Source organism: Bradyrhizobium sp. NBAIM01, from assembly GCF_020194115.1.
In the GTDB taxonomy this organism is placed as follows: domain Bacteria; phylum Pseudomonadota; class Alphaproteobacteria; order Rhizobiales; family Xanthobacteraceae; genus Bradyrhizobium; species Bradyrhizobium yuanmingense.
In genome coordinates this window covers 509,707-621,888 of the sequence record NZ_JADYVU010000001.1, presented here as the reverse complement: position 1 = coordinate 621,888, position 112,182 = coordinate 509,707, and the positions used below count along the sequence as shown (strand labels likewise).

The 112,182-nt window shown below is 65.8% G+C and carries 103 protein-coding genes, 1 other RNA gene, 2 pseudogenes and 1 riboswitch (1 of these 107 only partly in view); of the genes and pseudogenes, 55 read left to right on the top strand and 51 right to left on the bottom strand.

Features of this window, described 5'->3' with window-relative positions; translation table 11 throughout:
- Nucleotides 1–169 precede the first annotated feature (169 nt).
- Nucleotides 170–553, bottom strand: coding sequence for a RidA family protein (locus I6F31_RS02870; RefSeq protein ID WP_036013230.1), 384 nt, complete (start codon nt 551–553; stop codon nt 170–172).
- Between the two features lie 519 nt (nt 554–1,072).
- Here I6F31_RS02870 and I6F31_RS02865 point away from each other — a divergent pair.
- Nucleotides 1,073–1,507, top strand: a complete 435-nt coding sequence (locus I6F31_RS02865) for a hypothetical protein (RefSeq protein WP_225184656.1) — start codon at nt 1,073–1,075, stop codon at nt 1,505–1,507.
- A gap of 141 nt (nt 1,508–1,648) precedes the next feature.
- Here the strand turns inward: I6F31_RS02865 and I6F31_RS02860 are convergent, their stop codons facing one another.
- A complete protein-coding gene (locus I6F31_RS02860; protein WP_225184655.1) occupies nt 1,649–2,344 on the bottom strand; it encodes a glutathione S-transferase family protein in 696 nt (231 codons plus the stop codon).
- Between the two features lie 248 nt (nt 2,345–2,592).
- On the opposite strand from I6F31_RS02860, the gene I6F31_RS02855 reads away from it, so the two are divergent.
- A complete protein-coding gene (locus I6F31_RS02855; protein ID WP_225184654.1) occupies nt 2,593–3,138 on the top strand; it encodes a phosphohydrolase in 546 nt (181 codons plus the stop codon).
- Nucleotides 3,139–3,152: 14 nt separating this feature from the next.
- Here I6F31_RS02855 and I6F31_RS02850 read toward each other — a convergent pair whose 3' ends face one another.
- Together I6F31_RS02850 and I6F31_RS02845 are read right to left on the bottom strand one after the other, a co-directional pair.
- Nucleotides 3,153–3,800 carry a glutathione S-transferase family protein gene (locus tag I6F31_RS02850; protein WP_225184653.1) on the bottom strand — a complete coding sequence of 216 codons (648 nt, stop codon included), beginning with the start codon at nt 3,798–3,800 and terminating at the stop codon, nt 3,153–3,155.
- Between the two features lie 214 nt (nt 3,801–4,014).
- Nucleotides 4,015–4,518 carry a mismatch-specific DNA-glycosylase gene (locus tag I6F31_RS02845; RefSeq protein WP_225185126.1) on the bottom strand — a complete coding sequence of 168 codons (504 nt, stop codon included), beginning with the start codon at nt 4,516–4,518 and terminating at the stop codon, nt 4,015–4,017.
- A 107-nt stretch (nt 4,519–4,625) separates the two neighbouring features.
- Between I6F31_RS02845 and I6F31_RS02840 the strand changes: the two genes are divergently transcribed.
- On the top strand, nt 4,626–5,210 hold the full coding sequence (locus I6F31_RS02840; protein ID WP_225184652.1) for a DUF4145 domain-containing protein: 585 nt from the start codon (nt 4,626–4,628) through the stop codon (nt 5,208–5,210).
- A gap of 111 nt (nt 5,211–5,321) precedes the next feature.
- Entirely contained in the window at nt 5,322–6,413 is a 1,092-nt protein-coding gene (locus I6F31_RS02835) for a hypothetical protein (RefSeq protein WP_225184651.1), read from the top strand.
- A 42-nt stretch (nt 6,414–6,455) separates the two neighbouring features.
- On the opposite strand, the gene thiC is transcribed toward I6F31_RS02835, so the two are convergent.
- The 7 genes from thiC to I6F31_RS02800 all read right to left on the bottom strand — a co-directional run bounded on the left by thiC (nt 6,456) and on the right by I6F31_RS02800 (nt 12,136).
- Complete coding sequence (thiC, locus tag I6F31_RS02830; RefSeq protein WP_225184650.1) at nt 6,456–8,354, bottom strand: phosphomethylpyrimidine synthase ThiC; 1,899 nt, start codon at nt 8,352–8,354, stop codon at nt 6,456–6,458.
- Between the two features lie 171 nt (nt 8,355–8,525).
- Entirely contained in the window at nt 8,526–9,134 is a 609-nt protein-coding gene (locus tag I6F31_RS02825) for a thiamine phosphate synthase (protein ID WP_225184649.1), read from the bottom strand.
- On the bottom strand, nt 9,121–9,903 hold the full coding sequence (locus I6F31_RS02820; RefSeq protein WP_225184648.1) for a thiazole synthase: 783 nt from the start codon (nt 9,901–9,903) through the stop codon (nt 9,121–9,123). The genes I6F31_RS02825 and I6F31_RS02820 overlap by 14 nt, the downstream gene beginning before the upstream one ends.
- Nucleotides 9,897–10,067, bottom strand: coding sequence for a hypothetical protein (locus tag I6F31_RS02815; protein WP_225149094.1), 171 nt, complete (start codon nt 10,065–10,067; stop codon nt 9,897–9,899). The genes I6F31_RS02820 and I6F31_RS02815 overlap by 7 nt, the downstream gene beginning before the upstream one ends.
- Nucleotides 10,068–10,072: 5 nt before the next feature.
- Entirely contained in the window at nt 10,073–10,270 is a 198-nt protein-coding gene (thiS, locus tag I6F31_RS02810; protein ID WP_036028477.1) for a sulfur carrier protein ThiS, read from the bottom strand.
- Nucleotides 10,261–11,286, bottom strand: coding sequence for an FAD-dependent oxidoreductase (locus tag I6F31_RS02805; protein ID WP_225184647.1), 1,026 nt, complete (start codon nt 11,284–11,286; stop codon nt 10,261–10,263). Before I6F31_RS02805 ends, thiS begins: the two co-directional genes overlap by 10 nt.
- Nucleotides 11,274–11,402, bottom strand: a riboswitch (TPP riboswitch). Its footprint overlaps the gene before it by 13 nt.
- A gap of 170 nt (nt 11,403–11,572) precedes the next feature.
- The gene (locus tag I6F31_RS02800; protein WP_225184646.1) at nt 11,573–12,136 is read right to left on the bottom strand and encodes a lytic transglycosylase domain-containing protein; all 564 of its coding nucleotides are present in this window, start codon (nt 12,134–12,136) and stop codon (nt 11,573–11,575) included.
- A 230-nt stretch (nt 12,137–12,366) separates the two neighbouring features.
- Here I6F31_RS02800 and I6F31_RS02795 point away from each other — a divergent pair, with 230 nt between their 5' ends.
- The gene (locus I6F31_RS02795; protein ID WP_036013259.1) at nt 12,367–12,567 is read left to right on the top strand and encodes a hypothetical protein; all 201 of its coding nucleotides are present in this window, start codon (nt 12,367–12,369) and stop codon (nt 12,565–12,567) included.
- Here I6F31_RS02795 and I6F31_RS02790 read toward each other — a convergent pair.
- Nucleotides 12,568–13,888, bottom strand: a pseudogene (locus I6F31_RS02790) (ATP-binding protein). It lies immediately after the preceding gene.
- A 10-nt stretch (nt 13,889–13,898) separates the two neighbouring features.
- A complete protein-coding gene (locus I6F31_RS02785) occupies nt 13,899–14,669 on the bottom strand; it encodes a response regulator (RefSeq protein WP_225184645.1) in 771 nt (256 codons plus the stop codon).
- Nucleotides 14,670–14,848: 179 nt separating this feature from the next.
- Here I6F31_RS02785 and I6F31_RS02780 point away from each other — a divergent pair.
- Nucleotides 14,849–15,377 (top strand): annotated as a pseudogene (locus tag I6F31_RS02780) (hypothetical protein).
- 211 nt (nt 15,378–15,588) lie between these two features.
- Complete coding sequence (locus I6F31_RS02775) at nt 15,589–16,116, top strand: PRC-barrel domain-containing protein (RefSeq protein ID WP_036013268.1); 528 nt, start codon at nt 15,589–15,591, stop codon at nt 16,114–16,116.
- Between the two features lie 63 nt (nt 16,117–16,179).
- On the opposite strand, the gene I6F31_RS02770 is transcribed toward I6F31_RS02775, so the two are convergent.
- The 7 genes from I6F31_RS02770 to I6F31_RS02740 form a co-directional block, all read right to left on the bottom strand.
- Nucleotides 16,180–17,025, bottom strand: coding sequence for an ABC transporter permease (locus I6F31_RS02770; RefSeq protein ID WP_225184644.1), 846 nt, complete (start codon nt 17,023–17,025; stop codon nt 16,180–16,182).
- Nucleotides 17,022–18,284, bottom strand: coding sequence for an ABC transporter permease (locus I6F31_RS02765; protein WP_036013273.1), 1,263 nt, complete (start codon nt 18,282–18,284; stop codon nt 17,022–17,024). The genes I6F31_RS02770 and I6F31_RS02765 overlap by 4 nt, the downstream gene beginning before the upstream one ends.
- A gap of 207 nt (nt 18,285–18,491) precedes the next feature.
- Nucleotides 18,492–19,541 (bottom strand): ABC transporter substrate-binding protein, encoded by a 1,050-nt coding sequence (locus I6F31_RS02760; RefSeq protein WP_225184643.1) that lies wholly within the window; start codon nt 19,539–19,541, stop codon nt 18,492–18,494.
- A gap of 65 nt (nt 19,542–19,606) precedes the next feature.
- Entirely contained in the window at nt 19,607–20,716 is a 1,110-nt protein-coding gene (locus I6F31_RS02755) for an ABC transporter ATP-binding protein (RefSeq protein WP_225184642.1), read from the bottom strand.
- Between the two features lie 330 nt (nt 20,717–21,046).
- The gene (locus I6F31_RS02750) at nt 21,047–22,609 is read right to left on the bottom strand and encodes a DUF4403 family protein (protein WP_225184641.1); all 1,563 of its coding nucleotides are present in this window, start codon (nt 22,607–22,609) and stop codon (nt 21,047–21,049) included.
- Between the two features lie 241 nt (nt 22,610–22,850).
- The gene (locus I6F31_RS02745; RefSeq protein ID WP_057026952.1) at nt 22,851–23,489 is read right to left on the bottom strand and encodes a glutaminyl-peptide cyclotransferase; all 639 of its coding nucleotides are present in this window, start codon (nt 23,487–23,489) and stop codon (nt 22,851–22,853) included.
- Nucleotides 23,490–23,518: 29 nt separating this feature from the next.
- Complete coding sequence (locus I6F31_RS02740) at nt 23,519–24,739, bottom strand: helix-turn-helix domain-containing protein (protein WP_225185125.1); 1,221 nt, start codon at nt 24,737–24,739, stop codon at nt 23,519–23,521.
- Nucleotides 24,740–24,829: 90 nt separating this feature from the next.
- On the opposite strand from I6F31_RS02740, the gene I6F31_RS02735 reads away from it, so the two are divergent.
- Both I6F31_RS02735 and I6F31_RS02730 read left to right on the top strand, forming a co-directional pair.
- Entirely contained in the window at nt 24,830–25,624 is a 795-nt protein-coding gene (locus I6F31_RS02735; RefSeq protein WP_225151419.1) for a thioredoxin family protein, read from the top strand.
- On the top strand, nt 25,621–25,899 hold the full coding sequence (locus I6F31_RS02730; protein WP_225136828.1) for a hypothetical protein: 279 nt from the start codon (nt 25,621–25,623) through the stop codon (nt 25,897–25,899). Before I6F31_RS02735 ends, I6F31_RS02730 begins: the two co-directional genes overlap by 4 nt.
- A gap of 39 nt (nt 25,900–25,938) precedes the next feature.
- On the opposite strand, the gene I6F31_RS02725 is transcribed toward I6F31_RS02730, so the two are convergent.
- Together I6F31_RS02725 and I6F31_RS02720 are read right to left on the bottom strand one after the other, a co-directional pair.
- Nucleotides 25,939–26,370 (bottom strand): c-type cytochrome, encoded by a 432-nt coding sequence (locus tag I6F31_RS02725; RefSeq protein WP_225184640.1) that lies wholly within the window; start codon nt 26,368–26,370, stop codon nt 25,939–25,941.
- A 97-nt stretch (nt 26,371–26,467) separates the two neighbouring features.
- The gene (locus tag I6F31_RS02720) at nt 26,468–27,196 is read right to left on the bottom strand and encodes a L,D-transpeptidase (protein ID WP_225139100.1); all 729 of its coding nucleotides are present in this window, start codon (nt 27,194–27,196) and stop codon (nt 26,468–26,470) included.
- A gap of 273 nt (nt 27,197–27,469) precedes the next feature.
- Between I6F31_RS02720 and I6F31_RS02715 the strand changes: the two genes are divergently transcribed.
- The 3 genes from I6F31_RS02715 (at nt 27,470) to I6F31_RS02705 (ending at nt 30,027) form a co-directional block, all read left to right on the top strand.
- Nucleotides 27,470–28,522: a glycosyltransferase family 1 protein gene (locus I6F31_RS02715; RefSeq protein WP_057026948.1), complete on the top strand. Its 1,053-nt coding sequence runs from the start codon at nt 27,470–27,472 to the stop codon at nt 28,520–28,522.
- 33 nt (nt 28,523–28,555) lie between these two features.
- Nucleotides 28,556–29,245, top strand: coding sequence for a methyltransferase domain-containing protein (locus I6F31_RS02710; protein ID WP_036003432.1), 690 nt, complete (start codon nt 28,556–28,558; stop codon nt 29,243–29,245).
- 122 nt (nt 29,246–29,367) lie between these two features.
- A complete protein-coding gene (locus tag I6F31_RS02705; RefSeq protein WP_225182797.1) occupies nt 29,368–30,027 on the top strand; it encodes a hypothetical protein in 660 nt (219 codons plus the stop codon).
- Between the two features lie 306 nt (nt 30,028–30,333).
- Here the strand turns inward: I6F31_RS02705 and I6F31_RS02700 are convergent, their stop codons facing one another.
- Nucleotides 30,334–31,998: an aminotransferase class III-fold pyridoxal phosphate-dependent enzyme gene (locus tag I6F31_RS02700; protein WP_225184639.1), complete on the bottom strand. Its 1,665-nt coding sequence runs from the start codon at nt 31,996–31,998 to the stop codon at nt 30,334–30,336.
- A 35-nt stretch (nt 31,999–32,033) separates the two neighbouring features.
- On the opposite strand from I6F31_RS02700, the gene asd reads away from it, so the two are divergent.
- Both asd and I6F31_RS02690 read left to right on the top strand, forming a co-directional pair.
- A complete protein-coding gene (gene asd / locus I6F31_RS02695; protein WP_225184638.1) occupies nt 32,034–32,897 on the top strand; it encodes an archaetidylserine decarboxylase in 864 nt (287 codons plus the stop codon).
- A 68-nt stretch (nt 32,898–32,965) separates the two neighbouring features.
- On the top strand, nt 32,966–33,547 hold the full coding sequence (locus I6F31_RS02690) for an NUDIX hydrolase (protein ID WP_036028428.1): 582 nt from the start codon (nt 32,966–32,968) through the stop codon (nt 33,545–33,547).
- Between the two features lie 186 nt (nt 33,548–33,733).
- On the opposite strand, the gene I6F31_RS02685 is transcribed toward I6F31_RS02690, so the two are convergent.
- Together I6F31_RS02685 and I6F31_RS02680 are read right to left on the bottom strand one after the other, a co-directional pair.
- Nucleotides 33,734–35,083, bottom strand: coding sequence for a FecR domain-containing protein (locus I6F31_RS02685; RefSeq protein WP_225185124.1), 1,350 nt, complete (start codon nt 35,081–35,083; stop codon nt 33,734–33,736).
- 271 nt (nt 35,084–35,354) lie between these two features.
- Nucleotides 35,355–36,131 (bottom strand): DUF2147 domain-containing protein, encoded by a 777-nt coding sequence (locus tag I6F31_RS02680; RefSeq protein ID WP_225146922.1) that lies wholly within the window; start codon nt 36,129–36,131, stop codon nt 35,355–35,357.
- A gap of 195 nt (nt 36,132–36,326) precedes the next feature.
- Between I6F31_RS02680 and I6F31_RS02675 the strand changes: the two genes are divergently transcribed.
- Nucleotides 36,327–37,238: a DUF2147 domain-containing protein gene (locus I6F31_RS02675; protein WP_225146923.1), complete on the top strand. Its 912-nt coding sequence runs from the start codon at nt 36,327–36,329 to the stop codon at nt 37,236–37,238.
- Nucleotides 37,239–37,436: 198 nt separating this feature from the next.
- Here I6F31_RS02675 and I6F31_RS02670 read toward each other — a convergent pair whose 3' ends face one another.
- Nucleotides 37,437–37,616 (bottom strand): hypothetical protein, encoded by a 180-nt coding sequence (locus tag I6F31_RS02670; RefSeq protein WP_158284424.1) that lies wholly within the window; start codon nt 37,614–37,616, stop codon nt 37,437–37,439.
- Nucleotides 37,617–37,711: 95 nt separating this feature from the next.
- Here I6F31_RS02670 and I6F31_RS02665 point away from each other — a divergent pair, with 95 nt between their 5' ends.
- Entirely contained in the window at nt 37,712–38,929 is a 1,218-nt protein-coding gene (locus tag I6F31_RS02665; protein WP_225151427.1) for an extensin family protein, read from the top strand.
- 98 nt (nt 38,930–39,027) lie between these two features.
- Nucleotides 39,028–39,609 (top strand): histidine phosphatase family protein, encoded by a 582-nt coding sequence (locus I6F31_RS02660; RefSeq protein WP_225184637.1) that lies wholly within the window; start codon nt 39,028–39,030, stop codon nt 39,607–39,609.
- An 18-nt stretch (nt 39,610–39,627) separates the two neighbouring features.
- On the opposite strand, the gene I6F31_RS02655 is transcribed toward I6F31_RS02660, so the two are convergent.
- Together I6F31_RS02655 and I6F31_RS02650 are read right to left on the bottom strand one after the other, a co-directional pair.
- The gene (locus I6F31_RS02655; RefSeq protein ID WP_036003457.1) at nt 39,628–39,969 is read right to left on the bottom strand and encodes a DUF6665 family protein; all 342 of its coding nucleotides are present in this window, start codon (nt 39,967–39,969) and stop codon (nt 39,628–39,630) included.
- Nucleotides 39,970–40,012: 43 nt separating this feature from the next.
- On the bottom strand, nt 40,013–40,648 hold the full coding sequence (locus tag I6F31_RS02650) for a TetR/AcrR family transcriptional regulator (protein WP_036003459.1): 636 nt from the start codon (nt 40,646–40,648) through the stop codon (nt 40,013–40,015).
- Between the two features lie 191 nt (nt 40,649–40,839).
- Between I6F31_RS02650 and I6F31_RS02645 the strand changes: the two genes are divergently transcribed.
- From I6F31_RS02645 to I6F31_RS02630, 4 genes are all read left to right on the top strand, one after another.
- Entirely contained in the window at nt 40,840–42,153 is a 1,314-nt protein-coding gene (locus I6F31_RS02645; RefSeq protein WP_225184636.1) for an HlyD family secretion protein, read from the top strand.
- Between the two features lie 90 nt (nt 42,154–42,243).
- Nucleotides 42,244–43,830, top strand: a complete 1,587-nt coding sequence (locus I6F31_RS02640) for a DHA2 family efflux MFS transporter permease subunit (protein ID WP_225155362.1) — start codon at nt 42,244–42,246, stop codon at nt 43,828–43,830.
- Between the two features lie 349 nt (nt 43,831–44,179).
- Nucleotides 44,180–45,979: an ABC transporter ATP-binding protein gene (locus I6F31_RS02635; protein WP_036003502.1), complete on the top strand. Its 1,800-nt coding sequence runs from the start codon at nt 44,180–44,182 to the stop codon at nt 45,977–45,979.
- A 55-nt stretch (nt 45,980–46,034) separates the two neighbouring features.
- Nucleotides 46,035–47,435 (top strand): MATE family efflux transporter, encoded by a 1,401-nt coding sequence (locus I6F31_RS02630; RefSeq protein ID WP_225146926.1) that lies wholly within the window; start codon nt 46,035–46,037, stop codon nt 47,433–47,435.
- Nucleotides 47,436–47,466: 31 nt separating this feature from the next.
- Here the strand turns inward: I6F31_RS02630 and I6F31_RS02625 are convergent, their stop codons facing one another.
- Both I6F31_RS02625 and I6F31_RS02620 read right to left on the bottom strand, forming a co-directional pair.
- A complete protein-coding gene (locus I6F31_RS02625) occupies nt 47,467–48,210 on the bottom strand; it encodes a sulfite exporter TauE/SafE family protein (protein ID WP_036038352.1) in 744 nt (247 codons plus the stop codon).
- Between the two features lie 312 nt (nt 48,211–48,522).
- Nucleotides 48,523–49,893 carry a PLP-dependent aminotransferase family protein gene (locus tag I6F31_RS02620; RefSeq protein ID WP_225184635.1) on the bottom strand — a complete coding sequence of 457 codons (1,371 nt, stop codon included), beginning with the start codon at nt 49,891–49,893 and terminating at the stop codon, nt 48,523–48,525.
- Nucleotides 49,894–49,972: 79 nt separating this feature from the next.
- On the opposite strand from I6F31_RS02620, the gene I6F31_RS02615 reads away from it, so the two are divergent.
- Both I6F31_RS02615 and I6F31_RS02610 read left to right on the top strand, forming a co-directional pair.
- Nucleotides 49,973–50,410 (top strand): DUF983 domain-containing protein, encoded by a 438-nt coding sequence (locus I6F31_RS02615; RefSeq protein WP_225184634.1) that lies wholly within the window; start codon nt 49,973–49,975, stop codon nt 50,408–50,410.
- A 68-nt stretch (nt 50,411–50,478) separates the two neighbouring features.
- The gene (locus I6F31_RS02610) at nt 50,479–51,192 is read left to right on the top strand and encodes an alpha/beta hydrolase (RefSeq protein ID WP_225184633.1); all 714 of its coding nucleotides are present in this window, start codon (nt 50,479–50,481) and stop codon (nt 51,190–51,192) included.
- A gap of 161 nt (nt 51,193–51,353) precedes the next feature.
- Here the strand turns inward: I6F31_RS02610 and rnpB are convergent.
- Nucleotides 51,354–51,784: RNase P RNA component class A (gene rnpB, locus I6F31_RS02605), an RNA gene on the bottom strand.
- Nucleotides 51,785–51,933: 149 nt separating this feature from the next.
- Here rnpB and I6F31_RS02600 point away from each other — a divergent pair.
- Nucleotides 51,934–52,287, top strand: coding sequence for a YciI family protein (locus I6F31_RS02600; RefSeq protein ID WP_158284423.1), 354 nt, complete (start codon nt 51,934–51,936; stop codon nt 52,285–52,287).
- Nucleotides 52,288–52,425: 138 nt separating this feature from the next.
- The gene (locus I6F31_RS02595) at nt 52,426–53,655 is read left to right on the top strand and encodes an RNA polymerase sigma factor (RefSeq protein ID WP_225184632.1); all 1,230 of its coding nucleotides are present in this window, start codon (nt 52,426–52,428) and stop codon (nt 53,653–53,655) included.
- A gap of 155 nt (nt 53,656–53,810) precedes the next feature.
- Here I6F31_RS02595 and I6F31_RS02590 read toward each other — a convergent pair whose 3' ends face one another.
- Complete coding sequence (locus tag I6F31_RS02590; RefSeq protein WP_225184631.1) at nt 53,811–54,671, bottom strand: N-acetylmuramoyl-L-alanine amidase; 861 nt, start codon at nt 54,669–54,671, stop codon at nt 53,811–53,813.
- A gap of 441 nt (nt 54,672–55,112) precedes the next feature.
- On the opposite strand from I6F31_RS02590, the gene rsmH reads away from it, so the two are divergent.
- The 21 genes from rsmH to I6F31_RS02485 all read left to right on the top strand — a co-directional run bounded on the left by rsmH (nt 55,113) and on the right by I6F31_RS02485 (nt 83,050).
- Complete coding sequence (gene rsmH / locus I6F31_RS02585) at nt 55,113–56,102, top strand: 16S rRNA (cytosine(1402)-N(4))-methyltransferase RsmH (RefSeq protein WP_225184630.1); 990 nt, start codon at nt 55,113–55,115, stop codon at nt 56,100–56,102.
- Between the two features lie 3 nt (nt 56,103–56,105).
- Nucleotides 56,106–56,498, top strand: a complete 393-nt coding sequence (locus I6F31_RS02580) for a hypothetical protein (RefSeq protein WP_225146932.1) — start codon at nt 56,106–56,108, stop codon at nt 56,496–56,498.
- Nucleotides 56,495–58,261, top strand: coding sequence for a penicillin-binding protein 2 (locus I6F31_RS02575; RefSeq protein WP_225128327.1), 1,767 nt, complete (start codon nt 56,495–56,497; stop codon nt 58,259–58,261). The genes I6F31_RS02580 and I6F31_RS02575 overlap by 4 nt, the downstream gene beginning before the upstream one ends.
- An 86-nt stretch (nt 58,262–58,347) precedes the next feature.
- Nucleotides 58,348–59,820, top strand: coding sequence for a UDP-N-acetylmuramoyl-L-alanyl-D-glutamate--2,6-diaminopimelate ligase (locus I6F31_RS02570; RefSeq protein ID WP_225184629.1), 1,473 nt, complete (start codon nt 58,348–58,350; stop codon nt 59,818–59,820).
- A complete protein-coding gene (gene murF, locus I6F31_RS02565) occupies nt 59,817–61,199 on the top strand; it encodes a UDP-N-acetylmuramoyl-tripeptide--D-alanyl-D-alanine ligase (protein WP_225184628.1) in 1,383 nt (460 codons plus the stop codon). The genes I6F31_RS02570 and murF overlap by 4 nt, the downstream gene beginning before the upstream one ends.
- 139 nt (nt 61,200–61,338) lie before the next feature.
- Nucleotides 61,339–62,442, top strand: coding sequence for a phospho-N-acetylmuramoyl-pentapeptide-transferase (gene mraY, locus I6F31_RS02560; protein WP_036003524.1), 1,104 nt, complete (start codon nt 61,339–61,341; stop codon nt 62,440–62,442).
- 7 nt (nt 62,443–62,449) lie between these two features.
- The gene (gene murD / locus I6F31_RS02555; protein ID WP_225184627.1) at nt 62,450–63,850 is read left to right on the top strand and encodes a UDP-N-acetylmuramoyl-L-alanine--D-glutamate ligase; all 1,401 of its coding nucleotides are present in this window, start codon (nt 62,450–62,452) and stop codon (nt 63,848–63,850) included.
- 30 nt (nt 63,851–63,880) lie between these two features.
- Nucleotides 63,881–64,174 carry a hypothetical protein gene (locus I6F31_RS02550; RefSeq protein WP_036003531.1) on the top strand — a complete coding sequence of 98 codons (294 nt, stop codon included), beginning with the start codon at nt 63,881–63,883 and terminating at the stop codon, nt 64,172–64,174.
- Between the two features lie 101 nt (nt 64,175–64,275).
- Nucleotides 64,276–65,427, top strand: coding sequence for a putative lipid II flippase FtsW (ftsW, locus tag I6F31_RS02545; protein ID WP_057026925.1), 1,152 nt, complete (start codon nt 64,276–64,278; stop codon nt 65,425–65,427).
- A 113-nt stretch (nt 65,428–65,540) separates the two neighbouring features.
- Nucleotides 65,541–66,644: an undecaprenyldiphospho-muramoylpentapeptide beta-N-acetylglucosaminyltransferase gene (gene murG, locus I6F31_RS02540; RefSeq protein WP_225147063.1), complete on the top strand. Its 1,104-nt coding sequence runs from the start codon at nt 65,541–65,543 to the stop codon at nt 66,642–66,644.
- Between the two features lie 149 nt (nt 66,645–66,793).
- A complete protein-coding gene (gene murC, locus I6F31_RS02535; protein WP_225184626.1) occupies nt 66,794–68,197 on the top strand; it encodes a UDP-N-acetylmuramate--L-alanine ligase in 1,404 nt (467 codons plus the stop codon).
- 4 nt (nt 68,198–68,201) lie between these two features.
- Entirely contained in the window at nt 68,202–69,122 is a 921-nt protein-coding gene (gene murB, locus I6F31_RS02530) for a UDP-N-acetylmuramate dehydrogenase (RefSeq protein ID WP_225146939.1), read from the top strand.
- Between the two features lie 144 nt (nt 69,123–69,266).
- Nucleotides 69,267–70,253, top strand: coding sequence for a D-alanine--D-alanine ligase (locus tag I6F31_RS02525; RefSeq protein WP_225185123.1), 987 nt, complete (start codon nt 69,267–69,269; stop codon nt 70,251–70,253).
- A 350-nt stretch (nt 70,254–70,603) separates the two neighbouring features.
- Nucleotides 70,604–71,632 carry a cell division protein FtsQ/DivIB gene (locus I6F31_RS02520; protein WP_057026921.1) on the top strand — a complete coding sequence of 343 codons (1,029 nt, stop codon included), beginning with the start codon at nt 70,604–70,606 and terminating at the stop codon, nt 71,630–71,632.
- A complete protein-coding gene (gene ftsA, locus I6F31_RS02515; RefSeq protein WP_036003557.1) occupies nt 71,629–72,951 on the top strand; it encodes a cell division protein FtsA in 1,323 nt (440 codons plus the stop codon). Before I6F31_RS02520 ends, ftsA begins: the two co-directional genes overlap by 4 nt.
- 87 nt (nt 72,952–73,038) lie before the next feature.
- Nucleotides 73,039–74,826 (top strand): cell division protein FtsZ, encoded by a 1,788-nt coding sequence (gene ftsZ / locus I6F31_RS02510; RefSeq protein ID WP_225184625.1) that lies wholly within the window; start codon nt 73,039–73,041, stop codon nt 74,824–74,826.
- Nucleotides 74,827–75,190: 364 nt separating this feature from the next.
- Complete coding sequence (lpxC, locus tag I6F31_RS02505; protein WP_109144668.1) at nt 75,191–76,153, top strand: UDP-3-O-acyl-N-acetylglucosamine deacetylase; 963 nt, start codon at nt 75,191–75,193, stop codon at nt 76,151–76,153.
- 242 nt (nt 76,154–76,395) lie between these two features.
- Nucleotides 76,396–77,286 (top strand): outer membrane protein assembly factor BamD, encoded by an 891-nt coding sequence (locus I6F31_RS02500; protein WP_036003576.1) that lies wholly within the window; start codon nt 76,396–76,398, stop codon nt 77,284–77,286.
- A 13-nt stretch (nt 77,287–77,299) separates the two neighbouring features.
- Nucleotides 77,300–78,973, top strand: coding sequence for a DNA repair protein RecN (gene recN, locus I6F31_RS02495; protein ID WP_225136872.1), 1,674 nt, complete (start codon nt 77,300–77,302; stop codon nt 78,971–78,973).
- A gap of 164 nt (nt 78,974–79,137) precedes the next feature.
- Complete coding sequence (ligA, locus tag I6F31_RS02490) at nt 79,138–81,291, top strand: NAD-dependent DNA ligase LigA (RefSeq protein ID WP_225184624.1); 2,154 nt, start codon at nt 79,138–79,140, stop codon at nt 81,289–81,291.
- A 310-nt stretch (nt 81,292–81,601) separates the two neighbouring features.
- Entirely contained in the window at nt 81,602–83,050 is a 1,449-nt protein-coding gene (locus tag I6F31_RS02485; RefSeq protein ID WP_225184623.1) for a cell wall hydrolase, read from the top strand.
- A gap of 107 nt (nt 83,051–83,157) precedes the next feature.
- On the opposite strand, the gene nadC is transcribed toward I6F31_RS02485, so the two are convergent.
- Genes nadC through nadA form a run of 3 tightly spaced genes read right to left on the bottom strand, consistent with a single transcriptional unit; the run spans nt 83,158 to nt 86,769 of the window.
- Nucleotides 83,158–84,036 (bottom strand): carboxylating nicotinate-nucleotide diphosphorylase, encoded by an 879-nt coding sequence (gene nadC / locus I6F31_RS02480; protein ID WP_036028328.1) that lies wholly within the window; start codon nt 84,034–84,036, stop codon nt 83,158–83,160.
- Nucleotides 84,037–84,046: 10 nt separating this feature from the next.
- Nucleotides 84,047–85,651 carry an L-aspartate oxidase gene (locus I6F31_RS02475; RefSeq protein ID WP_225184622.1) on the bottom strand — a complete coding sequence of 535 codons (1,605 nt, stop codon included), beginning with the start codon at nt 85,649–85,651 and terminating at the stop codon, nt 84,047–84,049.
- A gap of 11 nt (nt 85,652–85,662) precedes the next feature.
- Entirely contained in the window at nt 85,663–86,769 is a 1,107-nt protein-coding gene (nadA, locus tag I6F31_RS02470) for a quinolinate synthase NadA (protein WP_225184621.1), read from the bottom strand.
- A 340-nt stretch (nt 86,770–87,109) separates the two neighbouring features.
- Between nadA and I6F31_RS02465 the strand changes: the two genes are divergently transcribed.
- From I6F31_RS02465 to I6F31_RS02440, 6 genes are all read left to right on the top strand, one after another.
- Nucleotides 87,110–88,363 carry an MFS transporter gene (locus tag I6F31_RS02465; RefSeq protein ID WP_036028320.1) on the top strand — a complete coding sequence of 418 codons (1,254 nt, stop codon included), beginning with the start codon at nt 87,110–87,112 and terminating at the stop codon, nt 88,361–88,363.
- 42 nt (nt 88,364–88,405) lie between these two features.
- Complete coding sequence (locus tag I6F31_RS02460) at nt 88,406–89,392, top strand: MDR family oxidoreductase (RefSeq protein ID WP_128263697.1); 987 nt, start codon at nt 88,406–88,408, stop codon at nt 89,390–89,392.
- Nucleotides 89,393–89,506: 114 nt separating this feature from the next.
- Nucleotides 89,507–90,094, top strand: coding sequence for a hypothetical protein (locus tag I6F31_RS02455; protein WP_128263696.1), 588 nt, complete (start codon nt 89,507–89,509; stop codon nt 90,092–90,094).
- Nucleotides 90,095–90,256: 162 nt separating this feature from the next.
- Nucleotides 90,257–90,502 (top strand): hypothetical protein, encoded by a 246-nt coding sequence (locus I6F31_RS02450; RefSeq protein ID WP_036003604.1) that lies wholly within the window; start codon nt 90,257–90,259, stop codon nt 90,500–90,502.
- 200 nt (nt 90,503–90,702) lie between these two features.
- The gene (locus I6F31_RS02445; RefSeq protein WP_225139075.1) at nt 90,703–92,439 is read left to right on the top strand and encodes a methyl-accepting chemotaxis protein; all 1,737 of its coding nucleotides are present in this window, start codon (nt 90,703–90,705) and stop codon (nt 92,437–92,439) included.
- 256 nt (nt 92,440–92,695) lie between these two features.
- A complete protein-coding gene (locus I6F31_RS02440; RefSeq protein ID WP_036038279.1) occupies nt 92,696–94,384 on the top strand; it encodes a methyl-accepting chemotaxis protein in 1,689 nt (562 codons plus the stop codon).
- 3 nt (nt 94,385–94,387) lie between these two features.
- On the opposite strand, the gene I6F31_RS02435 is transcribed toward I6F31_RS02440, so the two are convergent.
- From I6F31_RS02435 to I6F31_RS02410, 6 genes are all read right to left on the bottom strand, one after another.
- Nucleotides 94,388–97,093, bottom strand: coding sequence for a DUF2339 domain-containing protein (locus I6F31_RS02435; RefSeq protein ID WP_225142362.1), 2,706 nt, complete (start codon nt 97,091–97,093; stop codon nt 94,388–94,390).
- Between the two features lie 111 nt (nt 97,094–97,204).
- The gene (locus I6F31_RS02430) at nt 97,205–98,173 is read right to left on the bottom strand and encodes an NAD regulator (protein ID WP_225146951.1); all 969 of its coding nucleotides are present in this window, start codon (nt 98,171–98,173) and stop codon (nt 97,205–97,207) included.
- 226 nt (nt 98,174–98,399) lie between these two features.
- Nucleotides 98,400–98,906, bottom strand: a complete 507-nt coding sequence (locus tag I6F31_RS02425; RefSeq protein ID WP_036028306.1) for a protein-tyrosine phosphatase family protein — start codon at nt 98,904–98,906, stop codon at nt 98,400–98,402.
- A 145-nt stretch (nt 98,907–99,051) separates the two neighbouring features.
- Nucleotides 99,052–99,666, bottom strand: a complete 615-nt coding sequence (locus I6F31_RS02420) for an HD family hydrolase (RefSeq protein ID WP_036028303.1) — start codon at nt 99,664–99,666, stop codon at nt 99,052–99,054.
- Nucleotides 99,663–100,289 carry a DNA-3-methyladenine glycosylase I gene (locus I6F31_RS02415; protein WP_036003631.1) on the bottom strand — a complete coding sequence of 209 codons (627 nt, stop codon included), beginning with the start codon at nt 100,287–100,289 and terminating at the stop codon, nt 99,663–99,665. Before I6F31_RS02415 ends, I6F31_RS02420 begins: the two co-directional genes overlap by 4 nt.
- Complete coding sequence (locus I6F31_RS02410) at nt 100,286–101,161, bottom strand: folate-binding protein (protein WP_225142366.1); 876 nt, start codon at nt 101,159–101,161, stop codon at nt 100,286–100,288. The genes I6F31_RS02415 and I6F31_RS02410 overlap by 4 nt, the downstream gene beginning before the upstream one ends.
- 97 nt (nt 101,162–101,258) lie before the next feature.
- Here I6F31_RS02410 and I6F31_RS02405 point away from each other — a divergent pair, with 97 nt between their 5' ends.
- Nucleotides 101,259–102,593, top strand: coding sequence for a dihydroorotase (locus tag I6F31_RS02405; protein WP_225139069.1), 1,335 nt, complete (start codon nt 101,259–101,261; stop codon nt 102,591–102,593).
- Nucleotides 102,594–102,749: 156 nt separating this feature from the next.
- Nucleotides 102,750–103,619, top strand: a complete 870-nt coding sequence (locus I6F31_RS02400; RefSeq protein WP_225146952.1) for a sulfurtransferase — start codon at nt 102,750–102,752, stop codon at nt 103,617–103,619.
- A 190-nt stretch (nt 103,620–103,809) separates the two neighbouring features.
- Here I6F31_RS02400 and I6F31_RS02395 read toward each other — a convergent pair whose 3' ends face one another.
- The 4 genes from I6F31_RS02395 to I6F31_RS02380 all read right to left on the bottom strand — a co-directional run bounded on the left by I6F31_RS02395 (nt 103,810) and on the right by I6F31_RS02380 (nt 105,718).
- On the bottom strand, nt 103,810–104,076 hold the full coding sequence (locus I6F31_RS02395; protein ID WP_036003643.1) for a hypothetical protein: 267 nt from the start codon (nt 104,074–104,076) through the stop codon (nt 103,810–103,812).
- A 265-nt stretch (nt 104,077–104,341) separates the two neighbouring features.
- Nucleotides 104,342–104,719 carry a TIGR02301 family protein gene (locus I6F31_RS02390; RefSeq protein WP_036003646.1) on the bottom strand — a complete coding sequence of 126 codons (378 nt, stop codon included), beginning with the start codon at nt 104,717–104,719 and terminating at the stop codon, nt 104,342–104,344.
- Nucleotides 104,720–104,764: 45 nt separating this feature from the next.
- Complete coding sequence (locus I6F31_RS02385) at nt 104,765–105,199, bottom strand: NUDIX domain-containing protein (protein WP_036003648.1); 435 nt, start codon at nt 105,197–105,199, stop codon at nt 104,765–104,767.
- Between the two features lie 9 nt (nt 105,200–105,208).
- The gene (locus I6F31_RS02380) at nt 105,209–105,718 is read right to left on the bottom strand and encodes a hypothetical protein (RefSeq protein ID WP_036003651.1); all 510 of its coding nucleotides are present in this window, start codon (nt 105,716–105,718) and stop codon (nt 105,209–105,211) included.
- Nucleotides 105,719–105,781: 63 nt separating this feature from the next.
- Between I6F31_RS02380 and I6F31_RS02375 the strand changes: the two genes are divergently transcribed.
- Nucleotides 105,782–106,546 carry an SOS response-associated peptidase gene (locus tag I6F31_RS02375; RefSeq protein WP_225184620.1) on the top strand — a complete coding sequence of 255 codons (765 nt, stop codon included), beginning with the start codon at nt 105,782–105,784 and terminating at the stop codon, nt 106,544–106,546.
- Nucleotides 106,547–106,746: 200 nt separating this feature from the next.
- Here the strand turns inward: I6F31_RS02375 and I6F31_RS02370 are convergent, their stop codons facing one another.
- The 6 genes from I6F31_RS02370 to I6F31_RS02345 form a co-directional block, all read right to left on the bottom strand.
- On the bottom strand, nt 106,747–107,940 hold the full coding sequence (locus I6F31_RS02370; RefSeq protein ID WP_225155385.1) for a CoA transferase: 1,194 nt from the start codon (nt 107,938–107,940) through the stop codon (nt 106,747–106,749).
- Nucleotides 107,941–107,975: 35 nt separating this feature from the next.
- On the bottom strand, nt 107,976–108,905 hold the full coding sequence (locus I6F31_RS02365) for a glycine/sarcosine/betaine reductase selenoprotein B family protein (RefSeq protein ID WP_225155386.1): 930 nt from the start codon (nt 108,903–108,905) through the stop codon (nt 107,976–107,978).
- 276 nt (nt 108,906–109,181) lie between these two features.
- Entirely contained in the window at nt 109,182–109,763 is a 582-nt protein-coding gene (locus tag I6F31_RS02360; protein WP_036028286.1) for an NUDIX domain-containing protein, read from the bottom strand.
- 9 nt (nt 109,764–109,772) lie between these two features.
- A complete protein-coding gene (locus tag I6F31_RS02355) occupies nt 109,773–110,219 on the bottom strand; it encodes a GNAT family acetyltransferase (RefSeq protein ID WP_225155387.1) in 447 nt (148 codons plus the stop codon).
- Nucleotides 110,216–111,640 (bottom strand): FAD-binding oxidoreductase, encoded by a 1,425-nt coding sequence (locus I6F31_RS02350; RefSeq protein WP_225184619.1) that lies wholly within the window; start codon nt 111,638–111,640, stop codon nt 110,216–110,218. Before I6F31_RS02350 ends, I6F31_RS02355 begins: the two co-directional genes overlap by 4 nt.
- 16 nt (nt 111,641–111,656) lie before the next feature.
- On the bottom strand, nt 111,657–112,182 hold the 3' portion of the coding sequence (locus I6F31_RS02345; RefSeq protein WP_225155389.1) for an L-threonylcarbamoyladenylate synthase. 482 nt of this gene lie beyond the right edge of the window; only the last 526 of its 1,008 coding nucleotides appear in the window; its start codon lies off the right edge, out of view — the gene reads right to left on this strand; its stop codon occupies nt 111,657–111,659.

Genomic DNA, 112,182 nt, shown 5'->3' with positions numbered 1-112,182 from the left:
AGTATCTCCTGGTGGGACATCGGTGGTGGGACATGGGACCGAAAAAATTCGTGCGGTAAAAGCAGGTCCTTTGCAAGCCGGGGGGCCGCCATTCACGGACATGTCAGCCGTGCCATGAGCATTTGGTTTGGACGCGTGCCAGATAGGTCACACGCAGCTGACTAGGCTCCTACTTGGCCAGCGAAGCGACCGCCTCGATCTCGATCAACATCTTCGGATCGGGCAGCGCCTGCACCACGCAAGTCGTGCGCGCCGGGTACGGCGGCGGGCCGAAGGCGCCGGCATAGAGCGCGTTCATCGCGGCGACGTCCGAGGCGCGGGTCAGGAGCACGTTGACCTTGACGAGATCATGCATGCCGGCGCCGGCCTCGCCCAGCACGCGCTTGATGTTGACGACGACATTGGCGAACTGCGCCTCGAAGCCATCAGGCAGCGCGCCTGATACATCGAAGCCGGGAATGCCGGAGACGAACAGGAGGTCGCCAACCCGCGTCGCAAAGGACAGCGGCGGCGCCTTGACGTGCGGCGGGGGCGCGAAATGCTGGATCGGCATGGGATCACCTCAGGACGGGGGCGGACGCAGGAGCGTAGCGGCTGGCGCGGGGATGCTCAAAACAAAAGTGCGAAAACAACCCCATGCACAGTAGGCGCCGCACGGAAATCATTGATGTTTTCCAGAATTCGCCAAACGCGAAGCATTCGGTTGCTCCGTCGGGCAAAACAGGGGCATTATGGCATGCTGGCGATGGTGGTCTTCGCCTCTCCCCGCGTGCGGCCTGCGCGTGGTGAGAGAGCAGGCCATTCACCCCGTCATTGCGAGGAGCCCTTGCGACGAAGCAATCCAGACTGCCGCCGCGGAGCGATTCTGGATTGCTTCGCGGAGCCTGTCATCGGGCCGCGCTTCGCGCGGACCCGTTGGCTCGCAATGACGGAGCATGAGGACCTTCCGCGAGTCTCGCCGCCGCCTTGCTTGCGGAAACGCCCGCCGATCATGTTGCCGCCCCGATCGATCAGGTACATTCGCTCCGTCTGATTCGAACCCTCCTTTAAAAAACAGCCCCCGGAGACCCCCATGAAGCTCGCATCCACCCTCCGCGCCGCGTGCGTCGCCATCGTCGCCCTGGCTGGCCTCTCGACGACCGCGCAGGCCGACAGCGGCTTCGTGACGCTGACGATCTACAAGGCGGGCTGGATCATCGGCGGCTCCGGCGGCTCGGGCGTGCTCAACTTCCGCGGCCGCTCGTACGGGCTTTCCACCGGTGGCCTCGACTACGGCCTGGTGTTCGGGGGATCCAAGACCGTGCTGCGCGGCCGCGTCAGCAACATCAACCGTCCCTCGGACGTTGCCGGCGTCTACGGTGCCGCCGGTGCCGGCATCGCCGTCGGCTCCGGCGCCCGCGCCATCGTGCTGACCAACCAGAAGGGCGCGGTGCTGGAGCTGACCGGCCACCAGGTCGGCCTGATGGCGAACGCGGATTTGAGCGGGCTTGCGATCACGATGCGGTAGAAGGGTGGAGTAGGGTGGGTTAGCCCTGCGGATGCGCGAAGCGAATCCGCAGGGCGTAACCCACCATTTCTGCCGCCTTGGAAAGAGAAGAGGTGGGTTACGCTTCGGACAGCGCTTCGCGCCGCTCGAAGCTAACCCACCCTACGATTTCCCGACCCTCGCATGCACCCGCTCGCAATGTGCGACGAGGTTAGCGTGCGCATCGACGAAGGCCTTCAGCGGCGTCGGGATCGGAAAGAAATAGATGTTGGCGATGAAGCCGTAGATGCCGGCATCAACGCTCGTCGGCGCCGCGCCGTGCACGAAGCCTTGCGCCGGCGCGATGTCCGCCAGCACCTGCAAGTCAGCGAGCCCCCGCGCGTAGGCCTGCTCGGGCGTGTAGCGACCGATGCCCTGGAAGTGATAGCGCTGCGCGTTGTAGGCCTTGGCCTTCTCGAAGCCGGTAGGGTCGATCTGCGGATGCTGCGCGATGAAGGCGTCGCGGAACGCCGGATAGAAGCGCTCGTCCTTCCAGCGCGAATAGGACATCACCCAGTAGAGATCGTCCAGCATGCGCGTGACGAGATGGTCGGTGCGGCGCTGTTCCGATGACAAGCCGGCGTCGATCGTGAGGCGGTATTTCTTAGTCGCGTGCGCGATGATGGTCTCGCTGTCGCCGATGATCTCGCTGTCGTCGACGATGTAAGGCAGCTGCCCGCGCGGCGCGGCCGAGGCATCGAAGACGTGCTCATGCACGAACGGCACGCCCGCGAGCTTGAGAAACGCATAGACCTTGAGGCCGTAGCCGTTGTTGTCGGCGACGCCGAAGAGTTCTGGGTAGGAGTAGAGGGTCAGCATGGGCGGGCTCCTCCGGGGTGACGGAGGCCAGCATGCTAGGGAGTGGAAACGGATGCAATTCTCGTGGCCCGCATGAGCGCAGCGACATGCGGGAATGGGGTCCCCGGATATCGCTTGCGCTCATCCGGGCCACGTCAGAGCGCCATTTGCGAATTGCCTTTTGCGCAATAGGATGACCGCGATCCTCTGGTCCGGGAGATGACGATGGCCATCAACAAGGACAAGATCGACGACGTGAGACTTCGCCCATGACCCGCGACGAATTGGTCGCTGCCTATGCGGCGCCCGGCCGCCACTATCACAATCTCGCGCATATCGAGGATTGCCTGGCCGCGCTCTCGCGCGTCGAGGGTCTTTCTGCCGCCGAGCGCGAGATGCTGTCGGAGGCGATCTGGTGGCACGACGCCGTTTACGATCCGACGCGGACGGACAACGAGGAGCGCAGCGCGGAGCTCGCCGAGCAGCACGTTCGCGCTGAGCTTCGCCAGGAGGTCGGCCGCCTGATCCGGCTGACCAAAACGCACGACGTTCCTCCGGGCGATCGCCTCGGGGCGATCCTGATCTCGATCGACCTCAGCATTCTCGGCGCCGATCCCAACCGCTACGGCGCATATGCTGCGGCGATCCGCCGGGAGTTCAGCCATGTCGCCGAGGACGACTATCGCGCCGGCCGCGCCCGTGTGCTGCGCCGTTTCGCAGCACGCGAGGTCATCTTTCCCGATCCCGTCTTCGCCGCGACCTTCGATCGCCAAGCCCGCGCGAACCTCGCCCGCGAACTGGCCCAACTGAGCTGAAGCGGCTAACCGGGCTACGAACGCGACGCGGCCGTGAACACCGCCAGCTGCGCCTCGAACGCCCGCCTGAATGCCGGCCGCGCCTCGCCGCGCGCGACATAGGCGGCGATCTCAGGAAATTCATCGAGCAGGCCTGACGTATTCAGCCGCCGCAGCACGGTCACCATCATGAGATCGTCGGCGCCGAAGGCGCCGTCGAGCCAGTCGGCCTTGCCGAGGCGGCGGGACAATTCGCCGAGCCTGATGCGCACGCGCTCCTGCAAGCTCGGCAGGCGCTCGGCGTACCAGCTCCTGTCGCGCTCGAACAGCATGGCCATGGTGAGCTCGACGATCGGCGGCTCCACCGTGCTCAGCGCGGCAAACATCCATGCAATCGCGCGGGCGCGCGCATTGGCATCCTTCGCCAGCAAGCCATCATGGCGTTCGGCGATGTAGAGCACGATCGCGCCTGACTCGAACAGCGTGAGATCGCCGTCCTCATAGGTCGGAATCTGCCCGAACGGATGCAGCGAGCGATGCGCGGGCTGCTTCATCGCGACGAATGAGAGGAGGCGAACGTCGTAGGGCTGCCCGACCTCTTCCAGCGCCCAGCGGACACGCATGTCGCGCGCCTGCCCGCGGCCGCGGTCGGGCGAGGATTCGAAGGCGGTGATGGTGGGCATGGGGGGCTCCATGTGCGTCGCGCTTGGTCCGGAGGACGATTGGCGGAGACGGATTCCGACACTCGTCTTGTAGGGTGGGTTAGCCGTTTCCATACGCGGTCCATCCCCACGGGACGGGGCAAGGCGTAACCCACCACGTCTGCCTCCGCGGCGACAGAAGTGGTGGGTTACGACGGGCGGACTGCGCTTCGCGCATTCGCACGTCTAATCCACCCTACGCAGCGATCCACTTGGCTAACTCCCGCCACGGCTCCAGCGTCCAATGCCCGGACGCAGCTCCTGATGGCGAGGGCAGCACGAATGTCTCCGGCCAGCTTCCATCCGACGGCTGCCGTCCCAGCGCAATCGCAGCCGACGGTCTGCCGTAAAACAAGCTCGCCGCCTTCTTGCTCGTGAAGGCAATCGTCCGCGGCCGGTACTTCTCCATCTTCGCCCTGAACCCCGGCACGTCGATCGTCTCCGCCGCGATCTGGTGATCCATCCCGGTGTCCGTCTTGGACAGATCGGTGAAGCCGATCCCGAGCTCGATCAGCGACGCAAACTCGCTTGGCTGATAGCGCCGCGGCGTGATCCCGGCCTCATGGAGCGCGCGCCAGAAGCGGTTGCCGGGATGGGCGTAGTAGTGCCCGAGCTCGGCCGAGCGCGTCGAGGCGGCGGTGCCGACGAAGACGAGGCGGAGGTTGGGGCGGATGAGGTCGGGGAGGCGGGCGAGATTCATTTCGGTCAAAGTAAGCGTTCGTCGCTTTCTCCAGTGTAGCCTTTGGTCTAATAGCATAAATCAATCTAAAATTGAGAAGGTAAGTATCGACGCGTGAGGATATTCTTATGGATTGGAAGCAATTTTTTGCGAGTGCGATTGGATCGGTAGCTTGGCCGGCAGCAATCGTTGCGATCGTATATGCGTTCAAAGATCAACTTCGGATATTAATTGTCCAAATAAGGAGAATAGGGGCGGCAGGGGTCAATGTCGAACTTTCAGAGAAGGTTGGCGAGGCGGTCGATGCAGGTGAGGTTGTGCAAGTAGAAAAGGGCTTGATTGCCCCCGATGTCATAGGCCTAGATCCGACGCTCCTGCAATTAGCGAAATCGTTCCCGGAAGCTGCGCTGATTCAATCGTTCAAAGAGCTAGAAGCTCTCATTCTCAAGCTTCGCGCGAGGATGCCTGATGATCGCCCAGCTCGAAACCTCTACGAAGTTCTAAAGGCTTTAGAGAAGCAGAAATTTATTCCGCTAAGTGCAATTACTCTCTTTCAGAGCTTGCGTGAAGCGCGAAACGCCGCTGCGCACGGAGGAAGTGCGGGGGAATTGTCGTCGAGCGAGGCTCTCGACCTAATCCAGCAGATTAAACTTTTGCAGGAAGTGTTGCGCCCTGTGCTCGAACAGTTGCCGCAGAAGAGTTCTCGCATCTAGGCGGCCTCAATGCTCGTAAAGCAGCTAGCCGTAGAGGTGGATGAAAGTACTTGGGGGCGCAATCCCATTCCCTCGTGGCTTGGGGGGGCTTCGGGCATTCACAGGCTCGACATGAAGATGGCGCTGCTTATGCTCGGTTCGCTAACGTTGCCGAGTCTGATATCGCCTGCATCGCCAGCGCGAACATGGGCTTGGCTTCGATATTTTCTTGCGATTACTGATGCTGACGATTTTCGAATAACGAGAGATTTCTCCGAGCTCGATCCACATCTGAAGTCTATTCTGAGCGACGATCTCGGAGTGGCCCTTTCGACTCAATGGCTATTCGACCGGCTAGGTGGTTTTCAAGATATTGTCGACGGCCGAAGTTTTATGCTTCAGTTTCCTCATCGTTTGAAGAAAAGAGCAAACGCCCCGACCGCGAAAGTAGGGCCGAGCAAGGCGCCTGACTATGTGGTTCTTGATAAGGCAAATAAGTGGCATGTCCTTGAATGTAAGGGGACGCAGTCGGGGGCGGGTGTGCGCGATGGATACCTAACGGATGCGTTATCTCAAAAACAGGTCATCCTTCTGAATGACAATATCCGAGGTGAGCGGCTCGCCGCTGGGTTGTCGATTTCACATGAGGATAGGCGTCGAAGTAGTAGTCTGCGGGTTATTGATCCGGAAGTTGATCCTATTCTGACTCTAGAATCGTCAGACGTACCAGAAATCAAATCGAAAGTACGTCGCCTATCAGTCGCTCGCGCGCTTGGGATGATTGGGTTGAACGAGGCCTCGATGGAATTGTCGTTGCCTCCGGACGCCTTGGAGGCAGGTGATTACTTAAAATACGTAGAGAAACACAGAATGCGCGAAGCCACCCAAGCTCGCTCAGAGCGAGCGTCCGGTGAACTGCAGTCGCGGGATCTCGATCACTTTACGCTCGGTTCCAGAGGTTTTGAAGGCAGGACAATAACGATCAACCTTCCGGGCTTGGTTAGGGGGCAGTCCTTCGACACTCTTGTAGTTCGCCAAGGTGTCGACAGTGACTTGCTGCACGAACTGGCATCGGTCCCTTCGTTTTCTGGGGATGATATAGACACGCGCATAGATACAAGATTGTCCGACGCCGTCGTGGAGATGGTTTCAGACGGGACGCGCGTGATCCTGAAGCAGGGTGAGCTGCTCTTCGCTGAGTTGATCCTTAAGAGAAGAGCGTAGGGCCGGTATTGCGCCGGCCTTGGGTCCAAACGCGGAGATACCTCACAACACCCGATTGCTCTCCTTCACCTTCTCCGCATCCAGGTACAAGCTCTCCCCCATCTCCTTGAACTTCGCGCTCATCTTCGCCATGCCGTCCTCGGCCGTGCCGCTCATCGACATGCCCACGCTGTTCGGATCATTCAGCGTTGCCGCGTAATCCCGCACGTCCTGCGTGATCTTCATCGAGCAGAATTTTGGGCCGCACATCGAGCAGAAATGGGCGACCTTGTGGGCTTCCTTCGGCAGCGTCTCGTCGTGGAAGTTTTTCGCGGTGTCGGGATCGAGGCCGAGGTTGAACTGGTCGGTCCAGCGGAATTCGAACCGCGCGCGGGAGAGGGCGTCGTCGCGCAGTTGCGCGGCGGGGTGGCCCTTGGCGAGGTCGGCGGCGTGGGCGGCGATCTTGTAGGTGATGACGCCGGTCTTGACGTCGTTGCGGTCGGGCAGGCCGAGATGCTCCTTCGGCGTGACGTAGCAGAGCATGGCGCAGCCGAACCAGCCGATCATGGCTGCTCCAATGCCTGACGTGATGTGGTCGTAGCCCGGCGCGATGTCGGTGGTCAGCGGCCCGAGCGTGTAGAACGGCGCCTCGCCGCACTCCTTGAGCTGCTTGTCCATGTTGATCTTGATCTTGTGCATCGGCACGTGGCCGGGGCCTTCGATCATGACCTGGCAGCCCTTGTCCCATGCGATCTTTGTGAGCTCACCGAGCGTCTCCAGCTCCGCAAACTGCGCGCGGTCGTTGGCGTCGGCGATCGAGCCCGGACGCAGGCCGTCGCCGAGCGAGAACGAGACGTCATACTTGCGCATGAGGTCGCAGATCTCGTCGAAATGGGTGTAGAGGAAGCTCTCCTTGTGATGCGCCAGGCACCACTTCGCCATGATCGAGCCGCCGCGGGAGACGATGCCGGTGACGCGGCTGGCGGTGAGGTGGATGTATTGCAGGCGCACGCCGGCGTGGATGGTGAAATAGTCGACGCCCTGCTCGCACTGCTCGATCAAGGTGTCCTTGTAGAGCTCCCAGGTCAGCTTGACGGGATCGCCGTTGCACTTCTCCAGCGCCTGGTAGATCGGCACGGTGCCGATCGGCACCGGCGAGTTGCGCAAAATCCACTCACGCGTGGTGTGGATGTTGCGGCCCGTGGAGAGGTCCATCACGGTGTCGGCGCCCCAGCGGATCGCCCACACCATCTTCTCGACCTCCTCCTCGACCGACGAGGTCACCGCCGAGTTGCCGATATTGGCGTTGATCTTGGTCAGGAAGTTGCGGCCGATGATCATCGGCTCGAGCTCTGAGTGGTTGATGTTGGAGGGGATGATGGCGCGGCCGCGCGCGATCTCGTCGCGGACGAACTCGGGGGTGATGAAGGCGGGCACCGAGGCGCCAAAGCTCTCGCCGTCGGCGAGGGCGGCTTCGGCGCGCTCGAGCTGTTGCTTGCGGCCGAGATTCTCGCGCGCGGCGACGTAGATCATCTCCTTGGTGATGATGCCGGCGCGGGCGAATTCGAGCTGCGTCACCTTGTGGCCGTCGAGGCCGCGCAGCGGCTTGTGATAGGCCGAGAAGGCGCGCGCGGCCTTGTCGGTGGAGACGCTACCATTGTCCTCCGGCTTGATCTGCCGGCCCTCATATTCCTCGACGCCGCCGCGCTCCAGTACCCATTGCTTGCGGTTGCGCGCCAAGCCGGCATTGACGTCGATGGTGACGGAGGGGTCGGTGTAGGGCCCCGACGTGTCATAGACCGGCAGGTTCGGCTCGCCCGCGCCTTCAGACAGGATGATCTCGCGCAAGGGCACGCGGATATCAGGCGCGGCGTCGGGGGTCGCGAAGATTTTTCGCGAGGAGGGCAGCGGGCCGGTGGTGACGGCGGGGACGGTTTTATCAGGGTTGGAGCGGATGTTCATGGGATCCTCCGGTTTAATTCGTTTGCATTGGCGCCGAGACGACGCTGGTGAATTCTTGCTCCGTCATTGCGAGCGCAGCGAAGCAATCCAGAAATGCATCCGCGGAAGCAGTCTGGATTGCTTCGTCGCAAGGGCTCCTCGCAATGACGAGTGGAGGGAGCGGGGCGATCATCACGCCGCCTCCTTCGAACCGTCGAGCCATTGCCGCACGCGGGCGTCGGGGTCGGGGTTTTGGGTGACGTCGGAAACCACGGCGATCGAATCCGCGCCCGCGGCAAAGATCTCCGCGGCGTGCTCGAACTTGATGCCGCCGATCGCGACCAGCGGGATGTTGCCGATGCGCTGCTTCCATTCGGTGATCTTCGGAATGCCTTGCGGCTCGAAGCGCATCGATTTGAGCGTGGTGAAGAAGATCGGGCCGAGCGCGACGTAGTCGGGCTTCGCCGCCAGCGCGGTCTCAAGCTCGGCGTCGTCATGGGTGGAGATGCCGAGCTTGAGGCCGGCCTCGCGGATAGCGCCGAGATCTGCGTCTGCAAGATCCTCCTGGCCGAGATGCAGGTATTGTGCACCCGCAACGATCGCTGCGCGCCAATAATCGTTCACCACCAGCTTGGCCTGCGTGTCCTTGGTGATGGCGAGCGCGTCGGTGACGATCTGCAGCGCGTCGGCGTCGTTCAGCTCTTTGGCGCGCAGCTGGATGGTGCCGACGCCGAGCTTGGTCAGGCGTTCGACCCAGGCCAGGCTATCAACCACGGGATAGAAGCGATCAGGATACGGCATGCCAGAACGGGGTCCCAACGACAGGAGTGGAGGGCGAGGCGAAGTCGCGGGCGTTCATCAGCCCGGCCTCGTAAGCGGTGCGGCCGGCCTCACAGCCGAGGCGGAAGGCGTTCGCCATTGCGACGGGATCGGCGGCTTTAGCGATGGCGGTGTTGAGCAGCACGGCATCATAGCCGAGCTCGAACGCCTGCGCGGCGTGAGAGGGCGCCCCTAAGCCAGCGTCGACCACCAGCGTGATGTCGGGCAGCCGCTCGCGCAACAGTTTTAGCGCATCGCGGTTGGTGATGCCCTTGGCGCTGCCGATCGGAGCGGCCCACGGCATCACCACCTTGCACCCCGTTTCGACCAGGCGGCTCGCGACCGAGAGGTCCTCGGTGCAATAGGGGAAGACTTCAAAACCGTCCTTGATCAGGATGCCGGCGGCTTCGACCAGGCCGACGACGTCGGGCTGCAGCGTGTCGTTGTCGGCGATGACCTCGAGCTTGATCCAGCTTGTGCCGAACAATTCGCGGGCGAGCTTGGCCGTCGTCACCGCCTCGCGCACGGTGTGGCAGCCGGCGGTGTTCGGCAGCACGGTGACGTCGAGCTCGCGGATCAGCTTCCAGAACGCATCGCCGGTCTTGCCGCCGGCAGATTCGCGCCGCAGCGAGACCGTGACGATGTTGGCGCCGGAGGCGCGGATCGCGCCTTGCATGATCGCAGGCGAGGGATAGAGCGCGCTGCCGATCAGCAGGCGGGAGGCGAAGGTTTTGCCGTAGAAGGTCACCATGTCGGTGTTTCCTCGATTAACGCTCTCTCCGCCGTCATTGCGAGCGAAGCGAAGCAATCCAGAGATTCATCCGCGGAGACACTCTGGATTGCTTCGTCGCTGCGCTCCTCGCAATGACGGAAAGAACCCTGAACGGGCGGCAGATGGAAGGCGCGCTCCGTCATTCGGCTCACCCTCCCTGCCGCGGCGTGATGATCTCGATCTCGTCGCCGGCTTTCAGCAGCGTCTCCGCCCAGCGGCTCTTCGGCACGACGTCGTAATTGAGCGCGATGGCGAAATGGCTGCCTTCGTAGTCGAGCTCGGCGAGCAGCGCGTCCACGCTGGACGAAATCACCTCGCGCTGCTCACCATTGACGATCACGCGCATTGCATTACCTCGTTGTCGATCTGGCCGCGCTCGACATAGGCGAGCGTCAGCTCGGCGAGCGCAGGCGCGATCAGGAAGCCGTGGCGGTAGAGGCCGTTGACGCTGATCTTGCGATCGCGAATGCCGATGCGCGGCAAATTGTCGGGAAAGGCGGGACGAAGCCCCGAACCGAATTCGACGATGCGGGCTTCGCCGAACGCCGGGTGCACGGTGTAGGCGGCCCCTAATAGCTCCAGCGCGGAGCGCACGCTGACGCCGGTGTCCTCGGCCTCGATCGAGGTCGCGCCCAGCATGAACAGGCCGTTCTCGCGCGGGATCACGTAGAGCGGCCAACGCGGATGGATCAGCCGCACCGGGCGCGCCAGCTGCACCTCGTCCGTCTCGATCAGGATCATCTCGCCCTTGACGCCGCGAAGCTCGCTCTGCTCGTCGCGGGCACCAAGGCCGCGGCAGTCGATGACGATGCTTTTAGGATTCAGGTTTGCAAGCTCGTTCGCGGTGACGTCGCTGCAGAAGTTGATGGTGCCGCCGGCAGCCTTGATACGCTCGTGCAGCTGCGGCAGCACGCGGCGCGGCTCGACATGGCCCTCGGCGGGGAAGAAGAGCGCGTCACGGAAGCGGCCCTCCAGCGACGGCTCGAGCGCGGCTAGGCCGGCGGCATCGAGCCGGCGGTGATGCTCGGTCATGCGCGCAAACCGCTCGAAATCGTTGCGCTCGCGCGGGTGGGCGACGACCAGCGAGCCGTTGAACGGCGTGTCGGGCAGCTCGCGCCGCCAGAGATCGAGCGAGCGCAGCCCCAAGCGGCTGATGATGGGCTCGGCGACTTCGGCCTCGCAATAGGGCGCGAGCATGCCGCCGGCCCAATGGCTGGTGGCATCCGTCATCGCCTCGTCACCGCGCTCGTGCAAGGTGACGGCATGACCGGCCTGCGCGAACAGCAACGCCTGCCAGGCGCCCGCGATGCCTGCGCCGATGATGGATACCGGTGAATCCGGTCGCTTGATGGTCTGCAACATCCCTGTCCCTTCGCCGGCATGACCCGGATCAGGTTCAAAGGGTCACCGCGGTCCTGGGCGGTATTGCCCATTTAGCGGTATCTCAGCTCCTCCTCGGAGCACCCCTCGGAACGGTGGTAATGTATGCCAGCAGGATGGGGTGGTCAACGCGGTAACAGTCGTCATGCCCGGGCTTGTCCCGCCTGCGCGGCCAAAGCCGCTTCGGCGAGGCGAAGGCCCGGGCATCCACGTTCTTGGCGCAGATGCAAGACGTGGATGGCCGGGTCAAGCCCGGCCATAACGGAGATCAATGAGCGGGAACCTGCGCCCGCGCGTTACGGACGCGCTGGGCGAGCTTCCTGTGGGTCGGAGCGGCGAACATCGGCTGCGGATTGCCGTTCGGCTCGAGCCAAGGTTGGCCCATAGTGCCCTGACCCATGGTCTCGCCGGCATTGGCGACCTGGACGGCCTCCTGCCGCTGGCGCTTTGCAGCGTAGTAATAGCCGCCCGCGAAATAACGCACGGCTCGCGCGTGATCGCCATTGGCGGCGCGGTAGGCGCCGGCGAGGTATTTCACGGCGTAGGTGAGGTTGGTGTTGGGATCGCGCAGGCCGGCGGCATCGCCGGTGTAGCCGACCCCGCGGGCGGTCGCGAGCTTGATCTGCATCAGCCCGATGGTGCCGCCGCGGCCGACCACATGCGGCTGATAGCGGCTTTCGCGCATGATGATGCGATGCACCAGCGCTTCCGGCACGCCGTTGGCGCGGGCATGGGCGGCCACCATCTCGGCATATTCGGCTTGCCCGGCGAAAGCTGCCTGCGGCAACGTCAATCCAGCCGCGAGCAGCGCGACAATTCGTAAGATTTTCATCGAAATATTCCTCGGCAGAACGGACCCGCGCCCCAGCGCGTTAGGCCGTGGGAACACGGCGATGATGTGGCGAAATGTCACCAACGGCGATTTTCGCCGGCTCGTCGCTTTTGCGACTTAAACCTGGGTTAAGCTCGGAGCTGGTGGAGTGCCTTACGCGACAGCGGGTCTGTCCATTTCGCGCATTCGCCCAACAATCGCTAGTCAAAGCCAGCACTCGGGAGACGTCCATGACCCCTGCAGACATCGACGACATTCCCAAGCAGAACCCTTGTGCACAATGTGGCACACCGATCCCGTTCCCTGACTGGATCGAGCCGGGCGAGGGGCGCGTCTCCTATCTCTGGACCTGCCACGCCTGCAATTACCGCTTCGAGGCGGTGGCGATCTTCCCGCACGAGGCGATCGAGCACCCGCCGCTCGCGGCTTGATCAGGCGGCAAGGCGCGGTGCCTGCGAGACCGGCAATCGCATCCGCACGATCAGGCCGCGGGGCGCGGTCATGCAGCGACAGCTCGCCGCCGTGGCCGAGCGCGATTGCGCGCGCGATCGACAGGCCGAGCCCGAAGCCGGTGGAGTAGTCCATGGTGCGCGCGTCGTCGCCGCGCGCGAACGGCTCCAGCATCTCCTGCTTGCGTGCATCCGAAATGCCGGGGCCGTCGTCCTCGACGTCGATGACGAGCATGGTGTCCGAGGCGTCGAGGCGGATCGTCACCTCGGCGCCGAAGCGCACCGCGTTCTCGACCAGGTTGGTGACGCCGCGATGCAGATCGTCGGGCCGCGCGGCGGCGGTCGCGGACGCCGGCCCGACATAGTGCACGACTTGGCCCATGTCGCCGAATTGATCGGCGACGAGCTGCAGCGTGCTGGCGATGTCGACCAGCGTCACCGCCTCGACCTTGCGGTCGTCGCGCAAGAGCGACAGCACCGATTCCAGCATCGCGCGCATCTGGTCGAGATCCATCAGCATGCGCTTGCGGTTGGCTTCGTCCTCGATGAACTCGGCGCGCAGGCGCAGCCGCGTGATCGGCGTGCGCAAATCGTGGCTGATCGCGGCCAGCATCCGCGTGCGGTCCGACATCAGCCGCACGATCCGCTCGTGCATGCGGTTGAGCGCGCGCGCCACCGCGCGGATCTCCTCCGGGCCGCGCTCGGGCAGCGGCTCGGCGGCGCCCTCGAGGCTGAAATTCTCCGCCGCCGCGGCGAAGGACGACAGCGGCCTCGTCAGCGCGCGCGCCGCCCACAGGCCGAGCACGGTGACGCAGATGAAGGCGCTCATCAGTGCCATCAGCCAGGGCGCGCCAGAGAACAACGGCCGCGGGGCGCCATCGACATGGCCCGCGATCACGGTGCCGTCGGGCAATTGCACGCCGATACGGGGCTCGATGCTGCCTGAAGCCAGCCGTCCGGTCTTGTAGGCGCGGCCGAGATGGCGGCGCATCCAGCGCAGATGCAGGCTGTCGCTCTCCGCGAGATTGGCCGTGCCGGGCGCCAGCATCTCGATGCCGAGCCCGGGGAAGGCGCGCGCGAGATCGGTGACGAGGCGCGGACGCTCGCTCGCCTCCGCCGCCTCGAGCAGCAGCGCGGCATCGGCCAGTTGATGCGCCCGGTCCGGCGGGGCATCAGGGCGGTCCTGCCGGATAATCAGGAAGGCGGTGGTGATGACGAGATGGAGCGCCACTGTCGAGGCCAGCACCAGCGCGGCGATCTGCCCGCCGATACCCTTGAGGTGGAAGAACGAGAACGGCTTCATCGTCGTCCCCTCAGCTGCTCACGGGCACTGCGGTCGCTTCGGCGCTTGCTGCCTCGGTTTTCGCGACCTCGGTTCGTGGCGTGAACAGATAGCCGCCGGAGCGCACCGTCTTGATCAGGGTGGGATCGGCCGGATTGGGCTCGATCTTGCGGCGGATGCGGCTGACCAAGACGTCGATGGACCGCTCGAACGCGCCGGTGTTGCGCCCGTGCGTGAGGTCGAGCAGGCTGTCGCGCGACAGCACGCGGCCGGGCCGCTCGCAGAACGTGCGCAGCAGGTCGAACTCGGCGCTGGTCACCGCGACGCGCGCGCCTGCGGGATTGCGGAGCTCGCGCAAGCGCAGATCGATGCGCCAGCCTTCGAAGGTGAGCGCGGAGGCACCTTCGACCGAGCTCGCCGCTTGCGCGGCCGCCTGGCGGCGCAGCACCGCGTTGATGCGGGCGAGCAGCTCGCGCGGATTGAACGGCTTCGGCAGATAATCGTCCGCGCCCATCTCGAGGCCGACGATGCGGTCGACGTCCTCGCCGCGCGCGGTCAGCATGATGATCGGCGTCTGGTTTTCGGCGCGCACCTTACGGCACAGGCTGAGGCCGTCCTCGCCAGGCAGCATGACGTCGAGAATGATGAGATCGACGCGGTGGTCGGCCATAGCGCGCGACATCTCGCGGCCGTCGGCGACGGCGGTGACGTTGCAGGCGTTGTTGCGCAGGTATTTCGCAATCAGCGTCCGGGTTTCGCGGTCGTCCTCGACGACCAGGATGTTGGGATTGGGAACGGCCATGGACCTTGTTTGTCCAAAATTCCGGCCAAAAGGCGAAGATTTTTGTTTCGAATTGTTTCTACCGGGCGATCAGCAACGGACGGCAATCGCCACACCGCCGAGCGGCAAGCTCTCGTTAAGGCCGTTAACCATACCGTGGCGTGGTCCGCGGCGAAACCCGCAAAACCAAGGGAGCCATCATGACCTCGATCTCGGCGGCCTCCGCCGGCAGCTATCAATCGCCACTGCAACGGCTTCAGCAGGAATTGCAGTCGCAAGTCTCCGCCGGCACGATCTCTGGTCGGACCAGTCCGCGCTCTCGACGGCGCTGACGGATATCGACACGCGCTCCAGCAGAGCCGATCGAGCGGCCAGTCGAGCGGCGCGCCTCCCTCCAAGGACGAGATGCAGTCGAAGATCGAGGACCTCATCTCGAGCGAAGTGTCGAACGGGACGCTGACCTCCGAACAGGCCGAGGAGCTGAAAAGCGTGTTTCAGTCCGCCTTCACGGGTGGACCAGGCGGTCCGCCGCCGGACGACGGGTCTTCGGATTTGACGACGACGGATTCGACGAGCAGCAGCTCGACGGACCAGACCACCGCCGAGATCCTCAAGCAATTCCTCGAGGCGCTGAAGCAATCGCAATCGTCGGCATCCGCCTATGGTGCCAATGGCAGCTCAACCGGCAATTCGAGCCTCGCCGCGCTCCTGATCGACTACAAGAGCTGACCTCGGCGGCGCCGGGTCGGCGCGGTCATCGCCGCGGTCCTGCCTTGCCCCAATGCGCATGATCCTCGGCGGGGAACCGTGCACCGCAAAATGTTCCTGAGTGACGCAGGAACAGTTCGCGCATGGCGCGACGAAATTGCGGCGCGCACGGAACTGCGCCCGATCAGAGCGGTTTTCTCCGCACGAGTTTTCTGTGAAGGAGAGGACAACAATGTTGATGAAATCGATCGTCACCGGCCTCGCCGGTACCGCGCTACTTGCGACCGTCGCAATCGCGCAAACGCCGCCCGCCGCCACCACCGACAAGGCGGCCCCTGCGGCCACCGCAACGACCACGACGGCTTCCGGCCAATGGCGTACCTCGAAGATGGATGGCCTGAAGGTCTACAACGAGGCCAACGAGAACATCGGCACGATCAACGACCTGCTGATGGACAAGAACGGTGACATCAAGATCGCCGTGATCGGAGTCGGCGGCTTCCTCGGCATGGGCGAGCATCTGGTCGCCGTGCCCTACGAGAAGCTGAAGTTCGTCAACGAGCCCGTCGCCTATACCGGCACCGGCGCGAACACCGGCGCCCGGCCCGCAGGCACGACGACCGGCGCTGCGACCGGTACCGACAGGCCCGCAGCGACCGCATCGACGTCGTCCGCGTCGAAATGGTACCCGGACCACGCCGTGTTCAATGCCAGCAAGGACGAGCTGAAAAACATGCCGCAGTTCAAGTACGCGGAGTAATGCGGCTCGCGTAACTGCCTGAACGAAGCGCGCCTGGTTTTCACCGGGCGCGCTGTCGTGTCCTTAACTTCCTGCGTCCTCACCCCCGCTGCCCTTGAGCCGTTCATTGCGTCGGCGCAGGGCTTCCAGGGTGGCGAGCAAGATGACCGAGACGGTCGTCAAGATCACGGCCGCTGCCGTGATGGTCGGGCTGATGTTCTCGCGGATGCCGCTGAACATCTCGCGCGGCAGGGTGCGCTGCTCGGGGCCCGCCATGAACAGCACGATCACCACCTCGTCGAAGCTGGTTGCGAACGCGAACAGCGCGCCTGATGCCAGACCCGGCAGGATCAGCGGCAGGATCACGCGACGGAACGCGTAGATTGGCGAGGCGCCGAGCGAGGCGGCGGCGCGTGCCAGGTTGGTGTCAAAGCTCTGCAGCGTCGCCCCGACCGTGATCACCACGAAGGGCGTCGCCAGCGCGGTGTGGGCCAGGATCAGACCGAGATAGCTGCCGGTCAGCCCGATCGGCGCGAAGAAGAAGTACAGGCCGACCGCGGTGATGACCCCGGGCACAACCACCGGCGACAGCACGAAGGCCAGCACGAGCGGCTTGAACCGGCTCTTCCACTGCGCCAGCCCCAGCGCGGCCAGCGTGCCGAGGACCATGGACAACAGCGTCGAGGCGACGCCGATGATCACGCTGTTCTTGAGCGAGTTCATCCAGCGCGGCGAATTGACGAAGTCGTCGTACCAGCGCAAGGAAAGGCCCGGCAGCGGATAGGTGAGGTACGAGCTGGAACTGAACGACAGCGGCATGATCGCAAGGATCGGCGCGATCAGGAAGATGAACACCAGCGTGGAGACAACGATAGTCGCGGTCCACGCGATGCGCTGGCTGGGGGTGCGCAAGGAGGAATTGTCGCTCAATTCTTCATCCCTCCCGTGACCTGCTGGCCCTGCACCAGCTTGCCGTAGACGAGAGCGAGCAGAACGGTGGCGAGCAGCAGCACCGCGCCCAGCGCCGAAGCAAGGCCCCAATTGGCCGTCTCGGTCGTGTAGAGGGCGATGAAGTAGCTGATCATCTGGTCGGCGGCGCCGCCGACGAGGGCCGGCGTGATGTAGTAGCCGAGCGCCAGGATGAAGACGAGCAGGCTTCCCGCGCCGATGCCAGGCAGGGTCTGCGGCAGGTAGATCCGTAGGAAGGCGGTGAGGGGCGGTGCACCGAGCGAAGCGGCGGCACGCATGTAGGCGGGCGAGATCGCCTTCATGCTGCTGTACAGCGGCAGGATCATGAACGGCAGCAGAACGTGGGTCATGGCAACGCAGACGCCGAAGCGGTTGTAGATCAGGCGCAAGGGTGCGTCGATGATGCCGAGCCAGAGCAGACTATCGTTCACGACGCCCTTGCTCTGCAACAGGACGATCCAGGCGCAGGTGCGAACCAGGAGCGACGTCCAGAACGGCAGCAGCACGAAGATCATCAAGAGGTTCGACCGGCCGGGCGGCAGCGTCGCCAGGAGGTAGGCGACCGGAAAGCCGAGAATCAGGCAGAGGGCCGTGACAGCGAGGCTGATGAGGAAGGTGCGGAGGAAAATGTCGCGGTAGATGGCCTGATCCGGTGGTGCGGCGACGATCGCGCCGTCGGCGTTTCGCGTCAGGTCGAGCGCGGCGAGCAGGTAGAAGCCGGTGATCGGGCCGCCGGCGTCCTTGATCGTGGTCCAGGTGGCGCGTTCGCGCCAGGCGGGGTTGATCCTGCCCAGCGTCTCCCTGGCCGTACCGGGCTCAGGCACCGCCTTCAGATTGCGTCCTGTGCTGGTCAGGATCGTGCGGAAGCCGTTCAGCGCGTAGTTGAGCCGTTTGGCCGCAATCGCAAGGGTGCCGGCGGCGCGCGCCGCCAGGATGTCGCTTGCAAGCGCCGCATAGGCGTTTTCATCCGGCAAGTCCTTGCCGTCCCAACTGGCAAGAGCAGCGACCGTTTGCGGCAGGACCTGACGCACCTCCCAGTCCTCGACCGAGCGCCACAGCATGCCGGCGATGGGACCTGCGAAGGTGAAGAGCAGAAACAGCAGAAGCGGCAGGACCAGCGCCAATGCCTTGACCTGGCGTGTCCGCTCCGCACGCCTCAATCGGCGTTTGAGCGGCACCTCAGTCTTGTTATCGGCGCCGAGCGCGGGCGCTGCTGTCATGGAGAAAGCCTCTTGGAGCAGCCTGAGCAAGCGCCTCGTCCTTCGAGGCGACCGCTTCGCGGTCTCCTCAGGATGAGGCTCATTGACATTGGTGCCAGTAACGTCGCTGCCACAGACTCAGACCTCATCCTGAGGGCCCGCCGTAGGCGGGCGTCTCGAAGGATGCGCCACGGGCGAGTTGTCCGCGCGCACCTCTAGCTGCTCCCGCTATTTCGCGGCCCATTTGTTGAAGCGCTCGGTCAGGCGGTCGATGTTCTCGAGCCAGAAGGCCACGTTGATCTCGACCGCGTTCTTGATGTTGTCAGGCGCCGTCGGCAGGTCCTTCAGGACGGCGGGCGCGAGCCGGCCGGCGGCATCCTTGTTCGAAGTGCCATAGGCAATGTTCTCCGACAGCTTGGACTGGTTCTCCGCCTTGCCGGCGAAGTCCAGGAACTTGTAGGCCGCATCCTTGTTCGGGCTCCCCTTCAGGATGACCCAGCTGTCGAGGGTGAAGAGCGCGCCGTCCCACACCATGCCGAAGTTCTTCTTCTCGTTCTTGTTCGCGGTGTCGATGCGGCCATTGTAGACCGAGGTCATCGCCACCTCGCCGGAGGCGAGCAATTGCGGCGGCTGCGCGCCGGCCTTCCACCAGACGAGGTCGCCCTTGATGGTGTCGAGCTTCTTGAAGGCGCGCTCGATGCCTTCGTCGGTCGCCAGCACCTTGTAGACGTCCTTCGGTGCGACGCCGTCGGCCATGAGGGCGATCTCCAGCGTGGTCTTCGGGCCCTGGCGCAGCGCGCGCTTGCCCGGAATCTTCTTGGTGTCGAAGAAGTCGGCCCAGCCTTTCGGGGCCTCCTTCAGCTTGTCCTTGTCGTAGCCGAGGACGAAATCGTAGAGGATGGCGCCGACCCCGCAAGGATTGACCGACGGCGGGATGTAGGCGGCCTCGCCGCCGATCTTGGAATAGTCCAGTTTCTCGAACAGGCCTTCCTCGCAGCCGACCGCGAGCTCATCGCTCTCGACCTGGACGACGTCCCAAGTGGCGGCGCCTCCCTGCACCTTGGCGCGCAGCACGCCGACGCCGCCGTCCCAGGATTCGTCGTTCATCGCGATGCCGGATGCTTTCTTGAACGGCTCGAAATAGACCTTCTTCTGGGCCTCCTGATACGCGCCGCCCCACGAGACGACAGTGAGGTCACGCGCTTCTGCGACATTGGTCAGCGCGACACCGGCGCCCAATGCCGCGGCGAAACCCAGAGCAATCTTGCGCTTCAGCATGGTCTTCGTTCCTTCTTCATGTGAGTTGCGTTGACATTGATTGTTTCAGTTTCGTCGCCGGCAGATCAGACGGGATCGAGGGCGAGGCAGTCTTCCGGGCGGAAGGTGATGAACACGCTTTCGCCAGGTCTTAGGCCGTGATGCGCTCCCGGCTGAAGCTTGACCATGAACTCGGCGTTGCCGGCCACATCCAGCACGGCCAGCGCGTGGTCGCCGAGATAGATGGTGTTCTGCACTTTTGCCGGCAGCCGGTTCGGTCCCTCACTGGAATTGCCATTGGGAATTATTGCGACACGCTCCGGCCGCACCGACAGAGAGGTCGATGCGCCTGCGCCTGACACGTTGACCGCCCGTGCGGCGACTGTGCTGCCACCGGCCAGCGCGACGCGGCAATAATCCCTCTCCACGGTTTCCACGGTGCCGGCGAGCACATTGTTCTCACCGATGAAGTGGGCGATGAAGCTGTTCACGGGATGCTCATACAGCGCGTCGGGGCGGTCGATCTGTTGCACGATGCCGTCGTTGAATACGGCGATGCGGTCCGACATCGTGAGCGCTTCGCTCTGGTCGTGGGTGACATAGACGATCGTGATGCCCATCGTCTCGTGCAGCTGCTTGATCTCCAGCTGCATCTGCTCCCGCAGCCGCTTGTCCAGTGCGCCCAGGGGCTCGTCCATCAGCACGAGCTGCGGATTGAACACCAGCGCGCGGGCCAGCGCCACGCGTTGCTGCTGACCGCCGGACAATTGCCCGGGCCGCCGGTGCGCAAAAGTTTCCATCTTGATCATGCGCAGCGCCGCGCTGACGCGCTCTTGCGTCTCGGCCTTGCTCGACTTGCGAACCGAGAGCGGGAAGGCGATGTTTTCCGCGATCGTCAGGTGCGGAAACAGCGCGTAGTTCTGGAACACCATGCCGATGTCGCGCCTGTGCGGCGGCACGTTCTTGATCGGCCGCTCGCTGAGGTAGATCTCGCCATGGGTCGGCACCTCGAAGCCGGCCAGCATCATCAGCGTGGTCGTCTTGCCCGATCCCGACGGGCCGAGCAGGGTGATGAATTCGCCCTTCCTGATGTCGAGGTCGAGGTTCTTCACCACGAGATGCTCGCCATCATAGGTCTTTTGAATGCCGGAAAAACGCACCAGCGCCGGCGCAGGCGTGACCATGCCGGCTTCCATGTTGTCCTCGCGTTGTCCCCTACAATGCGCGTGCGAGATTAGCATCCTGCAGCGAGAATGCCAGCGGCGCAAGCGACGAGGAATTGTGCGGGTCCGGCGAGTGGCGGGACAACCGCCTCTGACGGGTGGCGGCGCCTGCACGCACGCCTCGTCCTTCGAGACGGCGCTTGCGCGCCTCCTCAGGATGAGGCTCATCGGCGTCCGTGCTCGTTGCAACAGCTGCCGCGCACTCCGCCCTCATCCTGAGGAGCCCGCCCAAGCGGGCGTCTCGAAGGATGGCCGCAGGGAAGAGCTCTCACATGCGACGGCCCTGCGATGCGCAGGGACGCGCTACATCCCCGACAGCTTCGTCACGAATACGTTCAGCGAGCCGCCGGCTTCCGCGACCACGCGCAGGGTCTTGGAATCGAAGGCGATGTCGGCGAGAGTGAGGCTGTCGATCCTGGCCTCGACCTTGAGGCCGTCCTCGCTCTTCTGGTAATCGGCGATCGCGGCGGCGATCTTCTCGCGGGCGTTGGCGGCGATCGGCTTCAGATCCAGGGTTGCCCTCTGCAGCAGCGCCTGCTGCATCTGCGGGACGACGGCGCGGGCGGCGGCACCCAACAGGCCGAAGGCGGCCTCGGATTCCACCGCGAGCTGGATGTCGGTGAGCCGCAGCGTCTGCTGCGCCTGGTCGAGCACCGGCCGGCCCCAGATGTGCACATTCGCCTCGGCGCCGAGGCCGAACCAGCTCTTCTTCTCCTTGGCGCGCACCAGAAGCGAGATCAGCAGTTGGTCGCCCGAGGGCACGACGTTGGCGCTCTTGATGGTCACGTCGACCGGGCCGGAGCCGTCCTCCGGATAGGTGCGGCCGACCATCTGCGCTGCGATCAGCTTGTTGATCTCGGTGAAGGGCACGTCGATCGGCACCCCGATGTTCACGCCGGTGCCGGTCGGCGGCACGATCGAGATCTTGTCGGGGAACGGGCAGTCCGGTTTGGTCGGCGTCGAGGTCACGCGTGTCTCGGCCTCCAGGCCGAGCAGCAAGGTCACGGCCTGCGCATCGACGCGCGGCTGCGCCGCGATCGCGCGCACCGGCTTCATCTCGAGCCACAGCGGCGGCAGTGAGGAACCCGAGCCTTGCAGCGGGATCGAGCGGCAGGCCTTGATCCATTGCGCCTTGGCATTCTCGCGCAGGCTGGGATCGTTGCGGATGCGCTCGGAGACGGCGTTGATCTGCTCGCCGACGGTCTTGTCGATCAGCGGCTTGACCTGCGCGGGCACGTTGACCTTGGCGCCGGCGACGTTGAGGTTGGTGTCGCCGAGATTGACCTGGGCGCCGAGATTGGGCTCCAGATACCAGGCCGCGGCGAGCTTCGGGCGCGAGGTAACGACGACGTTGCCCTTGATCTCCGCGCTCGCGTTCAGGTTCTTGATGTTGACCGCGCCGATCCGCTTCGCGGCGTCGCCGCCGAGCACGCTGCCGAGCGCATCGCCAAGCGCGCCTGTGGCCTTCGACGACAGCGAGCCGGTCACGTTGAGCTTGCCGGTGAGCGGGGTCGAGATCGTCAGCACGTCCTTGTCGCCGGCTGCCGCCATCGGGCCCCGGACGGCGGACCAGCCGATATCGGCATTCTCCAGGATCTGCGAGATCGGGTTGTCGGCCTTGCCGGCGAAATTGCGCGGCGCGGCCCTCTCGGCCTGCTCGCGGATCGCCGACAGCGCGATGGCGACCGGCGCGATCACGATGGAGCTCTTCGAAGCCGGCGGCAGCGGCGGCAGCTGTGCGACCGGCGGCGCCGAATTCGTCGCGCGCGGCGCCAGCCAGTCCATCGCCTTCAGGCTGATGAAGAATGACGCCGCGAGCACCGCGACACCGATCAGGATAGTCTTCAGATTCCACGTCAGACGCATCAATCCCCCAAGTCGCCCCGACGGGGATTCTACAGGGCGGGCGAGGAGGGCGCTAGAGCGCACCCGTTGGGTGGAATTGGGGCGAACAGGTTACGGATTGTGAACGCGCCGTCGGCGTGCCGTCACGCCAGACCCAAGGACTAAAGCGCGATGCGATTAGGATGAATCGTCATCGCGCTTTAGGTTGTTGTTTGAGCATGATCTTTTCGGAAAACCGCTTCGCACTTTTCCGGATCATGCTCTAGCTTTGCCGCGGGCGCCGGACCGCTCTCACCTTGCCGCGATTGCCTCCGCCGCAGAAGAAGCGGTCACCGCCGTCCGATTCCAGGCCTGACACGATCGTGCCGGCGGGCATGTCGATCTGCTCGATCACTTGTCCCGTTTCCGGGTCGATCCGACGCAAATCGCTCTGTTCGTTCTCCCAGGTGCCGTGCCAGAGCTCGCCGTCCACCCAGGTCACCCCGGTCACGAAGCGCTTGCTCTCGATGGTGCGGAGGATCTTCCCCGTTTCGGGGTCAATTTGATGGATCTTGCGCTCGCGATATTGCCCGACCCAGAGCGAGCCCTCGGCCCAGGCGAGGCCGGAATCACCGCCGCCGCCGGGCGCCGGAATGGTGCCGAGCACCTTGCCCGAAGCCGCATCGATCTTCTGGATGCGGTCCTCGGCGATCTGGAACAGGTGCCGTCCGTCGAACGCCGTTCCCGCATGCGCGGCGACGTCGATGGAGCGCGCGATCCTGCCGTCGGCCGGATCGAGCGCGTTCAACTTGTCGCCGGAAGCGAACCAGACGCGCGTGCCGTCATAGGTGACGCCATGCACGGCCTCGACGCCTGGAAAGGGTCCATACTCCGTGACGATCTCGGCGGCTGAACGTTTCATGTGCTCGATCCCTCATGCTTGCGCCCATCCTACGTCTTCAGGAGCGGCGTGGGGAGTAACAAGCCTGTCGGGAAACCCGGAACGGGCGGCGTCATCCAGCGGCGCGCCCGTCCGTGTCCGAACGACTGCACCTTGCCCGACCGCGCCAGCTCCTCGAGCGCGCGCTGCACGGTGCGCGGACTGATGCGAAGCGCAAGCGCGAGCGCCGAGCTCGACCATGGCTCGCCGTCGGTAAGAAAGGCGAGGACGGCGGCGTGCTTCTCCTCAACGGGCCGCGCCAGCACGAGGACGTCGCGCGTCTTCCGCGGCGCCAGCACGAAGCCCTGCTTCGTCGCGCTGATATCGGCCAGCGGCGCGAGCTTGCTGCGGAGCCGTCCGATCTCGACGCGCAGGCGCGCGCGGTGCGATTCGTCGGCGTGCCTGGCTTGAAAGGCGCCGGATATCAGCGTCTCGCGCGAGACATCCGCTGGCCATGCCTGGGCCAGGAGACGCGCGAGCGCGAACAGCACGGGACGCGTTCCGAGCGACACCGCGACGCCTTGCCTGCGCACGACGTGATGAAAGGTATCAACGACCAGCGCCGTCGAGGTCGCCAGACGTTCGACCTCTCCCAGCAACAGCGGATGTTCGCTGCCGCGGGCGATCAGGCGCGCTGCCGGCGTGTCGAGGATCAGGCTCGCGCTGTCGACCTCGGCCACGAGCGCCGGAATGTCTGCAAGGCGCGCCGCGTGAGCCGCGCGGCCGAGCGCCGTGCGCGCGTCGTTCGTTCTGAGCCGCCTGATGGCGATGCCGGCGAGCACGAGCTCGCGGACGACCTGCGACGCGGGCGGGAGCATCGCGGGACGGACTTCGGCGAGGGTGCGCTCGGCCTCGTCGAGGCGCCCGACCAGAAGCAGGCGGCGCGCCTCGACATGGCCCGCATGGGCGGCATTGACGAGATCGCCGTGCTGTTCGAGCGTCGCGCGTGCCGCGGCGAGCGTCTTCACCGGCCAGTTCAGATCGCGCGAGACCAGCGCGATCTCGGCTTCGGCCACCAGGCATCTTGCGCGTGCCACCGCCTCGCGCGGACCGAAGGCGCGCGCGGCGGTGCGCAGCAGCAACTTGGCCTTGGCGAGATCGCCCAGCTGCGCCATCGCGATGCCGCGCAGCGCCAGCGACGGCGCATCGTTGCGCAGCGCGACGCGGTTCAGGGCGCCGAGCGGATCACCGGCCTCTAAGGCGCGCGCAGCGGCAGTGATCAGCGATTCCATGTCAATCCCGCCACACTTGTTACTCCCACCGCGCAACCGCTTGGTGCCAGAAGTCGTTGGCAGGACGTCGAGCAAAAGCTTTGGAGAGTCATGATGACATCAGCAGAAAAAGCAGGAACCAACGGACACACCGCCATGCAGACCCCACCGGTGGTGTCGCCGCAGGACTGGGAGGAGGCCCGTCTGCAGCTGCTCGTAAAGGAGAAGGCGCATACCCGTGCCCGCGACGCCCTGGCCGCCGAGCGGCGCCGCATGCCGTGGATGGCTGTCGACAAAACCTATGCGTTCGAGGGGCCCGGCGGCAAGCTCAGTCTGCACGACCTGTTCCAGGGCCGGCGGCAGCTGATCGTCTATCGCGCCTTCTTCGAGCCCGGTGTGTTCGGCTGGCCCGATCACGCCTGCCGCGGCTGCTCCATGGTGGCCGACCAGGTCGCCCATGTCTCGCACTTGAATGCCCGCGACACCACGCTGGTGTTCGCCTCGCGTGCGCCGCAAGCCGACATCGTCAGGCTGAAGCAGCGGATGGGCTGGATCATGCCCTGGGTCACCATCACCGACAGCTTCGATGCCGATTTCGGCGTCGACGAATGGCACGGGACGAATGTGTTCTACCGAGACGGGACACGCATCTTCCGCACTTATTTCGTCAAGAGCCGCGGCGACGAGCAGATGGGTGGGACCTGGAACTATCTCGACATCACCCCGCTCGGCCGCCAGGAGGTGTGGGAGGACTCGCCGAAAGGCTATCCGCAGACCCCGACCTACAAATGGTGGAATTGGCACGACAGCTACACCGAAGGCGCCGCGCCCGACAAGCGATGGGTGGAGATCTCGGACGCCGGCGAGAAAGCCTTCCGCGAGGAGGCCGCGGGAGAGCGGAAATGACCGGTCCGGTCAGCGCGGTCCCCAGCGGCCTCCCCGACGGCGTCGCGGCCGCACGCCACCTCGCCAGATGGCTGGGGCTGGCGGCCACGCCGACCTTCGCCATCATGGCCGTACTGACGGCTTTGCCCGGGGGTGGGCCCGCGGAGATGCTGTGCGGCGCCGGGCAGGGCTCTCTGCTCGGCGGGATGGTGCCGATGTATCTCTTGATGAGCGCGTTCCACGCCGCGGCGTGGCTGAGGCTGATAGCGGAGTGGCGGGGCGCAGTCAGCCGGTAAGCGCGCCGCAATCGCACAGCGGAAAGAGCGCGTTGCGATCTATTGCCCGCCCGCCGCTTGCAGATACGCAACCACCTTACCCGCTTCGTCCTTCGAGATGCCGCCATAGGGCTGCATCTTGTGGCCGGACACGACCTCGTCCGGCTTGACCATGAAGCGGGTGAGCTTGTCCTGGTCCCAGGCGAAGCCGGCTTCTTTCATGGACGAGGAGTAATTGTAGTCCGGCAGCGAGCCGGCCTTGCGTCCGACGATCTTGTTGAGATTGGGACCGAGGCGATTGTCGCCTTCCTTCATGGAATGGCAGGTGCGGCAGGAATTGTTGAAAGCCTGCTTGCCGGCGTCGTCAGGCGCGGGTTGCTGCGCGAGCGAGGCGGACGCGGACACGAGCAGCGTCAGTGCTCCGGCGCCGGCGAGGGCGTGCAGCCATGGGCTTGGCGAGGGTTGCCTTCGTGGTCGCATTTGCGCCTCCATCGGGGATTGCGCCGCAACAGGCGCAACGGGATGTCAGGGCAAACGAAAACGGCCCCGGTGGGTTCCGGGGCCGTTCGCGTTACGTTGTCCTGTCGCTTCAGCGGCTCGCGGCGCCGAGGTCTGCGCGGCGCTCGGTCATCGGCAGCACGATCACCTTGGTGCCGACGTTGACGCGGGAATAGAGGTCGGTGACGTCCTCGTTGGTCATGCGGATGCAGCCGGAGGACACGCGCTTGCCGATGGTTTCGGGGGCATTGGTCCCGTGGATACGGTAGATGGTGCCGCCGAGATACATGGCGCGCGCGCCAAGCGGATTGCCGGGGCCGCCGGCCATGTGGCGCGGCAGATAGGGCTGGCGGGCGATCATTTCCGGCGGCGGCGTCCAGGCCGGCCACTCGGCCTTGCGGCTCACCGACTGGATTCCGGACCAGGTGAAGCCGTCGCGGCCGACGCCGATGCCGTAGCGCAATGCCTGGCCATTGCCGAGCACGTAATAGAGATAGGTGTTGGGCGTATCGATGATGATCGTGCCCGGCGCTTCGCGCGTCGCGTAAGAGACGGTCTGGCGGCGGAAGCGGGCCGGCAGCTCTACCGCGTCCTGATCCTCGGACGGCTCGGTCTGGTAGGTCGGCGCCTGATAGGGCTGATACGTCGGCTGATACGGCTGCAGCGGCTGCGGCGCGGTCATCGGCGGCAGCGGCTGGAAGAACGGGAAGATCTGCACCGGCGCGGCCTTGGCTGCGCCAGCGAACGCGATTGCGGAGACCGCGACGGCACTGAGTGCAACGGCGCGCGAAAACGTCTTGAACGTGTCCAGATTGAACATGTGATCGCCCCTGTTTGCTCGGTGTTTTGCTCACCGCGGCACCGTTGCGGTGCTCCGTTGCCTGAATTCCTAACGGCAAAACGTTTCGGGACATTTGCGCGGAAAACCGAAAACGGTTTCACGGCGGCAAGAATTGTTTCATGACAGTTTCGTGGCCCCGCCGGCTCGTTAACGAACAAAACAGCGCGCCGACACTTCTGTGACGTCACACGCCTGAAATATCCTTCGTTGATGGTCGATGCCTGAGAATCATCAAACTCTCGGGATTTTCCCATGCGGGTATTAATCGCGACGGACGCCTGGCATCCCCAGGTCAACGGTGTGGTCCGCACCCTGACCTCCCTGGCGAATGCGGCCAAGACCCTCGACGTCGAGATCGACTTCCTCACCCCCGACGGCTTTCCGTCCTGGCCGCTGCCGACCTATCCGGGCCTGCGCTTTGCGCTGCCTTCGGCGAAGGAGATCGCGCGGCGGATCGAGAAGGCCGCGCCGGAGGCGCTGCATATCGCGACCGAAGGCCCGATCGGCTGGGCGGCGCGCGCCTATTGCCGCCGCAACCGGCTCGCCTTCACCACCTCCTACACGACGCGCTTTCCGGAATACGTCTCGGTGCGGACCGGCATCCCGGCGGGCGTCGGCTATGCGGTGCTGCGCCACTTCCACGATGCCGCCGCCATGACCATGGTTGCGACGCCCTCGCTGCGGCAGGAGCTGTCCGAGCGCGGCTTCAAGCGGCTCGGCTTCTGGACGCGCGGCGTCGACACCGGGCTGTTTCATCCCGACGCTCCGGCACAGCTCGACCTGCCGCGCCCGATCTTCATGACGATGGGGCGCGTGGCGGTGGAGAAGAATCTCGAAGCGTTCCTCTCGCTCGACCTGCCCGGCACCAAGGTCGTGGTCGGCGACGGCCCGCAGAAGGCGGCGCTGGAGAAGAAATATCCGGACGCAGTCTTCCTCGGCGAGAAGAAGGGGGCGGATCTCACCGCGCATCTCGCCGCGGCCGACGTATTCGTGTTTCCGAGCCTGACCGACACCTTCGGCGTGGTGCAGCTCGAGGCGCTCGCCTGCGGCACGCCGGTTGCGGCGTTTCCGGTCACGGGCCCGAAGGACGTCATTGCCGATCACCCGATCGGCGCGATCGACCACGATCTGCGCACCGCCTGCCTGCGCGCGCTCACGATGTCACGCGAGACCTGCCGCAACTTCGCGCTGGAGCGCTCCTGGGAGAACAGCGCGCGCCAGTTCGTCGGCAACCTCACCTCACTGCAGCCCAGCCGCTCCTTGCGCGCCTCGCCTCGCATGGCGCGGCGGCCGGTGCGCGGCTGACCGTTTATTCGAACCACAGCGAGAACCTCATCGATGGCTAAGATCATGAACCTTGACGGCACCCAGCAGCTCGACCTCACGCGCGGCACGGTCGAGCAGGCCTATGACCGCTGGGCGCCGGTCTACGATCTCGTGTTCGGCGGCGTGTTCGCCAAGGGCCGGCAGGCCGCGATCGCGGCCACCAACAAGATCGGCGGCCGCGTGCTCGAGGTCGGCGTCGGCACCGGCATCTCGCTGCCGCTCTACGCGCCGAACCTGCGCATCTTCGGCACCGACATCTCGGAAGCGATGCTGGACAAGGCGCGCCGCCGCGTGACGGAGCAGAAGCTGAAGAACGTCGAGGGCCTCGCGGTGATGGACGCCGAGAAGCTCGAATTCCCCGATAATTCCTTCGACGTCGTGATGGCGCAATACGTCGTCACCGCCGTGCCGAACCCGGAGAAGGCGCTCGACGAATTCGCCCGCGTGCTGCGTCCGGGCGGCGAATTGATCATCCTCACCCGCGTCAGCGCCGACACCGGCATGCGCCGCTTCATCGAGCAGAAGCTGCAGCCGGTGGTGCGTCCGCTCGGCTTCCGCACCGCCGAGTTCGCCTGGTCGCGCTACGCCAAATGGCTCGCCGGCGCGCACGGCATCGAGCTTGCCGAGCGCCGCTTGATTCCGCCGCTGGGACACTTCTCGCTGGTGCGCTTCCGCAAGGTCGACGTCGCCAAGGCGGCGTGAGCTTATGCGTCTTTCGTGCGTCATCGCGCCGCTGCACATCGTCACATGACAAAATGATGATGTCACACGGCCTACATCGAATCCCTGTAAATCCTGAACCCGAAAGCATTTTGGGGATGAGCATGATCAAGAACTATCTCGAGCAGCTGCGGATCCAGCGCTGGGACGACCATCGCTACTATCACCACAGCCGCATCAATCAGAGCCTGCACTTCGTCAGCGCGCTGAGCTTCCTCTTTGCCTATGTCTGGCTGTTCATCGATCCCGTCGTCTCGGCGCTGGTCGGCTGGCTGGTGTCGATGACCTCGCGCCAGGCTGGTCACTTCTTCTTCGAGCCGCACACCTACGACCACATCAATCAGGCGACGCACGAGTACAAGGAAGAGATCAAGGTCGGCTACAATTTGCAGCGCAAGGTGGTGCTGATGGCGATCTGGGCGCTGTCGCCGCTGGTGCTGGTCGTCGATCCCACCCTGTTCGGCATCTTCACGCCCTGGCAGAGCGCGACCGACTTCATGCGGCAGGTGGCGAAGATCTGGCTCGTGGTCGGCGGCGGCGGCCTGCTGTTCCGCACCGTGCATCTGTTCTTCATCCGCGACGTCGAGACCGGCCTCGTCTGGATGACCAAGATCCTGACCGATCCCTTCCACGATTTGATGCTCTATCGCGGTGCTCCGCTCGCCCTGATGCGCGGCGAGCTGATGGATCCCGGCCTGCACCTCAATCCCGAGCACACGCTGGGCTTCATCGAGGAGCCCGTGCTCGAAGAGCAGCACGCTTGAAGCGCGCGGCGCACGCGACAGGCTCCGATGTCTGATGGCTACGTCATGCCCGGGCTTGTCCCGGGCATCCACGTGTTGGGGACTGCGAACGCGGTGCTTCCTTCACCTCTCCCCGCGTGCGGGGAGAGGTCGAATTTGCGCGGAGCGCAACTTCGGGTGAGGGGGGCTATCCGCGGGGGTGCTGCCAGATGGTCGTGCGTCAACGCTCACCGCACGCGCGGAGAGTCCCCCTCACCCCGACCCTCTCCCCGCAAGCGGGGCGAGGGAGAAGGGCGAGCGGTGATCGGGGCCAAGTGTCAGAAAGCCTCAGCGCCCGAAGCGCTTGGCCAGCATCTCTTTCAGGATCTGGCGCTTGATCTGCTTGTTGGTGAGCACGCCATCGTGCCACCAGAAGCCGTCGGCCTTCATCTTCTGCGCGGCGCGGACGAAGCGGTCGGCGACTTCGGTGAAGTCGGCGTCGGTGTAGTTGAGGCTGAAGATCAGCCGTCCGGTGCCGACCCAGCTCAACGCCAGGCCTTCGGCGCGCAGGTAATATTGCAGCATCCAATTGTAGCGGGACGGCGTGGTGTATTTCACCGTCCAGATCGAGGAGAAGTTGGCGAAGCGCACCGGCAGGTCGGCATCCTGCATCATCTGGTTGAGCTTCTTCACGCGCCCGTTCCAGGTCTCTTCCAGCCCATCATAGACGGCGCGGAAGTTCGGGCTGGCGAGGCGGCTCAGGAACTCGTCCATCGCCGTCATGACGTAGGGGTGCGAGTTGAAGGTGCCGCGGGCGAAGCAGATGTCGGCGGGGCGGTCGTCGCGGAAGCGGCGCATCAATTCGCGCTTGCCGCAGACCACGCCGACCGGCAGGCCGCCGGCGAGGCTCTTGCCGTAGGTCACCATGTCGGCGCGCACGCCGAAATACTCCTGGGCACCGCCGGCAGCGAGGCGGAAGCCGACGAAGACCTCGTCGAAGATCAGGACGATGCCGCGCTGGTCGCAGACCTCGCGCAACTTCTTCAGCCATTCGGTGTAAGCCGCGCGATCGAAGTTGCCGCCGCGCGAGGAATCGACCAGCGAGGAATCGCCGGGCGCGTTGGCGTTGGGATGCAGCCCCTGCAGCGGGTTGACCAGCACGCAGGCGATGTCCTTGCGCGTGCGCAGGACATGCAGCGTCTTCTCCGACATTTCGGCGAGGGTGTAGGTCTCATGCGCAGGAATGGGATTGCCGACGCCCGGCTGCACGTCGCCCCACCAGCCGTGATAGGCGCCGGCGAAACGAACCAGATGCGTGCGCTTGGTGTGGTAGCGCGCCAGCCGCACCGCCTGCATCACGGCTTCGGTGCCGGACATGTGGAACGAGACTTCGTCGAGGCCGGAGATTTGGCAGAGCCGCTGCACATTCTCGAGGATGACGGGATGGTAGGGGCCGAGCACGGGGCCCAGCGCATGCGCGCGCTTCTCGGCGCCCTCGATGCACTCCTTGTAGAAGTCGTTGCCGAAGATGTTGACGCCGTAGGAGCCCGTGAGGTCGTAAGCGGTGTTGCCGTCGACGTCGGTGACGGTGACGCCGCGCGAGGATTCCATGAAGGTCGACGTGCCCAGATGCTCGCGGACGACACGCGAGAACTGGAACGGCACGCGGTAGCTTTCGGTGAAGTTCAGGTCGGAGATCGTCTCCGCCGCTTCCTTCGTCATCGCGCGACCCCGGGGGTAGCGCTCGGCGTAAAGCCTGGCGAGACGGAAAAAGGCGTCCTTGCGTTGCGCTGCGATGTTCGCCGGCGCGCCGTCGCAGGCGAAGTATTGATCACCCTCGAACTCGTAGAACGGCAGCAGCCGCGCCACCCGGCGCGACATCTTCGAGTGCCCGGCCAGCGAGCGGTGCTTGGCGCGGGAGAGTTCGACCCGCGCCTTGATCTTCGGGAGGACGGCGGCAGCGGACGCTGCGGCGGCCACGGACATCGAGAGAATCGGGAGTGTCGTTTCCATGACAACAAGCGCTAAACCTGCGAGCTGACAGATTCATGACAGTCAAAGCCCTCATCGCCTCTTTCACCCAGCAGGAAGACCTCAACTTCCTGTTGACCAACCGCATCCCGCGCGCGGCCCTGACCCGCTTCATGGGCTGGTTCTCCAAGATCGAGAATCCCCTGGTGCGGGACTTCTCGATCGCGCTGTGGAAGCTGTTCTCCGACCTCGATCTGTCGGAGGCGCGCAAGACGCAGTTCAGCAGTCTGCACGACTGCTTCACCCGGGAGCTGAAGCCGGGCCTGCGGCCGTTCGATCCTGATCCTGCAGTGGTGGCGAGCCCCTCGGACGGCATCGTCGGCGCTCACGGGAAAATCGCGGACACCGAGCTGTTCCAGGTCAAGGGCGCGCCCTATTCGCTGCTCGATCTCGTCGGCGATTCCGCGCTGGTCGAGCAGCACCGCAACGGCTCTTTCGTTACGCTGCGGCTGACGTCGAGCATGTATCACCGCTTCCATGCGCCTTATGACGCGCACATCGAGCGGGTCACGCTGATCCACGGTGACGTCTGGAACGTCAACCCGATCGCGCTCAAGCGCGTCGAGCGTCTGTTCTGCAAGAACGAGCGCGCGGTGATCCGCACGCATTTGTCGACCGGCGAAGCCGTGACGCTGGTGCCGGTGGCGGCGATTCTGGTCGCGAGCATCCGCCTGCACTTCCTCGACATGCTGCTGAACGCGCAGACGCGCGGCCCGGTCAATTTTCCCTGCGACGTCAACGTGAGCAAAGGCGAGGAGCTCGGCTGGTTCGAGCACGGCTCGACCATCATCATCCTCGCGCCCGGCGATTTCTCGTTCTGCGACGGCATTGCCGAGGGCACGCGCATTCGCGCCGGTCAAACGCTGCTCAGGAGAAAGTAGCCTTCAATCCGCCGCCCCCGCCGCCTATATCGTCGGGCGGGGACTATTCGATCGATACGGATGTGACGATGGCGCGGGCGCCGGTCATGGCGGCGGGTGGTATTGTGTTGCGGCGCGCGCCGGTGCCGCTGGTTGCAGTCGTGCGCCAGCGCAAGCGCAACGAATGGGTCCTGCCCAAGGGCAAGCTCGACGACGGCGAGACGCCGAGGGAAGCCGCGCACCGCGAGGTGTTGGAGGAGACCGGCCACGACGTGGCCGTGCACGAATTTCTGGGCACGCTGGTCTATCAGTCCGGCGGGCGCTCCAAGGTCGTGCATTACTGGCGGATGGAGGCCGACGGCGGGCCGGTCCGCAAGCTGATGAACGACATCAAGGCGGTCGACTGGCTGACGCTGGACGACGCGATCGCCCGTCTGTCGCGCGAGTACGAACGCGTCTTCCTGACTCAGATCGGACCGATCGCGCTCGCGGCGGCAGGGCTGGCGCCTCTGTTCGCCCCGGAGCAGGTTTCCGAGCCGGTGTCGCCGTTGGCGAAAGACGACATCCATGCATCTTTGCAGACGCTGACACAAGCGGAAGCAGCTTCCGTCGATGAATTGCGGCACGGCCTGTTGCGGAAGGTGAAGGCTTGGCTGCGCGGCGAAGCGTGAGTTATTTACGCGCAATTTCAGTGCGGCATTGAAGGTGCACCCTCTCCCCTTGTGGGAGAGGGTGGCTCGCCGCAATAGCGGCGAGACGGGTGAGGGGTCTCTATCCTCACGAGCGGGTCCGGCGAGTGGATAGAACCCCTCATCCGGCGCTTCGCGCCACCTTCTCCCACAAGGGGAGAAGGAAGACTACCGCCGCTCCTTCTCCTTCGGAGCGGGCGCGGGTCTGTGCGGCGCTGCGGGACGTTGCGCGGCGGGGAGGCGTGGCTGGAAGCCGCCGGGGCGCTGCATACCTGGTTGTTGAGCCGGAGGCTGGCCCGGTTGCAATCCTGTGCGCGGCAATGGCTGCTGCGGACCTGTTTGCTGTGTCCCGCCCGGTTGCGGCGGCACGATTCCTCCGGGCTGAATCTGTCCACCACGCTGCGGCAGGGTCTGCGGTACGCGTGGACGGCCGGCACCTTGCGGCTGGCCGGGCTGCGGCTGCATGCCTTGCTGTAGTCCCTGCCGGCTCGGCGTGCCCGGCTGCTGCTGACCCGGACGATTGTCCTGTCGCGGCTGGACGTTCGGTCGTTGCGGCTGCCGGCCTGGGGTTGTCGTCGGCCGCAATTGTTGCTGCTGCGGCGGTTGTGCCGGCCGCGGAATGCGGCTGAGCGCAGCCGGATTGGCGCGACGGAAGTCGCGCTGCTCGATGACGATCTGCCGGCCCGCAGTCTGCGCCAGATGCACCTGGCCGACGAAGCCGCGGTCGCGCGCGATCTGCTGCGCGGGAATTATGATCGGCACGGCAGCAAAGCGCATGCCGCCAGCCGTGGCTGCGCCCGCTCGGATCGCAAAGCCGCTCGCGGCTTGCGTCAGCGCGCCGAGCCGCGCGCCGCTCGCGCGTTCCTCGACAGCGATGTGGCCGACCCGGCCGTCGGCGTCGGGATAGAGCTTGATGTTGACGTTGCGCGCCCGGTTCCCCGCCGCCCCTTCGGGCACGTCGACGACCCCGGTGGTGCCGCGGATGCCGAGCGTTGCCGTCGGCGTCGTGATCTTCATGTCGCCCGTCTTCGCCACCGCGGCCGCCACGAAGGCAACCGTGCCCTTGCCGACGTCGAAGATCGCCGAATTTTGCTTGCCGCCGTCGTCATAGACGTAATTGTCGATGGTGATCTTCGCGCCGGCCGAGAGGTTGAACGTGGTGGCGTCGTTGAAGGTGATGCCGAGCGCGGAGTTCGACGAGGTCTGCACGATGTCGTTGAGATAGATATCGTCGCGCACGCGCAGCGGATAGGAATTCTTGTCGCGGATCACGGTCGCGATCCCCGTCACGGTCGCGACGTTGCCGATCGGCTCGACGGCGGGGGGCTGTGCGTCTGCAGACGGTGCCGGCGTCGCCGTCGGCGTCGGCGTCGGCGTCGGCGAAGGCGCGGGCGTTGGCTGGGCTTGCGGTTGCGCCTGTGCGAACTCGATCGTCTCGGATGCGCACGCTACACCAGCGCCTGCCAGCGGCAAGGCCAGCAGGGCGAGCGCGAATACGAGGCGGCGCCAAGCCAGCATTGATGTCACGAAGGAGTCCCGGTGAGAGCGTGAGGCGAGATCGGGCGATTTCAACGGGGTGTGGCTGAATGGTGGATGAACGTCTGTCGTCGGGGCAGGGGCTAGCTATCCTTCCGTCATGGCCGGGCTTGTCCCGCCGGCGCGGCCGAAGCCGCTACGGCGCGGCGAAGGCCCGGCCATCCACGTCTTGATTGCGGTACGAAGAACGTGGATGCCCGGGACAAGCCCGGGCATGACGAAGAGTTGTGTCCGTTCGCGACGCGCTTCGGTGTCAGCTCACGCGCTTCCAGGTCTGGCCGCCGCAGAACATGCCGCCGAAGGCGCAGCCCTGCACGCGCATCACGTTCGGACCTTTCATCGAGATCGTGGAGTCGTAATTGCGTCCGGAGTTGGGATCGCGAATGCGGCCGCTCCACTTCGATCCTTCGGGCTTCATGTTGATCAGGATGCGCTCATTTGTCTTCTCGGCATAGCCGCAGAGATTGGCGCCACACTGCTCGACGCGGACATTGCCCTTGTTCTCTTCGGTCGCCCAGATGCCGATCGGCGAGTTCGCTGCGGCCACGGGCGCGGCAGCCACCGGAGCCGGCGCGGGAGCCGCGGCGACGGGAGCGGGGGCGGCAATAGGGGCAGGCGCAGCAACAGGAGCAGGCTGCGAGCTGTCGAAGCCGACAGAAGGAGCGGCGGCAGCGGTCGCGGCTGGGGCGGCGGGCGCGGCTGGCGCTGCCGGCGCAGTCGCTTGCGGCACGGGCTGCTGCTGCACGGGAGCCGGCGCGGGTTGCGCCGTCGTGGGCGCCGGAGCCGGCGTGGTGTCGTCGTCATCGTCCTTGGAGCCGCCGAGGCCCTTGAGGTTGATGTTGTTCAGCTTGATCGGCTTGTCCGACAGGCCCGGCGCGACGATGGTCACGCAATTGAGCGAAGCGCAGTTGCGCGGCGTCTCGATGCGGATGTGCTGGCCCTCGATCTGGAACGAGATCGAATTGCCGGCATGCGCGGCGGCGGTCGAAGCCAGGAAGAGGGCGGTGGCGGCGATGGAGAGCTTGTTCATGACAACCTCCGAAAATAGCGCGGTCCCGATATGGACTGGTGTCGCTGGTGGATGAAGCGTGGTTCGACCCTAAGCCGCGGCGGTCGGGCGTTCTGTGATGGGCGTCACAACGAGCGAACAACGCCTGGGTGATGCAGCGCACATTCAGCCGCGCCTGCGCTGCGTAACGTCGTCGCGACACCGAGGGAAACGCAGATGCAGCGGCTTGCAACCTGGCTTGCCACCTGTCTTGCCACCTGTCTTGGCACATCGATCGTGCTGCTGGCGGTCGCGCCGACGGCGCAGGCCGGCTCCTACACGTTCTCGATCGGCGGCAGCCGGTTTCATGTCGAGGCGCCGCGCAATTGCCGATCCGCGTCCTGTATCACGGTGGCCTCCAAGCGCAGCTTCAGGCCGACGGACGATGTCGGCACGGCACGAACTGTGCAGCCGGCGCCCGCGCCGATGGTCCAGGCGCCGCAGCCGGCTTGTCCGGCGGCAGCGGTCAAGCCGCCACAAGCGGCTGTGGTGGTGCCGCCACCGGCGCCTCCCGTTCTTGCCGCGGCGTCGTCGCAGCCCGTTGCACCGCCGCCGGCGCCAAGCTTGGAGATTTCGAGACTGGAGACGTTGAGCCCCGGTCCGCCGCGGGTTGATCTGGAGCGCACCGATCAGCCGAAGACCGCCGCGCTCGAACCGCCGCGCATCGAGCCGCCGGTCATCGTTCCGAGCACCGAGACCAATCAGACTGCAGCGGTGGCGCAGATCAGCACTGACCCGGGCCACGCGCTGCTCGGCGAATGGGAGAGCGCCGGCGCCAAGGGCACGGTCCGCATCGAGCGCTGTGGAGCTGCGTTGTGCGGTTACGCGCTCAGTGAAGCGTCGAGCCGCGGCGAGAGCGTGCTCGTCCACATGAAGCCGAAGAAGCACAATGTCTGGACCGGCAGCATCTACAGCCGCTCCAGCGGCAACACCTACTACGCCACGATGACGCTGAAGAGCTCCGGCAAGCTGCACGTCGAAGCCTGCGCGCTCGGCCGCTTCTGGTGCTCCGGCAACGACTGGACGCGGGTCGAAGCGCCGCGGGAGGAGCTGATCACGACGTCACCTCAATGGAGCGCGCGGTCGTAGCTCGCGGCGATGCGCATTGTTGTGCCCTCGCCCCTTGTGGGAGAGGGCAGCTCCGCTGGTCGACACGAATTCACTTGGGTGAGGGGTTGTCTCCACAAGCACTGTGCCGCGAGGATAGAACCCCTCATCCGTCGCGCTTTCGCGCGCCACCTTCTCCCACAAGGGGAGAAGGGAAGAGAGTCACTGTGTGCTTTGAGTCTAAATCATCCCGAGCACGATGGCGCCGACGAAGGCCATGGCGAGGTAGGCGGTGATCACGCTCAATCTGCCGGCGAACGTCATGAGGTCGCTCCCTCGGTGCGCGCTGCTTGGCGCGCAGCCCTTATGGTTAACAGAAAGTCTCTTTTCGAAAAAGTCAGGCTCGCTGTCGCTCGTCATCGGCAGCAACCGGTGCCGCCGCGCCCGGTATGGTTAAAGAACACTGAAATCAACACGTTGAAGAGTCTTTAAGTAAATTCATCGAACGTGCGTGCATGACGCGCGGAGTTCGTTTGTATCTCGTCGGCTCCATCGTCCTTGTTTCGCTAGCGGGTTGCGGTCGCGGCTTCTTCCAGGCCGAACGCGAACCCTGGCGGGCCGAGGCAGAAGCCGCATGCCTGAAATCGGGCGCAGTCAAGGAAAGTGCGGACATCGTCCGCATCGACCCGATCTCCGGGCCTGGCAGCTGCGGCGCCGAGTTTCCGCTCAAGGTCGCCGCCATCGGCGAAGCCTCCGGCACCTATGGCTTTGCCGACGAGGCGCTGCGTCCGCCCGGCAGCATCGGCAACCAGCCGCGTTGGCCGGTGCGGCCGCAGTCGAATTATCCGCAGAGCCAAGGCTATCCAACATCGTCCTATCCGGCATCGTCCTATCCGCAGCGCTCGAACTATCCCGAGAGCGCGGTGCGCCAGCCCGCCGGCTACGGCACGTCGTCAGGGCCGATGTCGCTCAACGCTCCCGGCGTGGCCGCGCAGGAGGACGAGATCGATCTGCCGCCGGAGGGCACCGATGCCGCGGGGGCGGCGCGCTACATGAACACACCGAGCTATCCGGCTCGTCCGGCGCCCTACTCGCAGGCGCCTGCGCAGCAGCCGCTGCCGCGTCTTGGTCCTGCGCAGGGTAATCCCGTCACGAGCGTCGGTCCCGTCGCGATCAAGCCGACCGCGACGCTCGCCTGTCCGATCGTGTCCGAGCTCGACCGCTGGCTCGCCGACACGGTGCAGCCGTCGGCGATGCGCTGGTTCGGCGTACGCGTCGCCGAGATCAAGCAGATCTCCGCCTATTCCTGCCGCGGCATGAACGGCAATTCGCGGGCCCACATCTCCGAGCACGCCTTCGGCAACGCCCTCGACATTTCCGCCTTCGTGCTCGCCGACGGCCGCCGCATCACCATCAAGGACGGCTGGCGCGGCATGCCGGAAGAGCAGGGCTTCCTGCGCGACGTGCAGGCTGGGGCCTGCGCGCACTTCACGACCGTGCTGGCGCCGGGCTCCAACGTCTTTCACTACGATCACATCCATGTCGATCTGATGCGCCGCGCCAGCCGCCGCCTGATCTGCCAGCCGGCCGCGGTGTCGGGCGAAGAGGTCGCCTCGCGCGCGCAATCGCGCAGACCCTATGCGAGCGGGCGCGAGCCGTCGGTGACCGGTTCGCTCGGTGCTCGCAAGAGCACGATGCACAAGCGGGAAGACGACGACTATATCGACGAATAGCCGGATTTGCCGGTGGCCGGGATGGAGCGAAGCGCAATCCGGGAAAAGTGTCCCCGCATTTCGCTTCGCTCCATGCGGGCTACGATCGGGTCAATCCAATGTCTATCGTCCGCTATCTCACCCACCCGCAGGTGCAAATCGATCCCGATGTGCCGGTGCCGCAATGGGGCCTGAGCCCGGTCGGTCGCGCGCGCACCGAAGCCTTGGCGAATGCAGGCTGGCTTGCAAGCACGACGCAGATCGTCGCCAGCGGCGAGCGGAAGGCGATCGAGACCGCCGAGATCATTGCCGCTCGTCTCGGACTGATGATCGAGATCCGCGAGGCCATGCACGAGAACGACCGTTCGGCAACCGGCTTCCTGAAGCCGGCCGAGTTCGAAGCCGTCGCCGACCAGTTCTTCGCCGCGCCTCATCTCAGCGTGCGCGGCTGGGAGCGTGCCGCGGATGCACAGGCGCGGATCGTGCGCGAGGCTGAGGCGGTGCTGGCGCGACATTGTCCCGGCGACGTCCTGTTCGTCGGCCACGGCGCAGTCGGCACGCTGCTGTTCTGCCACATTGCGGGCCATCCCATCGCCCGCATCCACGATCAGCCCGCCGGCGGCGGCAATTGCTTTGCGTTCGCGCGGGAGGGGCGGCGTGTCCTGCACGGGTGGCGCGCAATGGAAGAAGTCGGGACTTGAGCTCAGCGGAGCCGGAGTTCATCCGGCGGCCGGCTTCCGCGGCGCGGGTGCCAATCCCATGCAGCGCTGCACCTCACCCGGGACGTTGTAGGTGCGCATGATGTGGCGGCTGTCGCGCAAGCCGGACGCCTCGCGTTGCACCACGAACATCCAAAGCGCCTGGCCGGCTTCCAGCACCAGCTTGCGCCTGGCCGGTTGCATCGCTTCCGGCACATCGGTCGCTGCGTGGGCGGCGTCGAACTCGCGCAAGCGCGACAGGCTCTGTTCGAGGGCGCGGCCCATCCGTCCAAGCGCCGAAGCCTGTTCCTGGACGATCTCGTAGTGGAGGATGTCGACCGGCGGGCGAAGATCTCGAGACATGGCCGCAATATAGGGCGGCTCGGCTCGCACGTGCAACGCGCTGTTACTTCGCCTTGTACGCCGCCAGGAACATCCGCGTTGCGCTCTCGACCACCGCACTCATGCGCTGTTCCGACGGCGCGGGCGCCGCCTGGAACACGAAGGGCAGGAACAGCGAGGCCTTGCTGAGCTCCATGAACTGCGAGGCGGCGAGATCGCAATCGTCGATCGCGAGATCGCCCGAGGCGACACGGGCCTTGAGATAGTCGGAGAGGCGGTTGATGCTCTTGTCCAGCACGCGCGCATAGTAACGGCGGCCGACATCCGGCATGCGCTCGGCGATCGCCATCACGGTGCGGATCGCCGATCCGCCACCGGGGCGGCAGACCAGGTGAAGATAGGCGAGGCCGAACTCCTTCAGCGTGGTCTCGGCCTCGCGCTCGGGATCGAAACTGAACACGACCTGGCCATGCTGGAGCGCCTCCTGTTCGACGATGGCTTCGAACAGCGCGAATTTGTCGGCGAAATAGACGTAGAGCGTGCCCTTGGAGACCTGCGCGGCGCGGGCGATCTCGCCCATGCTGGCGCCGTCGAAGCCAAGATCCATGAACACCTTGCGGGCGCCGTCCAGAATCTGGCGGCGCTTGGAATTGTCCTCGTCCGGGACGATGTGCAATTGTTCGCCGGCAGCTACAACCATTGGTTTAGGGTCTCGGAAGCTTTTTGGTTCGGATCAGGGCCATGAAACGCCAACGAAGGATTCGCGGCATTAAGGTCTGCAGGACATAATCTCTATATTGACCGAACCGTTCGGTCAATGGTATTTGAGATCCAGCGAGGAGACCGCCCGCAACAGCGGGCGCCCTCGGTTGCGTTTGTGGGGAGGCCTGGATGGCCGCATCGAGAGACCAGACGGCTCGCGTCCTTCGCCAGGAAGCGGTGGAGGACCAGGCGGGTGGTGATGCTGTCTCCGAGGCATCCGCACTCCCTGCCGAGCAACTGCGCCCTCACGTCGCCGAGGAGGCGAAGCGTCCGACCCGCGAGGCGCCGGAGAACCCGGTGACCGACAAGCCGCCGGCACCCGCGGCGGAAACGCCCGCCGCCGCTGCGCCCAAATCCGGCAAGCGCAAATTCGTGCTGACCGGCGTCGGCCTCGCGCTCGCGCTCGCCGTTGCGGGCTATGCCGGCTATTACACGCTGGTCGGCCGCTTCTACATCTCGACCGACGATGCCTATGTCCGCGCCAACAACACCATGCTCGGCGCGCGCGTTGCCGGCCACATCTCCGCGATCCTCGCCGGCGACAACACGCCCGTCCAGGCCGGCGACATCATCTTCCGCATCGACGACGGCGATTACAGGATCGCGGTCCAAGCCGCCGCGACCAAGATCGCGACCCAGCAGACCACCATCGATCGCATCGGCCGCCAGGTCGCCGCACTCGATAGCCAGGTCGCCCAGGCCAAGGCGCAGCTCGTCTCCGCGGAAGCGGGCCTCAAGCGCGCCGACCTCGATTACGAGCGCCAGCAGGCGCTGAGCAGCAAGGGCTTTGCCTCGCGCGCCACCTTCGAAAGCTCGGAAGCCGGACGCGACCAGGGCGCTGCCGCGGTCAAGGCTGCAAAGGCCGCCTACGAGGTCGCCGTCAGCAATGTCGACGTCGCCAGGGCGCAGCAGGCCGAAGCGCAGGCCCAGCTCGCCGAGCTCAAGACCACGCTGGCCAAGGCCGAGCGCGACCTCGGCTTCACCGCGGTGCGCGCGCCGGTCAACGGCACGTTCTCGAACCGCCTGGTCAACACCGGCGACTTCGTCGCGGTCGGCCAGCGCCTCGGCAACATCGTGCCGCTGGACGAGGTCTATATCGACGCGAATTTCAAGGAGACGCAGCTCAAGCGCATCCGTCCCGGCCAGCCGGTGACAATCAAGGTCGATGCCTATGGCATGCGCAAGTTCTCCGGCGTGGTCGACAGCATCGCGGCGGGCGCGGGCTCGGTGTTCACGCTGCTGCCGCCCGACAACGCCACCGGCAATTTCACCAAGATCGTGCAGCGCGTGCCGGTCCGCATTCGCGTGCCCAAATCGGTGGCGAAGCAGAACCTGCTCCGCGCCGGCATGTCGGTCTACGCCACCGTCGACACCAACAAGGGCGCCGCCGACGCCGACAGCGAGGTCGACCTCGACCATCCCACCGCGGTCCATCCGCAGTAGGGACGATGACATGAGCCGCGCTGCTGCCCCGAATGCAGGTGCGCTCCCTCTCCCGCTTGCGGGAGAGGTGAGATGAGTCCGAGCTGACACATGGCCACCGCCACCACCGCTTCACCTGCCATGATGGCGGATCCCGCTTCGGAGCGCATTGCGCCCAAGCGGCTGTTCGCGTTCATCATCATGGTGTTCGGGATGTTCATGTCGATCCTGGACATCCAGATCGTCTCGGCCTCGTTGAACGAAATCCAGGCCGGACTGTCGGCGAGCTCCAGCGAGGTGTCCTGGGTTCAGACCGCCTATCTGATCGCCGAGGTGATCGCGATCCCGCTGTCGGGCTTCCTGTCGCGCGCCTTCGGCACGCGGCTGCTGTTCGCGATCTCGGCGGCGGGCTTCACCGCCGCAAGCCTGCTTTGCGGCTTCGCCACGACGATCGAGGAGATGATCCTCTGGCGTGCGCTGCAGGGCTTTCTCGGCGCCGGCATGATCCCGACCGTGTTCGCTTCGGCCTACACCGTCTTCCCGCGCACCAAATTCCACATCGTCGGACCCATCATCGGCCTCGTCGCGACGCTGGCCCCGACCATCGGGCCGACGGTCGGCGGCTACATCACCGACCTGATGTCGTGGAACTGGCTGTTCTTCATCAACGTCGTGCCCGGCATCGGCATTACATTGGGTGTGCTGGCGCTGGTCGATTTCGACGAGCCGCATTTCGAATTGCTCGACCGCTTCGACTGGTGGGGCCTGCTGTTCATGGCGAGCTTCCTCGGCACGCTGGAATACGTGCTGGAGGAAGGATCGCAACATCAATGGATGCAGGACACGTCGGTCGCGATCTGCGCCTGGATCAGCGGTCTCTCGGCCATCGCCTTCTTCTGGCGCGTGTTCACGGCGGCCGAGCCGATCGTCAATCTGCGCACCTTCTCCGATCGCAATTTCGCCGTGGGATGCACGCTGCAATTCTGCATCGGCATCGGCCTCTACGGCCTGACCTACATCTACCCGCGCTATCTCGCCGAAGTGCGCGGCTACAGCGCGCTGATGATCGGCGAGACCATGTTCGTCTCCGGCATCACCATGTTCCTGGTCGCGCCGCTGGTCGGCCGGCTCATGGCGAAGGTCGACATGCGCTACATGATCGCATTCGGCCTCATCGTGTTCGCGATCGGCTCCTACCAGATGACCTTTATCACGCGCGAATACGATTTCTACGAGCTGCTGGTGCCGCAGATCCTGCGCGGCATCGGCATGATGTTCGCGATGGTGCCGACCAACAACATCGCGCTCGGCACGCTCGCGCCCGAGAAGGTGAAGAACGCGAGCGGCCTGTTCAACCTGATGCGCAATCTCGGCGGCGCGGTCGGCCTCGCCGTCATCAACACCGTGCTCAACGAACGCACCGACCTGCACATCGTCCGCCTGCAGGAGCGGGTGACCTGGGGCAACGCGACCGCGACTGAAACCCTGACCATGTTGATGCAGAAGTTCCAGGGGCTCGGCGATTCCGCGCTGATGGCGATGAAGCAGCTCAGCCAGATCGTGCATCGTCAGGCCGTGGTGATGAGCTTCGGCGATGTCTTCCTCATGCTGGCGCTGTTCTATCTCGGTCTCAGCCTGCTGGTCGCGCTGCTGAACAAGCCGGCTTCCCCGTTCGGCGCGGCCGGCGACGCGCACTAATTTGCAACACTCGTGCGTGATCTCGCCCGAGCCCCGTTGCAATCGGCTGGCGACACATCTATAAAGCGCACCTCATTCATTCGAACCGGGGAGAGATTTGCATGATGTCGTCGCAATCGCAGATCGTACGCCCGCGCTCGATGATGACCTCGATCACGTTCTGGCTCGGTATGTACGCGGCCTGTTAGAGGCCTCTTCCGCCAGCTTCGATTGGGCCAAGGTTTTGGCCAAGCGTCCCGATCGCTTCGTTTCCCAAGTCAAAGTCAGTCTTACGTGACGCCGTCGCGGCCTTCGGGCCGACTCGCGTCCATCGATGGAGCCGGCCCGCGCGAAGCGGCCGGATGATGCCATGACCGCTCTGTCAAAGAAGCCCGCCGCCATTCGCGTGGTGCTGCCCTTCGTCTTCCGGCACTGGCTGAAGCAGCCGGTGCGCGGCCTCGTCGTGGCCGGCGGCCTGTTGGGCGCAACCGTCGCCGACCTGTTCATGCCGGTCTTCTCCGGACATCTGGTCGATGCGTTGACCCGCGGACCGTCCGATCCCGATGCGCGCCATGCCGCGCTGGTCGCGTTCGGCGCCATCGTGGCGCTGGGCGCGGCCTCGGTGGTGCTGCGGCTCGCAGGGTTGCAGGCGATCGTGCCGTTCACGCTCAAAACCATGTCGGACGTCGCACAAGAGGCATTCACCCGCGTGCAGCGCTTCTCGACCGACTGGCATGCGAACTCCTTTGCCGGCTCCACGGTGCGGAAGATCACTCGCGGCATGTGGGCGCTCGACCTGCTCAACGACACCATCCTGATGGCGCTGGCGCCCTCGCTGCTGGTGCTGGTGGGCTCGATGATCCTGATCGGGATGCACTGGGCCTCGCTCGGCGTGGTGATCGCGATCGGGGCGATCTTCTACGTCACGATCACGGTGGTGCTCTCGACCCGCTACATCGCGCCGGCGGCCCGCGTCTCCAATGCCTGGGACACCAAGGTCGGCGGCACGTTGGCGGATGCGCTGACCTGCAATGCCGTGGTGAAATCCTTCGGCGCGGAGTCGCGCGAGGACACACGGCTCGCCGGTGTCATCAACCGCTGGCGCGTGCGCGTGCGGCGGACCTGGTACCGCTATAATTACACGGCGATGTCGCAGCTCTCGCTGCTGCTGTGCCTGCGCGCGTCCGTGATCGGCGGATCGGTGCTGCTGTGGATGTCAGGTCACGCCTCGCCCGGCGACGTCACTTATGTGCTGACCAGCTACTACATCATCCACGCCTATTTGCGCGACGTCGGCATGCACATCAACAACCTCCAGCGCTCGGTCAACGACATGGACGAGCTGGTGGCGATCCATGACGAGCCGATCGGCATTGCCGATGCGGCCGACGCGCGGCCGATCGCGATCGAGGGCGGCGAGATCGTGTTCGACGACGTCACGTTCCACTATGGCGGCCATCGCGTGCCGCTGTACGACGGCTTGTCGGTCAGGATCCGCGCCGGCGAGCGGGTCGGCCTGGTCGGCCGCTCCGGCTCCGGCAAGACCACCTTCGTCAAGCTGGTGCAGCGGCTCTACGACGTCACCGGCGGCCGCGTGCTGATCGACGGGCAGGATATCGCGCTCGCCACGCAGCAATCGCTGCGCAGCCAGATCGCGATCGTGCAGCAGGAGCCGATCCTGTTTCACCGCACGCTCGCCGAGAACATCGCCTATGGCCGGCCCGGTGCCAGCCTTGAAGCGATCGAGCAGGCGGCCCGCCTCGCCAACGCGCATGACTTCATCCTGCGCCTGCCGAAGGGCTACGGCACGCTGGTCGGCGAGCGCGGCGTCAAGCTGTCGGGCGGCGAGCGGCAGCGCGTCGCGCTGGCGCGCGCCTTCCTGGCGGATGCGCCGGTGCTGATCCTGGACGAGGCGACCTCGAGCCTCGATTCGGAATCGGAGGCGCTGATCCAGGAGGCGATGGAGCGGCTGATGAAGGGGCGCACCTCGATCGTGATCGCGCACCGGCTGTCGACGGTGAGGAGCCTCGATCGCATCCTGGTGTTCGACCGCGGCGAGATCGTCGAGCAGGGCACGCATACGGTGCTCGCAGCCAAGCAAGGGGGCATCTATCGCGGCCTGTTCGAGCGTCAGGTGGTGGAGCTCGGACAGATCGCAGCAGCGGAGTGAGGCGCGCGGCGGCGGGGCGAAGTCCCGCCGTCACGGCGTCGAGGGATGGAATGAGATGAAAGACCTGACGCGCGGCTCCATCGCTAGCCACATCCTGAGCATGGCGCCTCCGATCATGGCCGGCATGATCTCGATCATGATCTGCCAGCTGGTCGATCTCTACTTCGTGTCGGGGCTAGGTGATGCCGCAGTGGCAGGCGTGGCCGCCGCGGGAAATGCCGGCTTTCTCGTCAACGGCCTGATACAGGTGCTCGGCGTCGGGACAGTGGCGCTGATTGCGCATGCGGTGGGACGCAAGGACCGGCGGGACGCCAATCTGATCTTCAATCAGGCGGTCGCGCTGTCGGTGCTGTTCGGCCTGCTGACCCTGGTCACGGGAGCGGTGCTGTCGCGTCTTTACATGCGTTCGATCGCCGCTGACCAGGCCACGATCGAGGCGGGGACCACTTATCTGTTGTGGTTCATGCCGGCGCTCGCGCTGGAATTCGTCATGCAAGTCATTGCCTCCGCGCTCAGCGCGACCGGCATCGTGCGCCCCGCCATGTTGGTGCGGGTCCTTGCCGTCATCATCAACATTGCACTGGCGCCGGTCCTGATCTCCGGCTGGGGCACCGGTTATCCGCTCGGTGTCGCCGGCGCCGGACTGGCGAGCACGATCGCGGTGGGCGCCGGCGTCCTGATGCTGCTGGCGTATTTTCGCAAGGTCGAGCGCTACGTTGCATTCAATCCGGTGCAGTGGCGTCCGCAACCACGCCACTTCAAGCGCATCCTCAATGTCGGTCTGCCGGCCGGCGGCGAGTTCGCAATGATGTTTATCTTCATGGCGGTAGTCTACTACGTGCTGCGCGACTTCGGCGCGGCGGCACAGGCAGGCTTCGGTATCGGCCAGCGCGTCCTCGCCCTCATCCAGATGCCGGCGCTCGCGGTTGCACTGGCGGCCGGGCCGATCGCCGGCCAGAATTTCGGCGCTGGCGACGCCGCGCGGGTGCGAGAGACTTTCGTCAAATCGGCGCTGATCACCTCCATCGTGGCGGTCGGCTTCATGATCCTCGCGCAGCTGAAGCCGGAGCTGCTGCTGGCCGGATTCTCGAACGATCGGGCGACGATGGAGGTCGCCTACCTGTTCCTGCGGATCATCTCGCTCAACATGGTGGCACAGGGGCTCATCTTCACCTGCTCGAGCATGTTCCAAGGCCTCGGCAACACCAAGCCTGTGCTGCTGAGCTCGATGACGCGCGTGCTCACCTATTCGCTGCCGGTGCTCTGGCTGTCGACGCGACCCGGATTCCGCATCGAGCACGTCTGGTATCTTTCGATCGCGGCGACGACGCTGCAGGCCGGCTTGAGCTTGTGGCTGCTGCGCCGCGAGTTCGGCAAGCGCTTCGCGCCGCGGGACCAGGCCGCGGAGACGGTGGAAGCCAAGCCGGTCGCGCCTTCCGCCCGTGCTCCCGCGTAGCGAAAGTGACCTCCCGCGAGTTCGCGGCGCTTTAATGCGCGCCAAGGCTGTTCCAGACGAGCGTCAGGCCCGACAGAAACAAGAGGCCGAGCACGACATCGCCGAAATGCTTGTCGTTCAGCGCATGGTAGACGCGCGCGCCCGCCCATGCGCCGATCAGCGTGCCCGGAAACGCGACGGCCGCGAGCCAGACCACCTTGAGGGCGACGAGACCTGATGCCGTCTGCAACACCAGCGCGGTGGCGAGCACCGTGAAGTTAAAGAGTTGGAAGATGCCGCGCCGCTCGTGCTTGTTCCAGCCGCGGATGTTGGCCCACAGGATCGGCAGCGGGCCGGACAATCCGGCAAGTCCGCCCAGAATGCCGCCGGCAAAGCCGATCGCACCGTCTGCGATCCGGCCGCCGATCTTGATCGCGAGCGGCCTCTTGTTCAGATACAGTGCGCTCGAAAAGATCAGGATCAGCACGCCGACGCTCAGCCTGAACACCTCCGGGTCCGCGGAGGCGACCATCATGGTCCCGAGCGGCACGCCAATCAGTCCACCGATCAGGAACGGCCAGACCAGCGAGAGATCGAAATTCTTCCACATCGAGGGCAGCGTCGAGGTCTGCGCGATGACCGAGCAGATCAGCACCAGGGGCACCGCGAGCGAGGGCGGCAGCACGTAGAGCCAGATGCCGAGTGCCATCAGCGCCGTGCCGAAGCCGGCCAGTCCCGAGACGAAGCCGCCGGCGAGCGCGCCGAGCAGCAGCAGGACGTAGGTGAGCGTTTCCAACGGATTGTCCTTGTCGCAAGCGGCGACCCCGAACGGTTGATCGCACGGCTCGCATAACATGCCTGCCGCCATCGAGGTCAATCCATGCCGCATGCAAGCGTGCTCTGCGGGCGCTTCACCGTCGGTGATCTAAAGTGCGATGAATATAGCTCGATTGCTACGAGGGAGGTGCGCTCCCTCTCCCGCTTGCGGGAGAGGGTTGGGAGAGGGTGTCTCCACAACGGGACAATCCCCAAGAGGAGAAAGCCCTCACCCGCGCCTTCGGCGCGACCTCTCTCGCAAGCGGGAGAGGTGAAGGAAACCATTTCCGCTTTAGACGATCTGCCTCGTATCGGCAGGCTTGTGCAGCGCGCCGACCAGGATACGCAGCGCTTCCGTCAATTCCGATCTGTTTCGGGCCGCGCCGAGCGAGACGCGTGCCGCATGCGGCGGTGCCCCGTCGACGGTGAAGGCATCGCCGGCGACGACCGCAAGCCCGTTCCGCAGCAGATGTGCCGCGACGTCGGGGCGTCCTTCCGGCAGCCGCAGCCAGAGATGATGCGCCGCGGGCCTGGCGAGGAACTGAAAGCCTTTCAGCGCGCGTTGCGCGAGCTGCTGGCGCCCGACCGCTTCGTTGCGGATGGCGCTGATGATGCGATCGGCGATGCCGTTTTCGATCCAATGCGTCACCAGCGCGACCATCAAGGGCGCCGGCATTTGCACGGTCGCCTGCAGGGAGGTGCGCATGTCCCGCTGGGCGCCGCTGTCGGGCGTCACCAGATAGGCAACACGCAGCGCCGGCGCGATGCATTTTGACAGCGTCGTTGCAAGATAAGTCCGCTCCGGAATGAGGTTCGCGATCGGCGAGGCCGAGCGGTCGAGCAGCCCGTAGGCGTCGTCCTCGATCAGGATGGTGCCGGCATCGCGGATGATCTTCGCAATAGTGCCGCGCCGCTCGGCGGAAAGCGTCGCCGTGGTCGGGTTGTGCAGCGTCGGAATGAGATAGACGGCTTTCGGCGTATGCACGCGGCACGCCTTTGCCAGCGCATCCGGCAGGATGCCGTCCTCATCCATGGGGACACCGACGAGCTTGACACCGAACAGTGCCGCGGCGGCCTTGATGCCGGGGAAGGTGAGCGCTTCGGTCAGTACGGTGTCGCCGGGTCGCGCAAGATGGGCGAGCAGGTTGAAGAGGATCGTCTGAGCGCCGGGAAAGATCACCAGCCGGTCGGCCTGTGCATGCGGAACGCGGGCGCGCATCCAGCGCGTCGCGACCTCGCGCTCATGCGCGCTGCCGCCGGGCGGCTGGTAGTTGAGATACGCCGTCAGGCCCGATTGCGCGCGGAGGGCTTCGAGCCCGGCGATGATGCGCTCGTCGAGCTGCGCCTCCAGCGGGTGCGGCGGCACGTTCATCGACAGGTCGATCGCGACCGGGTGCGGCAGGTCAACCGCGCGCCGCGCGCTGGTCTCCGAGACGAACGAGCCCTGTCCGACCCTGGCTTCCATGATGCCGCGGCGCCGCGCCTCGGTGTAGGCGCGCGTCACCGTGGTGAGGTCGATGCCGAGGGCCTTTGCCAGGGCGCGCTGCGTCGGCAGCTGCTGACCACGCACCAGCCTGCCGGCGGCAATGTCGGCCTCCATGGCGTCGACGATGCGCTGGTAGCGCGGGCCCGAAAGCTCCGAGATTGTAGGGATCCATTCCATGCAATTTAGGCCCATAACCTTTGAATGTATGGATGCAAGATATTATTGCATGGATCATTGAAAAGGAAGAGGTGTGGTCATGTCTGTCTCTCCGGCGGCGGTCTCTCTGGCCAAGGCGATGTGGCGCGGCTTCGGCGGCAGATGTCCGAATTGCGGGGAAGGGCACATGTTCGGCCGCTTCCTGAAAGTGACGCAGGCTTGCGACCATTGCGGCGAGGAGCTGTTCCACCAGCGCGCCGACGATTTTCCCGCCTATCTCGTGATGGTGGTGGTCGGCCATCTCGTGGTGCCGGCAATCCTCGCGGTCGAGACCGCCTACGCGCCGCCGGAGTGGCTGCAGCTCGCGGTGTGGCTGCCGGTGACGCTGTTCGCCTCCCTCGCGCTGCTGCAACCGACCAAGGGCGCCATCGTCGGCCTGCAATGGCAGCTCGGCATGCATGGTTTCGAGGCGGGCAAGCTGCGGCGCGAGGCCGGCGAGCTTGCGCCGGTGCTGGTGAAGGACACGCGCGCCGCCTGAGGCGGCGTTTACATCGCGCGGCATGCCGCTACACTCCATCGTATCAAGCAAGAACGATGGAAACGCCGATGGCCCCGCGTGCGAAGACCTTCCTGCTCTGTCACGGCGCATGGTCCGGCGGATGGGCCTGGAAGAAGATGCACCCGCTGATGGTGCAGGCCGGCCACCGCCTGGTGGCGCCGACCTACACCGGGCTCGGCGAGCGCGCGCATCTGGCCAATCCTTCGGTCGATCTCGACACCCATATCCAGGACATCCTCAACGTCATCGCGTTCGAGGACCTCAGCGACATCGTGCTGCTCGGGCACAGCTATGGCGGCATGGTTGCGACCGGCGTCGCCGACCGTGCGCGCGAGCGCGTAACGGAACTGATCTATCTCGACGCCTTCGTGCCGCGTGACGGCCAGTCGCTGTTCGACCTCAACGAGGGCGGGCGCGAGCCGATGCGCAAGGCAGTCAGCTCGGGCGACGGCTATCGCATCCCGCCGAACCCGCCGCCGCCGGACACCTCGCCGGCCGATCTCGACTGGCTCAATGCGCGCCGCGTTCCGATGCCGATCAAGTGCTTCGAGACGCGCCTGAGGCTCGAACATGGCGAGCCGGCGATGCCGCGCAGCTACATCTACTGCACGCGCCTTCCGCCCGGCGATGTGTTTGGGCAGTTTGCCCAGCGCACGAAGAGCGAGGAGGGCTGGCGCTATGTCGAGCTCGACGCTAGCCACGCGCCGAATGTAACGGCGCCGGAGGCGTTGATGGCGGTGTTGAACGAGATCGTCGCATAGCTCACCACCGTCATTCCGGGGCTCGCGAAGCGAGAACCCGGAATCCATCAGGCAGCGGAGTCGGTGGATGAATGGATTCCGGGTTCGTGCTGCGCACGCCCCGGAATGACGGGAGCCAAAATGGTGAGGGGTCCGATGCGTTGGCACCGAACCCCTCGTCGCACATCAGCCGGCCTGTAAGCCGGGTTCTGTAGGGCACCGTCCGCTTGCGCGAACGATACGTGACGGCCATTCCTCTGGGGTCATGTTTGCACATGGCCTCGAGCAACCTACCCGGACGGCGGGCCTGACATCGCCCCGCGGCGTTATCGCTTTCGCGAACAGCCCGCTTAAGCCGTCCCTATTCGGTTTTGCTCCCGGTGGGGTTTGCCATGCCGGCTCCGTTGCCGGACCCGCGGTGCGCTCTTACCGCACCTTTTCACCCTTGCCGCGCCGAAGCCCCGAAGGGCGAAGGCGGGCGGTTCGTTCTCTGTGGCACTTTCCCTGGGGTCACCCCCGCCGGACGTTATCCGGCACCGCATGTCAAGGGAGCCCGGACTTTCCTCCCCGGCGGCCTTTCGGCACCTGCCGGAGCGGCCGTCCGGCCGACTGACTGATAACGCATGGGGCATTTGTGACGGTTTCGTCAAGCCGATATCGCCGTGCACGGCCCGCCCGAAATATTTTATCCTGAAGATGTCGTTTGGCGCGCCGCCCGTTCGACTGGTTGTCGGCAACACAGCCGAACACAGGAGTGAAGCAATGCAATATCTGCTGATGATCTATCAGAACGAGGTCGAGTACGCGAAGATCGACGCGGCGACCAGCCAGAAGATCCTGGCCGACTATCAATCCTTCACGCAAGACATTATCCAGAACGGCAATTTCAAGGCCGGCGACCGCTTGCAGCCGACCACGACCGCGACAACGGTGCGCGTGCGCGACGGAAAGACGCTGACGACCGATGGTCCGTTCGCGGAAACGCGCGAGCAGCTCGGCGGCTATTACCTGATCGAAGCCAAGGATCTCAACGCCGCCATCGAGATCGCGGCGCGGATTCCGAGCGCACGCATCGGCTCGATCGAGGTGCGGCCGATCTGGGTCTATGAGAAGTGACGGCTCTCTCACCTTCGTCATTCCGGGATGCGCCGCAAGGCGCAGGCCCGGAATCCATATCCCCGAATCGTGGTTATGGATTCCGGGCTCGCGGCTTTGCCGCGCCCCGGAATGACGAGAGGGGGGTGATCGCGTGACATGACCCCTGGCGAGATCGACAGAATCTTCCGCGACGAGGCGGGGCGGGCGCTGGCCACGCTGATCCGTCTCGTCGGCGATTTCGATCTCGCCGAGGACGCGCTGCAGGATGCGTTCGCGGTCGCGCTGGAACGCTGGGCGTGTGAGGTCCCCGACAATCCGCGCGCCTGGCTCGTCAAGGTCGCCAAGCATAAGGCGATCGATCGCATCCGCCGTCAGGCTGTCTTCCGCGGCAAGCAGCAGGCGCTGGTGCACGAGCTCGAGCTCAACGCGCTGGGCCCGGACGAGCCGACAGCAACGCTCGACGATGACATGCTGCGGCTGATCTTCACCTGCTGCCATCCCGCGTTCGCGCCCGAGGTGCAGGTCGCGCTGACGCTGCGCACCGTCTGCGGACTGTCGACGGCGCAGGTGGCACGCGCCTTCCTCGTCGGCGAGGAGGCGATGGCGCAACGGCTCGTCCGCGCCAAGCAGAAGATCAGGCTTGCCGGAATCCCCTATGAGGTGCCGGAACGCGAGATGCTGGCGCCGCGGCTCGATGGCGTGCTCGCCGTGATCTATCTCGTCTTCACCGAAGGCTATGTCGCAACCGAGGGCGCGGACTTGATGCGGCCTGATCTGGCGAGCGAAGCCATCCGGCTTGGCCGCCTGCTGAACCGGCTGATGCCCGACCGCGCCGGCATCAAGGGCCTGCTGGCCCTGATGCTGCTGCACGACGCGCGCCGCGCCGGGCGACAGACGCCGGCCGGCGACATCGTCCTGCTCGAAGAGCAGGACCGCTCGCTGTGGCACCGCGCGCAGATCGACGAGGGGCTGCGGCTGGTGGAGCACGCGCTGCGCGTGCCGGGCCGGCCACAACCCTATGCGGTGCAGGCCGCGATCGCGGCGCTGCATGCGCGTGCGCCGAGCTTCGAGGAGACCGACTGGCCGCAGATTGCGGGGCTGTACGAGGTGCTGCTGCGCATCAATCCGTCGCCCGTGATCGAGCTCAATCACGCCGCGGCGCTGTCGATGGTCGATGGGCCGGCACGAGCGCTCGATCTCGTCGATGCGATCGCCGCGCGCGGCGGGCTTCGCGGCTATGAGCTGTTGCCCGCCGTGCGCGCGGATCTGTTGCGGCGGCTCGGCAGGACGGAGGAGGCGCGCGAGGCCTATCGTGCGGCGACGGTGGCGACGCAGCTCGAGCCGTTGCGAAGGCTCTATGCGCGAAGGATGAGGGAGATGGGGTAGGAGCCTCACACGCCGTCATTGCGAGCCAACGGGTCCGCGCGAAGCGCGGCCCGGATGACAGGCTCCGCGAAGCAATCCAGACTGTCATCGTAGAGACAGTCTGGATTGCTTCGTCGCAAGAGCTCCTCGCAATGACGGCGTGTACGGCTACTCCGTCACTTCGACGCCACCGGCGTTCCTTCCGCCGGCAGGCTCGACAGCAGCGCCTGTAAGGTCGACAGCGTCGAGTGATCGGCGACGCCGTCCAGCCGCGCCGGGCGGAAATGGCGCTGGAAGGCGGTGACGACTTCCATCGTCGCAGCGTCGTACTTGCCGTTCAGGGGCACGCCATAGCCGTATCTTGCCAGCGCCTGCTGCATGCTCAGCACCGCGTCGCTGATGGTGCCGAGCATGAGAGTCTCGCCGCGGACGATCGGCGCGGGCGTCACCCAGTGGCCGACGCCGGAATTGGCCAGCGAATGCCACGGAAATTTCTCGCCGGGATCCTTCTTGCGGGCGGGCGCGACGTCGGAATGGCCGAGCACCCGGTGCGCCGGCACCTTGCGGCGGAGCATGATGCCGCGGCACAGCGCGATCACGGCCGCGATCTGGCGCAGCGGATACTCCGGATAGCCCCAGTCATGGCCGCGATTGATGATCTCGATGCCGATCGAACAGGAGTTGATGTCGTCCTCGCCGGCCCAGGAGGAGACGCCGGCGTGCCAGGCACGCTTCGATTCAGGGACGCATTGCACGATGCGGCCGTCCTCCAGCACGACATAATGCGCCGACACTTCGGTGCCGGCGGTGCAGAGGCGCGCCAGCGCGCCTTCGACATCGGGCATGCCGGTGTAGTGCAGCACGATCATGTCCGGCTGCCGTCCCTTGCTGCGCTCGCCATGGTTCGGGGAGGGGATGATGTCGGAGACGATCGAGGAATCGGGCTCGAAGGTGCGCAGGCCCGCCACGGTCTTGGGAACCGGGAGAACGCGGTGACGCTTCGAATCAGATCCAGCCGTGGACGAACCCGAGGGCATGAGCAGCTCAAACGGACGGAGAGTGGGGCAAGCCCTTCTCTTTACTATTCCTTTACCCTCCATCGCGCGCAATCGCGCGACGCGGTTAACGGATTCATTTTGGCGATGTGTGTGGATGACGCATCACTCCCCTCGTCACCTTTTCCACTTGTCTCGAACCGAGCAACGCTTTTTTAACGCTAAGGGCCGTTACTGAGGGATGAAGAGCCGACCCGCGTCCGGAGGCGGCCAAAGCGTATTTTGGCTCGAAATCCCATGGCTGCCCGACAAATTCCGCTGGGAACACTGGGTTTGTGGCCCGGGACGATCGGGCTTGGTAACCATGCTGGACGGGGGCTTTGTCGTGGAACCGCCGCGACGCGCAATGATTCGAGGCGTTATGGGCTTGTTCAGCCTCGATTCCACTCGGGTATTTCGGCCGGCGGCCGGCAGGCGTCGCGCATGAGTTCGGTTCCGCACATCCCCGTTCTTGGCCGTGAGGCCATCGCGCATCTCGCCCCGCGCGAGGGCGGCGTCTACGTCGACGCCACGTTCGGCGCCGGCGGCTATAGCCGCGCGATCCTGGACGTGCCGGGAACCCGACTGATTGCCATCGATCGCGACCGCACCGCGATTGCCGGCGGCGCCGAACTGGTCGAACGCGCCGCGGGCCGGCTGACGCTGGTCGAGGACCGCTTCTCCAACCTCGCCGAAGTCTGCGCGGCGCAAGGCGTCGATGGCGTCGACGGCGTCGTGATGGATGTCGGGGTATCCTCGATGCAGCTCGACCAGGCCGGCCGCGGCTTCTCCTTCCGCCTCGACGGTCCGCTCGACATGCGGATGGGGCAGACAGGTCCGACCGCGGCCGACATCGTCGCGCGCGCCTCGGAAGGCGATCTCGCCGACATTATCTATCTCTTCGGCGAGGAGCGGCATTCGCGTCGCATCGCCCGCGCCATCGTGGCGGACCGGCAGGAAACTCCGTTCACGACTACGCGCGCGCTCGCCGATCTCGTCGGCAGGGTGGTGCGATCGAAGCCCGGCGACATTCACCCGGCGACACGGACGTTCCAGGCGCTGCGCATCTTCGTCAACGAAGAGCTCGAGGAGCTCCAGACCGCGCTCGCTGCGGCCGAGCGTGTGCTCAAGCCCGGCGGCCGCCTCGTCGTCGTCTCGTTCCATTCGCTGGAAGACCGCATCGTCAAGAATTTCTTCTCCGAGCGCTCCAAGACCGGCGGCGGCTCGCGGCATCTGCCGGAAGTCGCGCAAGTCCCGCCGAGCTTCCAGCTGCTGACGCGGCGGCCTGTCGTCGCCGGCGAGGACGAAGTTGCGCACAATCCGCGCGCGCGCTCGGCAAAGCTGCGCGCGGCCGAGCGCACCGCGGCGCCGGCGCATGAGACTGATGAGGCATCGTCCTGGCCGAAGCTCGCCGACGTGATGAGGGGCGGCTAGCGCATGCGCATCATTCACCTCCTCGTCATCGGGGCGCTGATCTTCGCAGCCGCTCATGTCTACCGGATCAAGATGGACTCCACGGCGCGTACCGAGAAGGTGCTGCGGCTGCGTGCGGAAATCCGCGAGCAGCGCGATGCGATCGCAGGGCTGCGGGCCGAATGGGCCAAGCTCGATGCGCCGCATCGGCTGCAGGGCCTGTCCGACCGGCATCTGCACCTCAAGCCGGTCAACGGCACGCAATATGATTCGCTGAAGAGCCTGCCGGAGCGTCCGCCCCGGATGTTCAGGCCGGGCGAGCCCGATCCGATCGGGGCCATGCTCAAGACCATCGAAGCCGCGAGCGACCCTGATGCGGTGACGGGCTCCGTGCCTCAGCCCGAGGACAAGCAATGAGCCCGGCAACGCCTGCAAAACCCGCCCAAAAGCTGGCCGAAAAGCCGACTGAGCCGTGGCGGCGGCGGCTGATCCGAAGCCTGCTCTACGGGCGCAACGTCGATCGCGCCGCGAAGGCGCGCGCGCGTGTCGGCCTCGCCATGCTCGCCTTCGCTTCGGTCTATGCCCTGATCGGCGGGCGGCTCGTGATGTTCGCGATCGGCGCCGACGCCCACAGCGCGCGCCGCGCCGCAGCGCAAGAGGTGGTTGCGACCGCGCGGCCCGACATCGTCGATCGCAACGGCGCCATCCTTGCGACCGACGTCAAGGCGGCGAGCCTGTTCGGCGAGCCGCGCCGCATCATCGACAAGGACGAGGCGATCGAGCTCCTCACCGCGACCATTCCCGACCTCGACGAGGCCGAGGTGCGCGAGCGCCTAAGGACACGCAAGGGCTTCGTCTGGCTCAAGCGCGAGGTCACGCCGGCGCAGCAGCAGGCCGTCCACAAGCTCGGCATTCCTGGTATCGGATTCCTGCGCGAGAACAAGCGCGTCTATCCGACCGGCAACGAGGTCGCTCACCTCATCGGTCTCGTCAATATCGACAACCAGGGCATCGCCGGCCTCGAGAAGTGGCTCGACAATCAAGGGCTCGCCGACCTCCACCGCGCCGGCTTTGCCACCGACCGGTTGCAGAAGCCGATCGAGCTCGCGGTCGATCTGCGGGTCGAGCATGCGCTGCGCGACGAGCTGTTGAAGGCCAAGGACAAGTTCCGCGCCAAGGCCGCCTCAGGCATCGTCTCCAACGTCAAGACCGGCGAGATCGTGGCGATGGTCTCGCTGCCGGACTTCGATCCCAACAATCCGAAGGAAGCGCACGACCCCGACCGCATCAACCGCCTCACCACCGGCGTCTACGAGATGGGCTCGACCTTCAAGGCGTTTACGCTGGCGATGGGGCTCGATTCCGGCAAGATCAATCTGAACTCGATGTGGGACGCGCGCGGAAACCTGCATTACGGCAAGTTCACGATCCACGACAGCCATCCGGTCGGGCGCTTCATCAACACCAAGGAAGTGTTCACTTATTCCTCCAACATCGGCGCGGCGCGGATTGCGCTCAACCAGGGGGTCGAGGCGCACAAGGCATTCCTCGCCAAGCTAGGCCAGACGACGCGGCTGCGCACCGAATTGCCGGAGAGCGCGGCGCCGCTGCTGCCGCGGCGCTGGAGCGAGCTGAACACGGTCACCGCGGCGTTCGGCCAGGGCCTGTCGGTGGCGCCGCTGCAGGCGGTGATGGGCATCAACGCGCTGGTGAACGGCGGCTATCTGATTCCGCCGACGTTCCTGAAACGCAGCGAATCCGAAGCCCAGGCGATGGCCAAGCGCGTCATCAAGCCGGAGACCAGCGACAAGATGCGGTTCCTGATGCGGCTCAATGCCGAAGTCGGTTCGGCGAGAAAGGCGGACGTCAAGGGCTACTACGTCGGCGGCAAGACCGGCACGTCCGAGAAGGTCGTCAACGGCCGCTACGCCAAAAAGCGCGTGCTCAACTCCTTCACCGCCATCCTGCCCTGCGATGATCCCAAATATCACGTCCTGATCATGCTGGACGAGCCGCAGGCACTGCCGGAAACGCATGGTTTCATCACCTCGGGCTGGAACGCGGTGCCGACCGGCGGCAAGGTGATCGAGCGGATCGCGCCGCTTCTGGGGGTCGAGCCGCGGTTCGAGCTGCCGCCTGCGGAGCGCCTTATTCTTGCAGCATCCAGGACAACCCAGTAATCAACCGGGTGGGCCATCGCCGCTGCTGAGTCGGGATTTTCTCCGGAGGATTCGGCTTTCCGGCACGGCATGTCGACTGGAACACCATGAAGCTGCGCGACCTCTTGGGTCAGGATGTCAAGGGCAATGATGCCGCGATCGAGCCCGCCGCTGCGGCGCTCGAGGTGAGCGGCCTTGCGCTCGACAGCCGCGTGGTCAAGCCGGGCGATCTCTTCTTCGCGCTCGCAGGCAGCAAGACCGACGGCGCCCGCTTCGTCGATGCCGCGATTGCGGCGGGCGCGGTGGCCGTCGTCGGCGACCATGCACCGGACGCCTGCAAGGTGCCGTTCATCACGAGCGCCAATCCGCGCCGGGCGCTGGCGCTGGCCGCAGCGAGGTTTTTCCCGGCGCAGCCTGCGACGATCGCCGCGGTGACCGGAACCAGCGGCAAGACCTCGGTCGCCGCGTTCACACGCCAGATCTGGGAGCGGCTCGGGCACGCCTCCGCCAGCATCGGCACCATCGGTCTCGTGTCGCAGAAGCGCACCGTCTATGGCTCGCTGACTACGCCGGATCCGATCGTGCTGCACCGGCAGTTGGACGAGATCGCGCGCGAGGGCGTCACGCATCTCGCCTTCGAGGCGTCTTCGCACGGGCTCGACCAATATCGCCTCGACGGCGTGCGCATCTCGGCCGGCGGCTTCACCAATCTCTCGCGCGACCACATGGATTACCATCCGACCGTTGCGCATTATCTCGCGGCCAAGCTCCGCCTGTTCCGCGAGCTGGTGCCGCCTGATGGCGCCGCGGTGATCTCGGCCGATCATGAGTGCTCGGCGGAGGCGATCGAGGCGGCGAGATCTCGCGGCCTGCGCGTCATGGCGGTGGGCCGCAACGGCGATGGCGCAGGCGAAGGCATTCGCCTCGCCGAGGCGGTGGTCGAAGGTTTCTCGCAAAAGCTCACGGTCGAACATCGCGGCAGGGCTTACGCGATCCGGCTGCCGCTGGTCGGCGAATTCCAGATCGAGAACGCGCTGGTGTCGGCCGGCCTTGCCATCGGCACGGGCAGCGATGCTGAAAACGTGTTTGCGAGCCTCGAACATCTCGAAGGCGCCAAGGGCCGGCTCGAGCGCGTCGGCGAACGCAACGGGGCGCCGATCTTCGTCGATTACGCGCACAAGCCCGATGCGCTCGCGAAGGCGCTGCAGGCGCTGCGGCCCTATGCGAAGCGCAGGCTGGTCGTCGTGTTCGGCGCCGGCGGCGACCGCGATGCCGGCAAGCGTCCGATCATGGGCGAGATCGCGGCGGAGAATGCCGACGCCGTCATCGTCACCGACGACAATCCGCGCAGCGAGAAGCCGGAAGCGATCCGCGCCGCGATCCTCGCCAGCGCCAAAGGCGCCCGCGAGATCGGCGACCGCGCCGAGGCGATCCGTGCAGCGATCGAGGGCTTGCAGGAGGGCGATGCGCTGCTCATCGCCGGCAAGGGCCACGAGACCGGGCAGATCGTCGGCGGCGAGGTGCTGCCTTTCAGTGATCACGAGGCGGTCGCCGCCGCATTAGCGTCGAGGGTTGCATGAGCGGGCCATTATGGACGGTTGCCGAGGTCGCGCGCGCGCTGGGCGTCGCCGGATCGTTCCCGGAGACGGCAATCGATTTCGTCACCCAGGACAGCCGCCAGGTGAAGCCGGGCAGCCTATTCGTTGCGCTGAGCGGCACGCCGAGCGGCGGCTTCATCTCGGCTTTCGCCAGCGCGCGCGACGGCTGGGAGTTCGCCGACAAGGCGGAAGCCGCAGGCGCAGTGGCGATGATCGTGCCGCACGAGATCGCGGGCATCCGCATCCCCCAGATCGTGGTCAAGGACACGCTGATCGACGGCCTCTGGGGCCTCGCGCGCGCCGCACGCGCGCGCTTCAACGGCCCGGTGATCGGGCTTACCGGCAGCGCCGGCAAGACCAGCACCAAGGAATTCATCGCCGCCTATCCGAACGCCTATGCGAGCCCCTCGAGCTTCAACAATTTCTGGGGCGTGCCGCTGACGCTGTGCAATGCCAGGCGGGACGCCAGCCTCTGGGTCGTTGAGATGGGCATGAACCAGAAGGGCGAGATCGCCCGTCTCAGCGAGCTCACGCAGCCAACCGTCGCGCTCGTCGTCAACGTCCAGCCGGTGCATCTGGAAAAGCTCGGCTCGCTCGAAGCCATCCGGCGCGAGAAGGTATCGATCGCGCTCGGACTGCCCGAGAACGGCGTGCTGGTGCTGCCCGCCGGAATCAAGGCTTCCGAGTGGAAGGGCAAGGTCGTGCGCTTCGGCGGCGAGCATGCCGAGGTGCACGAGGTCGCGCACGCGCCGCACGGCGAGAGCTGGCAGGTCGTGGCCGCGATCGGCAGGAAGGAGATCGCCTTCAGCCTCACCCCTGGCGCGCCGCACCGGGTGCACAATGCGCTGGCCGCGCTCGCCTCGATTCATGCCGCGCATCTCGACGTCGCGACGCTCGCGGTCAAGCTCGACCGCGTCGGCATCATGACCGGCCGCGGCGTCGAGCAGGCGGTCGGCGACGTCACCGTGATCGACGACAGCTTCAACGGCAATCCGGCCAGCGTGGCCGCGGCGCTGCAAAGCCTGCAGGCGCGCAACATGAGCGGCGGCCGCCGCATCGCGATTCTCGGCGACATGCTCGAGCTCGGCGCGGACGCAACGAGCTATCACACCGGCCTTGCCAGCCACCTCGACGGCATCGACGGCGTCTATTGCGTCGGGCCGCTGATGCGCCACCTGTTCGACGCATTGCCCTCGGGCAAGGGTCTTGGCTGGCACGACGATCCCGCCACGCTGAAGCCGGACGAGGTCGCAAATCTGCTGAAGGCAGGCGACGTCGTGGTTGTCAAGGGCAGCAAGAAGATGTTCTGGGTCAACAAGTTTGTGCCGGGGCTGGTGGCCGCCTTGCAGGCAAAGGCGTAAACTGCTTGGAAGACGCCGTTCCCGAATCCCACCCTTTGCGGCGGAAGCCGTCCGTTTCCCGAAACGCGCGGCCCATGACGAAGACCAGCGAATGCGCGTGAAGCACCTGGACGTGCAAAGGCGCCATAGGACCGTCTGAATGTTTTACTGGCTGATCGAGCTTTCCAACACATTTCCGGGCTTCGGTGCCTTTCGCACCTTCCTGAACGTCTTCCGCTACATCACCTTCCGCACCGGTGGCGCCATCGTGACCGGCGCGCTGTTCGTGTTCCTGTTCGGCCCCTGGATCATCGATCACTTGCGCATCCGTCAGGGCAAGGGCCAGCCGATCCGCACCGACGGTCCGCAATCGCATCTTTCCAAGAAGGGCACGCCCACCATGGGCGGGCTGATGATCCTGTCCGGGCTCACGGTCGGCACCGTGCTGTGGGCCAATCCGCTCAACCCCTATGTCTGGATCGTGCTGGCGGTGACGCTCGGCTTCGGCTTCGTCGGCTTCTATGACGATTACCTCAAGGTGACCAAGCAGACCACGACCGGGTTCGGCGGCAAGCTGCGCCTCTTGATCGAAGCCGTGATCGCGCTGGTCGCCTGCTATGCGCTGGTGCGGCTCAACCGCGATCCCGCCTCGACCGCGCTGACGATTCCCTTCCTGAAGGATACCGTGCTGCATTTCGGCTGGTTCTTCGTCGTCTTCGGCGCCTTCGTCATCGTCGGCGCCGGCAATGCGGTGAACCTCACCGACGGCCTCGACGGCCTCGCCATCGTGCCGGTGATGATCGCCACCGCGAGCTTCGCGATGATCGCCTATCTCACCGGCAACTTGGTGTTTGCCGATTACCTCCAGATCAAATATGTCGCCGGCACTGGCGAGCTCGCGGTGCTCTGCGGCGCGTTGCTCGGCGCTGGCCTCGGCTTCCTCTGGTTCAACGCGCCGCCGGCCTCGATCTTCATGGGCGACACCGGCTCGCTCGCGCTCGGCGGCATGCTCGGCGCGATTGCGGTCGCGGTGAAGCACGAGATCGTGCTCGCGGTGATCGGCGGATTGTTCGTGCTCGAGGCGGTTTCGGTCATCGTGCAGGTCGTGTCCTTCAAGCTCACGGGCAAGCGCGTGTTCGCGATGGCGCCGATCCACCATCACTTCGAGCAGAAGGGCTGGACCGAGCCGCAGATCGTGATCCGATTCTGGATCATCTCGGTGATGCTGGCGCTTGCCGGCCTCTCGACGCTGAAGCTGCGGTGACCGATCGATGATCCCCGTCACCTCGTTCGCCGGCAAGACGGTCGCGGTGTTCGGCCTCGGCGGTTCGGGGCTCGCCTCCTGCCATGCGTTGAAGGCCGGCGGGGCCGAAGTGATCGCGGCCGACGACAATGCCGAGAACGTCGCCAAGGCCACGCAGGCCGGCTTCATCACCGCGGACTTGCGCAACGTTTCCTGGGCGAATTTCGCAGCCGTCGTGCTCGCGCCCGGCGTGCCGCTCACCCATCCGGTGCCGCACTGGAGCGTCTTGAAGGCGCGCGAGGCAGGGGTGGAGGTGATCGGCGACATCGAGCTGTTCTGCCGCGAGCGGCGCCGCCATGCGCCGGACGCGCCGTTCGTCGCCATCACCGGCACCAACGGCAAGTCGACCACGACGGCGCTGATCGCGCATCTGACCAAGGTCGCCGGCTACGACACCCAGATGGGCGGCAATATCGGCACCGCGATCCTGTCGCTGGAGCCGCCGCGCATGGGCCGCGTCCACGTCATCGAGATGTCGTCCTACCAGATCGACCTTGCGCCCTCGCTCGATCCCTCCGTCGGCATCCTGCTCAACGTCAGTGAGGACCATATCGATCGCCACGGCACGATCGAGCATTACGCCGCGGTGAAGGAGCGCCTCGTGGCCGGCGTGCAAGGCGGCGGCACCTCGATCGTCGGTGTCGATGACGGCTTTTGCCGCGACATCGCCGACCGGCTCGACCGCGCCGGCAAGAACGTGGTGCGCATCTCGGTCAAGAACCCGCTCGCGTCGGGCATTTACGTCGAGCACGGCACCATCGTGCGCGCCGCGGGCGGCGCCCACAGCGAGATCGCCGCGCTCGGCGGCATCGGTTCGCTGCGCGGCCAGCACAACGCGCAGAACGCGGCCTGCGCGGCCGCCGTCGCGCTCGCCATGGGCATCAGCCAGGACGTGCTGCAGAACGGCCTGCGCAGCTTTCCGGGCCTGGCGCATCGCATGGAGCAGGTCGGGCGCCGCGGCAACGTGCTGTTCGTCAACGATTCCAAGGGCACCAACGCGGACGCCACCGCGCATGCGCTGTCGTCCTTCGCCGACATCTTCTGGATTGCCGGCGGCAAGCCGAAGGCCGGCGGCATTACGAGCCTGACCGGGTTCTTCCCGCGCATCCGCAAAGCCTATCTGATCGGCGAAGCCGCGCAGGAGTTTTCGGGCACGCTGGGCACACAGGTCGGGCACGAGATCAGCCAGACCCTGGACGTTGCGGTCGAACACGCGGCCCGCGATGCGGAAGCCTCTGGCCTCACCGATGCCGTCGTGCTGCTGTCGCCCGCCTGCGCCTCCTTCGACCAGTACCGCAACTTCGAGATCCGCGGCACCAAGTTCCGCGAGCTGGTGCAAGCGCTGCCGGGTGTGCAGCCGGTGGTGTGAGGACACCGACACCAACGATTGAATGACATAATGACTCTGGTAGGCGCCTGGCTTGTAGACGAGACCGATGAACTGGCGCTAGCCCGCCTGGGAAATGTCCTGCTCGAGTTCGATGAGAGCGGTGGGCTGCGCTACACAATTCGTGAGCACGACAAGCGACAAATCATCAATCTTCGATATCGGGTGGAGGGCTCGACGATTGTCACCGACCAGCCCTCAGCTCCACAAGTTGAACGAACCCAGTTCTCATTCGCCGAGGATGGCGTTCTCACTCTGGCGTTTGGCGGCATACCCTATCGATTCGTCAGGGCTCCCGGTTCGTAGCCCGGCACCAACGCTTCGCTCAAAAGTTACCCGTCCCTTTAACCTCCCGGTAACCAACCTCGGCGACCAATGAACGGACCTCTGTCCGAAAGCGGCCGCCCATGCTCTCCCGTGAAGAACGCACCCCCTTTTCCGAGTGGTGGTGGACCGTCGACAAGCCGCTGATGGGCGCCATCCTGGGGCTGATGCTGACCGGGGTGATCCTGTCGCTGGCGGCGAGCCCGCCGGTTGCGACCCGCATCGGGCTCGATGCCTTCCATTTCTTCAGCCGCCACGTGCTGTTCCTGGTGCCGTCCTGCATCGTGCTGCTCGGGGTGTCCTTCCTGTCGCCGCGCGCGATCCGCCGCTCGGCGCTGATCATCTTCGCGGCGAGCATCGTCCTGATCGTGCTCACGCTCGCCTTCGGCCCGGAGGTGAAGGGCTCGCGCCGCTGGATCACGCTGCTCGGCGTCAACATCCAGGCCTCCGAGATCGCAAAGCCGTCCTTCGTCGTGATCGCGGCCTGGCTGTTCGCGGAATCGACGAGGCGCCCGGAGATGCCGGCGACCTCGATGGCGGTGGTGCTGCTGCTGATGCTGGTCGCGCTATTGGTGATGGAGCCGGATTTCGGCCAGACCATGCTGGTCCTGATGGTGTGGGGCTCGCTGTTCTTCATCGCGGGCATGCGGATGATCTGGGTGTTCGGCCTCGCAGGTCTCGGCGCGGCCGGCCTGTTCAGCGCCTATCTGTTCGTTCCGCACGTCGCGGGGCGCATCAAGCGCTTCATGAACCCGGCCTCCGGCGACACCTTCCAGGTCGATACCGCCATGGAGGCTTTCTACAACGGCGGCTGGTTCGGGCTCGGACCGGGCGAGGGCATCGCCAAGCGCAGCCTGCCGGACAGCCACACCGACTTCGTCTTCGCGGTCGCGGGCGAAGAGTTCGGCATCATCCTGTGCCTTGCGATGCTGGCGCTGTTCGCCTTCGTCGTCATGCGCACGCTGTCGCGCGCCTATGCCAACGAGGACATGTTCTCGCGCTTTGCGGCCTCCGGGCTCGCGATCCTGTTCGGCGTGCAGGCGGCGATCAATATGTCGGTGAACTTGCAGCTCATCCCCGCCAAGGGCATGACGCTGCCCTTCATCTCCTATGGCGGCTCCTCGATGGTCTCGCTCGCCTATGGCGTCGGCATGATGCTGGCGCTGACGCGGCTGCGCCCGCGCACCGAGGTCGAGGCGAGCGGCCACGCCGAGGCGATGCGCAGTTACGCGTGAGCCGTCATTGCGAGGAGCGAAGCGACGAAGCAATCCAGGCTGGTCTCCACTGAGGTAGTCTGGATTACTTCGCTTCGCTCGCAATGACGAGAAAGACCCTGTAAAACTCCCTCATTATGGACACGTCCCCCCTGATTCTTCTCGCCGCGGGCGGCACCGGCGGCCATCTGTTCCCGGCCGAGGCCCTCGGCGTCGAATTGATCCGGCGCGGCTATCGCGTCCGCCTCGTCACCGACGAGCGCGCGCTGCGCTATAGCGGGCTGTTCAGCAAGGACATGATCGACGTGGTCAGAAGCGAGACCGCGCGCGGCCGCAATCCGTTCCAGCTCGCCTATGCCGGTCTCACGCTCGCCGCCGGCACGCTGTCGGCCTATGCGCTGATCAAGCGATTGAAGCCCGTCGCCGTCGTCGGCTTTGGCGGCTATCCGACCTTGCCGCCGCTGGTCGCAGCGAAATTCGCGGGCGTGCCCGGCATCATCCACGACGCCAACGCCGTGCTCGGCCGCGCCAACCGGTTCCTGTCGAGCCGCGTGCGCGCCATCGCGACGTCTTTGCCCGGCGTGCTCGATCGCGATCCCGCGCTCTCAGGCAAGACGACGACCGTCGGCACGCCGATGCGCCCCGCGATCCTCGCGGCCGCTGCGGTGAAATATGTCGCGCCCGAGGTGGGCGGTCCGCTGCGCCTGCTCGTCGTCGGCGGCAGCCAGGGCGCGCGCATCATGGCCGACATCGTGCCGGGCGCGATCGAAAGGCTCGAGCCTGCGCTGTGGAGCCGTCTCGTTCTCACCCAGCAGGTGCGCGAAGAGGACATGAGCCGCGTCCGCGCCGTCTACGACAAGCTCAAGATCAAGGCCGAGCTCGCGCCGTTCTTCACGGATCTGCCGGCGCGGCTCGCCTCCAATCATCTCGTGGTATCGCGCTCCGGCGCGGGCACCGTGGCCGAGCTCGCCGCGATCGGCCGGCCTTCCATCCTGGTGCCGTTGCCGGGCTCGATCGACCAGGACCAGTTCGCCAATGCCGGCGTGCTGGTCAAGGTCGACGGCGCGATCCGCATCCCGCAGGCCGAGTTCACCTCCGACCGGCTGGCGTCCGAAATCTCCGCCTTCGCCGCCGAGCCGGCACGGCTTGCCGCCATGGCGGCGGCGGCGAAGGGGGCGGGGCGGCTCGATGCGGCCGAGCGGCTGGCGGATCTCGTGGTGAAGACCGCGGGAATCTGACGCCTGTTCCGGCCCGAATGGCCAAAAAAGCCACTTGTCATGCCCCGCGAAAGCGGGGCATCCAGTATCCGACGCAGTTGAATTGAATCTCTGGCGTCGCGGAGTACTGGATCGTCCGCCTTCGCGGACGATGACCCCAAGGAAACCACATGAGACTGCCGCGCGAGATCGGACCCATCCACTTCGTCGGGATCGGCGGGATCGGCATGAGCGGCATCGCCGAGGTGCTGGCCAATCTCGGCTATGCCGTGCAGGGCTCGGACGCCGCCGACAATTACAATCTCGACCGTCTGCGCAAGAAGGGCGCGAAAGTCTCGGTCGGCCACAAGGCCGAGAATATCGACGGCGCCGAGGTCGTGGTCGTGTCTTCCGCGATCAAGCGCGACAATCCGGAACTGATGGCGGCGCGCGAGAGGCGCATTCCCGTGGTGCGCCGCGCCGAGATGCTGGCCGAGCTGATGCGGTTGAAGAGCTGCGTCGCCATCGCCGGCACCCACGGCAAGACCACCACGACGACGATGGTCGCCACGCTGCTCGACGCCGGCGGGCTCGATCCGACCGTGATCAACGGCGGCATCATCAACGCCTACGGCTCCAACGCGCGGCTTGGCGCCGGCGACTGGATGGTGGTCGAGGCCGACGAGAGCGACGGCACGTTCCTGAAGCTGCCGACCGATGTCGCGATCGTCACCAATGTCGACCCCGAGCATCTCGACCACTTCAAGACTTTCGAGGCCGTGCAGGACGCCTTCCGCCATTTCGTCGAGAACCTGCCGTTCTACGGCTTTGCCGTGATGTGCATCGATCATCCCGTGGTGCAGAGCCTCGTCGGCGGGATCGAGGACCGCCGCATCATCACCTATGGCGAGAATCCGCAGGCCGATGCGCGGCTGGTCGATCTCACCGCCGGCGGTGGCGGCTCGAAGTTCAAGGTCGTGATCCGCGACCGCAAGAACGGCACCACGCACGAGATCGCCGATCTCGCGCTGCCCATGCCGGGCCGGCACAATGCCTCGAACGCGACGGCGGCGATCGCGGTCGCGCACGAGCTCGGCGTGTCTGACGAGGCGATCCGCAAGGCGCTGGCCGGCTTCGGCGGCGTCAAGCGCCGCTTCACCAAGACCGGCGAGTGGAACGGCGTCACCGTGATCGATGATTACGGCCATCACCCCGTGGAGATCGCAGCCGTGCTGAAGGCCGCGCGCGATTCCTACACCGGCAAGGTGATCGCGGTGGTGCAGCCGCATCGCTACACTCGCCTGCAATCGCTGTTCGAGGAGTTCTGCACCTGCTTCAACGATGCCGATGCGGTCGTCGTCGCCGATGTCTATGCCGCCGGCGAAGCGCCGATCGAAGGCATCGACCGCGACCATTTCGTCGCCGGCCTGCGCGCCCACGGCCATCGCGAGGTGATCCCGCTGCCCAATGCCGGCGAACTAGCCAAAATCGTTCATGGCATCGCCAAGAGGGGCGATCTCGTTGTGTGTCTCGGCGCCGGCAACATCACGCAATGGGCGTATGCGCTGCCGGACCAGTTGAAGGCGCTGGGGTAGCGCGGTGGGATTTCCCGACATCACCCCTTCACTCAAAGCCGCGATGCCCGAGCTTCGCGGGCGGCTGTTGGCGAACCAGTCGCTGGCCGAGCTCACCTGGTTTCGCGTCGGCGGTCCCGCGCAGGTGCTGTTCACGCCGGCGGACGAGGACGATCTCGCTTACTTCCTGGCGCATCTCGCCTCCGCCATTCCCGTCTACGTCATCGGGGTCGGCTCCAATCTGATCGTGCGCGACGGCGGCATTGCCGGCGTCGTCATTCGTCTCGCGCCGCGCGCCTTCGGCGAGGCGACTGCGAGCGGCGACATCGTCACCGCCGGCACGGCTGCGCTCGACAAGCGCGTGGCCGAAGTTGCGGCCTCCGCCAATATCAGCGGGCTCGAATTCTATTTCGGCATTCCCGGCACGATCGGTGGTGCGTTGCGCATGAATGCCGGCGCCAATGGCGACGAGACCAAGGACGTGCTGATCGAGGCGAGGGGCATCGGGCGCGACGGCACCAAGCACGTCTTCTCCAACGCCGAGATGAAGTTCGTCTACCGCTCCAGCGGCGTCGATCCCTCCATCATCTTCACCTCCGCGCGCTTTCGCGGCGAGATCAGGGACGCGGAGGCGATCCGCGCGCGCATGGCGGAGGTGCAGAGCCATCGCGAGACCGCGCAGCCGATCCGCGAGAAAACCGGCGGCTCGACCTTCAAGAATCCGCCCGGCCATTCCGCCTGGAAGCTGATCGACGCCGCCGGCTGCCGCGGCCTGCGCGTCGGCGGCGCGCAGGTCTCGGAGATGCACTGCAACTTCCTGATCAACACGGGCGAGGCCACCGCGCACGACATCGAGACGCTGGGCGAGACGGTACGTGCACGCGTGAAGGCGAATTCCGGAATCGAGCTACACTGGGAAATCAAGCGGATCGGGGTTTCCAATTGAGCGTCATTCCGGGGCGCGACGAAGTCGCGAGCTATGGTGCGCAATTGCGCAGCCGAGAATCCATACTCACGATCGTGGTTATGGATTCCGGGCCTGCGCCTTTCGGCGCATCCCGGAATGACGATACACATGGGTGACAGGAACATGCGCATCACCATCCTCTTCGGCGGCTCCAACCGCGAGCGTCTCGTCTCGGTTGCCACAGCCCAGGCGCTGCATCAGGCGCTGCCCGAGGCTGACCTCTGGTGGTGGGACGTCGAGGACAAGGTGCACGTCGTGCAGTCGAAGCAGCTGCTCGAGCATGCCCGCCCGTTCGAGGACGAATTCAAGCCGGGCACGCGCGGCGTCCCGCTCGCGCAGGCGCTCGACCGGGCCAAGGCTGAGGATCGCGTGCTGGTGCTCGGCCTGCACGGCGGGCGTGCCGAGAACGGCGAATTGCAGGTGATGTGCGAGGCGCGCGGCGTGCCCTTCACCGGCTCGGGCTCGGCGTCGTCGCATCTGGCCTTCGACAAGATCGCAGCCAAGCGCTTCGCCGCGCTCGGCGGCGTGACGCCGCCGGAAAATCTTGCGCTCGATGATATCGACGAGGCTTTCGCCGAGTATGGAAGGCTGATCGCAAAGCCCGCGCGCGACGGGTCGAGCTACGGCCTGATCTTCGTCAATGCCAAGCAGGACCTCGTCGCTGTCCGCAACGCAGCGAAGCATGAAGAGTACGTCATCGAGCCCTACATCGCCGGTGTGGAGGCGACCTGCGGCGTGCTGGAGCGCACCGACGGCTCGATCATCTCGCTGCCGCCGATCGAGATCATTCCGGGCGAGGGCAATTTCGACTACGCGGCGAAATATCTTCTGAAGTCGACCCAGGAGATCTGCCCCGGCCGCTTCGCACCCGAGATCACCGCCGCGCTCGAGGCGCAGGCGATGCTGGCCCATCGCGCAATGTCCTGCACCGGCTATTCCCGTTCTGACTTCATTGTCTCGGACAAGGGCCTCGTCTATCTCGAGACCAACACGCTGCCCGGGCTGACCAAGTCCTCGCTCTACCCCAAGGCGCTGAAAGCCGAAGGCATCGAATTCGTCGACTTCCTGCGCGGCTTGGTCGAGCTCGCCTGCCAGCGCGTGCGGAAATAGTCAGGACTGGTTAACGGCCGGACCGGCGAAACGGGCCGGTTTGGTGGCCAAAACCGGTAAAATGCCGGACATCGCGGCGCAAATGCCTCACAGCGCGAGGCAAAATGCGCAGGTCGTTAACGAATTTTACCTTTTGTTTACCAGGACGTCCGAAGGTTAACGCTGGCGGCGCATATGGCGCTTTGGCTGCCGGCGCGTGAGCTGTCGCGGGTGATGTCACCTCCAGCGAACGCTTTGAAGGGGAGAGGTTTTCTTCTGCTGAAGACCAGCACCCGGCCCGGCAAGTCCGAGACGTCATGTTCGCCAGGATCCGCGCGATGTCGCGGGCAAACTGTTGACGAGCTCGTGCAATGGATGGTGCAGGACGCCTCACCCGATCGGTTTTGAGATCGCTGAGGCCTCAAGCTGACCTGAAGGCGGCCGCTATCGGAGCGGTCGTGCTTCTGCGCGAGTGGGTGCAGGACAGGCACGAAGCGGCGCGCGCTGCCGCCAGGGACAAGGCCAAAGCCAAAGCCCAGGCCAAGGCCGCCGTCGAACGCGAGCCGCCGCCGCGCCTGGTCGCGCTGGTCGAGCGCTATCTGCCGCGCCGGGTCGGCCTCAGCATGACCGTGCTGCTGTTGATCGGCAGCTGCGGCTTCGGCATCGTCAAGGGCGGCCACCTCCAGGATTTCGTCACCGCGGTCAGCGATGCCCGCAATGCGCTGGCCAATTCCGCCGGCTTCCGCATCACCTCCGTCGTCATCAACGGCCGCAAGCAGCTGACCCAGGACGAGATCCTCGCGATCGGCGGCGTCAGCGGCCGCTCCTCGCTGCTGTTCCTCGATGCCGAGGCGGTGCGCGACAAGCTCAAGGCCAATCCCTGGATCGCGGATGCGACCGTGCTGAAGCTCTATCCGGGCCAGCTCATGATCGAGCTCACCGAGCGCAAGGCGTTCGCGCTGTGGCAGGAGGCCGGCCGGCTCTCCGTCATCGCCGACGACGGCGCCGTGCTCGAGCCCTATGTTTCGCGCCGCTTCCTGTCGCTGCCGCTCGTGGTCGGCAAGGGCGCCGAGACCCAGGCGCGCGATTTCCTGGCGCTGCTGGCGCGCTATCCGCAGGTCCATTCGGTGACGAAGGCCGCGATCTACGTCGGCGAGCGGCGCTGGAACCTGCGGCTCAAGGACGGTCTCGACATCCGCCTGCCCGAGCAGGACGTCGGCAACGCGCTTGCGATGCTGTCGAAGCTCGACAAGGAGGACAGGCTCTTTTCGCGCGACATCGTCGCCGTCGACATGCGCCTGCCGGACCGGCTGGTGGTGCAGCTCTCCGAGGACGCCGCCAAGGCGCGCGAGGAGCTGTTCAAGGACAAGAAGAAAAAGAAGGCCGGGGATTCCGCATGACCGGTCTCGATCGCACCCAGACGCCGAAGACGCGCCCGATGCCGCACAAGCGCGGCGGCATCGTCGCCTGCCTCGACATCGGCACCAGCAAGATCGCCTGCATGATCGCGCGGCTGAAGCCCTCGCCGCCGAGCGATGCGCTGCGCGGCCGCACCCATGCGGTGGAATTGATCGGCTACAGCCAGATCCAGGCGCGCGGCATGAAGGCCGGCGCGGTGATCGATCTCGGCGAATGCGAGCAGGCGGTGCGCCAGGCCGTCGGGCTTGCGGAGAAGATGGCCAAGGTGCGGGTCGAGTCCGTGCTGTTGTCGGTCTCCGGCGGCCGGCTCGCCGGCCAACTGGTCGAGGCTGCCGCCGACATTCGTGGCGGCGCCGTGACGCCGGCCGATGTCAGCCGCGTCACCTCCACCGGCATGCGCCACGCCACCGGCGAAGGCCGCACCGTGCTGCACGCCCTGCCGGTCGGCTACACGCTCGACGGTGTCAAAGGCATCCGCGATCCCCGCGGCATGGTCGCGCACCAATTCGGCGTCGACATGAACGTCGTCACCTGCGACGCCACCGTGGCGCGGAACCTGATGCTGGCGGTGGAGCGCTGCCACATCAATGTCGAAGCCATGGCAGCGAGCCCCTATGTGGCCGGACTCTCGGTGCTGACCGACGACGAGGCCGATCTCGGCGCCGCTGTCGTCGAAATGGGCGCCGGCACCACCACGATTGCCGTTTATTCGGGCGGCCGCTTCGTGCATGCGGCGGGTTTTGCGGTCGGCGGGCAACACATCACGATGGATCTTGCGCGCGGACTCTCGGCGACCATTGCCGATGCCGAGCGAATCAAGACCTTATACGGCACCGTCATCACCGGCGGATCGGACTCGCGTGAGCTGATGTCTGTGCCGACAGCCGGTGACGAGCAGGATCTGCCGCAGATCGTCTCCCGCGCCACCATCGCGAACATCGTCAAGCACCGTGCCGAGGAAGTCTTCGAAATGGTTCGGGACAAGCTGAAGGATTCGCCCTTCGCCGCAGAGCCGAACGGCCGCGTCGTGCTCTCGGGCGGGGCCTCGCAGCTGACCGGCCTCGTCGATCTCGGCACCCGGATTCTCGGCCGGCCCGTGCGGGTCGGTCGTCCGCTCGGTTTCGGCCGGCTTCCCAACGAGGCGAAGAACGCCGCGTTCGCGGTGCCGGCCGGACTTCTGGTCTACCCGCAATATGTTCACCTCGAACATGTCGAACCGCGGCATACGCGGCAGCAGATCAAGACAGGGACCGGCGGATATTTCGGAAAGGTCGGACGATGGCTACGCGAGGGCTTCTGATGACCGCTTTCCGCAATCTTCGATTTTCACCAACTCCCGCGGCCACCGGCCGGGGCGAACCCACGCGCGCGTGATCGAGAGGCAACCATGACCATCAGCATCAATGTTCCTGATATTCACGAACTGAAGCCCCGGATCACCGTGTTCGGCGTCGGCGGCGCCGGCGGCAACGCCGTCAACAACATGATCACGGCGGGCCTGCAGGGCGTCGACTTCGTGGTCGCCAACACCGACGCGCAGGCGCTGACGATGTCGAAGGCGCAGCGCATCGTGCAGATGGGCACGGCCGTCACGCAAGGCCTCGGCGCCGGCTCGCAGCCGAACGTCGGCGCCGCGGCCGCGGAAGAGGTGATCGACGAGCTGCGCGACCATCTCTCGGGCGCCAACATGGTGTTCGTCACCGCCGGCATGGGCGGCGGCACCGGCACGGGTGCAGCTCCCGTCATCGCCAAGACCGCGCGCGACATGGGCATCCTCACCGTCGGCGTGGTGACCAAGCCGTTCCACTTCGAGGGCCAGCGCCGCATGCGCACGGCCGAAGCCGGCATCTCCGAGCTGCACAAGGTCGTGGACACGCTCCTGATCATCCCGAACCAGAACCTGTTCCGGGTCGCCAACGAGAAGACCACCTTCGCCGACGCCTTCGCGATGGCCGACCAGGTGCTCTATTCGGGCGTCGCCTGCATCACCGACCTGATGGTCAAGGAAGGCCTGATCAACCTCGACTTCGCCGACGTCCGCGCCGTCATGCGCGAGATGGGCAAGGCGATGATGGGCACCGGCGAAGCCTCCGGCGACAAGCGCGCGCTGACCGCCGCGGAAGCCGCGATCGCCAACCCGCTGATCGACGACTCGTCGATGAAGGGCGCCAAGGGCCTCCTCATCTCCATCACCGGCGGCAAGGACCTCACTTTGTTCGAGGTCGACGAGGCCGCGACCCGCATCCGCGAGGAAGTCGACCAGGACGCCAACATCATCGTCGGCGCCACCTTCGACGAAGCGCTCGACGGTCTGATCCGCGTCTCGGTGGTCGCCACCGGTATCGAGCAGGCCGCGATCGCCCGCAACAGCCAGGCCACCTCCGCGCCCGTCGCCAACCCGGCACCGCAGATGCAGCAGGCTGCCGCCCCGGCCGCCGCCGCCGAGAGCCGTCTCGCCGACCTGACCGCCCGGCTGCGTGCCGACAACCAGCGTCTGGCCGAGCGCGCTCAGAAGCTGGAAGCCCAGCCCCCGGCCGCCGCGCCGGCTCCGGCTGCCGCCGCGCCCCGTCCGAACGTCGAGCGTGCTGCGCTCGCCGCGATCGCCGCTGCCGTTTCCGAGGTGCCGCAGCCGCCCGCGCCACAGACCTATGGCGACGTCACCGTGCGCCCGATCGCGCAGAAGCCGACCCTGTTCCCGGAGGCCGACATGGCCCCGGTCGCGGTGCAGGAGCCGATGACGCCTGATACCTTCATCCCGCCGCAGGCCGAGCGTCCGGCCCGCGCGCCGCGCATGCCGCGAATCGAGGAGCTGCCGATGCCGGCGCAAGCCGAGATTCGGCAGGCCCGCGGCGAGGCTGAGGAGGAGACCCCGCAGAAGACCCGCCTGTCGCTGCTGCAGCGCCTCGCCAATGTCGGCCTCGGCCGTCGCGACGAGGAAAGCGAGCCACCGGTCGCGGCCCGCACCGCCGGTCCCGCCATGCCGCCGCTGCCCGAGCGCCGGCCGCAGAAGACCGTGGCGCAGCAGATCGCGTCCAACGAGCCGGTATCAGAGTATGCCCGCCGTCCCCCGCCGCAGGGTCTGGACGTCCATGGCCGCCCCGCGCCTGTTGCGCCGGCGCCACAGGGTGACGACCATCTTGATATCCCGGCCTTCCTGCGGCGGCAGGCGACCTGAGGATTGTTACAATAAGGCAGACGAAAAAAGGTCCCGGCGAGGAGCTCGCCGGGACCTTTCCTTTTGTCCCGGGCATGTCCGGATTGAGCAGCCAAACAACTGATTTTAAATGATTAATTACGGCTTCGGTGGTTCAGTAGAACTGCCGATAGCGGTCCCGAAACCCGGCGCAATTTGGTTAAGCCTTGGCGCGAATACGGCAGGTTTGGGGTAACAATCGGTAAAAAAGCGTGAGTTGGCGCTGTTTGAGGCTGCAACTATGGTTTGCCGTGACTTGGGGATACGGAGATTCGGTAGCGTCGGCTCTGGCCGGCCAAGCAGGTCTCGTATAAGTCGCAGTGGGTCTTAGTGGGGCGGGTTCCTGATGAAATTTAGCCGGCAAACAACGCTTCGTGCGCAAGCCTCTGTGGCAGGCGTGGGCGTTCATTCCGGTCTTCCCGTCACTCTCACGCTTGGGCCTGCGCCTGTCGACGCGGGTTTTATTTTTGTCCGGACCGGACTTGAGGGAAGTGACCGCGAAGTTCAGGCCACCGCCGAGCAAGTGATTGCGACTGACTTTGCCACGGTCCTCGGCGACCGCAACGGTCCGCTGGTGTCCACTGCCGAGCATGTGCTTGCTGCACTGCGGGGAATGGGTGTCGACAACGCCACCATCGAGATCGACGGTCCCGAAGTCCCGATCATGGACGGCAGCGCCGCCGCCTTCATCGCGGCAATCGACCAGGCCGGCATCGTCACCCAGCCGGCGCAGCGCCGTTTCATCCAGGTTCTGAAGCCGATCTCGGTCAAGATCGGCGACTCCTTCGGCGAGGTCAGGCCCCACACCAACGGGTTCCGCGTCGAGGTCGAGATCGATTTCACCAATCCCGTCATCGGCCAGCAGGCTTACGCCTTCGACCTCAATCCGGAAGGTTTCCGCCGTGAAGTCGGCCGGGCCCGGACCTTCGGCCTGATGTGCGACGTCGCGCGGCTCTGGAGCGCCGGCTATGCCCTCGGCGCCTCCTTCGACAACACCGTCGTGTTCGACGACGAGCGGCTGCTCAACACCGAGGGCCTGCGCTACGCCGATGAATGCGCCCGTCACAAGGTGCTGGACGTGATCGGCGACCTTTCGCTGGCCGGCCTGCCGCTGCTTGGCGCCTACCGCTCGGTGCGTGGCGGTCATAAGCTCAACCACGCCGTCTTGACGGCGCTGCTCGCCGACCGGACCGCCTGGCGGGTGGTCGAGGGCGAGGCTGCCCGCCGCACCACGCGTGCCGTGGGCGAGGTCGGTCGTGGCATCGTCGGCGGCCGGGTCGCTGCGGCCTTCGGACCGGATGTGTCCTGACGCGGCCTGCCGCCTTCGGAACGTGGCTGGCGGCCCCCGGGAAACTCCTGGTAACCATGATCGGCTAGCATTGCGGCAGGTTCGCCTTAATCCGGGCGAAATGCCTCCCTATCCGGTTCGTTAACGATCGTTTTCGGATACATCGGCGTGGTCGCGTGGCAGGCACCACGGTTACATTTCGCGCCCATGAGGGGTTCGTGGGCTGGCGGACACCGCATCACAGGGCGTCAGGGCTTAAACTCATGTCGGCACAGCGTATGACGCGCGGATTTTTCTCGGTCTCGTCGCGAGCCCGCGGGCTGATTCAGGCCGTCACCTTCATCGTTCTTGCGCTGCCGCTCGCCGGATGCGGCACGGGCGCGCTCTGGGACAAGTTCACCGCCAAGGATGACACCTTCGTCGAGGAGCCCGCAGACAAGATCTACAATGAGGGCCTGTACCTCATGAACGAGAAGAAGGACATGAAGGCGGCGAACAAGAAGTTCGAAGAGGTCGACCGTCAGCATCCTTATTCCGACTGGGCCCGCAAATCGCTGCTGATGTCGGCCTATGCGTCCTATCAGGGCGGCGATTATGACGGCTGCATCGGTGCCGCCACCCGCTACGTCACGCTGCATCCCGGCAGCCCGGATGCGGCCTATGCGCAATACCTGATCGCCGCCTCCCATTACGACCAGATCCCGGACATCAGCCGCGACCAGACCCGCACCGAAAAGGCGATCGCTGCGCTGGAAGAGGTGGTGCGCAAATATCCGAACTCGGAATATGCGACCTCGGCCAAGGCCAAGATCGAGGGCGCGCGCGACCAGCTCGCCGGCAAGGAAATGAATGTCGGCCGCTACTACGCCCAGAAGCGCGACTACACGGCCGCCATCAATCGTTACAAGACCGTGGTGACGCAGTACCAGACCACTCGCCATGTCGAGGAGGCGCTGTTCCGGCTCACCGAGGCCTATATGGCGATCGGCATCGTTGGCGAAGCGCAGACCGCGGCGGCGGTGCTTGGGCACAATTTTCCTGACAGCCGCTGGTACAAGGACGCCTATAATCTTGTAAAATCCGGCGGTCTCGAGCCGAGCGAGAATCAGGGGTCCTGGATCAGCCGGACCTTCAAGAAGATGGGTCTCGGCTAGGAAATTTGGTTCCATGCTGGCGCGTCTGTCGATCCGTGACATCGTCCTGATCGAACGGCTCGATATCGAATTCGCCTCCGGCCTCGCGGTTTTGACCGGCGAGACCGGTGCGGGCAAATCCATCCTGCTCGATGCCTTTGCGCTGGCGCTCGGCGGCCGCGGCGACGCCGGCCTCGTGCGTCACGGCGCGGAGCAGGGGCAGGTCACGGCCGTGTTCGATGTCCCGAAGAATCACCCTGCGACGAAGATACTGGCCGAGAATGGCCTCGACGACACCGGCGAGATGATTCTCCGGCGCGTGCAGCTCGCCGACGGCCGCACCCGCGCCTTCATCAACGACCAATCGATCAGCGTGCAGACGCTGAAGGCGGTCGGCACCGCCCTGGTCGAGATCCACGGCCAGCACGACGAGCGCGCGCTGGTCGATGCCGCCACCCACCGCCGCCTGCTCGACGCTTTTGCCGGCCTCGAGAAGGACGTCGCGGCCGTCGAAGCGCTCTGGGATGCGCGCCGCACCGCCAACACCGCGCTGGAGGAGCATCGCGCCGCCATGGAGCGCGCGGCGCGCGAGGCCGATTATCTGCGCCACGCCTCCGACGAGCTGAAGCAGCTCGCGCCCAAGGACGGCGAGGAAACCGCATTGGCCTCCCGCCGCACCACCATGATGCAGGGCGAGAAGATCGCCTCCGACCTGCGCGAGGCGCAGGAGGCGGTCGGCGGCAATCATTCGCCGGTTGCCGCGCTCTCGGCGGCGGTGCGCCGGCTGGAGCGCCGCGGCGTCAACTCGCCGGCGCTGGTCGAGCCCGCGGTAAAGGCAATCGACGCGGCGATCAACGCGCTGGAGGAGGCCGATCAGCATCTCCAGGCGGCGCTGGCCGCAACTGATTTCGATCCGGCCGAGCTCGAGCGCATCGAGGAACGGCTTTTTGCTTTGCGTGCGGCGTCTCGCAAATATTCGACCCCGGTTGACGGCCTCGCCGCGCTGGCCGCCAAATACGCCGCCGACGTCGTCCTGATCGATGCCGGCGCCTCGCGCTTGAAGAATCTGGAGCAGGCCGCGATCGAGGCGGACAGCCGCTATGCGGCGGCCGCCAAGAAGCTGTCGCTGGCGCGGCAGAAGTCGGCCGAGAAGCTCAACAAGGCGGTCAATGCCGAGCTTGCCCCGCTCAAGCTCGAACGCGCGAGGTTCATGACCCAGGTTGAGACCGACGAGGCTGCGCCCGGGCCGCAAGGTTTCGATCGCGTCGAGTTCTGGGTGCAGACCAATCCGGGCACCAGACCGGGGCCCTTGATGAAGGTCGCTTCCGGCGGCGAGCTGTCGCGCTTCCTGCTCGCGCTCAAGGTCGTGCTGTCCGACCGCGGCTCGGCGCCGACGCTCGTCTTCGACGAGATCGACACCGGCGTCGGCGGCGCGGTCGCGGACGCCATCGGCGGGCGCCTGGCGCGGCTTGCCGGCAAGGTCCAGGTCATGGCCGTGACCCACGCCCCGCAGGTCGCCGCCCGCGCCGACCAGCACCTGCTCATCTCCAAGGACGCCCTCGACAAGGGCAAGCGCGTCGCCACCCGCGTCAATGCGCTCGCCGCCGACCACCGCCGCGAGGAGATCGCCCGCATGCTCGCCGGCGCCGAGATCACGGCCGAGGCGAGGGCTGCGGCGGAACGGCTGCTCAAGGCGGCGACGGCTTAGGCTTGTGTCCCGGACGCGCGTAGCGCGAGCCGGGACCCAGAATGCCTGCCGCGACATGGGCCCCGGCTCTGCAGCGCACCGCTGAAGGAGCGCTGCGCTGCGTCCGGGGCACGAGATTTCCACAAGCCTTTACCCTCCCGCCCGCTCCGTCGTATCCAAGCGCCATGGCCAGAGCAGCAAAATCCAAAGCAACACCGCTACGCGACGTCGTCGAGCTCACCAAGGCGCAGGCCAAGGTCGAGCATAAGCGGCTCGCCCTCGAGATCGAGGGGCACAACGAGCGCTACTATCAGGAGGACGCGCCCACCGTCACCGACGCCGAATATGACGCGCTGCGCCAGCGCCTCAACGCGATCGAGGCGCGTTTTCCCGAGTTCGTCACCGCGGACTCGCCCTCGCAGAAGATCGGCGCCGCGCCGTCAGGACGCTTCAAGAAAGTCCCGCATGCCGTGCCCATGCTGTCGCTGGACAACGCCTTTGCGGAGGAGGACGTGCGCGACTTCGTCGGCCGCATCGTCCGCTTCCTGAAGCTCGACGACGACAAGATCGGCTTCTCCGCCGAGCCGAAGATCGACGGCCTCTCGATGTCGCTGCGCTACGAGGGTGGCGAGCTCGTCACCGCCGCGACGCGCGGCGACGGTGCGGTTGGCGAGGACGTCACCGCCAACATCCGTACGCTCGAAGACGTGCCGCAGAAGCTGAAGGGCCGCAACATCCCCGACATCTGCGAGGTGCGCGGCGAAGTCTACATGACCAAGAAGGCGTTCCTGGCGCTCAACGAACGGCAGAAGGCGGCAGGCGACACCATCTTCGCCAATCCGCGCAATTCGGCCGCGGGCTCGCTCCGCCAGAAGGACCCGACCATCACCGCCTCCCGTCCCCTCGGCTTCTTCGCCTATGCCTGGGGGCAGATGAGCGCGATGCCGGAAGACACGCAGAGCGGCATGATCGGCTGGTTCGAGCGCTGCGGTTTCAAGACCAATCCGCTCACCAAGCTCTGTCACTCGGTCGAGGAACTGCTCGCCTTTCATCATGCGATCGAGGAGCAGCGCGCGCGGCTCGACTACGACATCGACGGCGTCGTCTACAAGATCGACCGCATCGACTGGCAGGAGCGGCTCGGCTTCGTCTCGCGCACGCCGCGCTGGGGTATCGCGCACAAATTCCCGGCCGAGCGCGCCATGACGGTGCTGCGGGACATCGAGATCCAGGTCGGCCGCACCGGCTCGTTCACGCCGGTCGGCAAGCTCGAGCCGGTCGGCGTTGGCGGCGTCATCGTGCAGAACGTCACGCTGCACAACGAGGACTACATCAGGGGCATCGGCAACAAGGGCGAGGTGCTGCGCGAGGGGCGCGACATCAGGATCGGTGACACCGTGGTGATTCAGCGCGCCGGCGACGTCATCCCGCAGGTGGTCGACGTCGTCTTCGACAAGCGGCCGAAGAGCGCCAGGGAATTCCACTTCCCGAAGAAGTGCCCGTGTCCGCTGCACACCGACGTCGTGCGCGAGGAGACGGCGACGGGCGAGGAGGGCTCGCGCGCCCGCTGCACCGGCGAGTTCGCCTGTCCCTACCAGAAGATCGAGCATCTGAAGCTGTTCGTGTCGCGGCGGGCCTTCGACATCGACGGCCTCGGCGAGAAGCAGCTCCAGTACTTCTTCGACGAGGGCTGGGTGAAGGAGCCCGCCGACATCTTCACGCTGGAGAAGCGCAATTCGAAACTCAAGCTCGAGGAGATCGAAGGCTACGGCGCGACCTCCGTGCGCAACCTGTTCGGCGCCATCGAGAGCCGGCGCAGAATCGCGCTGGAGCGCTTCATCTTCGCGCTCGGCATGCGCCATGTCGGCGAGACCACGGCGCTGGCGCTGGCGCGCGGCTACGGCTCGTGGGACGCCTTCCATGATGCCTGCCTCAAGGTTGCCAAGGGCGACGAGGAGGCGATCGCGGACATGGACGCGCTCGACCAGATCGGCGACACCGTGATCAAGAGCATCGCCGATTATTTCGGCGAGAGTCACAATCGCGGCATTGTCGAACGCCTGACCAAGGAGGTCGAGATCGTCGACGCCGAGAAGCCGAAGAGCAATTCGGCCGTCGCCGGCAAGACCGTGGTGTTCACGGGCTCGCTGGAGAAGATGACACGGGATGAAGCCAAGGCGACAGCCGAGCGGCTCGGGGCCAAGGTGTCGGGCTCGGTTTCGAAAAAGACCGATCTCGTCGTCGCGGGCCCCGGCGCCGGCTCGAAGCTCGCGGACGCCAACAAGCACGGCGTCAAGGTGCTGACCGAAGACGAGTGGTTGAAGCTGATCGCTGAGTGAGGGGCGCGTTGGCCCCTCGCAACCGTCGTCATCGCACAGGCGCTCCCCCAACAGCTTCCCGTGATGGTACGCGGGGGCGCAAGAGTTCCTTCACCATTCGCGTTGACCCGATGTTTACCGCTTCACGTGAGGCCGCATTTACCAATGCGCGACGTCGCCCCGTGAAAACACCTGCATTCGCTTGAGTGTGCCGCCTGCGCAACGCCGATTAACGCCCCGGCAACCTAAATTAGATACTCACAATAAAGATCGAATTGCACGGATGTACTGAGTTCGATCGAACCAGCGTAAGCGTAGCGTGAGCGTATCGATGTCTGTGTTGCGTAACCATCCGAAGGGCGCGCGGTTCGCGTCCTTCGGCATCGGTCTCTGCATCTTCGCATTGATGCCGAGAGAGACCGGCTATCAGGACATTGCCTCGTTGCTGGCGCGCCAACCCGGCGTCGCCGAGCGGTGGCAGAAGCAGGTGTTCTCCGCTGCGTCCTCGATCCAGCTTGCCACCTACAGTTTTTCCCGCCCCATCGGCACCTCGGTTCCGCAGAGCGCGATGGTTCGGCTCGCGAGCCTCGACGGCGGCGACGTCACCGGCGCGATACGCCGCAATCCGGCGCTTCAGGCACCGCCGCGCTACCACGCATCCGACTTTCCCAAGGTCGATCGCGCCCTGAAGGGCGATCGCCTCGCAATCGTCCCGCCGACTCAGTCGCCTGAGACGGCCGCGCCGGCTGCAGCACCGGCCAAGGAAGATCCCGCGACCTCGAACAGCTCGGTGTTCGGCGCCAAGACCGCCGCATTGCCGCCGGCGATGTCGCCGGAATCCGCGGCCCCGCTCGATCCCGAGCTGCAGGAGGCGATGCGCGCGCCGCCGCTGCCGCAATATTCCAATCCGCCGCAGGCGAGCGAGGCTGCGCGCGCGTTCGCGGTGCAGCCGCTGGAAGCGCTGAAGCGCGCCACGGCGCCGGCTGTTCCCGCGCGCGATCCTTTCAGCGTCAAGACATCGAGCCTGTTCTTCGGCAGCTCCTCGCTGGGCGGCCAGATCGAGACCATCGAGAGCTGGCAGCCCGGCGCCGAGCCGCTGATCGTGATGCCCGACCCCGACATGAAGGTGACGGCCTCGCTGACCCCGCCGACGGCGGAGATCGCCAAGGACATCGAGAGCGGCGAGAGCGTCGCGCCGAAGGGCGAGGTCAACGCCGACAACCAGCGCGGCAAGTCGCCGGCGGAGCGACTCGCGCTCGACGACAAGTCGCGCGCCAAGTCCGAGAAGTGTCTTGCCGAAGCCGTCTATTTCGAGGCCCGCGGCGAAGCCGTGCGCGGCCAGATTGCGGTGGCGCAAGTGGTGATGAACCGCGTCTTCTCCGGCAAATATCCCGACACCGTGTGCGGCGCGGTCTACCAGAACAAGCACCGTCACCTGGCCTGCCAGTTCACCTTCGCCTGCGACAACAATGCCGACGTGATCCGCGAGCCCGAAATGTGGGAGCGCGCCAAGAAGATCTCCAAGGCGATGCTCGACGGACAGATCTGGCTGCCCGAGGTCGGCAAGTCCACGCATTACCATGCCTATTGGGTCCGCCCGTCCTGGGTCGCCGAGATGAAGAAGCTGTACAAGACCGGCGTGCACACCTTCTATCGGCCGCGCAATTGGGGCGACGGCAGCGAGTTGCCGAGCTGGGGCACGCCGGCGCAAACCGCCGCGCTCTCCGCCGCGCTCGCGCAGGAAGCCAAGAGCTCCGCGGAGTTGGGCGAGCGGCGGTAGCGCCTACAAGTGATCGTCATGCCCGGGCTTGTCCCGGGCATCCACGTTCTTCGTAACGCATGACGTTGATGGCCGGGACAAGCCCGGCCATGACGCGAGAGGTGCCATCACGCCTCGATGTCCAGCGCACAATCGAAATTCGGCGCAGAATGCGTCAGGGCGCCGGCCGACGCATAGTCGACGCCGGTGGCCGCGATGGCGGCGATCGTGTCCAGCGTGACGCCGCCGGACGCCTCCAGCGCGACGCGGCCCGCGTTGAGCCTCACCGCCTCGCGCAGCGTCGCAAGGTCCATATTATCGAGCAGCACCGCATCGGCCATCCCGCTCTCGAGCACCTCGCGCAGCTGCGCCAGCGTGTCGACCTCGATCTCGATCTTGACGAGATGGCCGGCATGGGCGCGGGCGCGCTCCAGCACCGGGCGGATGCCGCCGGCCACCGCAATGTGGTTGTCCTTGATCAGGATCGCATCGTCGAGCCCGAAGCGGTGGTTGAAGCCGCCGCCGCAGCGCACCGCGTATTTCTCCAGCGCCCGCAATCCCGGCGTGGTCTTGCGCGTGCAGCAGATGCGCATCCTGGTGCCTTCGGTGCGGGCGACATAGTCCGCGGCGAGCGTGGCGATGCCCGACAGCCGGCCGACGAAGTTCAGCGCGGTGCGCTCCGCCGTGAGAATGGCGCGCGCCGGGCCCGAGATCGTCAGCACGTGCTGGCCGCGCGCAACCCGCGCGGCATCGCGGACATGTGCGCGCACCTCGATCTCGGGCGAAAGCTTCTGCAAGGTCGCGAGCGCCAGCGGCAATCCGGCGATCACGCCGGACTGGCGCGCGACCAGGATGGTTTGCGCGCGCGTCGCCTCCGGGATCGTCGCCAGCGAGGTGATGTCGCCGGCGCGGCCGAGATCCTCGTCGAGCGCGCGCTCAACGGCCGCCTCGATCGCGAGCGGCGAGAGGAAGGCATCGGGATAGAGCAGTGAGGTCGGGGTGATCATGGGGCCTCCTTCAGGCGATCATGGATTGCGCAAGGCGTGGCCGCGGGCGCTCGTCGAGGCTCTCCGCGACCTCGCGCGCCGCGGCGAGTGTGGTCATCGTTCTCTGCGCCAGCGCTGGGTTCTCGGCCGGATGATCGGAACGGCAATGCGCACCGCGGCTTTCGCGCCGCGTCCAGGCCGCAGCGGCGACGAGCAGGGCCGAAATCGCCATGTTGCCGAGGACGCTGCGTCCGGCCTCGCGCTCGAGCCTGACGAAATGGCGCACGGCTTGCGCAAGCCCATCACCGTCGCGGATCACGCCGACATGCGCGCTCATCATTGCGCGCAGCCGCTTCACCTCCGCAGCATCCGGCGTGCCGGCGCGTGGTGTCACCAAAGACTCGGGAAGGCGTGCCGGCGGGGGCACGGTGCGGCCGGCGATGTCGTCGGCAATGCGGGCGGCATAGACGACGGCTTCGAGCAGGGAATTCGAGGCAAGCCGGTTGGCGCCATGCGCGCCCGTGGAGGAGACTTCTCCGGCGGCCCAGAGACCGTCGATCGAGCTGCGACCGCGCGCGTCCACCGCGATGCCGCCCATGTGGTAATGCGCGGCCGTCGCGATCGGAATCGGCTGCGCCGCGGGATCGATGCCGGCAGCGATGCAGCTCGCATGCACGGTCGGAAAACTCGTCGCGAAACGCGCGCCCAGCGCCTGTCGCGCATCGAGGAAGGCGCCGCGCCCGGCCGCGATCTCGGCGAACACGCCGCGGGCCACGATATCGCGGGGCGCGAGCTCCGCGAGCGGGTGGCGGGCGCTCATGAAGCGCTCGCCGTTGCCATTGATCAGCGTTGCACCTTCGCCGCGCAGGGCTTCGGTGGCGAGCGGTGCCGGGTCGCGGCCGACCATGATGGCGGTCGGGTGGAACTGCACGAATTCAGGATCGGCAATCACGGCGCCGGCGCGGGCGGCGATCGCAAGGCCCGAGCCGCTCGCTTCCGACGGGTTGGTGGTGACGGCGTAGAGATGGCCGAGCCCACCTGTCGCAAGCACGACCGCGCGTGAGGCGAGCACGAGCGGCCGTGCCGCAGGATTGCCGGCCTCGCGCAATTGAAGCCCAGTGACCGCGCCGTCCTCGGTCAGCAGTGCTTCGGCGACGAACCCTTCCATCAGGCGGATTGAGGGCGTGCGGCGCACGGCCTCGCTCAAGGCCGCGATGATCGCGGCGCCGGCGCCATCGCCGCGCACATGCACGATGCGGCGCGCCGAATGCGCAGCTTCGCGTCCGACGGCGATCTTGCCGTCGAGATCGCGATCGAACGGAACGCCATAGGCGAGAAGATCGTGGATGCGCGGCGCCGCCTCGCGCGCGATCCCGAGCGCGACGGCTGCATCGACGAGGCCGCCGCCGACCGCGACGGTATCGGCAGCGTGTGCCTCCGGCGTATCGCCTTCGGCCATTGCTGCGGCGATGCCGCCTTGCGCCCACGCCGAGGACGCGCCGTGCCCGAGCGGGGCCGCAGAGATCAAGGTCACTGGCCGCGGCGCGAGCTTGAGCGCGCAGAACAGTCCGGCAAGGCCGCCGCCGACGATGACGACGTTGTCGGTGCTGGCGAGGTCGTGGATGTCGTGTTGCATGTTACTCGCCCTCAATTTCTCAGATTGATCATGCGCTCGACCGAGTGCCGCGCGCGTTCCGCGAGCGCGGGGTCGATCGTCACCTCCTCGCGAAGCGTCAGCAGGCTTTCCAGGATGTTGGCGAGCGTGATGCGCTTCATGTGCGGGCAGAGATTGCAGGGGCGAAGCATCTCCACGTCGGGCAGCTCGGCCCGGACATTATCGGCCATCGAGCATTCCGTGATCATGACGAGCCGCCGCGGCCGCTTTGCCCGCACCCAGTTGATCATGTGCGCGGTCGAACCGGTGAAGTCGGCTTCCGCCAGCACGTCCGGCGGGCATTCCGGATGCGCGATGATCTGCACGGACGGATCGGCCTCGCGAAAGCTCCGCAGCTCCTCGCCCGTGAAGCGCTCATGCACCTCACAGGCGCCTTTCCAGGCGATGATCTTCACGTCGGTCTTCGACGCCACGTAAGTGGCGAGGTATCGGTCGGGCAGGAAGATCACGGTCGGGGCGTTCAGGCTCTCGACCACCTGCACCGCGTTCGAGGACGTGCAGCAGATGTCGACCTCGGCCTTCACCTCCGCCGAGGTGTTGACATAGGCAACAACAGGCACGCCGGGGAATTTCTCCCGCAGCAGCCGCACGTCCGCACCGGTGACGCTGGCGGCGAGCGAGCAGCCCGCGCGCGAATCCGGGATCAAGACGGTCTTGTCCGGATTGAGCAGCTTCGAGGTCTCCGCCATGAAGTGCACGCCGCATTGGACGATGATGCCGGCCTTCACCTTGGTGGCTTCGACCGCGAGCTGGAGCGAGTCGCCGCCGATATCGGCGACGCAGTGGAAGATCTCCGGGGCCTGGTAGTTGTGAGCGAGAATGACCGCGCCCCGCGCGCGCTTGAGCTCGTTGATCGCGTGAATCGTCGGCGCCATCAGCGGCCATTCGATCGACGGGATCACGTGCTTGACGCGGTCATAGAGCGGCGCAGTGGCGCGTTCGACCGCCGGCGTCCATTCCAGGGAGGGTATCAGCCAGGTCGGTCCCGGACGCACCGGCGCGGCGCGCGGGGAGGCGGTGGGTTGGCCTTGCGGCCGGTTGGCAAAGTCGTCGGGACCGTAAATTCCAGTGATCGGCATTGAAGCCTCCCAAGTGCTGCCATTAGGTGTGGCGGTTATGCTCAGTTTGAGAATATAGTGGGCCCGAGAAAACCGGCCGAGCAGGCCGGACAGAAGCCATATATACTCAATATGAGTAAATCAGGCATAGCACGCACGCGCGAGTATCGCTAGGGCCTGCCGCACACATTCCCGTCACCGCGCACCTGTCAGGCGAGGTCGGATTGAAACGCAATGCTCCCGCGTCAGCTCTTCGTGAAATGCAATCGTTTTTGCCTTGGGATTTTCATGCATATGCATTAAACGGGCTGTCCCGCGGCTGCTGATTTGCGGCTCCGCCAAGGACAAGACGAGGACAACCATGTCGACACAGATCGGCGAGCTCGCTCCGGCCTCGCGTTCCTCCAACTGGCGTACCCCGGCCGTCATCATCCTCTGCGGTTGTGCCATCGGCATGCTCGGTTTCGGTCCGCGCTCGGCGCTCGGCTTCTTCGTGCAGCCGATGAGTCACGAATTCAGCTGGGGCCGTGACGTGTTCGGCCTCGCCATCGCCGTGCAGAATCTGTTGTGGGGACTGGGCCAGCCGTTCGCCGGTGCGGTCGCGGATCGCTTCGGCCTGTTCCGGGTGATGTGCGTCGGCGCGCTGCTCTATGCTGGCGGCCTGCTCTTGATGCGCTATTCCTCGACGCCGCTGTCGCTCAACATCGGCGCCGGGGTGATGATCGGCTTTGGTCTGGCTGGCTGCTCGTTCAACCTGGTGCTGTCGGCCTTCACCAAGCTCTTGCCCGCGGAGAAGCGCGGCATCGCGCTCGGCGCCGGCACGGCCGCGGGTTCGTTCGGACAGTTCCTGTTCGCACCGATCGGCGTCGCCTTGATCGACAATTTCGGCTGGCAGCAGGCGCTCTCCGTGTTCGGTTTCCTGATGCTGCTGATCATCCCGCTGTCGCTGGCGCTCTCGACGCCGCCGGTGACAAGCGTGAACAGCGCAACGCCCGCGGATGACCAGACCATCACCAAGGCGCTTGCCGAAGCTTTCGGTCATCGCTCCTACGTGCTCCTGGTGCTGGGCTTCTTCACCTGCGGCTTTCAGCTCGCCTTCATCACCGTGCATCTGCCGGCGTTCCTGGTCGATCGCGGTATCACCGCACAAACCGGCGGCTGGGTGATCGCGGCGATCGGCCTGTTCAACATCATCGGATCGCTCAGCGTGGGGTATCTCCAGAACTACCTTCCTAAGCGCTACATCCTCTCGGCCATCTACTTCACGCGCGCGCTGGCGATCCTCGCTTTCATCTCGTTCCCGATCACGCCGTTCTCGGCGATCGCGTTCGGTGCAATCTCCGGCCTGACCTGGCTGTCGACGGTGCCGCCGACCTCGGCGCTGGTGGCGCTGATGTTCGGAACGCGCTGGCTCGCGACGCTCTACGGCTTTGCCTTCGTCAGCCATCAGGTAGGTGGCTTCCTGGGCGTCTGGCTCGGCGGCATCGTGTTCGAGAAGTTCGGATCCTACACGCCGATCTGGTGGCTCTCGATCCTGTTCGGCGTGCTCTCGGCGCTGATCAATCTTCCGATCGTGGAAAAACCCGTTCAGCGGGCGGTTGCGCAGCCCGCCTGATCGGCTAAACATCCCCGACAAACAAAGTCAGGGAGTTCAGTCGTGGCCACATTCAAGGCTGTCAGGATCGACAAGGCGGACAAGGGCACCACCGCGCAGCTCGCGCAGTTCGACGAAACCGAGCTGATGGAGGGCGACGTCACCGTCCGCGTCGAATGGTCGACGCTGAACTACAAGGACGGCCTTGCGCTCACCGGCAAGGCGCCGGTGGTGCGCCGCTTCCCGATGATCGCCGGCATCGATTTCGCCGGCACGGTCGAAGCCTCCTCGCATCCACAGTGGAAGGCGGGCGACAAGGTCGTTTGCACCGGCTGGGGCATGGGCGAGACCCATCTCGGCGCCTATGCCGAGAAGGCGCGGGTGAAGGGCGACTGGCTGGTCGCTCTTCCGCAAGGGCTATCGGCGCGCGATGCCATGGCGATCGGCACCGCCGGCTTCACCGCGATGCTCTCGGTGCTGGCGCTGGAGAAGCACGGCATCTCGCCGAAGAGCGGCCCGGTCGTGGTGACGGGCGCTGCCGGCGGCGTCGGCTCGGTCGCGATCGCCGTGCTCTCGAAGCTCGGCTACCACGTCATCGCTTCGACCGGCCGGGCCTCCGAGGCCGACTACCTGAAGCAGCTGGGGGCTGCCGAGATCATCGATCGCAATGAATTGTCGGCCCCGGCAAAACCCCTCGCCAAGGAGCGCTGGGCCGGCGGCGTCGACAGCGTCGGCTCGACCACCCTCGCCAACCTGCTTTCGATGACGAAATATGGCGGCGCGATCGCGGCCTGCGGCCTGGCCGCCGGCATGGACCTGCCGTCCTCGGTGGCGCCGTTTATTTTGCGCGGAGTGTGCCTTCTCGGCATCGATTCGGTGATGTGCCCAATCGAGCCCCGGAAGGCCGCCTGGCAGCGCTTGGCCTCCGACCTGGACCGAACAAAACTCTCTGAAATTACTGAGGAAATTTCGCTCGACGAGGTTCAGGGCTGGGGCGCGAAAATCCTCGCCGGCCAGGTTCGCGGCCGCGTCGTGGTAAAAATTGTCTGACGGCGTTCAGACTTTACCAACCAAGCTGCTTCAATCTCGCCATGGTTCGTATGGTAAGCAGCGGGTAAAGAGATAAAGGCATCGCCCGCTGCGGGGGTTGGTTCGGAGTTGAGCATGCTTGCGCGTATTGTGTTGGGGGCTGTCACGGCGGCAGCGACGTTTGCGCCGGCCATCGCTGGAAGCATGAACGCCGACGAGGCGCGCCGCTTCGTGGCCGGCAAGGTGTTCGCCTTCACCTGTTTCGACGGCACCCGCGGTGCAGGCCGCATCCTCGACGATCTCGGCGCCGCCGGTGCGGTGCAATTCTCGGGCTCGGGCCCGGTCAAGCACCTCCGACTTCCCGGCAATACGCTCCAGATCCGCGGCCAGAATGTTTGCGCCTCGATCAAGGGCATTCCGTTCGAGCCCTGTTTCAACCTCGAAAAGACCGACGATCGCAGCTTCCGCGGCTCGGTGTCGGGCATGGGCTTCGCCTATTGCGACTTCCGTCACCAGGGCGGCAACCAAATGCTGATGGCGCGCGCTGCAGCGCGGCCGCGCTCGCTGCACCGACCGGAGCACACCGGTACGGTCGCCGCGTCGAACACCGAGGTTGCCGCGCGCGTCGAGACGCCGCGTGTCGAGGGCAGCCGGCTCGAGCCGGTGAAGTCCGAGCCGGCGAAGAACGAGGGACCGCTGGAGCTGCGCCGCTCCACGCAGTGAGCTCGCCTGCGCGAGACAACCCGCGCCATTGATCGTCGAAGGCATCATCGAACATCAAGCCGCCTGCGCCGTAGTCATACGGACGGCGGCTTTCATGCCTTGGTAGCTGTTCGGGCCGCAGTTTGCCCGCGCCGGGGGGCGGTCCCACGCAAGGGTTCAATCATGTCGCTCTATTTCTTCCGCATCAGCACCGGCCGTTATTCCGGCGCCGCCGACCTGCCGTACGAGTTCGAGGATCGCGCAGCCGCCTGGACCGAGATGACCGAGGTGTGCGCCAATCTGCTCAGCGGCATCGCGCGCGGCCTGAAGCCGAACGCCGAATGGTGCATGGAGCTGCTCGATGAGGACAAGCAGCCGGTCTTTCGAATCAGCCTCGTCGGCGAGGCCATCGGATGTAAAGCGTCCTAGCTCCGACTTGAAGCTGCAATTTACAACTATGACGGGATCGTTTCCTTTCGCGCTCAATCATTTAGCGTGCAAAGTCAGTATTTCTGCGAGGGATTTCGTTAACCAAATCGGAATGTGAGAAGCTCATTTTTTGGGCAATGGCGCAGTCAGGGGAAGCCGACAATGACTCGGCTGCGCGTTCCTTCGGGGGAAGCATGCCCATGTTGAGCCTAGTTCAGAATCTGAGGATCGGGACCAAGCTGGCGATTGCGTCGGCGCTCGGTGTGCTCCTGGTTGGGGCCATGATTGCAAGCCAGATGCTCGGCAATGCGGGAATTCGCGAGAGCAGCCAGAGCGCGCTTGCGCAGCAGCAGATCGCGCGCGACGCAGTCAAGGCCGAGGCTGCGGTTCGCGGCATGCAGCTCGCGGTACGAGACCTTCGTCTTGCCAATAGCCCGGCTGACATTCAGAAGGCCGTCCAGAATCTGGGCGAGCGGCAAAAATCGACGAATGCGCTGGTCGATGAAATGCTGAAGCTTTCTCACGAGGCGGAGAACCGCGCTCGGATGGAGAAACTGAGATCGCTGGCTGCGAATTACGAAAAGGCCGCGCAGCAGATCGCCGGCGTGCGCGGCGAAGCCCTGGCCGCCAGCGGTGCAGACGGAGCGGCCCGCGCTGCGAAGCTCAATGAAGACGTCGTTCGCATCGCACGCGAGGTGACCCTGCCGATTGCCGGCGAGCTCGACGTGCTGATCAGCCAGATCGCCGACTACGCAAGGCACAAATCCGAGGAGAAGAATGCCGCGGCCGCGGCACAAATGAGATCGAGCGAGCAGCTTGCGATCCTGGTCGGCGCACTCGCCATGCTCGTCCTCGTCGGCTCCTGGCTGATGTCGTTCCTGACCATCGCGCGGCCGATCCGTGCGCTCACGGTCGCCATGGACAAGCTCGCCGGCGGCGATTTCTCCGTGGTTCTGCCCGGTCTCGGCCGCAAGGACGAGGTCGGCGGCGTCGCGGCGGCCGTTGAAAAGTTCAAGGTCGTGTCGGAGCAGAAGGCGCGCGAGGACGCCGAAGCCAAGATCAGGCAGGACCAGATTGCGTCCGCGCAGCGCAAGGCCGAGATGCACAAGCTGGCTGACAGCTTCGAAGCCGCGATCGGTGAGATCGTCGATACCGTGTCCTCGGCCGCGACCGAGCTGGAAGCTTCCGCCTCGACGCTGACCGCGACCGCGGCGCGCGGCCAGGAGCTCACGACCATGGTTGCTGCCGCTTCCGAGGAAGCGTCCACCAACGTGCAGTCGGTCGCGTCGGCGACCGAAGAGCTGTCGTCGTCGATCACCGAGATCAGCCGGCAGGTGCAGGAATCCGCCCGCGTCGCCGGCGATGCGGTGAACCAGGCTCGCACCACGACCGATCGCGTCGGGGAGCTCTCCGCTGCTGCGGCGCGGATCGGCGACGTGGTCGAGCTGATCAACACCATCGCCGGCCAGACCAATCTCCTGGCGCTCAATGCAACCATCGAGGCCGCGCGCGCCGGCGAGGCAGGCCGCGGCTTTGCCGTCGTCGCTTCGGAGGTCAAGGCGCTTGCCGAGCAGACGGCGAAGGCGACCGGCGAGATCGGCCAGCAGATCGCCGGCATCCAGACCGCCACCGAGCATTCGGTCGGCGCGATCAAGGACATCAGCCACACCATCGAGAAGCTGTCGGAGATCTCCTCGACCATCGCAGCCGCGGTGGAAGAGCAGGGGGCCGCAACGCAGGAGATCTCCCGCAACGTGCAGCAGGCGGCGACGGGCACCCATCAGGTGTCGTCCAACATCACCGACGTGCAGCGCGGCGCGAGTGAGACCGGTTCGGCATCCTCGCAGGTGTTGGGCGCCGCGCAATCGCTGTCAGGCGACAGCAACCGGCTGAAGCTCGAAGTCGGAAAGTTCCTCGATACCGTCCGCGCGGCCTGACACGTGCCTTTGCGTCCGCATCGTAACGGGAGATGCCGGTGCGGCTGCAACAGAGAGTTGCAGCGAACCACGATCGCTGCGCACGAGCCGTATTTTTACGTAGCCTCCTGTTAACGCCTGTTTGCGATTATGCGCGCAATCCTTCGGGAAAAGAACCAGCCAGCATTGTTGAACTGACCTTCGCCCGGGTCGTCCGTCGTGACGTCTGCGGCGCAGATGATGTGCGCGTTGCCGGGTAATCATCGGGATTGTCGTGATGTCGAAATTGTCGATCGTCTTCAAGCTGCTGACCGTGCTGTCGGTCCTCGTGCTCTCGCTCGCCGGCGTCGGCGTGATGGCGATCGGCACGATGCAGAACATCAACGCCCATACGGTCGAGATCGCGCAGGGCTGGTTGCCGAGCGTGCGTGCGCTCGGCTCGATGCGTGCTGACATCAACGAGCTCCGCGTCGCGCTGCGTCTGCACCTGATGCAGGATACTGCCGAAGGCAAGGAGGCTGCCGAGAAGCGCCTGGCAGGTTTGCGCGAACGGATCGAGAAGACCCGCAAGATCTACGAGCCGCTGATCACGCGCGCAGAGGAGCGTTCGCTCTACGAGCAATGGACCAAGGCCTGGGCCGAGTACCTGAACGGCGTGCAGGATGTAATGGCGCTGTCGCGCAAGAGTGTCGGCCGCTTCCCGACCGATGCCAACGAGATGTTGCAGACCAAGGTCGCGAAGATGGCTCAGGCCGCCGATCCGCTGCTCCAGAAGGGCATCGAAATGAACAATCAGGGCGCCGAGCTGGAGACGAAGCAGGCCGCCGACAGCTACGCTACGATCTTCCGTGTGCTGGTCGGGATCATCGTGGCCTCCGTCGTGATCGCGATCGGCGCCGCCTACTATCTCGTGCGCGACGTCTCGCGTGGCATCGCTTCGATCATCCGCCCGATGCAGTCGCTCGGCGAGGGCGACCTTGCGGTGGAGGTGCCGCATCGCGGCGAGAAGACCGAGATCGGCTCGATGGCGGATGCGCTCCAGATCTTCAAGGAGGCGCTGATCGCCAAGAAGGCGGCCGACGCTGCGGCGGCGCGCGACGCCGAGGCCAAGATCGAACGCGGCCGACGTGTCGATGCCATCACCCGCAATTTCGAGGTCATGATCGGCGAGGTCGTCGAGACCGTATCGTCGGCTTCGACCGAGCTCGAGGCGTCCGCGGCAACGCTGAGCGGCACAGCGCAGCGCGGCCAGGAGCTCGCAACCGTCGTTGCGGCTGCGTCGGAAGAAGCTTCCACCAACGTCCAGGCCGTGGCCTCTGCTTCCGAGGAGCTGTCGTCCTCTATCACCGAGATCAGCCGCCGCGTGCAGGATTCGGCGCGGATGGCAGCGGAAGCGGTCGAGCAGGCGGCGCGGACCAACGAGCGCGTCAACGCGCTGTCGCAGGCGGCCGCCCGCATCGGCGACGTCGTCGAGCTCATCAACACCATCGCGGGCCAGACCAACCTGCTCGCGCTGAACGCGACCATCGAGGCGGCGCGCGCGGGCGAAGCCGGCCGCGGCTTTGCCGTCGTCGCCTCCGAAGTCAAGGCACTGGCCGAGCAGACCGCGAAAGCGACCGGCGAAATCGGGGCGCAGGTCTCGGGCATCCAGGCGGCGACGCAAGAATCCGTCAACGCCATCCAGGAGATCGGCGGCACCATCGAGCGGCTGTCGGAGGTGTCCGCGGCGATCGCCGCCGCCGTCGAGGAGCAGGGCGCGGCCACGCAGGAGATTTCGCGCAACGTTCAGCAGGCCTCGCTCGGCACGCAGGAAGTGTCGTCCAACATCACCAACGTGCAGCGCGGTGCGATCGAGACCGGCTCGGCCTCGAGTGAAGTGCTGTCGGCGGCGAAGTCGCTGGCGACCGACAGCACCCGCCTGAAGGTCGAGGTCGCGCAGTTCCTGGAATCGGTCCGCGCGGCCTGACGTTTAGCTGCCCGTCTGCGGCGCGGCCGGCGGCGGTGCGATCTGCCGCCGGAACAGGATACGCTGGTAGAGCCAGCCGATCGCGACCAGCACGACGCCGAGGCACATGAACGAGAGCGCCCGATAGACGCCGGTCAGCGTCCACACGTCGACGGCGAAGGCCTTGAAGATCGTCAACGCGATGACGGCGGCGGACGCCAGCCGCGCACGCTCCGAATTGACCAGGATGCCGACGCCGAGCAGCGCCACGCCAAAAGCGAGCCAGCCGATCGAATAGGTATATTGCTCGGCGCTCGTGGTGCCACCGTAGAGCAGGACCGGGCCGTGATAGAAGCGGCGGATCTCCAGCGTCACATAGGTGAGCGCGAACACCAGGGCACCACCCGCAATCGTGTTTGCATATGCGACACTGCGGTGTCCTGCCACCGCGTAGGAGAGCAGCAGCATCAGCACGGCCGGCAACGCATAGCCGAGCAGCAGCAGATTGAACACGAGGCTGCCGACATTGACGCTGGAGAGCAGCATCGGGTTCTCCAGGATCAGGAGGCCGAACACGCTGATAAAGCCGGCGATCGCCGTCAGCACGACCGCGCCGACATTGTGCACGATGCTGCGGCTGCGCAGCCGCAGGCGCTCCAGGCCGATTGCCATGGCAAGCGTGACACAGACTTGCAGCGCGAACTCGAGCAGCGAGGGCGGCGAGGTCATGCGGCCGCCGGTCGCAAAGTGCCGGATCTCCATGAAGGCGAGCAGCGCGGTGAACAGGATCGCCGCCGTCTCGACCACGCGCAGCGGCGGATCGTCGGCGCGGCGGCGCAGGAAGATGCTCGCGCCCCAGAACGAGGCGGCCGGCAGGCCATAGCCCCACAACAGCCAGTTGAAGATCGGCGTGGTCCCGACGGCATCGCCGACGATGCTCGGATCATAGACGATGCGCGCGGTGACGATCGCAGCGAAGACCGCAGCCAGCCGGCGCAGCACCGGAATCGGCCGCTGCAACGAGATCCAGGCGGTGCCGAGTGACATCAGCGCGAGCGCGATGGTGAGCCAGCCCTTCTCCAGGGCGAAGGTCAGCGCCAGCGCCAGCGCGCCGAGCGTACCGGTCGCGAACAGCGCGACCGAGGTTGCAACGCCGGGCCGTTCTTCGCGGCGCATCAGCGCTTCGGTCGCAGCGCCAAAGGCCGCAGCGAGCAGCACGGCGAGGATCGCAAACGGGATCGAGCGGTCGAGATGGGCAATGCGCGCATAGAGCGCAACCAGGATGCCGATCGGCGTCGCGACGCCCGCCGCCGACCACACCACGGGAATGATCACCGAGTTCGAGCGGCCTTGCGCGAAAAAGCCCGTGACGCCGAAACCGGCGGCGAAGATCGCGGCCGTCACCAGATGCAGCGTCACCGCGCTATCAATCGCGACCGGGCCGACGCCGGGCATCGGGCCGCCCGGCAGCACCAGCATATCGGGGTTGGCGCGCACCGCCCATTCGGCGAACACGATGAACACGGCCGCCGCGGCCGCGCCCAGCGCGCCGGTCGCCGCCGGTGCGCGCCAGGCGACGAACAGCGTGCCGCCGACGAGGAGCGTGAAGGCGATCAGCGCGAGATCCGCATGCGCGCTCGACAGCACGACCAGCATCGCGCCGAACAAATAGGCGCCAAGCGCGCCCGATGAGACCGGCTCGATCTCGCCGTCTTCCATGCTGGGCCCGAACATGAAGCCGCAGACGACGAGCAGTGCGGCGAGCACGAAGCCGGCGATGGCATGGAAGGCGTGCGGCGCGACCTGCACCTGTTCGGTATCGAGACCCGGGAAGATCCAGAGCACCGCGAAGGCAATGGTCGTGACCGCAAGCCAGCGCCATAGCCTGATGCGGGCGAGCCCGAAACTCGCGGCCGTCACGACCGCAAGATAGATGTAGAGCGCCCAATAATCCGGCTTGCCGGAGGAGACGAGGATCGGCGTCACGAAGGCGCCGACGACGCCGAGCCCGGCGAGCGCAGGGCCGTGCAGGAGCGCTGCGGCCAGCGTGCCCATCGCAACGATGCCGAGCAGCACGAAGGCCGTCGCAGGCACGAGGAAGTCGTAGAGTGCGTACGCCGCGTAGATGGTCGCGAACGCCACCGCCGTGCCGGCCGCGGTGAGGATCGCGGGAATGTTGGCGATAGGCAGCGCCGCGATGCTCGAGATGCTCTCCTTGCGCCGCGTCCATTCGCCGGCGCCAAGCAGCGCAGCGGCGAACAGGCCGCCGAGGAACACGCGCACGCCGGGGCCGAGCAGACCGGCCTCGATCGAATAGCGCACCATGAAGAAGCCGCCGAGCGCGAGCGCAAGCCCGCCGATCCACACCACCCAGCGGGTGCCGAGCCGCTCCTCGAAGCCGGGTGCTGCCTCCGGCACCGGAGGGGGCGCAGCGGCGCCCGTGCTCGGCTCGAGCGGGGGCGGCGAAATCTCTTCGGTGACGAGCGGAGGCGGCGTCGTTTCGGCTTCCGGGGCCAGCGGCGGCGGCTCTGCGGCTGCAGTCGTCGCGGGGGCTTCGGCTTGCGCCGGCATCAGCGGGGGCGGCTGCACCGGCCGCTGCGCGTAAAGCGTCTCTTCGAGCGACCTGATCCGGCGGCGCAACTCGGTCGCCTGGCTGGACGCCTTGATCGCGATCAGGAAGGAGATGATCGCAATGATCAGCGCAAAGACGTCAAACGGGCCGTCGAGCATGAAGCCTCCAGGCAATCGGCGGGCAGGGGCCGATACCACTGATATCAGGAACTTAATTTCTTGAGCATGATCTTACCGGAAAACCGCAACGCAACTTTTCCGGATCATGCTCTAGCGCCGGGAGCGAACGCGCAAGCCCGGCGCGGGCCGCTCCTGGAGCACCTCGCGGCGGAAGCGGTAGAGCGCTGCCGGCCGTCCGCCCGTCTGTGTCGACATCACCCCGGTCGGTTCGACCAGGGCTTCCATCTCGACCAGGCGGCGGAAATTCTGCTTGTGCAGGTGCCGGCCGGAGATCGCCTCCACCGTGTGCTGCAGTTCAGTGAGTGTGAATTCGGTCGGCAAAAGTTCAAAGACCACAGGACGATACTTCAGCTTTGCGCGCAGCCGCGCGATTGCCGTGGCGAGAATCCGGCGGTGGTCGAACCGCATCGAGGTCCCGAGCGGGGGAAGCGTCTTGCGCGCCAATGCCGCAGGACGGCCATCGCGGCGGGCCTCCTCGATCAGCCCGGCCTCGTAGAGCAACTCGTAGCGGTCGAGCACGCGCTCCTCGTCCCAGGGTGCGCCGTCGAGACCGAAATAGAACCGCACGCGATCCTTCCGCGGCAGTGCGCGAATCGTCTCCGCCGTCTCCTCCTCGGCCCATTCGGTCAGCGCAGGGATGATGTCGCGGGCGATGATCGCCGGCGGCTGGTCGCGCCAGTCTTCCCAGGGGAAGAAGCGATACCAGGGCGCGAAGCTCGCCGCGTTTGCGGCGAGCTCGCCGCCCGCGGGGCGCGTCAGCGCGAGATAGCCGATCGACACGATGTGGGCTCCGGTGTCGCCGGCCTCGGCATGACGGCCACGGTCGCCGAACGTGTAGAGCTGCTCGACATAGCCGAGCCGCAGCCCCGCCTGTTGCTCGACCCAGGCGCGCAGGCCGATCTCGAACGTGCGATGGCTCACCGCGTCGAACGGACCGAACGGCAGCCCGGCAAGCCGGTCAGCACCGGGTGCGGTCAGGATCAGCGGCTCGTGGTTCTCGATCGCGACGATGGCCGCGGTGAGGCCGATTTCGATTGGCGTCAGCAGCGTCTCGCTCATGCGGCTGCCGTGTCGTTGAATTGAACAGAATGCCGCTTGGTTAAGACGGCCCATCCGCGGACTCGGTGCACCTCTCCCGCTTGCGGGAGAGGTCGCGTCGCATCGACAGATGCGAGGCGGGAGAGGGCTCTATCCTCTGGGGGAGTCTTCGTCGCCGAGATACCCTCTCCCCAACCCTCTCCCGCAGGCGGGAGAGGGGGCGCACCTCCATCGTGACAACCAGCTGTCATTCGAGCTCGATCGCGAAGGGGCGGCCTTCCACCATCATCGCGCCGGGGCCCATTTCGTCGAGCGCGCGCAGCATGCGGCCGTTGCGTCCGAGTGCACGATCGGCGAGGCCGACGATGCGCCGATTGGGCGAGGCGATCGGCGAGGCCGCGCGAATCTTCCTGGCGATCTCGATCTCGTCGCGATTTGGATTAAGCGCGCAAACGGCCGCGAACGCGCTGGCGGTGGAGCGGCTGATCCCGGCGTAGCAATGCACCACCAGCGGGGCGCTGCGGTCCCAGCCGCGCACGAAGTTGAGCACCTGCTCGATATGCGTCTCCGACGGCGCGACGAAGCCGTCCATTTCCTCGGTGATGTCGTCCATCGACACCTTGAGATGGTTGGCCGGGAGCACCGACACGGGACGCGCGACCTGCTCGACATTGGCCATCACGGTCAGCACGTGGCTGGCCTTGGTGAGGCGGACGGTTTCGGGAAGCGCGGCGAGGGAACAGACGTGGATCATGGCGAACCTTTTTGCGCCCGATTATAGCGAGCGCTCGTAGGGTGGGCAAAGGCGCATCGCGCCGTGCCCACCATTTCGCAATTGCGCGCATGTCGCTTGGTTCGGTGGGCACGCTTCGCTTTGCCCACCCTACGAAGGAATAATGCTACGCAAACACGGCGCCAAACCGCTCCAGAAACTGCTTCTCGGCCCGCGCTGCGGTCCAAGGCGTCAGATAGTCGCGTCGGACGCTGTCGGAGAGACCCGGATCCTTGCCGAACAGGCGCCGCGCTTCGCTCGCGCTGAAGCCGGCGAGCTCGGTTGCCTCGAGATAGGCCGCGCCGCGATCGGCGGCCTTGATGGCCTGCGTGATGTCATCAGGCAATACCGGCGGCAAACCGAAGCGGATATGGATGGCGCCGAGCAGCCGCTTCTCGACGGCCTTGTAGTGACCGTCGAGCACCGCCTTGAACGGCGAGATCATGTCGCCGATCACATATTCCGGCGCATCATGCAGCAGGGCCGCGAGCCGGACGCGCTGGTCGACGCGGGGTATCTCATGGCGCAGCACGGTCTCTACCAGCAGCGTATGCTGTGCGACCGAAAAGATGTGCGCGCCGAGGGTCTGCCCGTTCCAGCGCGCCACCCGCGCCAGCCCGTGCGCGATGTCGCCGATTTCGATGTCGAGCGGGGAAGGATCGAGCAGGTCGAGCCGCCGGCCCGACAGCATGCGCTGCCAGGCGCGGACCTCTTCGTTGCGCGCTGCCTTCTTCGCCGTCATTTGGCCTTGAGGCGCAGCTTGCGCTGGGTCTTACTGCAAGTCGCATGACAGTGGCAGTCGACCAGGTGGTCGTTGACCATGCCGGTCGCCTGCATGAAGGCGTAGACGATCGTCGGGCCGACGAATTTGAAGCCGCGCGAGGACAGCTCCTTGGAGATCTGTACCGACAGCGGCGTCGAGGCCGGCACGCTTGCCGTGGTCTTGAACTGGTTGACCTTGGGCCGTCCGTCCATGAAGTCCCACAGCAGCTTCGAGAAGCCCGGGCCCTTCTCCATGATGTCGAGATAGGACTTTGCACTCAGGATCGCGCCTTCGATCTTGGCCTTGTTGCGCACGATACCCGCATCGTTCATCAGCGCGTGAACCTTCTTGGGCGTGTAACGCGCGATCTTCTCCGGCTGGAAATCGTCGAAGGCTTTGCGGAAATTGTCGCGCTTGCGCAGGATCGTGATCCAGGACAGGCCGGCCTGGAAGCCGTCCAGCATCAGCTTCTCGTACAGCGCGCGGTCGTCGTATTCCGGCACGCCCCATTCGGTGTCGTGATAGGCGACATAAAGCGGATCTTCGCCCGGCCAGGGGCAGCGGGTCAGACCATCGGGATGCAAGCGGGCAGCGCGGCTCATGCGGTCGGCTGCTTGGCTGGAATGCGAACGACGTCTGGTTCAGCGAGTGTCAAAGCCAGCCCCCCAGCGGTGAGCGGCTGGCCCGCATCGAGCGCGTCTGCGACACGGTCGATGCGCACCAGCGCGATTCCCTTGCCGCCAGCCGTCGAGCCGATGGTGCCGACCGGCTTGTCGCCGGCAAGAATGGTCGTGCCCGGCTCGGGCGAGGCGTCCTCGAGCAGCACCTTCACGCTGCGCGTGCGCGCGGTGCCGCGATGCTGCATGCGCGAGACGACCTCCTGGCCGACATAGCAGCCCTTGTCGAAATCGACGCCGGCGAGGCGATCCATGTTGGTCTCATGCGGGAACGCATCGCTGTACATGAAATCGAGCCCGCCGCGCGGCACGCCGAGCGCAATGCGGTGCGCCTCGTACTCGGCTGCATCGACCAGCTCGGCGCCGATGAGATCGGACAGTTTCTGCTTGAGATCTTCCTGGACCAGGATGCGGTAGCCGAGCCCCTCAGCCCGCGGATCGGCAAAGGCAAGGTCGGGCTGCGCCGTCGGCTCGCCGTCCCAGGCCGCGAGCACGCCGAGGTCGAGCTTGTCCACGGTGACCTTGGCGCGCAGCTTGTAGAATTTCAGCTTGGTGGCGAGGGTGTCCGCCAGCGCCTTGGGGCAGTCGATCAGGAACCCGCCGCCGTGGCCCGCGGACGCTTCCGTGATCAGGAAATCCACGATGATCTTGCCCTGCGGCGTCAGCAATGCGCCGAATCGCCCCAGACCAGGTTTCAGCCTGTCCAGGTCGGTGGTGACGAGGCCATTGAGGAAGTTGCGCGCATCCTCACCCGCGACTTTGATCACGCCCCGGTCGGGAAGAAACGCCGATTTCATGCGAAAATCTCTTGCGACATGTTGCTCCGGAACGTAAGCCCGCAACGCATAAACGACAAGACCTCGAGCCCTGCGCCCTGAGGATGAGAGAGGCCCAATGACCCAGCGTTTCGATGTGATCCTGAAGGGTGGCACCGTCTTCAACCAGGACGGCGAGGGCGTGCGGGATATCGGCATCACGGGCGGCCGCATCGCCGAGCTCGGTCCGCTGTCGCAAGGCTCGGCCGCCGAGGTGATCGACTGCAAGGGCCTGCACATCCTGCCCGGCGTGATGGACACGCAGGTGCATTTCCGCGAGCCCGGGCTGACGCACAAGGAAGACCTCGAGACCGGCTCGCGCAGCGCCGTGATGGGCGGCGTCACCGCCGTGTTCGAGATGCCGAACACCTCGCCGCTGACCGTGACGGAGGCCGAATTCACCGACAAGGTGAAGCGCGCCCATCACCGCATGCATTGCGATTTCGCCTTCTTCATCGGCGGCACCCGCGAGAACGTGCAGGACCTGCCTGTGCTGGAGCGCGCACCCGGCTGCGCCGGCGTCAAGGTGTTTATCGGCTCGTCCACCGGCGCGCTTTTGGTGGAGGACGACGAGAGCCTGCGCCGCATTTTCCAGGTGATCCGCCGCCGCGCCGCCTTCCACGCCGAGGACGAATACCGCCTCAACGAGCGCAAATCGCTGCGCATCGAGGGCGATGCGCGCTCGCATCCGGTCTGGCGCGACGAGACCGCGGCGCTGATGGCGACGCAGCGCCTCGTCAAGCTCGCGCACGAGACCGGCAAGCGTATTCACGTGCTGCACATCTCGACCAAGGAGGAGATCGAGTTCCTGCGCGACCACAAGGATGTCGCCTCCTGCGAGGCGACGCCGCACCATCTCACCCTGGTCGCGCCGGAATGCTACGAGCGGCTCGGCACGCTGGCGCAGATGAACCCGCCGGTGCGCGGCGCCGATCATCGTGCCGGCATTTGGCGCGGCATCGAACAGGGCATCATCGACGTGCTCGGCTCCGACCACGCCCCGCATACGCTGGAGGAGAAGCAGAAGACCTATCCCGCTTCGCCTTCCGGCATGACCGGCGTGCAGACGCTGGTGCCTGTTATGCTCGATCACGTTAATGCGGGTCGGCTTTCGCTGGCGCGCTTCGTCGACCTCACCAGCGCCGGCCCTGCGCGCCTCTACAACATGGCCTGCAAGGGCCGCATCGCCGCCGGCTACGATGCCGACTTCACCATCGTCGATCTCAAGCGCAGCGAGACCATCACCAACAAATGGGTGGCGTCCAAGGCCGGCTGGACGCCCTATGACGGCGTTCGCGTCACCGGCTGGCCGGTCGGCACCTTTATCCGCGGCCGTCGCGTGATGTGGCAGGGCGAGCTGGTGACGGCCGCGCAGGGCGAGCCGGTGCGGTTCCTGGAGACGCTGAAGCAGTAGGGTGATGTGGGGGACGCACGGGGCTTCCCCATTCGTCATTGCGAGCGCAGCGAAGCAATTCAGTCTGTCGCCGCGGAAAGACTCTGGATTGCTTCGCTGCTCTCGCAATGACGGGAGGGGCGGTCTACACTTTCTCTCGAACGGGAGTGCAGCCTGATGTCCCAACCCGCCGCCCTCATCACCACCGAGCAGCTCGCCGCCATGCTCGGCGATCCCAACCTTCGCCTCTACGACTGCACGACCTATCTTGAGCCCGCGCCGGAAGGCAGCGCCGTGCCTTATCGCGCCGTGCCCGGCGACAAGACGTTCGCCGCCGGCCACATCCCCGGCGCCGATTTCCTCGACCTGCAAGGCGAGTTCTCCGACGCCTCGTCGCAACACTTCTTCATGATGCACGATGTCGCCCAGCTGGAGGCCGCCTTCGGCCGCCACGGCCTCGATGCTGGCAAGACCATCGTGCTCTACAGCATAGGGACGATAATGTGGGCGACGCGGTTCTGGTGGATGTTGCGCGCGCTCGGCGTCGATGCCCACGTGCTCGACGGCGGCTTCGACAAATGGCAGCAGGAGGGACGGCCGACCGAGACGGGCGCACCGAAAGGCTATCCGGTGACGGCCTTCAAGGCGGCGCCGCGCCCAGGCTGCTTCGTCGACAAGGAAGCCGTGCTGGCGCGGATCGGCGATCCCGCGACCATCATCGTCAACGCGCTCGGGCCGCAGTTTCACCGCGGCCTCGAGCCGAGCCGCTATGGCCGGCCGGGCCGCGTTCCCGGCAGCGTCAACGTTCCCGCAGCCACACTCGTGAATGCCGACAAGACGCTGGCGGATCTTGCGGATGCGCAAGCGAAGTTCGCCGCCCAGGGCGTCACGCGCGACAAGAATGTGATTCTTTATTGCGGCGGCGGCATCTCGGCGACGATCGACCTCCTGCTGCTGACGCAGCTCGGCTACGACAAGCTGACGCTCTACGACGCTTCGATGGGCGAATGGGCGAGGGATCCGGCGCTGCCGATCGAGACGGACTGAGGCGCGCGTTCCCGGCTCTGTCGGGAACATCTCCCGGTCATCGCGAGATTAATGCTTGTCCGCCGGCAACGGCTTCCGTGCGATAAGAGCGGCAGACTTCGCGACGCCTTTCGCAGAGTCATTCATCCGTCAACTGGCCCCGCCCGCGTGGCGGGGTCATTTTCAGGACGGCTTACTGCTTCAGGACGGCTTACTGCCTGCAGATGCCGACCGAGAATTCGCCGTTGCGAATGCGGCCGGGAAAGCCCTCGACGAACTTTGCCACTGCGTCCTCGCCATAGGTGCCGACGAGCTCGGCGAGGGCCGCGAACAGGCTCGCCTGCGCCAGGCAGTCGCCGTCGACGCCGTCATGACGCGCCTCGGCCCAGGCCTCGTTGAGATAGCTCAGTGCGGCCTGTTTCTGCTCGTGATCGGGCAGCGGCGCGCGGGCGGGGGCGTAGGAAATCGGCTGGCTCATGAAACTCGGTCAGGCTGAGGCGCGATCCACGGCGATGCGCTGTGCGAGAGGTGTAGCACGGGCGTTAACGACCGCTAGGCCACATCTTTAAGAACGGTTAACGGCTGTGAACAAAGTCGATGACAGGGTTCCCGGCCCGCACATGCGTCGACCGCGCCGTCATTCCGGGGCGCGCCTCGCGCGAGCCCGGAATCCATCGGGCATCAGAGACGGTGGATGAATGGATTCCGGGCTCTCGCGCGCGAGCCCCGGAATGACGGGGTAGCTAGTTCGCGTAGCGCGCCGTGAGATCGCGCGAGATCTTCGAGCCTTCCTCGATGTAGCGGCGGATCGCCACCATCGCGGCCGGCGTGCAGCTGCGATAGGTCTGCTGAAAACCGTTATAGCCGCGGTTGAAGCCGGCGATCATGCGGGTGCGGCGCTCGCCGGAGGGGGTCTCGGCATCGATCAGCGCCTGCATCTCATTGCGCCATTTGTTACCCTCGTTGGCCCCGCAGATGCCGCGCAGATAGTGCAGGCCGCCGAGGATCTCGGCCAGCCGCTGCAGTTCGCCGTCAAACGGCGCCGCCACGTCCTGGGCCCTCGCAGGCACGGAGGCGCAGGCGAGAATCAGGACAAAAATGGCCAGAAATCGCGACGACATCGGCGGCTGTATGCCCCCTCGGGACGGCTGGCGCAAGGCGGGCGGTCAGGCTCCAAGCAGCCGGTGAGCGGACAGGATGACCTCCTCGAGCCCCCCGGTCAGCTTGAGGTCGCCGAGGCTTGCCAGGGCGCCAGGGGCGATCCAGCGGTGATCGTCGAGCTCGTCGTTCAGCGCCGGCTCCCGGGCCGTCCAGCGCGCGGCAAAGGACATGATCAGGTAATGGCCGGCGCCGGCAGCGGCCGGCAGCACCTCGCGCCAGCCGGCGAGGCCAATGATCTCGATGCAAAGGCCGGTTTCCTCGTCGACCTCGCGGCTCAGGGCCTGATGCAGCGATTCGCCGAACTCGACCCGGCCACCCGGCAGCGAATAGAAGCCCTTGGCCGGCGAGCGGGCGCGGCGGACCAGTAGCACCTTGCCGTCGCGGAAGATCGCCGCGCTGACCGCAAGCTGGGGATGGGCAGGATGGACGATTGCGGCCAATCGCGTCACCTATCCGGATGAGTTCGCCATGATGGTGTCGACGTCGGCTTCCGCCCCGCCATTGATGATGCCGCCGCAGGCTGCGATCAGGGGCTTGACCCAAAGCGTGGCCTGCTCGGCGAGGCGGACCCGCGTCGTGTCCTTCTCGACCTCGCGCATAGCCGAGCCGACCGCGGTCAGAATCGAGGTCATGGTATCCGTCAAGTGGTCGAACTGGGCACGCACGTTGGGATCGGCTTTCTCATAGGCTTCGATCGCCAAATCCCGCGCCTTGAAATTCGACGCCGTGAAATGCTCGGCATAGGACAGCGGCGTCCAGGTCAGGAAGTCCTCGGCGCATTCCGGCATATCTGGCACCATTTCGAGCAGCATCACGGCTTCATTGAAATGGTTGAGATAGTCGGTGGCAAGCCCGGTGCGCGGATTGATGTTGGCCACGCGCAGCCGTTCGGCCCAGGCGGTCGCCTCAGGGCCCGTCTGTACATGCGTCCGCGCGGGTTGGGAGGCCGTTGAGCTCATCTGCCGCAGTGTTAACGTTCGGGGTTAAAAGGACCTGAACGGACCCTATATAGGCCTCCAAGGATGTGTGGACGCTTCGTCATAACTTCGGCCCCCGCGGCTTTGCGGCAACTGTTCGGCTATGTCGAGCAGCCGAATTTCCCGCCCCGGTACAATGTCGCGCCGACACAACCGATTCCGGTGGTGCTGCTCGAGAACGGCGCGCGCCATTTCCGTCTGATGCGCTGGGGCCTGTTGCCCGGCTGGGTCAAGGACCCCCGCGGGTTCACGCTCCTGATCAATGCCCGTTCCGAGACGGTGCTGGAGAAGCCCGCCTTCAAGAATGCGATTCGCCGCCGGCGCGGCCTGATCCCGGCCGATGGTTATTACGAATGGAAGACGGAAGCCGGCCGCAAGCAGCCCTTCTTCATCCACCGCGCCGACGGTGAGCCGCTCGGTTTTGCCGCTGTGTTCGAGACCTGGGTCGGGCCGAACGGCGAGGAACTCGACACGGTCGCGATCGTCACCGCCGGGGCAGGCGAGGATCTCGCCGCGCTGCATGACCGTGTGCCCGTCACCATCAGCCCGCGCGACTTCGAGCGCTGGCTCGACGGCAACGGCGACGAGATCGATGCAATCCTGCCGCTGATGAGGGCCCCGCGCGTCGGAGAATTCGCCTGGCACCCGGTCTCCACCCGCGTCAACCGCGTCGCCAATGACGACGAGCAGCTCGTGCTGCCGATCAGTGCGGAGGAGATCGAGGCGGAAGCCGAGGCGGCGAAGCCGAAGAAGGCGGTGCGGAAGACTGCGGCAGCGTCATCAGATGACGGGCAGGGGTCGTTGTTCTAGGTGCGGTGCCGCCACTCACTCCGCTGTCGTCCCGGACAAGCGCGCCCAAAGCGCGCGCCGATCCGGGACCCATAGCCACAGGATGAGGTTATGGCGCAAACTGTTCACCACGAGTCTCGTCAAACGCGATCCTGTGGTTATGGGTCCCGGGTTCGCGCTACGCGCGCCCCGGGACGACGACTGAGTGTGAGGCGCTGCCGTCACACAATCTCCCGCGCCCTCAAGCCCGCGATCTCCGCCGCATCGAATCCCAGCTCGCCCAGCACCGCGTCCGTATCCGCGCCCAGCTCCGGCGCCATGCGATCCAGCCTGCCGCCGCCATGGGCCAGCTTGAAGCCGCTGCCGGCAAAGCGCAGGCGGCCGTATTCCGTGTCCAGCTCCTGGATCGCGCCGCGCGCCTTGATTTGGGGATGGTCGATGACCTCCTCGACCTTCCAGATGCTGGCGCAGGGCGCGCCGGCGTCCTCCAAGATCGTCTCCCATTCGCGTGCCGGCCGTTTCGCTAGCGCCTGCTCGATGATGGCGCGCAGCGCGCCCTCGTTCTCGTTGCGCGAGAACCAGTCGGCAAAGCGCGGATCTGACAGCGTATCCTCGCGGCCGAGCGCAGCCATCAGCGCGCGGTACTGCTTCTCGTTGTTGACGGCGAGCAGGATATGGCCGTCGCCGCACTTGAACAAATTCGCCGTGGTCCGGCGGCTCACCGCCTGATTGCCCGATAGCTGCTGTCGATGTCCGGCGACCGACCAGTCGGCGATCTGGCCCGAGAGAAACGCCAGCGTCGCCTCCAGCATGGAGACGTCGATCAGCTGCCCCTTGCCGGTGCGGTCGCGCTGGTAGAGCGCGCTGGACACGCCGAACGCAGCGGTGGCGCCCGAGAGCACGTCGCACACGGCAAAGCCCGCGCGCGTCGGCCCCGTCTCGGGGTGGCCGGTGATCGCCATGATCCCCGACAGCGCCTGCATCTTGCCGTCATAGCCGGGCCGCAGGCGATCCGGCCCGGTCTGGCCGAAACCCGACACCGCGCAATAGATCAGCTTTGGGTTGATCGCGGACAGCGCCTCATAGCCGATGCCGAGCTTGTCCATCACGCCGGGGCGGAAATTCTCCATGACCACGTCGACGCGGCCTGCGAGCTTCTTCACGATCGCGATCGCCTCCGGGTTCTGCAGATCGAGCGTCAGGCTGCGCTTGTTGCCGTTGACCGCCTGGAATGCCGGCGCCAGACCGCGCTCGGCCCATTCGCGGCTGAGCGGCGTGCGGCGCATGTCCTCGCCCTCGCGCCGCTCGATCTTGATGACGTCGGCGCCGAGCAGCGCGAGCTGATAACTCGCATAGGGGCCGGCCAGCACTTGCGTAAAATCCAGGATCTTCACGCCCTCGAACGGTCGCGTCACCTCGCTCTCCCTCGGCTTATTGTTGTTGGAGGACGTCAGGCGGCGCGGTTGCCGCGCGCGATCTCCTTCTGCTTGTCGAACTCGGCGCGGCGGCGAGCCAGCTCTTCGGGCGAGAGCTGCGCAACGTTGTTGTAGTCGAGCTTCCAGGAGGCGTCCTCGCTCCAGCGCAGCGGCGATTGCATCGTGGTCTGCGGACCGCTCGCGCTCTCCAGCAGCCGGAGCGCGAGCTCGAGCGTCTGGGCCTGCGACGCGATGTCGTGCGGCTTGCCGGCGGAATTGCCGAGCGGGAAGTCGGAGAACAGGAAGCGCGGCACGGCCGCGTGCTCGATGATGTCCTTGGCGCAACCCATGACCACGGTCGGGATGCCGTTGCGCTCCAGGTGCCGCGCCACCAGTGCGGTGGTCTGGTGGCAGACCGGGCAGTTCGGCACCAGCACCGCGACGTCGACCTTGTCCGCGAGGCAGCGTGCCAGGATCTCCGGCGCGTCGGTGTCGAGCGTGACGCGATGGCTGCGGTTGGTCGGCGCGCCGAAGAAGCGCGGCGCGACCTCGCCGATGCGGCCGGCCGCGGATGCCTTCAATAACTGCGGCAGCGGAAACCAGGTGCCGCTGTCGGTGGCTGAGGTGTGCTTACGGTCGTAGCCGATGTGCGAGATGCGCAGATCGTGCTTTTTCGACGTGTCGCCGTCATAGACCTGATAAAACTTCGCGCTGCCATTATACGCCGCGCCCGGCCCCTGGTCGCCCTTGGCCGGATCGTAGGGCGCCGCGGTGGTGATGATGGTGACGCGCGATTGGGCCAGCGTTTTTTTCAGCGGCTGGAACGGTGCCTCGGTGTAATGCGCCCAGCGGTACGGCGTGGTGTAGCCGATCGCCGCGTAATAATCCCGGGTGCGCTGCATGTAGGGGACGGGGGAATCGTAGTCGGGCGCAAAGCCGAATTCATCGTCGCGCGGAGCGGACATGGCGCGTCTCCTGGTTGTTGGTTGACGACAGACTAGAGATAGTTTTGCGGTTGCTCAACCGGGGGGGAGCGGCGGCGCAGGTCTGAATTGCAGGCTTGATAGAGCGAGCTGCGCTCCTCCCCTCTCCCCTTGTGGGAGAGGGTGGATCGCCGCATAGCGGCGAGACGGGTGAGGGGTATCCATCCTCACGAACGATCTCACAAGTGGAGAGAACCCCTCATCCGGCGCTTCGCGCCACCTTCTCCCACAAGGGGAGAAGGAAGGACAGCCGCAAGGTCACCTGAACACATGCAGCGCCACATACTGCAGCAGCATGATCGCCTTGGCGTCGATGATGCGGCCGTCGGCGATCATCGCGAGAGCTTCGTCAATGGAGAGCTCCAGCACCTCGATGTCCTCGCCCTCGTGCTCCAGGCCGCCGCCGTCGCTGACGCGCATCTCGGGCTCGTATTCGGCGACGAAGAAATGCAGCTTCTCGGTGATGGCGCCGGGGCTCATGAAGGCCTCGAACACCTTGTGGACATGGTGCAGGCGATAGCCGGTCTCTTCCTCCGCCTCGGCGCGGATGCGCTCCTCGGGCTCGGCGTTGTCGAGCACGCCGGCGGCGGCCTCGATCAAGAGGTCGTCGTAACCGCGGATGAAGGCCGGAAGGCGGAACTGGCGCACCAGGATCACGGTCCGCCGCGCGAGATTATATGGCAGCACGGCGGCGGCGTTGTCGCGCTCATAGGTCTCGCGATGCTGGGTCTGCCACTCGCCACTCGCGCGCCGATATTCGAAGGTCGTGGTCTTCAGCGTGGTCCAACCGTCCGAGAGCACGCGGACGTCCTTGATGCGGACGCGGTCGGAAAGGGTCATGGCTGGATCTCAATTGCTTGGCGTGGTCGCACGGCCGTCGAGCCACTTCTGGAACATCAGGGATGTCGATAGCTCGAAGCCGAGCGAGCCATAGAACGCGTTGGCCTGCGCGTTCTCGCGACGGACCAGGAGCTGCAGCTTCAAAATCCCGGCGCTTCGCAGCCAGTCCTCGGCCGCCGCCATGATGATGCGGCCATAGCCGCGCTTCTGACAGCTGGGATCGACGGCGACGTAATAGACCCAGCCGCGATGGCCGTCATGGCCGACCATCACGGTGGCGACGATCGCGCCATTGTCGCGGCCGACCAGCACGGTGGAATTGTCGCGCCGCCGCGCTAGTGCGATGTCGGCATGCGGGTCGTTCCAGGGGCGCGTCAGGCCGCAGCGCTGCCACAGCGCGACCACGCCCTCGACGTCGGCATCGGTGATCGCATCGATCGCAAGGGAAGCGCTCACAGCACCTTCCCCGGATTCATGATGCCGAGCGGATCGAGCATCGTCTTGATGGAGCGCATCAGCTCGATCGCGGTTTTGTCCTTCACCTCGGGGAGCTCGTCGCGCTTGAGCACGCCGATGCCGTGCTCGGCCGAGATCGAGCCGCCCATGCGCAGCACGATCTCGAACACCACCGCGTTCACATCATGCCAGCGCGCGAGGAAATCGGCGGTGTCGGCGCCGATCGGCTGGCTGACGTTGTAATGCAGATTGCCGTCGCCGAGATGGCCGAACGGCACCGGCCGGGCGCCGGGGATCAGCTTCACCACGGCCGCATCGGCTTCCGCGATGAATTCGGGCACGGCCGCAACCGGGACGGAGATGTCGTGCTTGATCGAGCCGCCTTCCGGCTTCTGCGCCGCCGACATCTCGTCGCGCAGCTTCCAGAACGCGCCGCGCTGGGCGAGGCTCGCCGCGATCACGGCGTCGTCGACGATCTCCTCCTCCATGGCACGGCCGAGGATCGTCTCCAGCGTGCGGGCATCCTCGCTCGGCGATGACAATTCCATCAGCACGTACCAGGGATGCTTCTCTGCGAGCGGATCGCGCACGTCGATGCCGTGGCGGACCGAGAAATCCACCGCCAGCTCCGACAGCAGCTCGAAGCTCGTCAGCGCATTGGCGGCTTCGCCTTGCGCGATGGTGAGCAGCCTCAGCGCCGCCGCCGGCGATTTCAGCCCGACGAAGGCGGTCTCGATCGCCCGCGGCTTCGGAAACAGTTTCAGCGTCGCCGCGGTGATGATGCCGAGCGTGCCTTCGGCGCCGATGAAGAGGTTGTGTAGATTGTAGCCGGTGTTGTCCTTCTTCAGCTTTGACAGCGAATTGAGCACGCGCCCATCGGCGAGCACCACTTCGAGGCCCAGCGCCATCTCGCGCGCGACGCCATAGGCGAGCGCCGCGGTGCCGCCGGCATTGGTCGAGAGATTGCCGCCGATGGTGCAGCTGCCTTCCGCGCCGAGCGACAGCGGAAACAGCCGATCGATCTCGGAGGCCTTGGCTTGCGCGATCTGCAGCACCACACCGGCTTCCACCGTCATGGTGTTGGACGCGGTGTCGACCTCGCGGATCTTGTCGAGCCGGCGCAGCGACACCACCACCTCGCCATTGTGCGGCGTCTGGCCGCCGACGAGCCCGGTGTTGCCGCCCTGCGGCACCAGCGCGATGTTGTGCGCGGAGGCGAGCTTGCAGATCGCGGAAACCTCCGCCGTCGAGCCCGGGCGCAGCACCAGCGGCGAGCGGCCGTGGAACAGATTGCGCTCCTCGGTGACGTAAGGCTCGATGTCAGTCGGGTCGGTGATGGCGTGGCGGTCGCCGACGATCTTGCGGAATTGCTCGATCAATTCGGGCGCAAGCGGCGGGGTGGCAGGCTTGTTGATGTTCATGTCCTCGTCTCTTGCTTCAACGCGCCACCGCGGCGCGGCGCAGCCGGTCGTTGATCGCCTCGCCCAGACCATCTTCGGGAATCGGCATCACCGCAATCGCCCGCGGCGCTTTCGCATCGAGGCTGCGAAGATAGCCGAACAGATTGGCCGCGGCTTCATCGAGATCGGCGGTGGGCGACAAATTCATGACGGCCGAGGCGGCGTCAAGGCCGGGCAGGCGCTCCGGGCCGAACGCCAGCAGCGCGTCGCCCGGCGCGACCTCACGTGCATTGAGCCGCACATGGGCGCGCGGTGCGTAGTGCGAGGCCAGCATGCCCGGGGCCAGCGGCTGGCTGTCGTCGCTGCCAGCCTCCGCCGGCGGCCGCGTCAGCTTCGCGCCCAGCACCGCCTCGATCCGCTCGCGCGAGAGCCCACCGGGACGAAGCAGCATCGGCGCGTCGAAGCAGCCGACAATCGTGGATTCAACGCCGACCGTAACAGGCCCGCCGTCGATGATCAGGTCGATCCGCCCGGCAAGGTCGCTCTCGACATGCGCGGCCAGC

Coding starts and splice junctions, on each gene's coding strand:
- I6F31_RS02805 (WP_225184647.1), bottom strand. CDS start 11,286: ATGTTGCAGACCATCAAGCGACCGGATTCACCGGTATCCATCATCGGC.
- I6F31_RS02665 (WP_225151427.1), top strand. CDS start 37,712: ATGACGCGCGGAGTTCGTTTGTATCTCGTCGGCTCCATCGTCCTTGTT.
- I6F31_RS02425 (WP_036028306.1), bottom strand. CDS start 98,906: ATGATCCACGTCTGTTCCCTCGCCGCGCTTCCCGAAACCGTCCGCCTC.
- I6F31_RS02415 (WP_036003631.1), bottom strand. CDS start 100,289: ATGAGCCGCGCTGCCCGCTTGCATCCCGATGGTCTGACCCGCTGCCCC.
- I6F31_RS02680 (WP_225146922.1), bottom strand. CDS start 36,131: ATGAACAAGCTCTCCATCGCCGCCACCGCCCTCTTCCTGGCTTCGACC.
- I6F31_RS02685 (WP_225185124.1), bottom strand. CDS start 35,083: ATGCTGGCTTGGCGCCGCCTCGTATTCGCGCTCGCCCTGCTGGCCTTG.
- I6F31_RS02715 (WP_057026948.1), top strand. CDS start 27,470: ATGCGGGTATTAATCGCGACGGACGCCTGGCATCCCCAGGTCAACGGT.
- ftsA (WP_036003557.1), top strand. CDS start 71,629: ATGACCGGTCTCGATCGCACCCAGACGCCGAAGACGCGCCCGATGCCG.
- I6F31_RS02375 (WP_225184620.1), top strand. CDS start 105,782: ATGTGTGGACGCTTCGTCATAACTTCGGCCCCCGCGGCTTTGCGGCAA.
- I6F31_RS02855 (WP_225184654.1), top strand. CDS start 2,593: ATGACCCGCGACGAATTGGTCGCTGCCTATGCGGCGCCCGGCCGCCAC.
- I6F31_RS02675 (WP_225146923.1), top strand. CDS start 36,327: ATGCAGCGGCTTGCAACCTGGCTTGCCACCTGTCTTGCCACCTGTCTT.
- I6F31_RS02740 (WP_225185125.1), bottom strand. CDS start 24,739: ATGGAATCGCTGATCACTGCCGCTGCGCGCGCCTTAGAGGCCGGTGAT.
- I6F31_RS02755 (WP_225184642.1), bottom strand. CDS start 20,716: ATGGAAGCCGGCATGGTCACGCCTGCGCCGGCGCTGGTGCGTTTTTCC.
- thiS (WP_036028477.1), bottom strand. CDS start 10,270: ATGCGCGTGATCGTCAATGGTGAGCAGCGCGAGGTGATTTCGTCCAGC.
- I6F31_RS02825 (WP_225184649.1), bottom strand. CDS start 9,134: ATGCCGTATCCTGATCGCTTCTATCCCGTGGTTGATAGCCTGGCCTGG.
- murC (WP_225184626.1), top strand. CDS start 66,794: ATGAGACTGCCGCGCGAGATCGGACCCATCCACTTCGTCGGGATCGGC.
- I6F31_RS02590 (WP_225184631.1), bottom strand. CDS start 54,671: ATGCCCTCGGGTTCGTCCACGGCTGGATCTGATTCGAAGCGTCACCGC.
- I6F31_RS02795 (WP_036013259.1), top strand. CDS start 12,367: ATGACCCCTGCAGACATCGACGACATTCCCAAGCAGAACCCTTGTGCA.
- I6F31_RS02435 (WP_225142362.1), bottom strand. CDS start 97,093: ATGCTCGACGGCCCGTTTGACGTCTTTGCGCTGATCATTGCGATCATC.
- I6F31_RS02765 (WP_036013273.1), bottom strand. CDS start 18,284: ATGACAGCAGCGCCCGCGCTCGGCGCCGATAACAAGACTGAGGTGCCG.
- I6F31_RS02815 (WP_225149094.1), bottom strand. CDS start 10,067: ATGACGGAGCGCGCCTTCCATCTGCCGCCCGTTCAGGGTTCTTTCCGT.
- I6F31_RS02635 (WP_036003502.1), top strand. CDS start 44,180: ATGACCGCTCTGTCAAAGAAGCCCGCCGCCATTCGCGTGGTGCTGCCC.
- I6F31_RS02350 (WP_225184619.1), bottom strand. CDS start 111,640: ATGAACATCAACAAGCCTGCCACCCCGCCGCTTGCGCCCGAATTGATC.
- I6F31_RS02580 (WP_225146932.1), top strand. CDS start 56,106: ATGCGCATCATTCACCTCCTCGTCATCGGGGCGCTGATCTTCGCAGCC.
- I6F31_RS02420 (WP_036028303.1), bottom strand. CDS start 99,666: ATGACGGCGAAGAAGGCAGCGCGCAACGAAGAGGTCCGCGCCTGGCAG.
- I6F31_RS02600 (WP_158284423.1), top strand. CDS start 51,934: ATGCAATATCTGCTGATGATCTATCAGAACGAGGTCGAGTACGCGAAG.
- I6F31_RS02640 (WP_225155362.1), top strand. CDS start 42,244: ATGGCCACCGCCACCACCGCTTCACCTGCCATGATGGCGGATCCCGCT.
- I6F31_RS02610 (WP_225184633.1), top strand. CDS start 50,479: ATGGCCCCGCGTGCGAAGACCTTCCTGCTCTGTCACGGCGCATGGTCC.
- I6F31_RS02430 (WP_225146951.1), bottom strand. CDS start 98,173: ATGAGCGAGACGCTGCTGACGCCAATCGAAATCGGCCTCACCGCGGCC.
- I6F31_RS02520 (WP_057026921.1), top strand. CDS start 70,604: ATGGATGGTGCAGGACGCCTCACCCGATCGGTTTTGAGATCGCTGAGG.
- I6F31_RS02360 (WP_036028286.1), bottom strand. CDS start 109,763: ATGACCCTTTCCGACCGCGTCCGCATCAAGGACGTCCGCGTGCTCTCG.
- lpxC (WP_109144668.1), top strand. CDS start 75,191: ATGAAATTTAGCCGGCAAACAACGCTTCGTGCGCAAGCCTCTGTGGCA.
- I6F31_RS02660 (WP_225184637.1), top strand. CDS start 39,028: ATGTCTATCGTCCGCTATCTCACCCACCCGCAGGTGCAAATCGATCCC.
- rsmH (WP_225184630.1), top strand. CDS start 55,113: ATGAGTTCGGTTCCGCACATCCCCGTTCTTGGCCGTGAGGCCATCGCG.
- I6F31_RS02870 (WP_036013230.1), bottom strand. CDS start 553: ATGCCGATCCAGCATTTCGCGCCCCCGCCGCACGTCAAGGCGCCGCCG.
- I6F31_RS02720 (WP_225139100.1), bottom strand. CDS start 27,196: ATGTTCAATCTGGACACGTTCAAGACGTTTTCGCGCGCCGTTGCACTC.
- thiC (WP_225184650.1), bottom strand. CDS start 8,354: ATGAACATCCGCTCCAACCCTGATAAAACCGTCCCCGCCGTCACCACC.
- I6F31_RS02655 (WP_036003457.1), bottom strand. CDS start 39,969: ATGTCTCGAGATCTTCGCCCGCCGGTCGACATCCTCCACTACGAGATC.
- I6F31_RS02595 (WP_225184632.1), top strand. CDS start 52,426: ATGACCCCTGGCGAGATCGACAGAATCTTCCGCGACGAGGCGGGGCGG.
- I6F31_RS02860 (WP_225184655.1), bottom strand. CDS start 2,344: ATGCTGACCCTCTACTCCTACCCAGAACTCTTCGGCGTCGCCGACAAC.
- ftsW (WP_057026925.1), top strand. CDS start 64,276: ATGCTCTCCCGTGAAGAACGCACCCCCTTTTCCGAGTGGTGGTGGACC.
- I6F31_RS02450 (WP_036003604.1), top strand. CDS start 90,257: ATGTCGCTCTATTTCTTCCGCATCAGCACCGGCCGTTATTCCGGCGCC.
- murF (WP_225184628.1), top strand. CDS start 59,817: ATGAGCGGGCCATTATGGACGGTTGCCGAGGTCGCGCGCGCGCTGGGC.
- I6F31_RS02400 (WP_225146952.1), top strand. CDS start 102,750: ATGTCCCAACCCGCCGCCCTCATCACCACCGAGCAGCTCGCCGCCATG.
- I6F31_RS02745 (WP_057026952.1), bottom strand. CDS start 23,489: ATGAAACGTTCAGCCGCCGAGATCGTCACGGAGTATGGACCCTTTCCA.
- mraY (WP_036003524.1), top strand. CDS start 61,339: ATGTTTTACTGGCTGATCGAGCTTTCCAACACATTTCCGGGCTTCGGT.
- I6F31_RS02550 (WP_036003531.1), top strand. CDS start 63,881: ATGACTCTGGTAGGCGCCTGGCTTGTAGACGAGACCGATGAACTGGCG.
- I6F31_RS02405 (WP_225139069.1), top strand. CDS start 101,259: ATGACCCAGCGTTTCGATGTGATCCTGAAGGGTGGCACCGTCTTCAAC.
- I6F31_RS02525 (WP_225185123.1), top strand. CDS start 69,267: ATGCGCATCACCATCCTCTTCGGCGGCTCCAACCGCGAGCGTCTCGTC.
- I6F31_RS02725 (WP_225184640.1), bottom strand. CDS start 26,370: ATGGAGGCGCAAATGCGACCACGAAGGCAACCCTCGCCAAGCCCATGG.
- nadA (WP_225184621.1), bottom strand. CDS start 86,769: ATGCCGATCACTGGAATTTACGGTCCCGACGACTTTGCCAACCGGCCG.
- ligA (WP_225184624.1), top strand. CDS start 79,138: ATGGCCAGAGCAGCAAAATCCAAAGCAACACCGCTACGCGACGTCGTC.
- I6F31_RS02475 (WP_225184622.1), bottom strand. CDS start 85,651: ATGCAACACGACATCCACGACCTCGCCAGCACCGACAACGTCGTCATC.
- I6F31_RS02670 (WP_158284424.1), bottom strand. CDS start 37,616: ATGACGAGCGACAGCGAGCCTGACTTTTTCGAAAAGAGACTTTCTGTT.
- I6F31_RS02820 (WP_225184648.1), bottom strand. CDS start 9,903: ATGGTGACCTTCTACGGCAAAACCTTCGCCTCCCGCCTGCTGATCGGC.
- nadC (WP_036028328.1), bottom strand. CDS start 84,036: ATGATCACCCCGACCTCACTGCTCTATCCCGATGCCTTCCTCTCGCCG.
- I6F31_RS02445 (WP_225139075.1), top strand. CDS start 90,703: ATGTTGAGCCTAGTTCAGAATCTGAGGATCGGGACCAAGCTGGCGATT.
- I6F31_RS02630 (WP_225146926.1), top strand. CDS start 46,035: ATGAAAGACCTGACGCGCGGCTCCATCGCTAGCCACATCCTGAGCATG.
- I6F31_RS02485 (WP_225184623.1), top strand. CDS start 81,602: ATGTCTGTGTTGCGTAACCATCCGAAGGGCGCGCGGTTCGCGTCCTTC.
- recN (WP_225136872.1), top strand. CDS start 77,300: ATGCTGGCGCGTCTGTCGATCCGTGACATCGTCCTGATCGAACGGCTC.
- I6F31_RS02645 (WP_225184636.1), top strand. CDS start 40,840: ATGGCCGCATCGAGAGACCAGACGGCTCGCGTCCTTCGCCAGGAAGCG.
- I6F31_RS02410 (WP_225142366.1), bottom strand. CDS start 101,161: ATGAAATCGGCGTTTCTTCCCGACCGGGGCGTGATCAAAGTCGCGGGT.
- I6F31_RS02705 (WP_225182797.1), top strand. CDS start 29,368: ATGATCAAGAACTATCTCGAGCAGCTGCGGATCCAGCGCTGGGACGAC.
- I6F31_RS02710 (WP_036003432.1), top strand. CDS start 28,556: ATGGCTAAGATCATGAACCTTGACGGCACCCAGCAGCTCGACCTCACG.
- I6F31_RS02620 (WP_225184635.1), bottom strand. CDS start 49,893: ATGGAATGGATCCCTACAATCTCGGAGCTTTCGGGCCCGCGCTACCAG.
- I6F31_RS02465 (WP_036028320.1), top strand. CDS start 87,110: ATGTCGACACAGATCGGCGAGCTCGCTCCGGCCTCGCGTTCCTCCAAC.
- I6F31_RS02380 (WP_036003651.1), bottom strand. CDS start 105,718: ATGAGCTCAACGGCCTCCCAACCCGCGCGGACGCATGTACAGACGGGC.
- I6F31_RS02750 (WP_225184641.1), bottom strand. CDS start 22,609: ATGCGTCTGACGTGGAATCTGAAGACTATCCTGATCGGTGTCGCGGTG.
- I6F31_RS02760 (WP_225184643.1), bottom strand. CDS start 19,541: ATGCTGAAGCGCAAGATTGCTCTGGGTTTCGCCGCGGCATTGGGCGCC.
- I6F31_RS02840 (WP_225184652.1), top strand. CDS start 4,626: ATGGATTGGAAGCAATTTTTTGCGAGTGCGATTGGATCGGTAGCTTGG.
- I6F31_RS02785 (WP_225184645.1), bottom strand. CDS start 14,669: ATGGCCGTTCCCAATCCCAACATCCTGGTCGTCGAGGACGACCGCGAA.
- I6F31_RS02700 (WP_225184639.1), bottom strand. CDS start 31,998: ATGGAAACGACACTCCCGATTCTCTCGATGTCCGTGGCCGCCGCAGCG.
- I6F31_RS02650 (WP_036003459.1), bottom strand. CDS start 40,648: ATGGTTGTAGCTGCCGGCGAACAATTGCACATCGTCCCGGACGAGGAC.
- I6F31_RS02775 (WP_036013268.1), top strand. CDS start 15,589: ATGTTGATGAAATCGATCGTCACCGGCCTCGCCGGTACCGCGCTACTT.
- I6F31_RS02615 (WP_225184634.1), top strand. CDS start 49,973: ATGTCTGTCTCTCCGGCGGCGGTCTCTCTGGCCAAGGCGATGTGGCGC.
- I6F31_RS02500 (WP_036003576.1), top strand. CDS start 76,396: ATGTCGGCACAGCGTATGACGCGCGGATTTTTCTCGGTCTCGTCGCGA.
- I6F31_RS02850 (WP_225184653.1), bottom strand. CDS start 3,800: ATGCCCACCATCACCGCCTTCGAATCCTCGCCCGACCGCGGCCGCGGG.
- asd (WP_225184638.1), top strand. CDS start 32,034: ATGACAGTCAAAGCCCTCATCGCCTCTTTCACCCAGCAGGAAGACCTC.
- I6F31_RS02835 (WP_225184651.1), top strand. CDS start 5,322: ATGAAGATGGCGCTGCTTATGCTCGGTTCGCTAACGTTGCCGAGTCTG.
- I6F31_RS02455 (WP_128263696.1), top strand. CDS start 89,507: ATGCTTGCGCGTATTGTGTTGGGGGCTGTCACGGCGGCAGCGACGTTT.
- I6F31_RS02570 (WP_225184629.1), top strand. CDS start 58,348: ATGAAGCTGCGCGACCTCTTGGGTCAGGATGTCAAGGGCAATGATGCC.
- I6F31_RS02690 (WP_036028428.1), top strand. CDS start 32,966: ATGGCGCGGGCGCCGGTCATGGCGGCGGGTGGTATTGTGTTGCGGCGC.
- I6F31_RS02730 (WP_225136828.1), top strand. CDS start 25,621: ATGACCGGTCCGGTCAGCGCGGTCCCCAGCGGCCTCCCCGACGGCGTC.
- ftsZ (WP_225184625.1), top strand. CDS start 73,039: ATGACCATCAGCATCAATGTTCCTGATATTCACGAACTGAAGCCCCGG.
- I6F31_RS02575 (WP_225128327.1), top strand. CDS start 56,495: ATGAGCCCGGCAACGCCTGCAAAACCCGCCCAAAAGCTGGCCGAAAAG.
- I6F31_RS02865 (WP_225184656.1), top strand. CDS start 1,073: ATGAAGCTCGCATCCACCCTCCGCGCCGCGTGCGTCGCCATCGTCGCC.
- I6F31_RS02800 (WP_225184646.1), bottom strand. CDS start 12,136: ATGAAAATCTTACGAATTGTCGCGCTGCTCGCGGCTGGATTGACGTTG.
- I6F31_RS02440 (WP_036038279.1), top strand. CDS start 92,696: ATGTCGAAATTGTCGATCGTCTTCAAGCTGCTGACCGTGCTGTCGGTC.
- murD (WP_225184627.1), top strand. CDS start 62,450: ATGATCCCCGTCACCTCGTTCGCCGGCAAGACGGTCGCGGTGTTCGGC.
- I6F31_RS02390 (WP_036003646.1), bottom strand. CDS start 104,719: ATGTCGTCGCGATTTCTGGCCATTTTTGTCCTGATTCTCGCCTGCGCC.
- I6F31_RS02735 (WP_225151419.1), top strand. CDS start 24,830: ATGATGACATCAGCAGAAAAAGCAGGAACCAACGGACACACCGCCATG.
- I6F31_RS02845 (WP_225185126.1), bottom strand. CDS start 4,518: ATGAATCTCGCCCGCCTCCCCGACCTCATCCGCCCCAACCTCCGCCTC.
- I6F31_RS02395 (WP_036003643.1), bottom strand. CDS start 104,076: ATGAGCCAGCCGATTTCCTACGCCCCCGCCCGCGCGCCGCTGCCCGAT.
- I6F31_RS02365 (WP_225155386.1), bottom strand. CDS start 108,905: ATGTCCGCTCCGCGCGACGATGAATTCGGCTTTGCGCCCGACTACGAT.